Source organism: Escherichia sp. WS568, from assembly GCF_046486085.1.
In the GTDB taxonomy this organism is placed as follows: Bacteria; Pseudomonadota; Gammaproteobacteria; order Enterobacterales; family Enterobacteriaceae; genus Escherichia; species Escherichia coli.
The window spans coordinates 115,344-229,376 of the sequence record NZ_JBJQMC010000002.1 but is presented as its reverse complement, the minus strand read 5'-3'; the positions used below and the strand labels follow the sequence as shown (position 1 = coordinate 229,376).

Annotated in this window: 110 protein-coding genes, 1 tRNA gene, 1 other RNA gene and 1 riboswitch (2 of these 113 running past the window's edge); of the genes, 42 read left to right on the top strand and 70 right to left on the bottom strand. The window is 50.7% G+C overall.

Annotated elements, in window-relative coordinates:
- Window positions 1–188: the final stretch of a 16S rRNA (cytidine(1402)-2'-O)-methyltransferase gene (gene rsmI, locus ACJHWR_RS03500; RefSeq protein WP_000809263.1), read on the top strand. 676 nt of this gene lie to the left of the window's left edge; 188 of the gene's 864 nt are visible here — the last part of the coding sequence; its start codon lies off the left edge, out of view; its stop codon occupies window positions 186–188.
- Between the two features lie 49 nt (window positions 189–237).
- On the opposite strand, the gene ACJHWR_RS03495 is transcribed toward rsmI, so the two are convergent.
- The 12 genes from ACJHWR_RS03495 to kbaZ form a co-directional block, all read right to left on the bottom strand.
- On the bottom strand, window positions 238–1,005 hold the full coding sequence (locus ACJHWR_RS03495; RefSeq protein WP_012311721.1) for a galactosamine-6-phosphate isomerase: 768 nt from the start codon (window positions 1,003–1,005) through the stop codon (window positions 238–240).
- On the bottom strand, window positions 1,006–1,797 hold the full coding sequence (agaD, locus tag ACJHWR_RS03490; RefSeq protein WP_000534354.1) for a PTS galactosamine transporter subunit IID: 792 nt from the start codon (window positions 1,795–1,797) through the stop codon (window positions 1,006–1,008). It lies immediately after the preceding gene.
- Complete coding sequence (gene agaC / locus ACJHWR_RS03485) at window positions 1,787–2,590, bottom strand: PTS galactosamine transporter subunit IIC (protein WP_000544474.1); 804 nt, start codon at window positions 2,588–2,590, stop codon at window positions 1,787–1,789. The genes agaD and agaC overlap by 11 nt, the downstream gene beginning before the upstream one ends.
- Window positions 2,591–2,628: 38 nt before the next feature.
- On the bottom strand, window positions 2,629–3,105 hold the full coding sequence (gene agaB, locus ACJHWR_RS03480; protein ID WP_000098022.1) for a PTS galactosamine transporter subunit IIB: 477 nt from the start codon (window positions 3,103–3,105) through the stop codon (window positions 2,629–2,631).
- A 166-nt stretch (window positions 3,106–3,271) separates the two neighbouring features.
- Window positions 3,272–4,132: a tagatose-bisphosphate aldolase subunit KbaY gene (gene kbaY, locus ACJHWR_RS03475; RefSeq protein WP_000022773.1), complete on the bottom strand. Its 861-nt coding sequence runs from the start codon at window positions 4,130–4,132 to the stop codon at window positions 3,272–3,274.
- Window positions 4,133–4,144: 12 nt separating this feature from the next.
- Window positions 4,145–5,299 carry an AgaS family sugar isomerase gene (locus tag ACJHWR_RS03470; RefSeq protein ID WP_001114880.1) on the bottom strand — a complete coding sequence of 385 codons (1,155 nt, stop codon included), beginning with the start codon at window positions 5,297–5,299 and terminating at the stop codon, window positions 4,145–4,147.
- A gap of 350 nt (window positions 5,300–5,649) precedes the next feature.
- On the bottom strand, window positions 5,650–6,783 hold the full coding sequence (gene nagA, locus ACJHWR_RS03465; protein WP_023141632.1) for an N-acetylglucosamine-6-phosphate deacetylase: 1,134 nt from the start codon (window positions 6,781–6,783) through the stop codon (window positions 5,650–5,652).
- Window positions 6,780–7,214, bottom strand: coding sequence for a PTS galactosamine/N-acetylgalactosamine transporter subunit IIA (gene agaF / locus ACJHWR_RS03460; RefSeq protein WP_000948834.1), 435 nt, complete (start codon window positions 7,212–7,214; stop codon window positions 6,780–6,782). The genes nagA and agaF overlap by 4 nt, the downstream gene beginning before the upstream one ends.
- Window positions 7,215–7,231: 17 nt before the next feature.
- Window positions 7,232–8,110 carry a PTS N-acetylgalactosamine transporter subunit IID gene (gene agaE, locus ACJHWR_RS03455; RefSeq protein ID WP_001295548.1) on the bottom strand — a complete coding sequence of 293 codons (879 nt, stop codon included), beginning with the start codon at window positions 8,108–8,110 and terminating at the stop codon, window positions 7,232–7,234.
- On the bottom strand, window positions 8,100–8,879 hold the full coding sequence (gene agaW, locus ACJHWR_RS03450; protein ID WP_000406214.1) for a PTS N-acetylgalactosamine transporter subunit IIC: 780 nt from the start codon (window positions 8,877–8,879) through the stop codon (window positions 8,100–8,102). The genes agaE and agaW overlap by 11 nt, the downstream gene beginning before the upstream one ends.
- Window positions 8,880–8,889: 10 nt before the next feature.
- A complete protein-coding gene (agaV, locus tag ACJHWR_RS03445) occupies window positions 8,890–9,363 on the bottom strand; it encodes a PTS N-acetylgalactosamine transporter subunit IIB (RefSeq protein WP_001295547.1) in 474 nt (157 codons plus the stop codon).
- A 22-nt stretch (window positions 9,364–9,385) separates the two neighbouring features.
- The gene (kbaZ, locus tag ACJHWR_RS03440; RefSeq protein WP_000681958.1) at window positions 9,386–10,666 is read right to left on the bottom strand and encodes a tagatose-bisphosphate aldolase subunit KbaZ; all 1,281 of its coding nucleotides are present in this window, start codon (window positions 10,664–10,666) and stop codon (window positions 9,386–9,388) included.
- 248 nt (window positions 10,667–10,914) lie between these two features.
- Here kbaZ and agaR point away from each other — a divergent pair, with 248 nt between their 5' ends.
- Window positions 10,915–11,724, top strand: a complete 810-nt coding sequence (agaR, locus tag ACJHWR_RS03435; RefSeq protein WP_000072171.1) for an aga operon transcriptional regulator AgaR — start codon at window positions 10,915–10,917, stop codon at window positions 11,722–11,724.
- Window positions 11,725–11,778: 54 nt separating this feature from the next.
- On the opposite strand, the gene yhaV is transcribed toward agaR, so the two are convergent.
- The 3 genes from yhaV to garD all read right to left on the bottom strand — a co-directional run bounded on the left by yhaV (window position 11,779) and on the right by garD (window position 14,298).
- Window positions 11,779–12,243, bottom strand: coding sequence for a type II toxin-antitoxin system ribonuclease toxin YhaV (gene yhaV / locus ACJHWR_RS03430; protein ID WP_000347273.1), 465 nt, complete (start codon window positions 12,241–12,243; stop codon window positions 11,779–11,781).
- Window positions 12,243–12,578, bottom strand: a complete 336-nt coding sequence (prlF, locus tag ACJHWR_RS03425; protein ID WP_021547164.1) for a type II toxin-antitoxin system antitoxin PrlF — start codon at window positions 12,576–12,578, stop codon at window positions 12,243–12,245. Before prlF ends, yhaV begins: the two co-directional genes overlap by 1 nt.
- A 148-nt stretch (window positions 12,579–12,726) precedes the next feature.
- Window positions 12,727–14,298 carry a galactarate dehydratase gene (gene garD, locus ACJHWR_RS03420; RefSeq protein ID WP_001273756.1) on the bottom strand — a complete coding sequence of 524 codons (1,572 nt, stop codon included), beginning with the start codon at window positions 14,296–14,298 and terminating at the stop codon, window positions 12,727–12,729.
- A gap of 374 nt (window positions 14,299–14,672) precedes the next feature.
- Here garD and garP point away from each other — a divergent pair, with 374 nt between their 5' ends.
- The 5 genes from garP to rnpB all read left to right on the top strand — a co-directional run bounded on the left by garP (window position 14,673) and on the right by rnpB (window position 19,364).
- Entirely contained in the window at window positions 14,673–16,007 is a 1,335-nt protein-coding gene (gene garP / locus ACJHWR_RS03415; protein WP_000599651.1) for a galactarate/glucarate/glycerate transporter GarP, read from the top strand.
- Window positions 16,008–16,022: 15 nt separating this feature from the next.
- Window positions 16,023–16,793, top strand: a complete 771-nt coding sequence (gene garL / locus ACJHWR_RS03410) for a 2-dehydro-3-deoxyglucarate aldolase (protein WP_001058227.1) — start codon at window positions 16,023–16,025, stop codon at window positions 16,791–16,793.
- A gap of 29 nt (window positions 16,794–16,822) precedes the next feature.
- Complete coding sequence (gene garR, locus ACJHWR_RS03405) at window positions 16,823–17,713, top strand: 2-hydroxy-3-oxopropionate reductase (RefSeq protein WP_001303675.1); 891 nt, start codon at window positions 16,823–16,825, stop codon at window positions 17,711–17,713.
- A gap of 96 nt (window positions 17,714–17,809) precedes the next feature.
- Complete coding sequence (gene garK / locus ACJHWR_RS03400; RefSeq protein ID WP_001330125.1) at window positions 17,810–18,955, top strand: glycerate 2-kinase; 1,146 nt, start codon at window positions 17,810–17,812, stop codon at window positions 18,953–18,955.
- Between the two features lie 32 nt (window positions 18,956–18,987).
- Window positions 18,988–19,364, top strand: an RNA gene (gene rnpB, locus ACJHWR_RS03395) — RNase P RNA component class A.
- A gap of 221 nt (window positions 19,365–19,585) precedes the next feature.
- Here rnpB and ACJHWR_RS03390 read toward each other — a convergent pair.
- The 3 genes from ACJHWR_RS03390 to tdcR form a co-directional block, all read right to left on the bottom strand.
- Complete coding sequence (locus ACJHWR_RS03390; protein ID WP_000484566.1) at window positions 19,586–20,773, bottom strand: YhaC family protein; 1,188 nt, start codon at window positions 20,771–20,773, stop codon at window positions 19,586–19,588.
- A 21-nt stretch (window positions 20,774–20,794) separates the two neighbouring features.
- Complete coding sequence (gene yhaB, locus ACJHWR_RS03385) at window positions 20,795–21,334, bottom strand: protein YhaB (RefSeq protein ID WP_000675735.1); 540 nt, start codon at window positions 21,332–21,334, stop codon at window positions 20,795–20,797.
- Window positions 21,335–21,589: 255 nt separating this feature from the next.
- Entirely contained in the window at window positions 21,590–21,808 is a 219-nt protein-coding gene (tdcR, locus tag ACJHWR_RS03380) for a transcriptional activator TdcR (RefSeq protein WP_135143344.1), read from the bottom strand.
- Between the two features lie 314 nt (window positions 21,809–22,122).
- Here tdcR and tdcA point away from each other — a divergent pair, with 314 nt between their 5' ends.
- The 9 genes from tdcA to cyuA all read left to right on the top strand — a co-directional run bounded on the left by tdcA (window position 22,123) and on the right by cyuA (window position 33,847).
- Window positions 22,123–23,061, top strand: coding sequence for a transcriptional regulator TdcA (gene tdcA, locus ACJHWR_RS03375; RefSeq protein WP_000104211.1), 939 nt, complete (start codon window positions 22,123–22,125; stop codon window positions 23,059–23,061).
- A gap of 98 nt (window positions 23,062–23,159) precedes the next feature.
- Window positions 23,160–24,149, top strand: coding sequence for a bifunctional threonine ammonia-lyase/L-serine ammonia-lyase TdcB (gene tdcB, locus ACJHWR_RS03370; RefSeq protein ID WP_000548347.1), 990 nt, complete (start codon window positions 23,160–23,162; stop codon window positions 24,147–24,149).
- A gap of 21 nt (window positions 24,150–24,170) precedes the next feature.
- On the top strand, window positions 24,171–25,502 hold the full coding sequence (gene tdcC / locus ACJHWR_RS03365; RefSeq protein WP_000107721.1) for a threonine/serine transporter TdcC: 1,332 nt from the start codon (window positions 24,171–24,173) through the stop codon (window positions 25,500–25,502).
- A 25-nt stretch (window positions 25,503–25,527) separates the two neighbouring features.
- Window positions 25,528–26,736 (top strand): propionate kinase, encoded by a 1,209-nt coding sequence (gene tdcD, locus ACJHWR_RS03360; protein WP_001361211.1) that lies wholly within the window; start codon window positions 25,528–25,530, stop codon window positions 26,734–26,736.
- Between the two features lie 33 nt (window positions 26,737–26,769).
- The gene (gene tdcE / locus ACJHWR_RS03355; protein ID WP_000861747.1) at window positions 26,770–29,064 is read left to right on the top strand and encodes a 2-ketobutyrate formate-lyase/pyruvate formate-lyase; all 2,295 of its coding nucleotides are present in this window, start codon (window positions 26,770–26,772) and stop codon (window positions 29,062–29,064) included.
- Between the two features lie 13 nt (window positions 29,065–29,077).
- A complete protein-coding gene (locus tag ACJHWR_RS03350) occupies window positions 29,078–29,467 on the top strand; it encodes an enamine/imine deaminase (protein WP_000719990.1) in 390 nt (129 codons plus the stop codon).
- Between the two features lie 71 nt (window positions 29,468–29,538).
- Window positions 29,539–30,903, top strand: coding sequence for an L-serine ammonia-lyase (gene tdcG, locus ACJHWR_RS03345; protein ID WP_000622115.1), 1,365 nt, complete (start codon window positions 29,539–29,541; stop codon window positions 30,901–30,903).
- A 274-nt stretch (window positions 30,904–31,177) separates the two neighbouring features.
- On the top strand, window positions 31,178–32,509 hold the full coding sequence (locus ACJHWR_RS03340; protein WP_410226669.1) for a hypothetical protein: 1,332 nt from the start codon (window positions 31,178–31,180) through the stop codon (window positions 32,507–32,509).
- Window positions 32,510–32,536: 27 nt separating this feature from the next.
- On the top strand, window positions 32,537–33,847 hold the full coding sequence (gene cyuA, locus ACJHWR_RS03335; protein WP_000460504.1) for a cysteine desulfidase: 1,311 nt from the start codon (window positions 32,537–32,539) through the stop codon (window positions 33,845–33,847).
- 132 nt (window positions 33,848–33,979) lie between these two features.
- On the opposite strand, the gene yhaL is transcribed toward cyuA, so the two are convergent.
- Together yhaL and ACJHWR_RS03325 are read right to left on the bottom strand one after the other, a co-directional pair.
- Window positions 33,980–34,144: a protein YhaL gene (gene yhaL / locus ACJHWR_RS03330; RefSeq protein ID WP_022646154.1), complete on the bottom strand. Its 165-nt coding sequence runs from the start codon at window positions 34,142–34,144 to the stop codon at window positions 33,980–33,982.
- Window positions 34,145–34,166: 22 nt separating this feature from the next.
- Window positions 34,167–34,868, bottom strand: a complete 702-nt coding sequence (locus tag ACJHWR_RS03325) for a pirin family protein (RefSeq protein ID WP_000633593.1) — start codon at window positions 34,866–34,868, stop codon at window positions 34,167–34,169.
- 104 nt (window positions 34,869–34,972) lie between these two features.
- Here ACJHWR_RS03325 and yhaJ point away from each other — a divergent pair, with 104 nt between their 5' ends.
- Window positions 34,973–35,869 carry a DNA-binding transcriptional regulator YhaJ gene (gene yhaJ / locus ACJHWR_RS03320; RefSeq protein ID WP_001041010.1) on the top strand — a complete coding sequence of 299 codons (897 nt, stop codon included), beginning with the start codon at window positions 34,973–34,975 and terminating at the stop codon, window positions 35,867–35,869.
- 50 nt (window positions 35,870–35,919) lie between these two features.
- On the opposite strand, the gene ACJHWR_RS03315 is transcribed toward yhaJ, so the two are convergent.
- The 12 genes from ACJHWR_RS03315 to exuR all read right to left on the bottom strand — a co-directional run bounded on the left by ACJHWR_RS03315 (window position 35,920) and on the right by exuR (window position 42,702).
- Window positions 35,920–36,276 carry a DUF805 domain-containing protein gene (locus ACJHWR_RS03315; RefSeq protein ID WP_001198783.1) on the bottom strand — a complete coding sequence of 119 codons (357 nt, stop codon included), beginning with the start codon at window positions 36,274–36,276 and terminating at the stop codon, window positions 35,920–35,922.
- Window positions 36,277–36,517: 241 nt separating this feature from the next.
- Window positions 36,518–36,883 (bottom strand): DUF805 domain-containing protein, encoded by a 366-nt coding sequence (locus ACJHWR_RS03310; RefSeq protein WP_000384145.1) that lies wholly within the window; start codon window positions 36,881–36,883, stop codon window positions 36,518–36,520.
- A gap of 282 nt (window positions 36,884–37,165) precedes the next feature.
- Window positions 37,166–38,152: a glutathionyl-hydroquinone reductase YqjG gene (gene yqjG, locus ACJHWR_RS03305; protein ID WP_000531190.1), complete on the bottom strand. Its 987-nt coding sequence runs from the start codon at window positions 38,150–38,152 to the stop codon at window positions 37,166–37,168.
- A 247-nt stretch (window positions 38,153–38,399) separates the two neighbouring features.
- Window positions 38,400–38,792, bottom strand: a complete 393-nt coding sequence (locus ACJHWR_RS03300) for a DoxX family protein (RefSeq protein ID WP_000732240.1) — start codon at window positions 38,790–38,792, stop codon at window positions 38,400–38,402.
- A gap of 185 nt (window positions 38,793–38,977) precedes the next feature.
- Complete coding sequence (locus ACJHWR_RS03295) at window positions 38,978–39,277, bottom strand: YqjK-like family protein (RefSeq protein WP_000096086.1); 300 nt, start codon at window positions 39,275–39,277, stop codon at window positions 38,978–38,980.
- Window positions 39,267–39,671, bottom strand: coding sequence for a phage holin family protein (locus ACJHWR_RS03290; protein ID WP_000785722.1), 405 nt, complete (start codon window positions 39,669–39,671; stop codon window positions 39,267–39,269). The genes ACJHWR_RS03295 and ACJHWR_RS03290 overlap by 11 nt, the downstream gene beginning before the upstream one ends.
- 2 nt (window positions 39,672–39,673) lie before the next feature.
- Window positions 39,674–39,979 carry a YqjD family protein gene (locus ACJHWR_RS03285; protein WP_000031415.1) on the bottom strand — a complete coding sequence of 102 codons (306 nt, stop codon included), beginning with the start codon at window positions 39,977–39,979 and terminating at the stop codon, window positions 39,674–39,676.
- A gap of 37 nt (window positions 39,980–40,016) precedes the next feature.
- Window positions 40,017–40,385 carry a DUF1090 family protein YqjC gene (yqjC, locus tag ACJHWR_RS03280; RefSeq protein WP_001295543.1) on the bottom strand — a complete coding sequence of 123 codons (369 nt, stop codon included), beginning with the start codon at window positions 40,383–40,385 and terminating at the stop codon, window positions 40,017–40,019.
- A gap of 146 nt (window positions 40,386–40,531) precedes the next feature.
- Window positions 40,532–40,915 (bottom strand): EnvZ/OmpR regulon moderator MzrA, encoded by a 384-nt coding sequence (gene mzrA, locus ACJHWR_RS03275; RefSeq protein ID WP_001166760.1) that lies wholly within the window; start codon window positions 40,913–40,915, stop codon window positions 40,532–40,534.
- Between the two features lie 3 nt (window positions 40,916–40,918).
- Window positions 40,919–41,581 (bottom strand): DedA family general envelope maintenance protein YqjA, encoded by a 663-nt coding sequence (gene yqjA / locus ACJHWR_RS03270; protein WP_000422149.1) that lies wholly within the window; start codon window positions 41,579–41,581, stop codon window positions 40,919–40,921.
- A 21-nt stretch (window positions 41,582–41,602) separates the two neighbouring features.
- Window positions 41,603–41,686, bottom strand: a complete 84-nt coding sequence (locus ACJHWR_RS03265) for a hypothetical protein (protein WP_212734158.1) — start codon at window positions 41,684–41,686, stop codon at window positions 41,603–41,605.
- Window positions 41,687–41,925: 239 nt separating this feature from the next.
- Window positions 41,926–42,702, bottom strand: a complete 777-nt coding sequence (gene exuR / locus ACJHWR_RS03260) for a transcriptional regulator ExuR (protein WP_000406495.1) — start codon at window positions 42,700–42,702, stop codon at window positions 41,926–41,928.
- Window positions 42,703–42,991: 289 nt separating this feature from the next.
- On the opposite strand from exuR, the gene ACJHWR_RS03255 reads away from it, so the two are divergent.
- The 4 genes from ACJHWR_RS03255 to ACJHWR_RS03240 all read left to right on the top strand — a co-directional run bounded on the left by ACJHWR_RS03255 (window position 42,992) and on the right by ACJHWR_RS03240 (window position 48,104).
- Window positions 42,992–43,708 (top strand): fimbria/pilus periplasmic chaperone, encoded by a 717-nt coding sequence (locus ACJHWR_RS03255; RefSeq protein ID WP_001361213.1) that lies wholly within the window; start codon window positions 42,992–42,994, stop codon window positions 43,706–43,708.
- A 29-nt stretch (window positions 43,709–43,737) separates the two neighbouring features.
- Window positions 43,738–44,238: a CS1 type fimbrial major subunit gene (locus ACJHWR_RS03250; RefSeq protein WP_000755089.1), complete on the top strand. Its 501-nt coding sequence runs from the start codon at window positions 43,738–43,740 to the stop codon at window positions 44,236–44,238.
- A gap of 90 nt (window positions 44,239–44,328) precedes the next feature.
- A complete protein-coding gene (locus ACJHWR_RS03245) occupies window positions 44,329–47,013 on the top strand; it encodes a TcfC E-set like domain-containing protein (RefSeq protein ID WP_000358691.1) in 2,685 nt (894 codons plus the stop codon).
- Window positions 47,010–48,104: a CfaE/CblD family pilus tip adhesin gene (locus ACJHWR_RS03240; RefSeq protein ID WP_410226668.1), complete on the top strand. Its 1,095-nt coding sequence runs from the start codon at window positions 47,010–47,012 to the stop codon at window positions 48,102–48,104. Before ACJHWR_RS03245 ends, ACJHWR_RS03240 begins: the two co-directional genes overlap by 4 nt.
- A 75-nt stretch (window positions 48,105–48,179) precedes the next feature.
- On the opposite strand, the gene exuT is transcribed toward ACJHWR_RS03240, so the two are convergent.
- Window positions 48,180–49,478 carry a hexuronate transporter ExuT gene (exuT, locus tag ACJHWR_RS03235; protein ID WP_001298326.1) on the bottom strand — a complete coding sequence of 433 codons (1,299 nt, stop codon included), beginning with the start codon at window positions 49,476–49,478 and terminating at the stop codon, window positions 48,180–48,182.
- 482 nt (window positions 49,479–49,960) lie between these two features.
- Between exuT and uxaC the strand changes: the two genes are divergently transcribed.
- From uxaC to ACJHWR_RS03220, 3 genes are all read left to right on the top strand, one after another.
- The gene (gene uxaC, locus ACJHWR_RS03230) at window positions 49,961–51,373 is read left to right on the top strand and encodes a glucuronate isomerase (RefSeq protein ID WP_000187442.1); all 1,413 of its coding nucleotides are present in this window, start codon (window positions 49,961–49,963) and stop codon (window positions 51,371–51,373) included.
- A 14-nt stretch (window positions 51,374–51,387) separates the two neighbouring features.
- Window positions 51,388–52,875 carry an altronate dehydratase gene (uxaA, locus tag ACJHWR_RS03225; protein WP_001199369.1) on the top strand — a complete coding sequence of 496 codons (1,488 nt, stop codon included), beginning with the start codon at window positions 51,388–51,390 and terminating at the stop codon, window positions 52,873–52,875.
- An 82-nt stretch (window positions 52,876–52,957) separates the two neighbouring features.
- A complete protein-coding gene (locus ACJHWR_RS03220; protein WP_000128138.1) occupies window positions 52,958–53,509 on the top strand; it encodes a YgjV family protein in 552 nt (183 codons plus the stop codon).
- Window positions 53,510–53,512: 3 nt separating this feature from the next.
- Here the strand turns inward: ACJHWR_RS03220 and sstT are convergent, their stop codons facing one another.
- The 5 genes from sstT to ACJHWR_RS03195 all read right to left on the bottom strand — a co-directional run bounded on the left by sstT (window position 53,513) and on the right by ACJHWR_RS03195 (window position 58,658).
- On the bottom strand, window positions 53,513–54,757 hold the full coding sequence (gene sstT, locus ACJHWR_RS03215; protein WP_000211642.1) for a serine/threonine transporter SstT: 1,245 nt from the start codon (window positions 54,755–54,757) through the stop codon (window positions 53,513–53,515).
- Window positions 54,758–55,080: 323 nt separating this feature from the next.
- Window positions 55,081–56,046 (bottom strand): TerC family membrane protein Alx, encoded by a 966-nt coding sequence (alx, locus tag ACJHWR_RS03210; RefSeq protein ID WP_001098827.1) that lies wholly within the window; start codon window positions 56,044–56,046, stop codon window positions 55,081–55,083.
- A gap of 283 nt (window positions 56,047–56,329) precedes the next feature.
- Entirely contained in the window at window positions 56,330–57,316 is a 987-nt protein-coding gene (locus ACJHWR_RS03205; protein ID WP_012311834.1) for a Gfo/Idh/MocA family protein, read from the bottom strand.
- A 78-nt stretch (window positions 57,317–57,394) separates the two neighbouring features.
- Window positions 57,395–58,078 carry a vancomycin high temperature exclusion protein gene (locus tag ACJHWR_RS03200; RefSeq protein WP_001183052.1) on the bottom strand — a complete coding sequence of 228 codons (684 nt, stop codon included), beginning with the start codon at window positions 58,076–58,078 and terminating at the stop codon, window positions 57,395–57,397.
- Window positions 58,079–58,154: 76 nt separating this feature from the next.
- Window positions 58,155–58,658 (bottom strand): M48 family metallopeptidase, encoded by a 504-nt coding sequence (locus tag ACJHWR_RS03195; protein ID WP_001295542.1) that lies wholly within the window; start codon window positions 58,656–58,658, stop codon window positions 58,155–58,157.
- Window positions 58,659–58,742: 84 nt separating this feature from the next.
- Here ACJHWR_RS03195 and rlmG point away from each other — a divergent pair, with 84 nt between their 5' ends.
- The gene (gene rlmG, locus ACJHWR_RS03190; protein WP_000018673.1) at window positions 58,743–59,879 is read left to right on the top strand and encodes a 23S rRNA (guanine(1835)-N(2))-methyltransferase RlmG; all 1,137 of its coding nucleotides are present in this window, start codon (window positions 58,743–58,745) and stop codon (window positions 59,877–59,879) included.
- Between the two features lie 117 nt (window positions 59,880–59,996).
- Here rlmG and fadH read toward each other — a convergent pair whose 3' ends face one another.
- The 7 genes from fadH to ebgR all read right to left on the bottom strand — a co-directional run bounded on the left by fadH (window position 59,997) and on the right by ebgR (window position 71,959).
- Window positions 59,997–62,015 carry an NADPH-dependent 2,4-dienoyl-CoA reductase gene (gene fadH, locus ACJHWR_RS03185; protein WP_000121541.1) on the bottom strand — a complete coding sequence of 673 codons (2,019 nt, stop codon included), beginning with the start codon at window positions 62,013–62,015 and terminating at the stop codon, window positions 59,997–59,999.
- Between the two features lie 170 nt (window positions 62,016–62,185).
- On the bottom strand, window positions 62,186–64,537 hold the full coding sequence (gene ygjK / locus ACJHWR_RS03180; RefSeq protein ID WP_000695467.1) for an alpha-glucosidase: 2,352 nt from the start codon (window positions 64,535–64,537) through the stop codon (window positions 62,186–62,188).
- A 16-nt stretch (window positions 64,538–64,553) separates the two neighbouring features.
- Window positions 64,554–65,624, bottom strand: coding sequence for a protein YgjJ (ygjJ, locus tag ACJHWR_RS03175; RefSeq protein WP_000767637.1), 1,071 nt, complete (start codon window positions 65,622–65,624; stop codon window positions 64,554–64,556).
- 133 nt (window positions 65,625–65,757) lie between these two features.
- On the bottom strand, window positions 65,758–67,191 hold the full coding sequence (locus tag ACJHWR_RS03170; protein WP_001285449.1) for an amino acid permease: 1,434 nt from the start codon (window positions 67,189–67,191) through the stop codon (window positions 65,758–65,760).
- Window positions 67,192–67,253: 62 nt separating this feature from the next.
- Window positions 67,254–67,703, bottom strand: a complete 450-nt coding sequence (locus ACJHWR_RS03165) for a beta-galactosidase subunit beta (RefSeq protein ID WP_001219956.1) — start codon at window positions 67,701–67,703, stop codon at window positions 67,254–67,256.
- On the bottom strand, window positions 67,700–70,792 hold the full coding sequence (gene ebgA / locus ACJHWR_RS03160; RefSeq protein ID WP_001082929.1) for a beta-galactosidase subunit alpha: 3,093 nt from the start codon (window positions 70,790–70,792) through the stop codon (window positions 67,700–67,702). The genes ACJHWR_RS03165 and ebgA overlap by 4 nt, the downstream gene beginning before the upstream one ends.
- Window positions 70,793–70,975: 183 nt before the next feature.
- Window positions 70,976–71,959 carry a transcriptional regulator EbgR gene (gene ebgR, locus ACJHWR_RS03155; RefSeq protein WP_000212459.1) on the bottom strand — a complete coding sequence of 328 codons (984 nt, stop codon included), beginning with the start codon at window positions 71,957–71,959 and terminating at the stop codon, window positions 70,976–70,978.
- A gap of 217 nt (window positions 71,960–72,176) precedes the next feature.
- Between ebgR and ACJHWR_RS03150 the strand changes: the two genes are divergently transcribed.
- Window positions 72,177–72,509 (top strand): tRNA-binding protein, encoded by a 333-nt coding sequence (locus ACJHWR_RS03150; RefSeq protein ID WP_000450588.1) that lies wholly within the window; start codon window positions 72,177–72,179, stop codon window positions 72,507–72,509.
- A gap of 41 nt (window positions 72,510–72,550) precedes the next feature.
- Here ACJHWR_RS03150 and ygjG read toward each other — a convergent pair whose 3' ends face one another.
- Window positions 72,551–73,930, bottom strand: coding sequence for a putrescine aminotransferase (gene ygjG, locus ACJHWR_RS03145; protein WP_032189062.1), 1,380 nt, complete (start codon window positions 73,928–73,930; stop codon window positions 72,551–72,553).
- A 417-nt stretch (window positions 73,931–74,347) separates the two neighbouring features.
- Between ygjG and aer the strand changes: the two genes are divergently transcribed.
- Window positions 74,348–75,868 (top strand): aerotaxis sensor receptor Aer, encoded by a 1,521-nt coding sequence (gene aer / locus ACJHWR_RS03140; protein ID WP_000094690.1) that lies wholly within the window; start codon window positions 74,348–74,350, stop codon window positions 75,866–75,868.
- A 28-nt stretch (window positions 75,869–75,896) separates the two neighbouring features.
- Here aer and nfeR read toward each other — a convergent pair whose 3' ends face one another.
- Entirely contained in the window at window positions 75,897–76,520 is a 624-nt protein-coding gene (gene nfeR, locus ACJHWR_RS03135; RefSeq protein WP_000018011.1) for a DNA-binding transcriptional regulator NfeR, read from the bottom strand.
- Between the two features lie 286 nt (window positions 76,521–76,806).
- Between nfeR and nfeF the strand changes: the two genes are divergently transcribed.
- A complete protein-coding gene (gene nfeF / locus ACJHWR_RS03130; RefSeq protein WP_001065890.1) occupies window positions 76,807–77,571 on the top strand; it encodes an NADPH-dependent ferric chelate reductase NfeF in 765 nt (254 codons plus the stop codon).
- Between the two features lie 53 nt (window positions 77,572–77,624).
- On the opposite strand, the gene ACJHWR_RS03125 is transcribed toward nfeF, so the two are convergent.
- A tRNA-Ile gene (locus ACJHWR_RS03125) sits at window positions 77,625–77,700 on the bottom strand.
- A 124-nt stretch (window positions 77,701–77,824) separates the two neighbouring features.
- Here ACJHWR_RS03125 and mug point away from each other — a divergent pair.
- Entirely contained in the window at window positions 77,825–78,331 is a 507-nt protein-coding gene (gene mug, locus ACJHWR_RS03120; RefSeq protein ID WP_000228936.1) for a G/U mismatch-specific DNA glycosylase, read from the top strand.
- 56 nt (window positions 78,332–78,387) lie between these two features.
- Here mug and ACJHWR_RS03115 read toward each other — a convergent pair whose 3' ends face one another.
- From ACJHWR_RS03115 to rpsU, 4 genes are all read right to left on the bottom strand, one after another.
- A complete protein-coding gene (locus ACJHWR_RS03115; RefSeq protein ID WP_001183949.1) occupies window positions 78,388–78,951 on the bottom strand; it encodes an NADAR family protein in 564 nt (187 codons plus the stop codon).
- A 58-nt stretch (window positions 78,952–79,009) separates the two neighbouring features.
- Window positions 79,010–80,851 carry an RNA polymerase sigma factor RpoD gene (gene rpoD, locus ACJHWR_RS03110; protein ID WP_000437371.1) on the bottom strand — a complete coding sequence of 614 codons (1,842 nt, stop codon included), beginning with the start codon at window positions 80,849–80,851 and terminating at the stop codon, window positions 79,010–79,012.
- Window positions 80,852–81,045: 194 nt separating this feature from the next.
- Window positions 81,046–82,791, bottom strand: coding sequence for a DNA primase (gene dnaG, locus ACJHWR_RS03105; protein ID WP_000918827.1), 1,746 nt, complete (start codon window positions 82,789–82,791; stop codon window positions 81,046–81,048).
- A gap of 110 nt (window positions 82,792–82,901) precedes the next feature.
- The gene (gene rpsU / locus ACJHWR_RS03100) at window positions 82,902–83,117 is read right to left on the bottom strand and encodes a 30S ribosomal protein S21 (RefSeq protein ID WP_001144069.1); all 216 of its coding nucleotides are present in this window, start codon (window positions 83,115–83,117) and stop codon (window positions 82,902–82,904) included.
- A gap of 237 nt (window positions 83,118–83,354) precedes the next feature.
- On the opposite strand from rpsU, the gene tsaD reads away from it, so the two are divergent.
- Window positions 83,355–84,368, top strand: coding sequence for a tRNA (adenosine(37)-N6)-threonylcarbamoyltransferase complex transferase subunit TsaD (tsaD, locus tag ACJHWR_RS03095; protein ID WP_001264374.1), 1,014 nt, complete (start codon window positions 83,355–83,357; stop codon window positions 84,366–84,368).
- Window positions 84,369–84,410: 42 nt separating this feature from the next.
- Here the strand turns inward: tsaD and ttdT are convergent, their stop codons facing one another.
- The 3 genes from ttdT to ttdA are packed head-to-tail and all read right to left on the bottom strand — an operon-like array spanning window position 84,411 to window position 87,435.
- Window positions 84,411–85,874: an L-tartrate/succinate antiporter gene (gene ttdT / locus ACJHWR_RS03090; protein WP_000804927.1), complete on the bottom strand. Its 1,464-nt coding sequence runs from the start codon at window positions 85,872–85,874 to the stop codon at window positions 84,411–84,413.
- Window positions 85,875–85,921: 47 nt separating this feature from the next.
- Window positions 85,922–86,527, bottom strand: a complete 606-nt coding sequence (ttdB, locus tag ACJHWR_RS03085) for a L(+)-tartrate dehydratase subunit beta (RefSeq protein ID WP_000722952.1) — start codon at window positions 86,525–86,527, stop codon at window positions 85,922–85,924.
- Window positions 86,524–87,435 (bottom strand): L(+)-tartrate dehydratase subunit alpha, encoded by a 912-nt coding sequence (gene ttdA, locus ACJHWR_RS03080; protein WP_000986797.1) that lies wholly within the window; start codon window positions 87,433–87,435, stop codon window positions 86,524–86,526. The genes ttdB and ttdA overlap by 4 nt, the downstream gene beginning before the upstream one ends.
- A 206-nt stretch (window positions 87,436–87,641) precedes the next feature.
- Between ttdA and ttdR the strand changes: the two genes are divergently transcribed.
- Window positions 87,642–88,574 carry an L-tartrate utilization transcriptional activator TtdR gene (gene ttdR / locus ACJHWR_RS03075; RefSeq protein WP_000935209.1) on the top strand — a complete coding sequence of 311 codons (933 nt, stop codon included), beginning with the start codon at window positions 87,642–87,644 and terminating at the stop codon, window positions 88,572–88,574.
- 12 nt (window positions 88,575–88,586) lie between these two features.
- Here the strand turns inward: ttdR and plsY are convergent, their stop codons facing one another.
- A complete protein-coding gene (gene plsY / locus ACJHWR_RS03070; protein ID WP_001272796.1) occupies window positions 88,587–89,204 on the bottom strand; it encodes a glycerol-3-phosphate 1-O-acyltransferase PlsY in 618 nt (205 codons plus the stop codon).
- A 104-nt stretch (window positions 89,205–89,308) separates the two neighbouring features.
- Between plsY and folB the strand changes: the two genes are divergently transcribed.
- Entirely contained in the window at window positions 89,309–89,677 is a 369-nt protein-coding gene (folB, locus tag ACJHWR_RS03065) for a bifunctional dihydroneopterin aldolase/7,8-dihydroneopterin epimerase (RefSeq protein WP_001295541.1), read from the top strand.
- Between the two features lie 90 nt (window positions 89,678–89,767).
- Entirely contained in the window at window positions 89,768–90,589 is an 822-nt protein-coding gene (bacA, locus tag ACJHWR_RS03060) for an undecaprenyl-diphosphate phosphatase (protein WP_001305111.1), read from the top strand.
- Window positions 90,590–90,669: 80 nt separating this feature from the next.
- Here bacA and cca read toward each other — a convergent pair whose 3' ends face one another.
- Both cca and ACJHWR_RS03050 read right to left on the bottom strand, forming a co-directional pair.
- The gene (gene cca, locus ACJHWR_RS03055) at window positions 90,670–91,908 is read right to left on the bottom strand and encodes a fused tRNA nucleotidyltransferase/2',3'-cyclic phosphodiesterase/2' nucleotidase/phosphatase Cca (RefSeq protein WP_000708491.1); all 1,239 of its coding nucleotides are present in this window, start codon (window positions 91,906–91,908) and stop codon (window positions 90,670–90,672) included.
- A 63-nt stretch (window positions 91,909–91,971) separates the two neighbouring features.
- Entirely contained in the window at window positions 91,972–92,592 is a 621-nt protein-coding gene (locus ACJHWR_RS03050) for a TIGR04211 family SH3 domain-containing protein (protein WP_001125331.1), read from the bottom strand.
- Window positions 92,593–92,833: 241 nt separating this feature from the next.
- Here ACJHWR_RS03050 and ygiF point away from each other — a divergent pair, with 241 nt between their 5' ends.
- Genes ygiF through hldE form a run of 3 tightly spaced genes read left to right on the top strand, consistent with a single transcriptional unit; the run spans window position 92,834 to window position 98,479 of the window.
- The gene (ygiF, locus tag ACJHWR_RS03045; protein WP_000046253.1) at window positions 92,834–94,135 is read left to right on the top strand and encodes an inorganic triphosphatase; all 1,302 of its coding nucleotides are present in this window, start codon (window positions 92,834–92,836) and stop codon (window positions 94,133–94,135) included.
- 22 nt (window positions 94,136–94,157) lie between these two features.
- The gene (gene glnE / locus ACJHWR_RS03040; protein ID WP_012311684.1) at window positions 94,158–96,998 is read left to right on the top strand and encodes a bifunctional [glutamate--ammonia ligase]-adenylyl-L-tyrosine phosphorylase/[glutamate--ammonia-ligase] adenylyltransferase; all 2,841 of its coding nucleotides are present in this window, start codon (window positions 94,158–94,160) and stop codon (window positions 96,996–96,998) included.
- A 47-nt stretch (window positions 96,999–97,045) separates the two neighbouring features.
- Complete coding sequence (gene hldE / locus ACJHWR_RS03035) at window positions 97,046–98,479, top strand: bifunctional D-glycero-beta-D-manno-heptose-7-phosphate kinase/D-glycero-beta-D-manno-heptose 1-phosphate adenylyltransferase HldE (protein ID WP_000869178.1); 1,434 nt, start codon at window positions 97,046–97,048, stop codon at window positions 98,477–98,479.
- A 119-nt stretch (window positions 98,480–98,598) separates the two neighbouring features.
- On the opposite strand, the gene ibsE is transcribed toward hldE, so the two are convergent.
- The 4 genes from ibsE to ACJHWR_RS03015 form a co-directional block, all read right to left on the bottom strand.
- Window positions 98,599–98,658, bottom strand: coding sequence for a type I toxin-antitoxin system Ibs family toxin (ibsE, locus tag ACJHWR_RS03030; protein ID WP_001387082.1), 60 nt, complete (start codon window positions 98,656–98,658; stop codon window positions 98,599–98,601).
- A gap of 316 nt (window positions 98,659–98,974) precedes the next feature.
- Window positions 98,975–99,034 (bottom strand): type I toxin-antitoxin system Ibs family toxin, encoded by a 60-nt coding sequence (locus ACJHWR_RS03025; RefSeq protein ID WP_100249717.1) that lies wholly within the window; start codon window positions 99,032–99,034, stop codon window positions 98,975–98,977.
- Between the two features lie 238 nt (window positions 99,035–99,272).
- A complete protein-coding gene (locus ACJHWR_RS03020) occupies window positions 99,273–100,934 on the bottom strand; it encodes a flotillin family protein (RefSeq protein ID WP_000341038.1) in 1,662 nt (553 codons plus the stop codon).
- A 26-nt stretch (window positions 100,935–100,960) separates the two neighbouring features.
- On the bottom strand, window positions 100,961–101,590 hold the full coding sequence (locus ACJHWR_RS03015) for an OB-fold-containig protein (RefSeq protein WP_000599936.1): 630 nt from the start codon (window positions 101,588–101,590) through the stop codon (window positions 100,961–100,963).
- Window positions 101,591–101,858: 268 nt separating this feature from the next.
- Here ACJHWR_RS03015 and glgS point away from each other — a divergent pair, with 268 nt between their 5' ends.
- The gene (gene glgS / locus ACJHWR_RS03010; RefSeq protein WP_001296424.1) at window positions 101,859–102,059 is read left to right on the top strand and encodes a cell surface composition regulator GlgS; all 201 of its coding nucleotides are present in this window, start codon (window positions 101,859–101,861) and stop codon (window positions 102,057–102,059) included.
- A 34-nt stretch (window positions 102,060–102,093) separates the two neighbouring features.
- Here glgS and ubiK read toward each other — a convergent pair whose 3' ends face one another.
- Window positions 102,094–102,393 carry a ubiquinone biosynthesis accessory factor UbiK gene (gene ubiK, locus ACJHWR_RS03005; RefSeq protein ID WP_001298379.1) on the bottom strand — a complete coding sequence of 100 codons (300 nt, stop codon included), beginning with the start codon at window positions 102,391–102,393 and terminating at the stop codon, window positions 102,094–102,096.
- A gap of 121 nt (window positions 102,394–102,514) precedes the next feature.
- A riboswitch (FMN riboswitch) is annotated at window positions 102,515–102,663 on the top strand.
- A gap of 103 nt (window positions 102,664–102,766) precedes the next feature.
- Here ubiK and ribB point away from each other — a divergent pair.
- Together ribB and yqiD are read left to right on the top strand one after the other, a co-directional pair.
- Window positions 102,767–103,420, top strand: a complete 654-nt coding sequence (gene ribB, locus ACJHWR_RS03000) for a 3,4-dihydroxy-2-butanone-4-phosphate synthase (RefSeq protein ID WP_001076993.1) — start codon at window positions 102,767–102,769, stop codon at window positions 103,418–103,420.
- A gap of 261 nt (window positions 103,421–103,681) precedes the next feature.
- The gene (gene yqiD / locus ACJHWR_RS02995) at window positions 103,682–103,852 is read left to right on the top strand and encodes a protein YqiD (RefSeq protein WP_000469266.1); all 171 of its coding nucleotides are present in this window, start codon (window positions 103,682–103,684) and stop codon (window positions 103,850–103,852) included.
- 57 nt (window positions 103,853–103,909) lie between these two features.
- Here yqiD and zupT read toward each other — a convergent pair whose 3' ends face one another.
- Window positions 103,910–104,683, bottom strand: coding sequence for a zinc transporter ZupT (zupT, locus tag ACJHWR_RS02990; protein WP_001295627.1), 774 nt, complete (start codon window positions 104,681–104,683; stop codon window positions 103,910–103,912).
- 142 nt (window positions 104,684–104,825) lie between these two features.
- Here zupT and ygiD point away from each other — a divergent pair, with 142 nt between their 5' ends.
- Window positions 104,826–105,614: a 4,5-DOPA dioxygenase extradiol gene (ygiD, locus tag ACJHWR_RS02985; RefSeq protein WP_001374603.1), complete on the top strand. Its 789-nt coding sequence runs from the start codon at window positions 104,826–104,828 to the stop codon at window positions 105,612–105,614.
- A gap of 45 nt (window positions 105,615–105,659) precedes the next feature.
- Here the strand turns inward: ygiD and dsbI are convergent, their stop codons facing one another.
- The 6 genes from dsbI to tolC form a co-directional block, all read right to left on the bottom strand.
- Entirely contained in the window at window positions 105,660–106,331 is a 672-nt protein-coding gene (gene dsbI, locus ACJHWR_RS02980; protein WP_000511506.1) for a protein-disulfide oxidoreductase DsbI, read from the bottom strand.
- 14 nt (window positions 106,332–106,345) lie between these two features.
- Window positions 106,346–107,014: a thiol:disulfide interchange protein DsbA/DsbL gene (locus tag ACJHWR_RS02975; protein ID WP_000040017.1), complete on the bottom strand. Its 669-nt coding sequence runs from the start codon at window positions 107,012–107,014 to the stop codon at window positions 106,346–106,348.
- 17 nt (window positions 107,015–107,031) lie between these two features.
- Window positions 107,032–108,828 carry an aryl-sulfate sulfotransferase gene (locus ACJHWR_RS02970; RefSeq protein WP_000459870.1) on the bottom strand — a complete coding sequence of 599 codons (1,797 nt, stop codon included), beginning with the start codon at window positions 108,826–108,828 and terminating at the stop codon, window positions 107,032–107,034.
- Between the two features lie 484 nt (window positions 108,829–109,312).
- Window positions 109,313–110,473, bottom strand: coding sequence for a glutathionylspermidine synthase family protein (locus ACJHWR_RS02965; protein WP_000442860.1), 1,161 nt, complete (start codon window positions 110,471–110,473; stop codon window positions 109,313–109,315).
- Window positions 110,474–110,478: 5 nt separating this feature from the next.
- Window positions 110,479–111,150, bottom strand: coding sequence for a DUF1190 family protein (locus tag ACJHWR_RS02960; protein ID WP_000831543.1), 672 nt, complete (start codon window positions 111,148–111,150; stop codon window positions 110,479–110,481).
- A 147-nt stretch (window positions 111,151–111,297) separates the two neighbouring features.
- Window positions 111,298–112,779, bottom strand: a complete 1,482-nt coding sequence (gene tolC / locus ACJHWR_RS02955) for an outer membrane channel protein TolC (RefSeq protein ID WP_000735289.1) — start codon at window positions 112,777–112,779, stop codon at window positions 111,298–111,300.
- A gap of 204 nt (window positions 112,780–112,983) precedes the next feature.
- Here tolC and nudF point away from each other — a divergent pair, with 204 nt between their 5' ends.
- Together nudF and ACJHWR_RS02945 are read left to right on the top strand one after the other, a co-directional pair.
- A complete protein-coding gene (gene nudF, locus ACJHWR_RS02950) occupies window positions 112,984–113,613 on the top strand; it encodes an ADP-ribose diphosphatase (protein WP_000917117.1) in 630 nt (209 codons plus the stop codon).
- Window positions 113,614–114,033, top strand: partial view of a DUF1249 family protein gene (locus tag ACJHWR_RS02945; RefSeq protein WP_000833393.1) — the 5' portion only. Its footprint extends 3 nt past the window's final position; 420 of the gene's 423 nt are visible here — the first part of the coding sequence; it begins with the start codon at window positions 113,614–113,616; its stop codon lies beyond the right edge, outside the window.

Here is a 114,033-nt window from a genome sequence, read left to right as displayed (position 1 = left end):
GCGAAATGGTACTGATTGTCGAAGGCCATAAAGCACAGGAAGAAGACTTACCCGCCGATGCCCTGCGCACGCTGGCGCTGTTGCAGGCAGAACTGCCACTGAAAAAAGCGGCGGCGCTGGCAGCAGAAATTCACGGCGTGAAGAAAAATGCGCTGTATAAGTATGCACTGGAGCAGCAGGGAGAGTGATTACAGGCGTTGCAGCAGGAATAGCGCTACAACGCCTTTACCAGGCGAGTTAACGACGACACATTTCATCAATCACGCATGTGAAATGGTTATGCAGCCATAAAAACGAAGCCGGGATAGCGGTAGAGACTTTAGCCGTGAGAAAACGTTCTGTCGCATCCTGCTTTCCTTCGCCAGTCACCAGTAGCAAAACTTCGCGGGTATTGAGAATATCCTTCAGGCCTAAGGTGATCCCACGAGTCACGGGACGGCCCGCGGTTTTTAACATCTCATGTTGCTGTGTTCTGGCATCAAGTTGACTGATATGGCAGGCCGGTTGCAGGCTTTCTCCCGGTTCGTTCAGCCCAAGATGACCGTTTTTCCCCAATCCGAGAACGCATAAATCCAGACCGCCTTTGCGCGCAATCAGGTTCGTTACCCGTTCGCACTCTGTCTCATTTATCTCTTCAGAGCGAAAGCTGATGAGCTGGTCTTCACGCAGCCCCAGCGGCTGCACGATATGCTGTTGTAGGAAAGTTTCGCAGGTGCCAGGCATTGTTAATGGCAGATCCACCCATTCGTCGAGCTTCACGAAGGTGAGCTGGCTGACATCAACCTGCTGCTGGTGGATTTTTTCTACCAGATAATGATACGTCAGTAATGGCGTGGCTCCGGTCGCCAGGCAAATCACGGCATCCGGTTTACTACGGATCACGGCCAATAAATATTCGCTGGCACGTTCACTTAACGCCGTATAGTTTTCAACTTGTTGAAGGGTTTGCACAGGATGAAATTCCTTAAGTAAAGAGGCACCGCCAGACGCAGTGCCTCGTTCCATTTACAAAATGCCGAATGCGGAACAAACAATAGAGAGCACAAAAGTCACGCCGATTAACAGCACCGGATGCGCTTTTTTCACCCGCAGGAAGTAATACATCAGCAGGGTGTAGGCCATCGGTAAAATGTTCGGGAAGACTTTATCGAAGAAATCCTGCTGCAGTGCGACGCTGTGGGTACTGTCGATGGCAAACGATGTCACCACGTTAATATGCACATACGAAGCGATCAGCCCGCCGATTACCGTGATCCCGAGGATGGTTGCCGAACGAGCAATCATCTGCGAGTTCTTTCGCACTTTATCGATCGCCTTCACGCCGACTGAATAACCGACGTGGGTCCAGCCGACGCGCAGGAAGAAGATAAGCAGGTAAACGGCGAAAAACAAAATCGGCCCCAACAGGTTTCCCTGGCTGGCAAATGATGAGCAAATTCCCGCCATAATCGGCAATAAGGTAAACCAGAAAATCGCATCGCCAATCCCGGCGATTGGGCCAAACAGTGCCACTTTGAGGCCTTTAATGGTGTCGCGGTTTTCTCCTTTTTCTTCCATCGAAATTAATAACCCCATCAGGAATCCGACCAGATTCGGGTGGGTATTAATAAATTCGAGGTTATCTTTCATCGCCGCGCTTAGGCCCGGTTTGTCGTCCTTATAAATCTTTTTCAGGATCGGCAACATCGCCCAGGTAAAACCGCCCGCCTGCATCCTTTCGTAGTTAAAGCTCGCTTGCAGCAGTGACGAACGAAAGCCCAGACGGGTGATATCTTTTTTACTGATTTCAGATCCCATTGCTGTAGTCCTCTTCTTCATTTTTACTGGCAACGGGCTGCGGTTGCGCTTGCTGCCGGGATTTCGCATTGAAAAACTCATACACCGCAAAGCCTGCGCCCAGCACGGCAACCGGCAACAGGTTGCTGACCTGGATGTAGCAAACGAACAGGAAACCGGCGATCAGGTAAGGGATATATTGCGCTTTGAACATCACGCGCAGCAGCAAGCCAAAACCAACGGCAGGCAGAATACCGCCAGCCACTTCAAAGCCGTGGGTCAGCCAGGCGGGCATCGCTTTCACCAGCGCCTGCATCGCCCCTTGTGCCAGGTAAGTACAGAGGAAAGCAATCACCGCATACGCTGAAGCGACGATGAGCATCGTTGTCCAGTTAAGTCGGGAAAATGCTGCCGTATCCGCCTCTTTTGCGCATTTATCGGCTTTGGTCATAAATAATGAGAAAGCGGAATAGAAGAACAGAATGACGTACTGCATTAACAAACTAAACGGCAGGCCAAGACCAATTGCCGTTTTGGCATCAACGCCCGTAGACCATGCAATGACAGTGGTCATCAGACCCGCCATAATAGGGTTGGGCGGCTGAACACCACCTGCAGGGGTTAATCCGGCGAAAGCCAACTCTGTCAGGCCACCGGTAATTAAGCCAGTCTGAATATCACCGAGAATAGCACCTGTAAGGGTACAAACGATTATCGGGCGGAATAAAAATAAGGCTTCCAGCCAAAAATCAATCCCCAGAAAGAAAACTAACGCCGCCAGGGATAATCCCTGGAGTAGGGTTATTTCATGCATTTTTATTACCTCAAACCAATATTAAGGCGATTTTAGATTTAGTCAGGGATTTGTTCTTTTTGATCGCCAGGGACGTCCTGAATGAAAACATTCACGCCACGTTGTTTAATAAAACGTAAGTCCGCGAGATCCTGGTCATCGACATAAACTTTACTGCTGATTTGCTTTTTCCCTTCCGAGAAATGCATATTGCCGACGTTGACATCTTTCAGGTCAATACCACCTTCTACCAATTTACGTACCGTTTGTGGCGTACGGCAAATCAGGAAGATCTTCTGATGCGGTGCAGCTTTGCCGATGACGTTAATGGTTTTTTCGATAGTAAAGAAACGAATGCCAAAGCCGTAGGTTTCTGCGGTAATACCCATTAATTTCTGTTGAATATCATCGTTAGCGACAACATCATCCACGACTACCAACAGATTCGCACCGATGGTGGATGTCCAGGTCACGCCAACCTGACCGTGAACCAGACGGTTATCAATACGGGTTAAGAGAATATTTGGACTGCTCATTGTGTAATCCTCACCATAAAGTTGAATAATATAATTTTTTTAAATATATTATTGTTGCGATATTGTACTGATGTATTTATTAAGGTTTAGTCATCTCCTTTTCCATTAAGGCACTCCCCGATATTAATCGGGAAGTACATTGGGATAAATCATAAAAAACTAATGATTATGCTGAAATTCGATTCGCTGAACCACAGACATTAATTTTATTTCTGACAACTTCTTTCATCGCATCCATTCCGACGCGCATATAATAACGAGGATCATTACCCTGCGGATTTTCCGCAAACCAGGCTTTAACCGCGCCAGCGAAGGCTATTTTTAATTCTGTGGCAACGTTCACTTTTGTGACGCCAAGTTCAATAGTGCGACGGACAAATTCATCCGGGACATCGCTGGCACCATGCAGCACCAGAGGAACATCCACCACTTCACGAATTTCCGCCAGCCGCTGGAAATCAATCTTCGGCGTTTTGCTGTATAAGCCGTGCGCCGTACCAATCGCTACCGCCAGGCTGTCGACGCCAGTCAGTTCGACAAAGCGTTTAGCTTCTTGTGGATCGGTCAGGAATGCACTTTCGGCGTCAACGCTCATGTCATCTTCAACACCGCCGAGGCGGCCCAGTTCTGCTTCCACGCTGCAATCCTGTGAGTGGCAGAAGTCGACAACCGATTTCACCAGCTTTACGTTCTCGTCAAACGGGAAGTGGCTGCCGTCGATCATCGCACTGCGCACGCCTGCGTGGACTTTACGGCGAATATCATCCAGCGATTCGTGGTGGTCGAGATGCAGCGCCAGTGGCATGTTGTAGGTTGTGGAATAGGCACTACACAGGGCGTAGATCTCTTCCAGCGCGATATGTTTAAAGGTCCCCGGCGTCCCGGCGAGGATCACCGGCGATCGCATTTCACTGCACACTTCGAGGATCGCCTGGATCGTCTCGGCGTTATGAATGTTAAAGGCAGGCACCGCGTAGCCATTGGCCTGGGCGTCCTGTAACAGATATTTGGTGGAGATAATGCTCATAATGCGATCCTCTTATGCCTGCCACGGATGAATGATTACGCCTTGCACCACGCGGTTAACGGTGCCACTGGCTGATGGGGTATCCGGCGTATTGCCCATGTGCAGCGACTGCATCAGTGCAAACGTCTGGGCGTACATCAGGAAGCAAAATGCCTGCTCAACGTCGATAAAGTGACGGGACGGCGGCAGGATGATATGTGGACCGGCGGTAATAACGTCGTTGCTTTCCGCGGCGATGGCGATTACGCGCAATGCCTGGTTGTCACGGCGGAGTTCTGCCAGCAGATCAAGATCATACTGACGGGTGTAAGGGTGGCTGGAGACAAACACCACCACCAGCGTTTCGTTATCGACCAGCGATTTCGGGCCATGACGGAATCCGGTCGGGGAATCATAAAAGGCCGCCAGTTTACCCGCCGTCAGTTCCAGCACTTTCAGCGCCGACTCGCGTGCTGCGCCCTGTAAGCCACCGCTGCCGAGATAAACGATCCGTTTCCACGGTGCGTAACCAAACACACCTTCGCTGAAATCGCCCAGTGAGGTCAGGATCGCCTGGCAACGATCCGCCACATCGCGGAAGCTCTGGCTGTTGATCGTCTCAGGTGCGAAAACCGCGAGGCAGCTGGCCATCATGGTGGTAATGCTGCTGGTCATCGCGAAGCCGCGATCGTGCGTTTCTGCGGGCATCAGCAGGGCAAACGCGTTGTCGCTGTTGATCGCGTTTTGGTAAAGAGCGCCCGCTTCGTTGCAGGTGATCGGCAGGTGATAGCATTCTGGTACAAATTGATTTGCCAGTTCCACGGCGGCGACGCTTTCCGGGCTGTTGCCGGATCGACCGAAGGAGATCAACAGCAGCGGATGAGCTGGATTCAGGTAGTCCATCGGATTAGTGACCAGATCGGTGGTCGGTACGGCGCTGAAGTTTTTACCGGTATGGCTGGCGAGCCACGGCGCGATGATGTCACCGATAAATGCCGAGGTTCCGGCTCCGGTCAGGATTACCCGCAGATTCTCTTTGCGCAGTAACGGTTCAAGGAAGTTATTGAGCGCGGAACGTAGCGCGTCGATGTTGGTGAGTGAACGGATCCATGCGCGAGGCTGATGGCGGATCTCTTCTTCAGTCCATGTACCGGTTGCGGCAGCAGCAGGGGTGTAATTTTCTGGCATAACTCAATCCTTAGTCTGATGAACTTGACGTCGGGCGTTGTCGCTTTCGCTTACCTTTCGTTTCATTTCACTTGGTGATGTCTTTCGTTGATTAAAATCTATAGAAAAGAAACTGAAAGTTCAATGGAGAAAAAAGAAATAAAACGAAATTTGTGATCATTGAAAGAAAAGACAAGGGAAGATTAAAGGATTGCGTGATAACGTCGCTATGTTCACCGATTGCCGGATGCGGCGTACCGTAGGTCGAAGAAGACGCGTCAGCGTCGCATCCGACACCGCTGCACAGATCAAAAAGAAAGAAAAAGAAAGGCCTTACGGGGGAAGTGAAGGCCCAATAAAGGAGCAAACCATCAAAACGAAGCTAATTGACCCTGAATCCAGATTTGTTGCACATGCAGCCCGCTATCCAGCGCAACGACGCTGGCGCGTTTGCCCGGTTTAAGCGATCCCAGAACACCATCAACACCCAGCATACGCGCCGGATGCAGCGATGCCATATGGATGGCTTCCGCAGGCGTTACGCCCGTCAACTCGACCATGTTGCGCACTGCCGCATCGACAGACAGCGTACTGCCCGCCAGCCCACCGGACGCGGTACGGACAACGCCATCGTGCATCTGCACTTCTTCACCACATAACGTATAGCGACCATCCGGCATCCCGGCTGCCTGCATCGCGTCGGTGATCAGCACGATTCTCTCTTTCGCACAGCAACAACACAGCGACATCGCCGCCGGATGTACATGATGACCATCGGCTATCAGTTCCAGCCAGGCGCGCTTGTCCGTTAATCCCGCGCCAACCATCCCCGGTTCGCGGTGATGTAAACCTGTCATCCCGTTATAGCAATGCACCAGGCCGTCGGCACCAGCGTCAAACGCGGCACGGGTTTGTTGCCAGGTCGCCGCGCTATGCCCCAGCATCACCCGTACGTTTTGCTGTTTAAGATAGCGGATGGCCTGCAATGCCCCTTCTTTTTCTGGTGCCAGCGCTACTACGCGCAAGGTGTGCTGAGAAACGGCAATCAATTGATCCAGCTCGGCAATTTCCAGCTCGCGAAACAGCTCCGGCGGATGCGCGCCTTTATTCTGCGGCGTGAAGTACGGTCCTTCGAGATAACTCCCCAGCACTTGCGCACCAGGTCCGCCACGCTGGCAGCGTAGAGCAATACGTTTCAGCGCCGCATGAATGGTATTAAGCGGCGCGGTTACGGTGGTCGGTAACCAACTGCCGACACCTTCGCGTGCCTTGTGCATTGCCAGCTTGTCGAGCGCATCCGGCGCATCATCCATTACATCAACGCCCGCACCACCGTGTACATGGGTGTCGATGTAAGCGGGACAGAGCAGTTCCGCATCGCGTTCAGTCACGCCCACTGGAATCGGTTCGATTGCTGCGATTACACCGTCAGCAATACGCAACTGATGGTCATCGAGCCATCCCTCTTCAGTCAGCAGCCTTCTGGCGCGCAGAACGTGTGTCATATTCCTTCCTCGACCGGACATTCCTCATGGCAGCGACCAAGTTCGTCCACCAGACTGGTTAGCCCACGGTGTCCACACTCCAGCGCCTGCACACGGAACTCTTCACCGCTTAACCCTTCGCGTTCCAGCACCATTTCCAGTAATAGTTGCAAATTTGTGCCGGTGATCACTTCACAGCCCGGTTTTTGCATCGCCAGCGTTGAAGCTACGCGAAACGGCGTGCCGCCCAGCAAATCCGTCAGAAAAACAATGCCGTCTTCACAATCCAGTTGGACGATGGCCTCTTCAAGCTGCGATGTAAGCAGCGCGGTGCTTGAGGTTTCCGGAAAATCGATGGCGATAAACTGCGATTGCTCACCGAGAATTTGCTTCATTGCTTTTTCCATGCCGCTGGCAAATCCGCCATGCCCTGTCAAAATAATACTTAACATCTAATACCTCATTGTATTTAAAGGAAATGGCAGAATTTACCGACGATGCCGAGAACCACGGTAACCGCAATCAGGCGCAGCGGACTCCAGCCGCGGCGTACCAGCCAGAACATGGTCAGGGTGTAGACCAGCGGTAAGAAGGCTGGCATCAGTTTGTCGATAACATCAGCCTGTAACTTAACCACTGCGTCGCCCGCGGTGATTTCCAGCGTGGTGCTTAAACGAACATAGGTTGCCACCAGCGCGCCGATTACCGTCATCCCAACGATAGATGCCGCATGGCCGACTTTTTTGGTATTTGCTTTAATGAGTGGAATCGCCGCCACGCCCATGCGGTAAGCATAATGCGCCAGACCAAAACGCAGCCCCAGGTGCACCACGTTGAACAGCACAATAAAGACGACAGCGCCAAGAATAGAGCCTTGTAGCGCGAGGCTTGCACCTATCCCGCCACAAATCGGCAGTAGCGTTAGCCAGAACATCGCATCGCCAATCCCGCCGAGCGGCGCACCGACGGCAATTTTGGTGCTCTGAATACTGTTAACGTCCTGCTTAGAACGCTCCATCGCAAGGATAATGCCGATAACAAACGTCACCAGAAACGGATGGGTATTGAAGAAACCCATATGCCCCTTCATGGCGCGCGCCAGGTCGCGTTTATTAGTGTGGATCTTTTTCAGAGCAGGCAGCAGACCGTACAACCAGCCAGAAGCCTGCATACGTTCGTAGTTAAAAGACGCTTGTAACAGCATGGAACGCCAGGCGACGCGGTTGATATCTTTTTTCGTCAGCTCTGCGCCAATGCTCTGATCTTCATACACGTTTTCATTGACACCTGTCAGCAGTGTTTCTTCGTTTTCACTGACGTTCGGCAGGGTAGTTTGATTAGATGCCATCTTCAAATTCCTCTTTCTGTGCCGCAGGTTGAGTCGGTTCAGGAGATTTACGCAGCAAGTCGATCAGCGCCATCGCCAGCGCGGCGGCAGCAATAGCCAGCACCGGTAACTTGAGCCAGGCTGCGGCAACAAAGCCCAGGATGAAGTAGGGGATGTAGACGTTTTTCATCATGATTTTCAGCAGCACGGCAAAACCGATTGCTGGCATGATGCCACCCGCGACGCCGAGGCCGTCGATTAATCGTTGCGGCAGGACATCAATGATGGTTTTGGCATGTTCTGCGCCGAAGTAGATAGGCAGGAAAGCGCAGAGAAAATAGAACGTGCCGAGTGCCAGCAATGCCAGATAGTTCACGCGTTCAATGCCGCGAGTATCGGCGTTCTCCGCCATCCGGTCGCAGCGGGACATCACGCCGGACATCACCGAGAACAGGAAGGTAATCCCCATCTGTACTGCGACAGCGAAAGGTACGGCGACACCGACCGCGACATCCGGTTTCACGCCAGTAGTAATGGCAAACGCCGTGCCGACGATAGTACCGATAATCACGTTAGGCGGTTGTGCGCCTGCCAGCGGGGCCAGCCCCATCCACACCAGTTCCAGCGTACCGCCGGTTAAAATACCGGTATGCAGATCGCCAAGTACCAGTCCGACCAACGGGCCGAGGACCACCGGGCGGTGCATATGGGTTAGGCCGTTAAACATATCCAGGCCAGCGATAAAGGCGATAATGCCCAACGCGAATGCCTGCAACAGACTGATTTCCATGATGAATCCCTCAAAGTAATTTAAAGAGGTCCACTGCAGGCTCTGTTGGGACGCCCTGAACGAAGCATTCCACCCCAGCGGCTTTCAGGTCGTTAAATGCTGCGATATCACCCGCATCCACAGAAACCGTTTTGGCGATTTGTTGCTTGCCATTGGCGTAGTGCATATTGCCAACGTTAATGCGATTCACCGGAACGCCACCTTTCACCAGCGTCAGGAAATCGGCAGGTGTTTTACAAACCAGCAGGATTTTCTGTCGATCGGCGGCGCGATGAATGTTGTCGATGACTTTTTGCAGCGTCCAGAAACGTACGGCGATCCCTTCTGCCAGTACCATTTCCATCAGGTTTTGTTGTACCGGATCTTCGGCAACCTCATCGTTGGCTACCAGCACCAGATTTGCCCCCGCAAATCCGACCCACTGAACGCCGACCTGACCGTGAATCAAACGCTCATCAATCCGGCTTAAAACAATATTTGGCATAGCGTGTTCCTCTTTGTTTTGCTTATTGGCCTTCACAGGCTGTGTGGTACTGCGCCAGGATGTCCTGAATATGGTTGATAATGAGTTCCCGTGGTGTTGGCTGCAGCTCGCCGGAGCGAACTTTCACGTATTGCAGCGGCAAATACTGGCTGATCAGCGGTAGCGGAATTGGTGAATCCGCCAGATTACGAACCAGATGAGCGAAAGCGTCATCAATCTGGCTGTCCGGCCAGTAATAGCGCACGCGATCCGAGTAGCTATAACCACGCGCCAGACGACGCGCGTTGCCGTCACCGTGGTAGTGGCTTTGCCAGTATTCCGGGCGGTCGAGCATCACGTTTTCCAGCACCTGACGCAGACCAGAACAGGCTTTTGCTGGTACCAGTTCTTCTTCAATCGCCGCCAGAGAGAACAGAGCTTCACGCAGAGCAAAGGTCAGCGCCGGGCCAACTTTCAGAATGGCAAAGTGGTCAATCACCAGCTGGCGCAGCGATTGCGGCGTTTGGTAATCAGTAGAGTGCGCTTCGAAAATCAGCGTTTCGTAGTTTTCGACCATCTGGCTTAAGGCGGTCGCTTTGACGGGCTGATAATCAATAACGTTGGTGTGATCGAATTCGACGCCGGGTTGAACCACCAGGGCAATAATGCGTGGCCAGATGGCACTCAGACCTTGCTTTTCAAAGGCGTGACGATGGGCTTCCAGCGTGGCGCGGGCGGCATCCGGCGTGGTGACCGCCAGCTCGCTTAAGGTTTCATGCGCGCCGCCAGGTACCGGTACTTCGGTACCAATGACATACTCCAGATCGGCCGCGCCAAAATGTTCACGGCAGGTTTCTTCCGCCACTTTCGCCAGACGAGCGGCGCGTTCGGCCACGATGTCATCAGTTAAGGGAATCGGATCGTCCTGACAGGACATGCTGCAATCAAGGTGAATTTTTTTGAATCCTGCCGCCACGTAGCTTTTAATCAAATCATCGGCATTGGCCATTGCCTGAGCGGCAGGCAGGTTTTGCCAGCGGTTTGGCCCCAGATGGTCGCCACCCAGAATCAACGCATCCTGTGGGAAATTCAACGAGTCGGCGAGCTGACAAACAAAGCCGCGAAAATCGGCGGGCGTCATTCCGGTATAACCGCCGAACTGGTCCACCTGATTGGAGGTTGCTTCAATCAGTAACGGCGTTTGGTTTGCACTGGCGTAGCGGATTGCAGCTTCCAGCACCAGCGGATGTGCGGAACAAACGGCATAAATCCCATTTGTTTTGCCCTCTTTGTGCTGTCTCACCATTTCTGTCAGATGTTTCACTTTCCTCTCCAGTTCAGATTACTGCGATATTAATCTTTCGTTTTGTTTCAGTTGATACTGCGCCATGGTGAGATAAAAATAAAACGAAAGATAATGGTTTTCTGATCTGATTCACAAAAGAAACATAATGAAAGCCACTGAAACGAGAGTAGCTTGCGCCAATGGGTAAGGTGGGCTTGCATTTGCTTAATAGAAAGGCGTTAATAGGCAAAACGAAATGAAACGAAAGTTTTACGAAAGGACTTACTATGAGTAATACCGACGCTTCAGGTGAGAAGCGAATGACAGGCACCAGCGAGCGACGAGAACAGATCATTCAGCGTCTGCGACAGCAAGGGAGTGTGCAGGTTAACGATCTGTCGGCATTGTATGGCGTATCTACTGTGACGATCCGCAACGATCTGGCGTTTCTGGAAAAGCAGGGGATCGCTGTGCGTGCCTATGGTGGCGCGTTGATCTGCGATAGCACAACGCCGTCAGTCGAGCCATCAGTGGAAGATAAAAGCGCACTGAACACCGCGATGAAACGCAGCGTTGCGAAAGCTGCCGTTGAGTTGATTCAGCCTGGTCATCGGGTGATCCTCGACTCCGGGACCACCACTTTTGAGATTGCTCGTCTGATGCGCAAGCACACCGACGTAATTGCGATGACCAACGGTATGAACGTGGCTAATGCGTTGCTGGAAGCGGAAGGCGTTGAGCTGCTGATGACCGGGGGGCATTTGCGCCGTCAGTCGCAATCTTTTTACGGTGATCAGGCTGAGCAATCGCTGCAAAATTACCACTTCGATATGCTGTTTCTTGGTGTAGATGCGATCGATCTGGAGCGCGGCGTCAGCACGCATAATGAAGATGAAGCCCGTTTAAACCGTCGGATGTGCGAAGTTGCGGAACGGATCATCGTGGTCACCGATTCCAGTAAGTTCAACCGTTCCAGTTTACATAAGATCATTGATACTCAACGTATCGACATGATCATTGTTGATGAAGGCATTCCTGCGGATAGTCTGGAAGGACTGCGAAAGGCTGGGGTTGAAGTGATTCTGGTCGGGGAGTGAGAAAGGGTGCCCGCTGGTCAACACGAATGCGTTCGGCGGGCATTGTGAACACCATCAATGGGTTTCTTCTGTCTCTCGGGTGAGGGTTTCCCAGTCGGCAGGAGGATGTCCTCTTTTTAACATTTTGCTGAATACGGTATAGGCATCTGTTTTTTTACCGTAGGTGCGCAGCGTGTTTTCATCGTTCATCCATCCCAGAATGATGACTTTCTCTTTTTCACTATAACGAAAGAAGAGACGATAACGACCAGCACCAAATTTTACCCGTGACCAGTCTTTATTTTTCCCAGAGCCTAACGACTTGCCATGACGGAATGCCGGTGATGATGGATTGACCGTGATATGCTCCTCAATCACTTTATGGACTACCGCCAATAACTTTGTGGCGGCTTTTCTCTGATAATTTTCAGGATCTTTTCCCTTTAATGTCTCGACTTCGGCAACTAAAGCGTCGTAGGTTTCCTGAAAACAGGGATGAGCATATAGCGCCCAACCATTAACCCTTTGTGGAAAATCCATTATTCGTCGTCGCCAATCTCATCGTCAATGTTGACGTCCATGCCAGCGACAAGTTTCTTTCCTTGTTGAGTGTCGAATGGACGAGTTTTTTGCGGGTTGTTCTGGATATCTGCATCCAGAAAACGCAAAAATGCATTCATAGTATGATCCTCCTGTTCATCTCCCAGTCGGCACATAAATACTTGCCCACCAGGCAGAATTTCGTAATGAATGCTGTCCAGGCCTGGCTTCAGTTTTAAGGCCTCACGCACTGGCGCGGGGATAGTTGTTTGTCCGCGTATCGTGACCTTTGATTCAGTGGTCAGTACAGCGTTAGAGCGAGCATTAGCGGGCATTATTTACTGTCCTTTTACAGCCTGTTTTCTGCTCAAATTATAAGCTTGAACTAAGGTAATGCAAATGCATTATTAATGGATGTGTGGACTTTAAACAATAAAAACATGGCACTAAGGCCATGTTTTGCGAGGGACGTTCCAAAAGAAATCAGGTCACCGGTGCTGGGTTAAACACCGCCAGCTGGTTATGCAGTCCCCATTGATCCGAGAAAGTTTTCTTCTTCCCGCTGGCGACGTCGAGAATAAAGTGGAACAACTTCCAGCCCACTTCTTCAATGGTTTCTTCGCCGGTAGCGATAGTGCCCGCGTTAATATCCATTAAATCAAACCAGCGGTTCGCCAGCTCGGTGCGGGTCGCCATTTTAATGACCGGTACCGCCATCAGGCCGTACGGCGTACCACGACCGGTCGTAAACACTTGCACAGTGATACCCGAAGCCACCTGTTGCGTGCCACAGACAAAATCGCTGGCTGGCGTCGCGGCGTAAATTAATCCGCGTTTAGTCGGGCGTTGGCCGGGCGACAGCACTTCAACAATTGCACTTTTACCCGATTTAGCAATGGAGCCGAGCGCTTTCTCCACCACATTTGCCAGACCGCCTTTCTTGTTGCCCGGCGAAGGGTTGGCGCTGCGGTCGGTTTTTCCCATATTGAGATAGTTATCGTACCACTCCATCTCCTCCAGCAGCCGTTTGCCGACCTCTTCGTTCACTGCGCGTGGTGTCAGCAGATGGATCGCGTCACGCACTTCCGTGACTTCTGAAAACATCACCGTTGCGCCGCAGCGCACCAGTAGATCAGACGCATACCCAACCGCCGGGTTTGCCGTTACGCCAGAAAACGCATCGCTGCCACCGCACTGCATGCCGACAACCAGTTCTGAAGCCGGACAGGTTTCTCGCTGTCGTTGATTCAGTTTGTGCAAATGGCGTTCGGCGACCTGCAAAATATCCTCGACCATGGACTGAAAGCCGACATGCTTTTCATCCTGCAAACTGACAATGCTGGCGCTTTCTACTGGAATAGCTTGCACATCATCCGTTCCAGTCAGCAGGCGCTCAGGCTGCAACTTTTCACAACCCAGACCAATCACCATTACTTCGCCGCCAAAGTTAGGGTTCAGCGAAATATTGTGGATGGTACGAATAGGCACAACTGCCGCCGGTGCGTTAATCGCCACGCCACAGCCGTACAAATGATTCAGCCCCACCACGCCATCGACGTTCGGGTATTTCGGTAGCAGATCGCGTTCAATGATTTTTACTACATAGTCCACCACGCCTGCTACACAGTGGACGCTGGTGGTGATGCCGAGCAGGTTTTTAGTGCCCACGCTGCCATCGGCATTGCGATAGCCCTCAAAGGTGTATCCTTCCAGCGGCGGTAAGGGTTCCGGGACTTTGGTTGCCAGTGGCAGCGTGTGTAACGGCGGCGCTTCCGGTAGTACAACCATTGATTCGTCGATCCAGCTTCCGCGTGGGATTGCGCGCACGGCGTAACCAATCACTTCGCCATAACGAATAATTTCACCATTAGCTGGAATGTCCAGCAATGCGACTTTATGCCCCTGGGGAATATGTTCAATTAATTCCAGCCCATCCGGAAAACGCGTTCCTGCTTTCAGGCCATTATCATTAACAATAATTGCCACATTATCTGTGTCGTGAACTTTTATATAAAACGCAGTTGGCGTTTCTTGTCTGATTTCGATGTTGGCCATTGTGCAATATTCTCCAGCCAGGGGTTATTAAAATGAGGACCTGGTCTCATTTAAAAATAAATGACTTCATTGGGTGAAATAAGAATGTCAGGAGTTTAAACGCAGAAATGTGATCAATGTCAATCATTTCAGGGATTGCAGTGCCGCCCGGCAAGGTAAAGCGCAAATCTGTGCTTTAGCGCGCAACCTTATGTGCATATGCTCAAAATAATATTTAAATAGTATTAATTAAATTAGCATTTGCACAATGATTATTATTCTCGCGCTGATTATACTAATTCCCGAGTTCATTGCCGTAACGGCATAAATAAAACTCATAAATAACACCTTCCCCATAATAATAAAAATCAGCATAAGTACCCGAGGTAAATAAAATGATTCTGGACACCGTTGACGTAAAAAAGAAAGGCGTGCATACCCGCTATTTAATATTACTGATTATTTTTATTGTTACCGCCGTTAACTACGCCGATCGTGCAACGCTGTCTATTGCTGGTACCGAAGTGGCAAAAGAGTTGCAGTTAAGTGCGGTTTCGATGGGTTACATCTTCTCCGCTTTTGGCTGGGCCTACCTGCTGATGCAAATTCCCGGCGGCTGGCTGCTTGATAAGTTTGGCTCGAAAAAAGTTTACACCTACAGCCTCTTTTTCTGGTCGCTGTTCACCTTCCTGCAAGGCTTTGTTGATATGTTCCCGCTGGCCTGGGCAGGGATCTCCATGTTCTTTATGCGCTTTATGCTGGGGTTCTCGGAAGCGCCATCATTCCCGGCGAACGCCCGTATTGTCGCCGCCTGGTTCCCAACGAAAGAACGTGGTACTGCCTCCGCCATCTTTAACTCGGCGCAATATTTCTCGCTGGCGCTCTTTTCGCCGCTGCTTGGCTGGCTGACTTTCGCCTGGGGCTGGGAGCACGTCTTCACCGTTATGGGGGTGATTGGTTTTGTGCTGACGGCGCTGTGGATCAAGTTGATTCATAACCCGACAGATCACCCACGTATGTCTGCGGAAGAGCTGAAGTTTATCTCAGAAAATGGCGCGGTGGTCGATATGGACCACAAAAAGCCGGGCAGTGCGGCAGCAAGCGGTCCCAAACTGCATTACATCAAGCAATTGCTCTCTAACCGCATGATGCTGGGCGTATTTTTCGGACAATATTTTATCAACACCATCACCTGGTTCTTCCTCACCTGGTTCCCAATTTATCTGGTGCAGGAAAAAGGCATGTCGATTCTGAAAGTGGGTCTGGTCGCCTCGATTCCGGCACTGTGTGGCTTTGCGGGCGGCGTACTGGGAGGTGTCTTCTCGGATTATCTGATCAAACGCGGTTTGTCCCTGACCCTGGCACGTAAGCTACCGATTGTGCTGGGAATGTTGCTGGCTTCCACCATTATCTTATGTAACTACACCAACAACACCACGCTAGTGGTCATGCTGATGGCGCTGGCTTTCTTTGGCAAAGGATTTGGTGCGCTGGGCTGGCCGGTAATTTCTGACACCGCGCCGAAAGAGATTGTTGGTCTCTGCGGCGGCGTCTTTAACGTCTTTGGCAATGTTGCCTCCATTGTCACTCCACTGGTGATTGGCTACCTGGTAAGTGAATTGCACTCCTTCAATGCAGCACTGGTTTTCGTGGGATGTTCAGCGCTGATGGCGATGGTCTGCTACCTCTTCGTAGTTGGCGACATTAAACGTATGGAATTGCAGAAATAAGCAAAGGTATAAGCGATGAATAACGATGTTTTCCCGAATAAATTCAAAGCCGCACTGGCTGCGAAACAGGTACAAATTGGTTGCTGGTCAGCACTCTCTAACCCGATTAGCACTGAAGTCCTTGGTTTGGCTGGGTTTGACTGGCTGGTGCTGGATGGCGAACATGCGCCAAACGATATCTCCACGTTTATTCCGCAGTTAATGGCCCTGAAAGGCAGCGCCAGCGCGCCAGTAGTGCGAGTGCCGACCAACGAGCCGGTAATTATTAAGCGTCTTCTGGATATCGGTTTCTATAACTTCCTGATTCCTTTTGTAGAAACAAAAGAGGAAGCAGAGCAGGCGGTGGCATCAACCCGTTACCCACCGGAAGGCATTCGCGGCGTCTCCGTTTCTCACCGCGCCAATATGTTTGGCACCGTGGCGGATTATTTCGCTCAGTCGAACAAGAACATCACCATTCTGGTCCAGATAGAAAGTCAGCAGGGCGTAGATAACGTCGATGCCATTGCCGCTACCGAAGGCGTAGACGGTATCTTCGTCGGCCCCAGCGATCTGGCTGCGGCATTAGGCCATCTCGGCAATGCCTCGCACCCGGATGTACAAAAAGCAATCCAGCATATTTTTAACCGTGCCAGTGCGCACGGCAAACCCAGCGGTATCCTCGCACCGGTCGAAGCCGATGCGCGTCGTTATCTGGAATGGGGGGCGACGTTTGTGGCTGTCGGCAGCGATCTCGGCGTCTTCCGCTCTGCCACTCAGAAACTGGCTGATACCTTTAAAAAATAACCACCACCGCAACAAGAGAGATGATTGATATGACTATGAAAGTTGGTTTTATTGGCCTGGGGATTATGGGTAAACCAATGAGTAAAAACCTTCTGAAAGCAGGTTACTCGCTGGTGGTTGCTGACCGTAACCCAGAAGCTATTGCTGACGTGATTGCTGCAGGTGCAGAAACAGCGTCTACGGCTAAAGCGATCGCTGAACAGTGCGACGTCATCATAACCATGCTGCCAAACTCCCCTCATGTGAAAGAGGTGGCGCTGGGTGAGAATGGCATTATTGAAGGCGCGAAGCCTGGTACGGTATTGATCGATATGAGTTCTATCGCACCGCTGGCAAGCCGTGAAATCAGCGAAGCGCTGAAAGCGAAAGGCATTGATATGCTGGATGCTCCGGTGAGCGGCGGTGAACCGAAAGCTATCGACGGTACGCTGTCAGTGATGGTGGGCGGCGACAAGGCTATTTTCGACAAATACTATGATTTGATGAAAGCAATGGCGGGTTCCGTGGTGCATACCGGGGAAATTGGTGCAGGTAACGTTACCAAACTGGCGAATCAGGTCATTGTGGCGCTGAATATTGCCGCGATGTCAGAAGCGTTAACGCTGGCAACCAAAGCGGGCGTTAACCCGGATTTGGTGTATCAGGCAATTCGCGGTGGACTGGCGGGCAGTACCGTGCTGGATGCCAAAGCGCCGATGGTGATGGACCGCAACTTCAAGCCGGGCTTCCGTATTGATCTGCATATTAAGGATCTGGCAAATGCGCTGGATACTTCCCACGGCGTCGGCGCGCAACTGCCGCTCACAGCTGCGGTTATGGAGATGATGCAGGCACTGCGAGCAGATGGTTTAGGAACGGCAGATCATAGCGCCCTGGCGTGCTACTACGAAAAACTGGCGAAAGTCGAAGTTACTCGTTAATGACGTCGTGCCCGGATGGCGTATTGCAATCCGGGCCTGGAATCCAGGCCGAATAAGAGAAACGCCCTCCGGCGTCATGTGGTAACAGGCATAGGTATGAAAATCGTAATCGCCCCAGACTCTTATAAAGAAAGTTTATCTGCCAGCGAGGTTGCGCAGGCGATAGAAAAAGGATTTCGGGAAATTTTTCCTGATGCACAGTACGTTTCTGTTCCTGTTGCCGATGGTGGCGAAGGAACGGTGGAAGCGATGATTGCAGCCACCCAGGGTTCCGAACGTCACGCCTGGGTTACAGGGCCGCTGGGCGAGAAGGTGAATGCCAGTTGGGGGATCTCCGGCGATGGCAAAACCGCGTTTATTGAAATGGCGGCGGCCAGTGGGCTGGAGCTGGTACCTGCGGAAAAACGTGATCCACTCGTGACCACTTCACGCGGCACAGGCGAGTTAATTCTGCAGGCGCTGGAGAGCGGCGCGACAAACATTATTATCGGCATTGGCGGTAGCGCTACAAATGATGGCGGTGCAGGCATGGTACAGGCGCTGGGGGCGAAATTATGCGACGCCAACGGCAATGAAATTGGTTTTGGCGGCGGTAGTCTTAATACTCTGAATGATATTGATATTTCCGGCCTCGATCCGCGCTTAAAAGATTGCGTCATTCGCGTCGCTTGTGATGTCACCAATCCGCTGGTGGGCGATAACGGCGCATCGCGCATCTTTGGCCCACAAAAGGGAGCCAGTGAAGCGATGATTGTTGAGCTGGACAATAACCTTTCTCACTATGCCGATGTCATTAAAAAAGCGCTGCATGTTGATGTGAAAGATGTCCCCGGCGCAGGAGCTGCGGGTGGTATGGGCGCGGCGCTAATGGCGTTTCTTGGTGCGGAACTGAAAAGCGGTATTGAAATCGTCACGACGGCGCTGAATCTGGAGGAACATATTCACGATTGTACGCTGGTGATCACCGGTGAAGGGCGTATTGACAGCCAGAGTATACACGGCAAGGTTCCGATTGGCGTCGCAAACGTGGCGAAAAAGTACCATAAACCGGTGATTGGCATTGCGGGTAGCCTGACCAATGATGTTGGCGTTGTACATCAGCATGGCATTGATGCGGTCTTCAGCGTATTGACCAGTATTGGTACGTTGGACGAAGCATTCCGCGGGGCTTATGACAATATTTACCGTGCTTCACGTAATATCGCCGCGACACTGGCGATTGGAATGCGCAACGCGGGGTGACAAGGGCGCGCAAACCCTCTATACTGCGCGCCGAAGCTGACCAGACAGTCGCCGCTTCGTCGTCGTCCTCTTCGGGGGAGACGGGCGGAGGGGAGGAAAGTCCGGGCTCCATAGGGCAGGGTGCCAGGTAACGCCTGGGGGGGAAACCCACGACCAGTGCAACAGAGAGCAAACCGCCGATGGCCCGCGCAAGCGGGATCAGGTAAGGGTGAAAGGGTGCGGTAAGAGCGCACCGCGCGGCTGGTAACAGTCCGTGGCACGGTAAACTCCACCCGGAGCAAGGCCAAATAGGGGTTCATAAGGTACGGCCCGTACTGAACCCGGGTAGGCTGCTTGAGCCAGTGAGCGATTGCTGGCCTAGATGAATGACTGTCCACGACAGAACCCGGCTTATCGGTCAGTTTCACCTGTTTTACGTAAAAACCCGCTTCGGCGGGTTTTTGCTTTTTGGAGGAGCGGAAAGATGAATGACTGTCCACGACGCTATACCCAAAAGAAAGCGGCTTATCGGTCAGTTTCACCTGTTTTACGTAAAAAACCGCTTCGGCGGGTTTTTGCTTTTTGGAGCATAGTGTAAGATGAATAAATATCTACGGTATTAATAATAGACTTTGTAAGAAATTATTAAGTCTATATTGCATTTAAAAGGTCGTAATCATACGTATAGTCCTCTCTGGTAAAATATTGCTTCTCTGAGTTATAAGCTTCATATGTGTTATATTTTACGACCTCAAAGCAATTGTCATGAGAATTTTCGTCTTTCTCTAGTGTATTATCTGAAAGGAATTCCTCTGAGCTAGAATCCTCTATGTTTAAATCTGTATTGTAATTAATTTTTGGAACGATTAGATAAGCATTTTCTTTGACGCTTTCATAATCTTTAATGATTATATCGATGTAATAATCTATTTTTTCTAATGAGAATGCTTTCATCTCTGGTAATTTAATTCTGTTCAAGTAATTGTTAATTTTCGATGAGCTTTTATATATTTCTTTTGTTAATTCATTTTCTAATTCATCTGTTAGAGTTGCTCTTGGTATAGATTCTATAATTGCAAGTCTCATAATTTTTAATTGTTCTTCGGTAATATCTCCAAGCGCATTTAAACAACTTTCGACAAGCTTAATTTTTTCTTCAGAATACATATCGTTAATGCTTGTTATAACAGGCGTTATTTTTAGTAAATAATCCCATGAGATTGTGGCGTTTTGTTTTGAACTAACGAAATTTACCTGAAACATGTTGGCATTAGTAAAATCTGTGTCATCCAATTTAAAAGGATTTAAAATTGTATTGGCCATATGTTTATCTGTAAAATCATAAAGTTCTAAATCGACATTCCGTAAGTCCAGAGAGGATAGATCAACTATACCTCCAGTCCCACAACTAAAGATTACGTTCAACCTCCTGATTTCATTGTAAATGTCTTTCAATGGGCAATTAACATTGATATTGCCTGTGGATATTTCCTGGTTTTTTAACGGTTCATTAATTGTAAGTTCACAGGTATTGTCTGATCGTTGAATAATTCGGGCGTTATAACCAAAAAAATCCATACGAAGAGACGAATCATTATAAAGAATTACATTTTGTAAGTACGCTAATTCTTTTTGAAAATCACCAGTGATAATGCATTTCCCACCTGGTTGTAACGCGTTAAGTAAAGTGACCATTTCAATAGAGGTCTGTTTTAGTTTTTCTATACCTGGTGCTAGTGCTTCGAGGTTATTAACTATGGGGCTTTCAGGAAGATCATTCATTTTTCGACGGACTAAATCACTACTAATATCATTACCAATTGATGAAACAGGGAACATTATTTTATCCTTTATAAATAATCAATAAAAATAATTATTAAAATGATCGGGTGAAAAAAAGAGAATTTGCCAACAATCTGAAGTAATGCTGGTTTTATTAAAGTGCGCAGGAGGTGTTAAGATGGCTTCTTTTCGGGTGAATTTTGCACAATACTTAGAAATCGTCTCCTTAATACATTCCAGCTCTTTTTTATTGACGGCTGAGCAAATACATTGTTCACCAAAAGGTGCAAAAGTGCCTACATCTAATGTTTGTATGATATAATCGTCATGTTCTCCTGTAGAAATATCTATGATGAATGGACTCATATTTTCCGGTTGGATTCGGATCATGACAGAAGGAATATCGCCTTGATAGAAATTCAATGCAGTAATTGCAGATAATACTCTCCGCAGTTCATTACTTATACTGTATATTTTATTAACGTCATTGGTGGAGACAATTTCTGCAAACTTTCTTTTTACCGTCCAATAATCAATATTTCTGTTGTGATTGTTAACCACTGCGTGCATTGGCGGGATTGAAGGGTGAAAAATATGTGCAATTGGGAAGCCTTTCATTGATGCCTGCCTTGTCATCATGACAAACAATAATAGATGCTTATTTTCCTCGCACGGCACTTTCGCACTATCAAAAAACGCTCATTTACCCGGCATTACAGTAAACGAAGCAACATTCTGTGGCCTACGCCGATCAAAAGCTCTGTGAAAATTCCCCTTGTTGTCTTTGGCTGACCTTATCGCGGCGACCAGCAATTATTCGTTTTGTGATCCTCAACACAAAATGCTATTCGTCACCTATGAGGGGAGAAGAATTTATGGAAAACGATTGCATTCACAAAATGACGTCCTGTCATGAGGGAGAAAGTTGACGTTAATCAATTGTTCGAGATGATCAATACCTGTATTCGAAATTTTAAAATATTGATAAAATAAATGTTTGTTCTCCAACAAATAGCGTGAAAAAATGTGACGTGCCGCATTATTTATCGCTGAAAATGGTTTATTTATAATAAAATTTGAGAACTTGCTCATTAAATTTAACTCAAATTTTGCCTGGTAATTATCCGGTAATTGCTTGAAATATGGTCTCAGCCCCTTTTTTGTATTAACCACATAACGAATGATGTTATCGCCATAAAATATGGTTATCCCCGTCATTTTTTTTGACAAAAATCAGGGTTTATGCTGATTTTTATACTTTAACTTATTGATATATAAAGATATTTAATTGAAATAACGATGCCCTGGAATGTATTGAAAGTTAATTTGTGAGTGGTCGCACATATCCTGTTCATTTCATTTTGATACACTTCATGCCGTCAATGAGGTAATTAACGTAGGTCGTTATGAGCACTATTCTTCTTCCGAAAACGCAGCACCTGGTAGTCTTTCAGGAAGTCATTAGAAGTGGCTCTATCGGCTCGGCTGCAAAAGAATTAGGGTTAACTCAACCGGCCGTCAGTAAAATCATTAACGATATTGAAGATTATTTTGGCGTGGAATTAGTGGTGCGGAAAAATACCGGTGTAACATTAACACCTGCCGGTCAATTGTTACTCTCCCGTTCCGAATCCATTACCCGTGAAATGAAAAATATGGTTAATGAGATAAGCGGTATGTCTTCTGAGGCGGTGGTGGAAGTCTCATTTGGTTTTCCTTCATTGATTGGTTTTACTTTTATGTCAGGGATGATCAACAAGTTCAAAGAGGTGTTCCCGAAAGCGCAGGTTTCTATGTATGAAGCGCAACTGTCTTCGTTCTTACCGGCAATCCGCGACGGTCGACTTGATTTTGCGATTGGTACGTTAAGCGCAGAAATGAAGCTTCAGGATTTACATGTTGAGCCGCTGTTCGAGTCCGAGTTTGTGCTGGTAGCCAGTAAGTCCCGAACATGCACCGGCACCACCACGCTGGAGTCGTTGAAGAACGAACAGTGGGTGTTGCCACAAACCAATATGGGATACTACAGCGAGCTGCTCACCACGTTACAAAGAAATGGCATCAGTATTGAAAACATCGTTAAAACCGACTCAGTCGTGACAATTTATAATCTTGTTCTCAATGCTGATTTCTTAACTGTAATTCCATGTGATATGACATCACCTTTTGGTTCTAATCAATTTATTACTATTCCGGTTGAAGAAACATTACCTGTGGCACAATATGCCGCGGTATGGTCGAAAAATTATCGTATTAAAAAAGCAGCATCGGTTTTGGTGGAATTAGCCAAAGAGTATTCATCTTATAATGGGTGTAGACGAAGGCAATTAATTGAAGTTGGTTAGTTATTTGTTTTTATTTAAACATAAATAATCCACCTGTCTGTTTTGCAGGTGTCGGTTACGGTTACCTACATATTTAATTCAGGCTAAGAGGTTTTATAATGCATATTACATACGATCTCCCGGTTGCTATTGATGACATCATTGAAGCAAAACAACGACTGGCTGGGCGAATTTATAAAACAGGCATGCCTCGCTCCAACTATTTTAGTGAACGTTGCAAAGGTGAAATATTCCTCAAATTCGAAAACATGCAGCGTACGGGTTCATTTAAAATTCGTGGCGCATTTAATAAATTAAGTTCACTGACCGATGCGGAAAAACGCAAAGGCGTGGTGGCCTGTTCTGCGGGCAACCATGCGCAAGGGGTTTCCCTCTCCTGCGCGATGCTGGGCATCGACGGTAAAGTGGTGATGCCAAAAGGTGCGCCAAAATCCAAAGTAGCGGCAACGTGCGACTACTCCGCAGAAGTCGTTCTGCATGGTGATAACTTCAACGACACTATCGCTAAAGTGAGCGAAATTGTCGAAATGGAAGGCCGTATTTTTATCCCACCTTACGATGATCCGAAAGTGATTGCTGGCCAGGGAACGATTGGTCTGGAAATTATGGAAGATCTCTATGATGTCGATAACGTGATTGTGCCAATTGGTGGTGGCGGTTTAATTGCTGGTATTGCGGTGGCAATTAAATCTATTAACCCGACCATTCGTGTTATTGGCGTACAGTCTGAAAACGTTCACGGCATGGCGGCTTCTTTCCACTCCGGAGAAATAACCACGCACCGAACTACCGGCACCCTGGCGGATGGTTGTGATGTCTCCCGCCCGGGTAATTTAACTTACGAAATCGTTCGTGAATTAGTCGATGACATCGTGCTGGTCAGCGAAGACGAAATCAGAAACAGTATGATTGCCTTAATTCAGCGCAATAAAGTCGTCACCGAAGGCGCAGGCGCTCTGGCATGTGCTGCATTATTAAGCGGTAAATTAGACCAATATATTCAAAACAGAAAAACCGTCAGTATTATTTCCGGCGGCAATATCGATCTTTCTCGCGTCTCTCAAATCACCGGTTTCGTTGACGCTTAATTAATTCGTTGAGGATAGGATATGAGTACTTCAGATAGCATTGTATCCAGCCAGACAAAACAATCGTCCTGGCGTAAATCAGATACCACATGGACGTTAGGCTTGTTTGGTACGGCAATCGGCGCCGGGGTGCTGTTCTTCCCTATCCGCGCAGGTTTTGGCGGACTGATCCCGATTCTTCTGATGTTGGTATTGGCATACCCCATCGCGTTTTATTGCCACCGGGCGCTGGCGCGTCTGTGTCTTTCTGGCTCTAACCCTTCCGGCAACATTACGGAAACGGTGGAAGAGCATTTTGGTAAAACTGGCGGCGTGGTTATCACGTTCCTGTACTTCTTCGCGATTTGCCCACTGCTGTGGATTTATGGCGTTACTATTACCAATACCTTTATGACGTTCTGGGAAAACCAGCTCGGCTTTGCACCGCTGAATCGCGGCTTTGTGGCGCTGTTCCTGTTGCTGCTGATGGCTTTCGTCATCTGGTTTGGTAAGGATCTGATGGTTAAAGTGATGAGCTACCTGGTATGGCCGTTTATCGCCAGCCTGGTGCTGATTTCTCTGTCGCTGATCCCTTACTGGAACTCTGCAGTTATCGACCAGGTTGACCTCGGTTCGCTGTCGTTAACTGGTCATGACGGTATCCTGATCACTGTCTGGCTGGGGATTTCCATCATGGTTTTCTCCTTTAACTTCTCGCCAATCGTCTCTTCCTTCGTGGTTTCTAAACGTGAAGAGTATGAGAAAGACTTCGGTCGCGACTTCACCGAACGTAAATGTTCCCAAATCATTTCTCGTGCCAGCATGCTGATGGTTGCAGTGGTGATGTTCTTTGCCTTTAGCTGCCTGTTTACGCTGTCTCCGGCCAACATGGCGGAAGCCAAAGCGCAGAATATTCCAGTGCTTTCTTATCTGGCTAACCACTTTGCGTCCATGACCGGTACCAAAACAACGTTCGCGATTACACTGGAATATGCGGCTTCCATCATCGCACTCGTGGCTATCTTCAAATCTTTCTTCGGTCACTATCTGGGGACGCTGGAAGGCTTGAATGGCCTGATTCTGAAGTTCGGTTATAAAGGTGACAAAACCAAAGTGTCGCTGGGTAAACTGAATACTCTCAGCATGATCTTCATCATGGGCTCCACCTGGGTTGTTGCCTACGCCAACCCGAACATCCTCGACCTGATTGAAGCCATGGGCGCACCGATTATCGCATCCCTGCTGTGCCTGTTGCCGATGTATGCCATCCGTAAAGCGCCGTCTCTGGCGAAATACCGTGGTCGTCTGGATAACGTGTTTGTTACCGTGATTGGTCTGCTGACCATCCTGAACATCGTATACAAACTGTTTTAATCCGTAACTCAGGATGAGAAAAGAGATGAATGAATTTCCGGTTGTTTTGGTTATTAACTGTGGTTCGTCTTCGATTAAGTTTTCCGTACTCGATGCCAGCGACTGTGAAGTATTAATGTCAGGTATTGCCGACGGTATTAACTCGGAAAATGCATTCTTATCCGTAAATGGGGGAGAGCCAGCACCGCTGGCTCACCACAGCTACGAAGGTGCATTGAAGGCAATTGCATTTGAACTGGAAAAACGGAATTTAAATGACAGTGTGGCCTTAATTGGCCACCGCATCGCTCACGGCGGCAGTATTTTTACCGAGTCCGCCATTATTACCGATGAAGTCATTGATAATATCCGTCGCGTTTCTCCACTGGCACCCCTGCATAATTACGCCAATTTAAGCGGTATTGAATCGGCGCAGCAATTATTTCCGGGCGTAACTCAGGTGGCGGTATTTGATACCAGTTTCCACCAGACGATGGCTCCGGAAGCTTATTTATACGGCCTGCCGTGGAAATATTATGAAGAGTTAGGTGTACGCCGTTATGGTTTCCACGGCACGTCGCACCGCTATGTTTCCCAGCGCGCACATTCTTTGCTGAATCTGGCGGAAGATGACTCCGGCCTGGTTGTGGCGCATCTTGGCAATGGCGCGTCAATCTGTGCAGTTCGCAACGGTCAGAGTGTTGATACCTCAATGGGAATGACGCCGCTGGAAGGCTTGATGATGGGTACCCGCAGTGGCGATGTCGACTTTGGTGCGATGTCCTGGGTCGCCAGCCAAACCAACCAGAGCCTGGGTGACCTGGAACGCGTAGTGAATAAAGAGTCGGGATTATTAGGTATTTCCGGTCTTTCTTCGGATTTACGTGTTCTGGAAAAAGCCTGGCATGAAGGTCACGAACGCGCGCAACTGGCAATTAAAACCTTTGTTCACCGAATTGCCCGTCATATTGCCGGACACGCAGCCTCATTACATCGCCTGGATGGAATTATATTCACCGGCGGAATAGGAGAGAATTCAAGTTTAATTCGTCGTCTGGTCATGGAACATTTGGCTGTATTAGGCGTAGAGATTGATACAGAAATGAATAATCGCTCTAACTCCTGTGGAGAGCGAATTGTTTCCAGTGAAAATGCGCGTGTCATTTGCGCCGTTATCCCAACCAACGAAGAAAAAATGATTGCTTTGGATGCCATTCATTTAGGCAAAGTGAACGCGCCCGCAGAATTTGCATAATTTAGTTGAAGTATTGTAGAGAGATTATTTTTCATGAAGGTAGATATTGATACCAGCGATAAGCTGTACGCCGACGCATGGCTTGGCTTTAAAGGTACGGACTGGAAAAACGAAATTAATGTCCGCGATTTTATTCAACATAACTATACACCGTATGAAGGTGATGAATCTTTTCTCGCCGAAGCAACGCCAGCCACCACGGAATTGTGGGAAAAAGTGATGGAAGGCATCCGTATCGAAAACGCAACCCACGCGCCGGTTGATTTCGATACTAATATTGCTACCACCATTACCGCTCATGATGCGGGATATATTAACCAGCCGCTGGAAAAAATAGTGGGCCTGCAAACGGATGCGCCATTAAAGCGTGCGCTGCATCCGTTCGGTGGCATTAATATGATTAAAAGTTCATTCCACGCCTATGGTCGTGAAATGGACAGTGAATTTGAATATCTGTTTACCGATCTGCGTAAAACCCATAACCAGGGCGTATTTGATGTTTACTCACCGGATATGCTGCGCTGCCGTAAATCTGGCGTGCTGACCGGTTTACCAGATGGCTATGGTCGTGGGCGCATTATCGGTGACTATCGCCGCGTGGCGCTATATGGCATCAGTTATCTGGTGCGTGAACGCGAACTGCAATTTGCCGATCTCCAGTCCCGTCTGGAAAAAGGCGAGGATCTGGAAGCCACCATCCGTCTGCGTGAGGAGCTGGCGGAACATCGTCGTGCGCTGTTGCAGATTCAGGAAATGGCGGCGAAATACGGTTTTGATATCTCCCGTCCGGCGCAGAATGCGCAGGAAGCGGTGCAGTGGCTCTACTTCGCTTACCTGGCGGCAGTGAAATCACAGAACGGCGGCGCAATGTCTCTTGGCCGTACGGCATCGTTCCTCGATATCTACATTGAGCGCGACTTTAAAGCTGGCGTACTCAATGAACAGCAGGCACAGGAACTGATCGACCACTTCATTATGAAGATCCGTATGGTGCGCTTCCTGCGTACGCCGGAATTTGATTCGCTGTTCTCCGGCGACCCAATCTGGGCGACGGAAGTGATCGGCGGGATGGGGCTGGACGGTCGTACGCTGGTGACCAAAAACTCTTTCCGTTATCTGCACACCCTGCACACTATGGGGCCAGCACCGGAACCAAACCTGACCATTCTGTGGTCGGAAGAATTACCGATCGCCTTCAAAAAATATGCCGCACAGGTGTCTATCGTCACCTCTTCCTTGCAGTATGAAAACGACGATCTGATGCGTACTGACTTCAACAGCGACGATTACGCGATTGCCTGCTGCGTTAGCCCGATGGTGATTGGTAAGCAAATGCAGTTCTTTGGTGCACGCGCTAACCTGGCGAAAACGCTGCTCTACGCAATTAACGGCGGGGTGGATGAGAAGCTGAAGATTCAGGTCGGGCCGAAAACAGCACCATTGATGGACGATGTGCTGGACTACGACAAAGTGATGGACAGCCTCGATCATTTCATGGATTGGCTGGCAGTGCAGTACATCAGCGCGCTGAATATCATCCACTACATGCACGACAAGTACAGCTATGAAGCCTCGCTGATGGCGCTGCACGATCGTGATGTTTATCGCACGATGGCATGCGGCATCGCGGGCCTGTCGGTGGCGACGGACTCCCTGTCTGCCATCAAATATGCCCGCGTGAAACCAATCCGTGACGAAAACGGCCTGGCGGTGGACTTTGAAATCGACGGCGAATATCCGCAGTACGGTAACAACGACGAGCGCGTAGACAGCATTGCCTGCGACCTGGTTGAACGCTTTATGAAGAAAATTAAAGCGCTGCCAACCTATCGCAACGCCGTCCCTACCCAGTCGATTCTGACTATCACTTCTAACGTGGTGTACGGCCAGAAAACCGGTAACACGCCGGACGGTCGTCGCGCCGGAACACCGTTCGCACCGGGCGCTAACCCGATGCACGGTCGTGACCGCAAAGGTGCGGTAGCCTCGCTGACGTCGGTGGCGAAACTGCCGTTCACCTACGCCAAAGACGGTATTTCGTACACCTTCTCAATTGTCCCGGCGGCGCTGGGCAAAGAAGATCCAGTACGTAAAACCAACCTTGTCGGCCTGCTGGATGGGTATTTCCACCACGAAGCGGATGTCGAAGGCGGTCAACACCTCAACGTCAACGTAATGAATCGGGAAATGCTGCTGGATGCCATCGAGCACCCGGAAAAATATCCTAACCTGACAATCCGTGTCTCTGGCTACGCCGTGCGCTTCAACGCACTGACCCGTGAACAGCAGCAGGATGTTATTTCACGTACCTTTACCCAGGCGCTCTGACGCCGGAGGATGTATGAAAAAGATTATCGAAACGCAACGTGCCCCAGGCGCAATCGGCCCTTATGTTCAAGGCGTTGATTTAGGCAGCATGGTCTTCACCTCCGGGCAAATTCCGGTTTGCCCACAGACCGGTGAGATCCCGGCTGATGTGCAAGATCAGGCGCGTTTAAGCCTCGAAAACGTCAAAGCGATCGTGGTTGCTGCCGGGCTGAGCGTGGGCGATATCATCAAGATGACCGTGTTCATCACCGATCTGAATGATTTTGCCACCATCAATGAAGTCTATAAGCAGTTCTTCGATGAGCATCAGGCGACCTACCCGACCCGGAGCTGTGTGCAGGTCGCGCGTTTGCCGAAAGATGTGAAGCTGGAAATTGAAGCCATCGCAGTACGTAGTGCGTAAAGCCTCGTGAGCGGGACGGTCGCAAGGTCGTTCCGCTCCACTTCACTGAACGGCAATCCGAGGGTGTGGATATGATTAGTGCATTCGATATTTTCAAAATTGGGATTGGTCCCTCCAGTTCGCATACCGTGGGGCCAATGAATGCCGGAAAAAGTTTTATTGATCGGCTGGAAAGTAGCGGCTTATTAACCGCGACGAGCCATATTGTGGTCGATCTGTACGGGTCGTTGTCACTGACGGGCAAAGGCCATGCCACGGATGTCGCCATCATCATGGGACTGGCAGGAAACAGTCCGCAGGATGTTGTCATTGATGAGATCCCTGCATTTATAGAGTTAGTGACGCGCAGCGGGCGGCTGCCAGTGGCATCTGGTGCGCATATTGTTGATTTTCCTGTAGCAAAGAACATTATCTTCCATCCCGAAATGTTGCCTCGCCATGAGAACGGAATGCGGATCACTGCCTGGAAGGGACAGGAAGCGCTATTAAGCAAAACCTATTACTCTGTCGGCGGCGGGTTTATTGTCGAAGAAGAACACTTCGGCCTGTCGCACGATGTCGAAACGTCCGTACCTTACGATTTCCACTCAGCAGGAGAACTGCTGAAAATGTGTGATTACAACGGCCTGTCTATTTCTGGCCTGATGATGCACAACGAGCTGGCGCTGCGCAGTAAAGCGGAAATTGATGCCGGTTTTGCCCGTATCTGGCAAGTGATGCATGACGGTATTGAACGCGGGATGAACACTGAAGGCGTGCTGCCTGGTCCGCTCAATGTGCCGCGCCGTGCCGTAGCGCTGCGTCGTCAGTTGGTTTCCAGCGATAACATCTCTAACGATCCGATGAATGTCATCGACTGGATCAACATGTACGCGCTGGCGGTTAGTGAAGAAAACGCAGCTGGCGGGCGCGTGGTAACGGCACCGACTAACGGTGCGTGCGGCATTATTCCGGCAGTGCTGGCTTATTACGATAAGTTCCGTCGTCCGGTAAATGAGCGGTCAATTGCCCGCTATTTTCTTGCAGCCGGGGCTATTGGCGCGCTGTATAAAATGAACGCCTCCATCTCTGGCGCGGAAGTCGGCTGTCAGGGGGAGATTGGCGTGGCCTGTTCAATGGCGGCGGCAGGGTTAACTGAACTACTGGGCGGCAGTCCGGCGCAGGTATGCAATGCGGCGGAAATCGCGATGGAGCATAACCTTGGGCTGACCTGCGATCCGGTTGCCGGACAGGTACAAATCCCGTGCATTGAACGTAATGCCATTAATGCCGTGAAAGCAGTAAACGCCGCGCGGATGGCGATGCGCCGCACCTCGGCACCGCGTGTTTCACTCGATAAAGTGATCGAGACGATGTATGAAACCGGCAAAGATATGAACGATAAATACCGCGAAACATCACGCGGAGGACTGGCTATTAAAGTGGTCTGCGGCTGACATTGCTGTCAGCTTTCATCCTTGGGTGCACAAATGTGCACCTTTTTTTTGTGATCTGCCGCAAATAGAGAATGAATATTCTCTTGCGATTAATTTAGTAGAAAATTCTTATCCATCTCCGTTATTTCAAAGTCTTGATTGTGAAGATTTTCTCTGACCTCGCGCGTATCATTTCTTTATTCTAATAACTCGCCTGCAAAAACGTAGACCGCATATCGCCTTGATGCGGCTCGGAAAAAAATAATAAGCCCTACAAAATATTGAGCGAGAAATTATGGAAATTGCATCGAATAAAGGCGTCATTGCAGACGCTTCGACCCCGGCGGGTCGTGCTGGAATGAGTGAGAGCGAGTGGCGAGAAGCGATCAAATTCGACAGTACTGACACCGGCTGGGTGATTATGAGTATCGGGATGGCGATTGGCGCGGGGATTGTTTTTCTCCCGGTGCAGGTCGGTTTGATGGGGTTGTGGGTATTTTTGCTCTCATCGGTGATTGGTTACCCGGCAATGTATCTGTTTCAGCGGTTGTTTATTAATACGTTGGCAGAATCACCAGAATGTAAAGATTACCCGAGCGTCATTAGCGGTTATTTAGGTAAAAACTGGGGCATCCTGTTAGGTGCACTCTATTTCGTAATGCTGGTGATTTGGATGTTCGTCTATTCCACCGCCATCACCAACGATAGTGCTTCCTACCTGCATACCTTCGGCGTGACGGAAGGGTTGCTGTCAGACAGTCCCTTTTATGGTCTGGTACTGATTTGCATTCTGGTGGCGATCTCTTCACGCGGCGAGAAATTGTTATTCAAAATTTCGACCGGCATGGTGCTGACCAAGCTGCTGGTGGTCGCGGCGCTGGGCGTATCGATGGTGGGAATGTGGCATCTGTATAACGTCGGTTCGCTACCGCCGCTGGGGCTGCTGGTGAAAAACGCCATTATTACGCTGCCGTTTACCCTGACGTCGATTCTGTTTATCCAGACGTTAAGCCCGATGGTGATCTCTTATCGCTCGCGGGAAAAATCGATTGAAGTGGCGCGGCATAAAGCATTGCGGGCAATGAATATCGCGTTTGGCATTTTGTTTGTCACCGTCTTTTTCTACGCAGTGTCGTTCACGCTGGCGATGGGACATGACGAAGCGGTAAAAGCCTACGAGCAGAATATTTCCGCGCTGGCGATTGCGGCGCAGTTTATTAGCGGTGACGGCGCAGCGTGGGTGAAAGTGGTCAGCGTCATTCTCAATATCTTTGCAGTAATGACCGCGTTTTTTGGCGTCTATTTAGGCTTTCGCGAAGCAACGCAAGGGATCGTAATGAACATCCTGCGTCGCAAGATGCCTGCCGAGAAGATTAACGAAAATCTCGTTCAGCGCGGCATCATGATTTTCGCCATTTTGCTGGCCTGGAGCGCCATCGCACTGAACGCACCGGTGTTGAGCTTCACCTCTATCTGTAGCCCGATTTTCGGCATGGTAGGGTGCCTGATCCCGGCGTGGCTGGTTTACAAAGTACCGGCATTGCACAAATACAAAGGGATGTCTCTGTACCTGATTATCGTCACTGGTTTGTTGCTTTGTGTTTCTCCGTTCCTGGCATTTTCTTGATTTCCCTGAAATTTTAAGGTTTTTAATATGTTTGATTCGACTTTAAATCCGTTATGGCAGCGTTACATCCTCGCCGTTCAGGAGGAAGTAAAACCGGCGCTGGGATGTACTGAACCGATTTCACTGGCGCTGGCGGCGGCGGTTGCTGCGGCAGAACTGGAAGGTCCGGTTGAACGTGTAGAAGCCTGGGTTTCGCCAAATCTGATGAAGAACGGTCTGGGCGTCACCGTTCCCGGCACGGGAATGGTGGGGCTGCCGATTGCGGCGGCGCTGGGAGCGTTAGGTGGAAATGCTAACGCCGGGCTGGAAGTGCTGAAAGATGCAACTGCGCAGGCAATTGCCGATGCCAAAGCACTGCTGGCGGCGGGGAAAGTCTCAGTTAAGATCCAGGAACCTTGCGATGAAATCCTCTTCTCACGCGCCAAAGTCTGGAACGGTGAGAAGTGGGCGTGTGTCACCATTGTCGGCGGGCATACCAACATTGTGCATATTGAGACGCACAATGGTGTGGTGTTTACCCAGCAGGCGTGTGTGACAGAGGGCGAGCAAGAGTCGCCGCTGACGGTGCTTTCCAGGACGACGCTGGCTGAGATCCTGAAGTTCGTCAATGAAGTCCCGTTTGCGGCGATCCGCTTTATTCTCGATTCCGCGAAGTTAAATTGCGCGTTATCGCAGGAAGGCTTGAGCGGTAACTGGGGGCTGCATATTGGCGCGACGCTGGAAAAACAGTGCGCGCGCGGCTTGCTGGCGAAAGATCTCTCTTCATCCATTGTGATTCGTACCAGCGCGGCATCCGATGCGCGTATGGGCGGCGCTACGCTTCCGGCAATGAGTAACTCCGGCTCGGGTAACCAGGGGATCACTGCAACAATGCCTGTGGTGGTGGTAGCAGAACACTTCGGGGCCGATGATGAACGGCTGGCGCGTGCGCTGATGCTTTCGCATTTGAGCGCGATTTACATCCATAACCAGTTACCGCGTTTGTCTGCGCTTTGTGCCGCAACGACCGCAGCAATGGGGGCCGCCGCCGGGATGGCATGGCTGGTGGATGGGCGTTATGAAACCATTTCGATGGCGATCAGCAGTATGATCGGCGATGTCAGCGGCATGATTTGCGATGGTGCGTCGAACAGCTGCGCGATGAAGGTTTCGACCAGTGCTTCGGCTGCGTGGAAAGCGGTGTTAATGGCGCTGGATGATACCGCAGTGACCGGCAATGAAGGGATTGTGGCGCATGATGTTGAGCAGTCGATTGCCAACCTGTGTGCGTTAGCAAGCCATTCGATGCAGCAAACGGATCGGCAGATTATCGAGATTATGGCGAGCAAGGCCAGATAATCGCCAGGTTTTGGGGAGCGTGCCGGATGCGATGCTGGCGCATCTTGTCCGGCCTACGGGGTGCGCAATTTGTTGATGTTGTTGTGTTTTGTAGGCCGGATAAGGCGTTTACGCCACATCCGGCACTTGTCTTTACGCGGTAGCTTCATCCTCGGCTAAACGCGTTTCAGCATCCGCGACGATGGCTTCCAGCTCGCTCAACATCTCTTCATAGCCAAAATTTTTGGCGGTGCGAGAAGGTTCTTTCGCCACCACGGGCTTCACTGGCTGACGCTTTTTGGCCGATTTTTTACTCATCATCATCTCCCTGTAAAAACAACTAGACAGGCAAATCTATCAGCAAAGCGCGCAGTGGGGAATCGGCAACCAGCGTAATGTTAGCCTCGTCACGAATAAACGCCCCATCACCGCAGGTCAGCGCCGCTTTCTCTTCATGATGCGTAAGCGCATGAAATTTCCCGTGAATCGATTGCAAATACGCGCGTGGCCCATGCAACTGGAAATTCGCACTTTCGCCTTTGTCGAGCACGATATGGTGCAGCCACACTTGCTGGCGCAATTGCAGGCTTCCCATCCCACCTTCTGGCGAGGCGATTAATTGCTGCTTGCTCATATTAAGCGCCAGTTTTTGAATCAGCGGATTCTCTCGTTGTGGGCAGGCATCCAGCCAAAGTTGCATTCGCGTTAACGATTTGTCTTTGCTGAGATTGTGTTCGCTATAGCTGACACCCGGCTGGGTAGAGAGCAGCAACACCTCACCGGCGCTGGCCTGAACATGATTGCCTTCGCTGTCGCGATACTCAGCTTCTCCATCCAGAATCACATTTAAAATATCGACTTTGGGATAGGTTCGCGGCTGAAAGGCGGCACCTGGGGCCAGCACTTCCTGGTTAAGCACGCGCAGGGAGGCATAGCCTAACAATTTCGGGTCGAAGTAGTGTCCAAAGGAAAAAGTATACCGGGCCTGCAACCATCCGTAGTCTGCTTGTCCACACTGCCTGGCAGTTCGGGTAGTAATCATAATTCTTGACCTCTCTTTACTTCCTTTTATGGTAAGGGGCTGGACGCTACATTGTTAGCCAGATATTCTGCCCGGTATGTTCAAATTTCCTGAATGAGAACGAAATGGCCAAAGAAAGGGCATTAACGCTGGAAGCACTACGGGTTATGGATGCGATCGATCGCCGGGGCAGTTTTGCGGCGGCGGCGGATGAGCTGGGACGCGTGCCTTCCGCACTTAGCTACACCATGCAAAAATTGGAAGAAGAGCTGGATGTGGTGCTGTTTGACCGCTCGGGCCATCGCACCAAATTCACCAATGTCGGGAGGATGTTGCTGGAGCGAGGGCGCGTTTTGCTGGAAGCCGCAGATAAACTGACTACCGATGCGGAAGCTCTCGCGCGCGGTTGGGAAACGCATCTCACCATTGTGACCGAAGCGCTGGTACCGACACCTGCCTTTTTCCCGTTAATCGACAAACTGGCGGCAAAAGCCAATACCCAACTGGCAATTATCACCGAAGTGCTGGCGGGGGCGTGGGAACGGCTGGAGCAGGGGCGGGCGGATATTGTTATCGCGCCGGATATGCATTTTCGCTCCTCGTCGGAGATCAACTCGCGCAAGCTCTATACGTTAATGAACGTCTACGTTGCCGCGCCTGATCACCCGATTCATCAGGAGCCGGAACCGTTATCTGAAGTGACGCGCGTGAAATATCGTGGAATTGCGGTGGCGGATACCGCTCGTGAGCGCCCGGTATTGACCGTACAGCTACTGGACAAACAGCCGCGTTTAACGGTGAGCACGATTGAAGATAAACGTCAGGCATTACTGGCGGGGCTTGGCGTGGCGACGATGCCGTATCCGATGGTCGAAAAAGATATTGCGGAAGGGCGGTTGCGTGTCGTCAGCCCGGAATCGACCAGCGAGATCGATATTATTATGGCCTGGCGTCGTGACAGTATGGGGGAGGCGAAATCCTGGTGTCTGCGGGAAATTCCCAAACTTTTTAGCGGAAAATAATATTTGTTATTTTTAATAAAAAGGGGCGAAATATCGCCCCAATTCTAAGATTAATTTGAACCAAACTTCGGATCGTTTCCGTAACGATTGCTGCCAGAATTGCCTTCTAAACAGGCAAATACAAACAGAACTAACCAGCCAATGACCGGTACCAGATAGAGAAGCGCCCACGCACCTGAACGGTCAGTATCGTGCAGACGACGAACGCACAGAGCAATGACCGGAATGATTGTTGCTGCCAGGTAAATGAGAGAAAGGAATGGAAACTCTAAACCTAAAATCAATTGAATGACATTGATAATAGCGCCGACGATGGCGTTAATCAGAGTAAACATCCAGTACTCTTTACGACGTGCGCGACCAGAGAAACCAACATAATTTTTTAATACGGCTAAATACCACTGCATAAAAACATCCCTTTAATTAAAAGTGACGAAAGTCTATTCCGGGTATTGTGTAAATGCTATTCGTATCTTTCTTTTTCGGATGTTATAAAGGTTTTGATATTTAAGATAAATACATGGTTATTTTTTATAGGTAATTTATATAACGATATTGAAATATTTTAAATAAACATTAGTAAATTATTCATTCATCAACATGATGATAAAAGCCGGATGAGTCAGACATCCGGCGAGGAGATTTGTTTTAAGGTTCCAGTTTTGGATCAGGTCCAAAGCGGTTTTCGCCTGGCGTACCCGCCTGGCAGTTAAAGACGATGATAATAAGCCAGCCGATAAACGGGATTAAGAACAGCAGTGCCCACCACGCCGAGCGGTCGGTGTCGTGCAGGCGGCGGAACTGAACTGCCCACCATGGTAAAAACACCAGAATACCGTAGATTGTCGTCAGGATGCCTTCGCCACCGGCACGTTGCCAGCCTAACATTTTATCCAGTAGCCCCAGCACGAACGTAAAGATGATGTTGACCAGAATAAACATCCAGTACTCTTTGCGCCGCGCACGACCCCGGAAACCGACATAATTTTTTAGTACTTTCAGATACCAGTCCATTTTTGCCTCAATTTTGCTCAATCACTTGTTTTTAAAGCAGCAAATTAAGAATAGACGTGAATGAAATGGCAGTAAATATTATCTCTATGAATTAATAAGGCGCTGTGAAGGATAGGGGCAAGCGCAAAATTGCCAGATGCGCTACGCTTATCTGGCCTGCGCGGTCATTGCAACATATTGAATATAAATGTTTTGTAGGTTTGATAAGGCGTTTACGCCGCATCCGACATGAACAACATGCACTTAGCTAATTATCAGAGGCACATCGTAAGGTGCCTTTTTTTAACCGAAGCGAACATCTCGTCCATGCGGTTCATCGAGATCCTGCCACGGACCAATTGAAATAATCCCCGTAGGGTTGATGGTCTTATGGCTGCGGAAGTAATGATTACGGATGTGATCGAAATTGACTGTTTCGGCAATTCCCGGCATCTGGTAGATATCGCGCAGGAAGCCATACAGATTCAGGTAATCGCTGATGCGGTGCTTATCACACTTGAAGTGGGTCACATACACTGGATCAAAACGCACCAGCGTGGTCCACAGGCGAATATCGGCTTCGGTTAGCTGGTTGCCGGTCAGGTAACGGTGCTGACCTAAAATCTGTTCCAGTCGCGCCAGCGATTCAAACACTTTCGCCACCGCCTCGTCGTAAGCTTGCTGGCTGGTGGCAAAACCGGCTTTATACACGCCGTTGTTAACAGTGTCATAAATCCAGCCGTTAAGTTCGTCAATTTTCGTTTGCAGGGCTGGTGGGTAGTAATCACCCGCTTTCGCGCCCAGCGCATCAAACGCGGTATTGAACATGCGTATGATTTCTGCTGATTCGTTGCTGACGATGGTGTGGTTCTTTTTGTCCCACAGCACGGGAACAGTCACTCGTCCGCTGTAGTGTGGATCGGCGTGGAGATAAAGCTGATACAGAAATTCATGTTGATAGAGCGTGTCGCCGGTTGCTCCCGGAAAACTGTCATCAAAGGTCCAGCCGTTTTCCAGCATCAGCGGGTTCACTACGGAAACGGAAATAAACGGTTCCAGTCCTTTGAGTTTACGCATGATCAGCGTGCGGTGCGCCCACGGGCAGGCGAGTGAAACATAGAGATGATAACGATCTTTCTCTGCGATAAAACCGCCTTTGCCAGTGGGGCCTGGCGCGCCATCGGCAGTGAGCCAGTTACGAAATGCGGAAGCTGAACGTTGAAATTTACCGCCGGTAGATTTGGTATCGTACCAGGTGTCATGCCAGACGCCGTCAATCAGTTGACCCATTTTTCTCTCCTCCAATAGCAAAAACGAGGAGCGTTTCTCCTCGTTTGAGACTGATGGCAAACGCAAAACTGCCTGATGCGCTATGCTTATCAGGCCTACGAGGTTTCTGCAATGTATTGAATTTGCATGTTTTTGTAGGCCGGATAAGGCGTTCACGCCGCATCCGGCATGAACAACGCGCACTTTGTCAACAATCTGAAACGAGGAGTGTTCCTCCTCGTTTTTTATTGTTAAGTATAGCGCGTGCTTACCACTTTTTATTCAGCAGGCGGTCGATGCTATACGCGCCTGGACCGGTAATTGCCAGCAGCAGGAATCCGCCAGAAATCGTCAGGTTTTTCATGAACATCAGCGAGTTGACGCCTTCAGCAAAGTTGCTGTGAAATAAAAATGCCGTCAGCAGCGTAAAGCCCGCAGTAAACAGGGCTGTGGTACGTGTCAGGAAACCGAACAGGATTGCCAGACCACCACCAAACTCAAGCAGAATCACCAGCGGCAGCATAAAGCCGGGGACGCCCATTGCTTCCATATATTGTTGGGTACCCGCGTAGCCAGTAATTTTTCCCCAGCCTGCGGTAATAAACAGAATCGGCATTAAAATACGCGCTACCAGTACACCAACATCTTCTAATTTTTTCATCATACTCTCCACTGCGCCGCTCAGGCTGCTGATTGTTTTTTTGTGCAAGGGCGCGCTATTAGCGTCGTTGCTGTCGATGGAGAGAATCATAAACGTGGCGAAGCGTGATTGTTAGCAAGGAAAATTGTCAAAAATCTTCAAAAAATTTGAGGGATAAGGCCGGAATGGCTCCGGCCAGAGGGAAGTTAACCGCGAAGCTGTTGCTGCTTGAGGGTCGTTTTAACCAGACGCCAGGCGCTCCATACGCCAAAACCGCGTCTGGCCCAGCGGACCAGCATATTAGGATGGCGAATCGTCCAGATCGCCATCACGCTACTGCCAACCAGCGCCCAGGAGCGCAGACTTAGCAGCATATTCCAGCGACGATCGTAAGCGCCTGTTGCCTCCAGCCATTCACGACGACTGGCAGAAAGATCCAGCCGTTGTTGCTGGATCTGGCTAAGCAGTTGCGCCTTACGTCGTTCACGTTCGACTTTACTGCTCACGGGACTCCTCCTCGAGCAGCTGCCGATCGTTTGCCAGCTCATGGCGTGTATGGCGCAGCAAGGTGGATTTACGCGATTTACGTAACGTCCAGATACCGCCAATCAGTGCCAGTAGCAGCAACACCACGGTGGTGGCAATCATCGCATTCAGGCGATATTGCGGATCAACCGCCCAAATAATTAGCACCATCAGGCTCATAAGACCAAATGCAGCGAAAAGCATCGTCAGGCCCAGCATCAGTAAAAGTTGAAAGAGATTCGCTTTTTCCTCTTCCAGCTCCACCACCGCCAGCCGCAGACGTGTTTCCACCATTTCAACCATGATGGAAACAATTCGCTGCCCGATGCCCAGAACGCTTTTACCGGGCCCTTGCGCGTGATGAGTGTCCGCCATAATTAACGACGCGACAGCAGAACGCCGAGCACTACACCGATTGCAGCGCCAATGCCCACGCCGGTCCACGGATTTTCACGCACATACTCATCGGCACGCGCCGCCGCGACACGGGTTTGTTTGGCGATGGCATCACCGGTTTCACCCAGGCGATAACGGCTCTGTTTCAGTGCCTGCTCCGCTTTGCTACGAATCTTACTCAACTCTTCTTTCGACTTCTCGCCAGATGAGCTAAGCACCTCTTCCAGCGTATCGGAAAGGGATTTCAACTCAGCACGCAGATGTTCCGTAGTGTGTTCTTTCGACATAGTTTTCTCCAGGTGAGTAAGTAGTGACTATTGTGAGTTAGTAGTCGCGCGCTTCCAGCTTTTTCAGCTCTTCCTGCGCTTCTGCCAGTTTCCGTTCGCGTTTGGCAATCTTATCTGCATCGCCTTTTTGCTTCGCCTCGGCTAAATCTTGCTGGCGTTCCGCCACCTCATCTTTCTGCTTTGCGATTTTCTTCTGATGATCGGCACGCAGTTGGCTATCTGAACAGTTGGCCCGGACTTCACTCAGGGCTTTATTCAGACCGTCAATACGATTCTGGTTTTGGTGTTTTTCGGCATAGCTGATCTCCTTAAGGATATTTTGCTCCTTTTCCTGACACAGGGTAGTGGCATAACTACCGGCACTAAGAGCAAAGAGAGAAACAGCTAAAGCGATGCGGTATTTCATTCTTGAACCTTCCATTGTGATTCGGACCTATTACAAAGGAACGATTGTCCAGACAACGAAGCGGTCGTGTTAACCACCGCCCCATTAATCATAGACAGTTACGGTGAAATCACCAAAGTGAGTGATCTGTTTCGGATAACAGGAAGTTATCCGAAGCGATGAGAGTTATCCCGCAACCGGGTCAGCCACTGCATTGCCTGACTATTATTGTCCTGCTGCGCAATGATGTAGCCATGGGGCAATGTTCTGTCGAGGACCGCTTTTGCGGCGGCGCTCTGGTCGCTGGAGTCAAAGGTAATTAACAGAGTGTCGTTTTTGGGGGTGATACTTTTGAAAGGAATGCCGTGAGCGTCAAGGTGATGCCAGATTGAAAAACCGTCTGGCATCGTTGTGCCTTGATGAACGGCACGAATCGCCAGCGTAGACTCTTGCTGGCGAACCGCGGACCAGGCCAGCAACAGCGTGCCGACCAGAAGTAAAACAGCGCCGGACCAGGCTAGCTGGCGAAGTGACATGCGAGGTATTTGCATCCCTTACCCCCGATTTCCATATTTCTTTTTCCATAACACAACCAGAGAACCTGCCAGGCCAAACACCAGCAGCACCACCGGGAGCAGCATCAGGCATGACATCAGCTGGTCCTCGTACTTTAAAAATACCGGCGTTTTGCCGAGCATGTAACCCAGAGTTGTCAGGATCAATACCCACAGCAGACCACTCATCCAGTTGAAGAACTGAAAGCGCGCGTTATTCAGCCCTGATAACCCGGCAATCGTCGGCAGCAGTGTTCTGACAAACGCAATAAAGCGACCAATTAACAGCGCCGATAAACCGTGTTTATGAAAAAGATGGTGTGCGCGTTGATGATAATGCGCGGGTAAATGAGATAGCCAGTTTTGTACGGTGCGGGTATTGCCCAGCCATCGCCCCTGAATATAGCTGACCCAGCAGCCGAGGCTGGCGGCAACGGTCAGCAGCAGAATCGTTTGCGGATAGCCCATCGCGCCTTTCGCAATCAATACGCCGACCAGTACCAGTAAACTGTCGCCCGGTAAAAAGGCCGCCGGAAGCAAGCCGTTTTCAAGGAACAAAATGACAAACAAGACAAAATACAACATGCCAATCATCGACGGATTGGCCAGGGTTTCAAAATCCTGCGCCCACAGGGCTTGCAGCAATTGGGTCAAAAGTTCCATTCATTATTCCTGGTGAATCGGTTAACGCCACGCTGGTTTTAAATGATGCACTACCGCAATGTTATTGCTGTTTTGGTATGTTTTGCGGGTTTGATACATCAACACAGCCTGAACTATTCCCTGTTAAATCGTGAGATAAGAAAGCATTCAAAAGCATAAATTCAAATTGAATCTAATTGTAACAAAGGTCAACGTTGTTCGTTATCAAAATTACATGTCCGTGGAGTCTGATTTTGCTGAATGCAGGGGAGGGAGGCGAGAGGATTTACACAGGCTGACACTTTATACTTTTCGCTTACCGACGAGACAAACAGGCGCACTGTAGCGCCTGTCGGACAGGAATTTCATTTACTGCCGCTGGTGGCTGTATCGAGATGCACCACCGGGTTTTCGGCGAACAGATAGCGGTCGGCATTGAACTCGAAATCGTCGCTGGTTTCGTTAAATAACATGATCTTGGTGTTTTCCAGGTGCTGCCACATTGCCAGCTTAGCAGCATGAGGATCTTTGCGAATCAGCGCCTTGAGGATTTGATCGTGGTCATCACACCAGTTATCGACGGTACGGGCATCAATGTGTTCGTGCAGTTTTTTCCAGTACGGGTTATGACTACGCTGGGTCCACATTTTTTCAACGATAGCCGCCAGGGCGGAGTTCTGCGTCGCCAGGGCTACCTGAATATGGAACTGCAAATCCCACTCGGAATCACGGAAGCATTGTTCGCCGCGCGCCTGCTCCTGGATGGCCATCAATTTCATGATGTCCTGTTTTGTGACCTGAGTTGCCGCGAACTCGGCAATATTACTTTCGATGAGCTGGCGGGCTTGCAGTAGCTCAAACGGACCGTAATTGGCAAACTCCATATTATTGTCAGCCGATTGCTGATGGCGCGGCTGGTTGGAAACCACATGAATACCTGAACCTTTACGCACTTCGACATAGCCTTCAACTTCCAGCATGATGATGGCTTCACGAACCACGGTGCGGCTGACGTTTTTTTCATCGGCAATAAAGCGTTCGGCAGGCAGTTTATCACCTACCAGATAGACGCCCTGTTCGATGCGCTCTTTCAGATCAGCGGCAAGTTGTTGATACAAACGGCGTGGTTCAGTGATTTCCATATGCGTCTCCAGGAGTGGAATGCGGACAAAGTTATCATACCACTTTATGCATGCGTATGCCATTGTTAAAATATAAATCGAATGATTGAAATAATATTATTTATTGATGTTATGAATATTAATATATTCCTAAAATTGATTATGTTGAATTGTGAAAAAACATATTTTTCAGTAGGTTGTATTTTTTTGAGAATAAATAATTTTATCTAAAGATGCTTTTTTGTGTTGACTTGAAAAATAGTATGATTTCTAATGCGCCAACTTTTTATGAAATAATTTAACTGATTAAATGGTGGCGAAAATTAATCGATTATTACGGCTCGGGCCTGTCTTACTTCTGTGCACATCATTTTTCGCACAATCTAATATGACTGTATATCCTATGTCTGTATCTATAAACAGTCAGGGAGAAGGAAGTGTTCGTGTAATATCGAAAACGAATGAAGTCCAATATATAAAGGCAACCGTATTTCGTATCGATAATCCATCAACACCACAAGAAAAAGAAATCGAAGTAACTTCAGGCGATGCAAACCAACTTGTGATAATGCCGCCCAAATTTGCTTTGCCTGGCGGTAGTAGCAAAACCGTGCGTTTTGTGGCAATGGAACCTGAGCAAAAAGAAAAAAACTATCGGGTTAAATTTGAAGCTGTACCCAGCATTGATGATGCAACAGATAATAAAAAAGATCTCTCCATGCAATTAACGGTTAACTTAATTTGGGGGATTGTTGTCAGCGTGCCACCTCAGCAGCCTGTGGCAAAGTTAGATATTAACGCCGATAAAAAGCTAATCAATAATGGCAATCAACGTCTGAAGATATTAACCATTGCCTATTGTAAAAATAGTGGTTCTGCGGAGTGCAGAACACAGACCGTAAATAAAAACATTTTCCCTGGTCAGGAAAGAGTTTTAGAAAGCATATCTGGCTACGATAAAATCGTTGTCAAATATAATAACTGGATCACCAAGGACAATGGCGAGTTTGAGCTGGCGGTCCATTAATTATCATTGTAATAAACCAAGGAATAGTAATGAAAAAGGTATTCGCAAAATCTCTTCTGGTAGCGGCAATGTTTTCCGTTGCAGGTTCTGCATTAGCAGTACAAAAAGATATCACTGTTACTGCTAACGTTGATGCTGCTCTGGATATGACGCAGACCGATAATACTGCACTGCCGAAGGCAGTAGAAATGCAATATCTGCCAGGTCAGGGTCTGCAATCTTACCAGTTAATGACTAAAATCTGGTCAAATGACACGACCAAAGACGTGAAAATGCAGTTAGTTTCGCCTGCGCAACTGGTTCAGAGCCTGGACGCCAGCAAAATTGTTCCGCTGACCGTAACCTGGGGTGGTGAAGAGATTAAAGCTGATGCGGCAACCACTTTTACCGCAACGAAAATCTTTGCTTCCGATGCGTTAACTAACGGTTCGCTGGCTAAACCACTGATGTTTTCCCAGGCTACCAAAGGTGTTCTGGAAACGGGTATCTACCGTGGCGTAGTTAGCATTTATCTGTCCCAGGCTCTCTAATCTGGATAACAGAATTAACATGCAATAAAGGGAGGCAAGTCCTCCCTTCTTTTAACTATTTTAGTATTTATTATGGATTACAGGACAGCCATGGACAAAAAATTACTGGCTCTTTTGATCCTGGCGAGTCTCAGCCCGGCAAAGGCAACATTAACAAAAATTCCCGCTGGTTTTGAGGTTATTGCTCAGGGACAGCAGGAGTATATCGAGGTTTATTTTGCAGGGAAAAGTCTCGGTAAATATTATGCGATGGTTAATCTTGATACCGTAACCTTTCTTGATTCATCAAGTTTATACAGCAAACTTGAATTGAGCACTGACGATCAAAAAATCGCTCATACAGTGAAAGAAAAACTATCGCAACCCTTAGCTCGCCACGGTGAACTGGCTTGTGGTTTTGTACGTACTGATTCAGGATGCGGTTTTCTTAATACTGAGACAGTAGAAATAATCTACAATGATGAAGAAAGTTCAGCAACGCTATTTCTTAATCCGCAATGGAGTTCTGCGTTTAACTCGAAGTCATTGTATTTAAATCCAGACAAAAATACGGTTAACGCTTTTATACATCAGCAAGATATTAATGTGCTGGTACAGGATGATTACCAATCGTTGTCAATTCAGGGTAATGGCGCACTGGGAATAACAGAAAATAGCTATATTGGTGCGCACTGGAATTTCGACGGTTATGATGCAGATGATGTCAGCGACAACAATGTCGATGTCAGCGATCTCTATTACCGCTATGATTTTTTACGCCGTTATTATGTGCAGGCGGGGCGGATGGACAACCGCACATTATTTAATGCGCAAGGTGGAAACTTTACTTTTAACTTTCTGCCACTCGGTGCCATCGACGGAATGCGTATCGGGTCGACTCTCAGTTATTTAAACCAGACGCAAAGCCAGCAGGGAACGCCGGTAATGATCCTGCTTTCGCGCAATTCTCGTGTTGATGCTTATCGTAATGAACAACTGTTGGGATCGTTTTACCTCAATAGTGGTTCGCAATTTATTGATACCAGTTCCTTTCCGCCAGGCAGCTACAGCGTGGCGTTAAAAGTTTATGAAAATAACCAACTCACCCGCACCGAGCTTGTACCGTTTACCAAAACCGGCGGTCTGACAGACGGAAATGCCCAGTGGTTCTTGCAGGCAGGTAAAACCACATCACAGGTTTCTGATGATGAAAGTTCTGCTTATCAGCTAGGCGTACGCCTGCCATTACATCCGCAATATGAGCTCTACGCAGGGCTGGCGAATGCCGATGATGTAAGTGCTTTCGAGTTAGGCAATAACTGGACGGCAGATTTAGGCGGGGCGGGGAATCTGGCTATCAGTGCCAGCGTGTTCCGTAACGATGACGGCGGCAAAGGCGATATGCAACAGGCCAACTGGAGTCATCCGGGATGGCCGACGTTGGGCTTTTATCGGACCAACTCTGACGGTGATGCTTGTACAACCGACAACAGAGAGAGCTACAACGCCTTAAGCTGTTATGAAAGTATTTCCGCGACGGTTTCACAGAATTTTGTCGGCTGGAATATGATGCTGGGTTATACCCGCACACAAAATAACACTGATGATAGTTTGCGCTGGGACAAACAGCAGAGCTTTGAAAATAACTATCTTCGCCAGACTTCGGCTCAAAGCATTTCCGAGACCGTACAACTTAGCGCTTCTCGCGCTTTTGTGATGCGTGACTGGATTTTGAGTACTTCCCTTGGGGTTTTCCATCGTAATGACAACGGCGGTGGTAGCGATGACAACGGTTTGTATCTGTCGTTTTCGTTATCTGATACGCCGACGATGGACAGCAATAACAACAGCCATTCAACCAATGTTTCTACTGATTATCGTTATAGCGATCAGGATGGCGATCAAACGTCATGGCAGTTATCGCATACCTTTTATAACGACTCATTCAGCCATAAAGAGCTTGGCGTGACCGTCGGCGGTTTGAACACCGATACCATAAACAGCGCGGTTAACGGGCGTTGGGATGGCCAATATGGAAATGTCTACGCTACTGTCTCAGACAGTTATGATCGCCAGAACCATGATCATCTCTCGGCCTTCACCGGGACATACAGCTCCACGCTGGCGGTGAGTCGCTATGGCATCAATTTGGGGGCCAGCGGCTCAGATGATTTGCTGGGAGCGGTGTTGGTGGATGTGAAAGGTTTCTCTGAACAGGATGAACAGAGTCAGGGTCTGCAACTCGAAGCGCGGGTGGCTGGCAGCAGAACATTGCAGCTTGGTCAAAGCGACAGCGTGTTATTCCCCTATCCTGGATTTCAGTCTGGCTTTGTTGAAGTTAACGACAGTAATCAGGGTAACCAGCAAGGAACAACCAACATCATTAACGGTGCGGGAAATCGTGAGTTAATGCTGTTGCCGGGCAAATTACGTTATCGCGAAGTGTCTGCCAGTTTTAATTACAACTATATTGGTCGTTTGTTATTGCCCGCATCGGTAGAGAAATTCCCGCTGGTGGGTCTGAATAGCGCCATGTTACTGGTGGCTGAAGATGGCGGATTCACACTTGAGATCAGCAGTGGTGAAAAAGAGTTGTATCTGCTTTCCGGGCAGCAGTTCCTGAAATGTCCGCTGAATGTTTTGAAGAAACGCGCCAGCATTCGCTATAGCGGGGATGTGAATTGTAGCGTGGTGAGTTATTCACAATTGCCGGAATCTATTCAGGTTCAGGCACAGTTGAAACAGCCTAAATTACGTGGAAACGTCCAGACGGCGCAAAGGGAGGTTGCACCATGAGAAATCGATTAATTGCCGTGATTTTATGTTTATTTGGCATGGTCACGGGGGGGCACGCTACGCCAAATGTGACGGCTGAAATTACTTATGATTTGGCCGCTGGTAGGGCGGATTATTACTTCTGGAATAGGGAAGATCCCCCCGCAGTAAGCTACAACACGACATGGTCAAGTTATAAATGCGATTTTCCTGATGTGCAGCAGACCTGTACCGCATCAGGAAATTTATCAACAGTGAAAATATATTTGACAGAAAAACGCAGTGGAATGCGTTGGCCCGTCAAACTCAAAGGCTATGTTGATGCGGAGGTCTGGAACCCGGGTGGAGTCTGTAACGGATGGTCGACGCAAATCGCGTTAGCTAACGGTACGGGTTATCAATGTAAAAGTGCTTCAGACGGTTATATACAACATCTTGCGAGCGCAAAGCCGATGACGCTCTATCTTGAACAGTCCGAAATGAAAAATTTACCAATCGGTGGTGTTTGGGAAGGTTCGGTCAAATTGCAGTTTACTAATCCGTCTACGGATTATCGCGCCGATATTACGCTTAATGTCCTCGATCCCAACCATATCGACGTGTTCTTCCCGGAGTTCGCCCACGCTACGCCACGCGTACAACTGGATTTGCATCCAACAGGCAGCGTTAACGGCAACAACTACGCGCAAGATCTGACTATGTTGGATATGTGCCTGTACGATGGCTTTAACGGTAACGGTCTTAGCTATGAAATTTTGCTAAAAGATGAGGGAAGAACGGCGGCAGGACGCAGTAATGGTGAGTTTTCGATTTATCGTCAGGGCGCGAGCTCAACGGATGAAGGGGAGCGTATTGATTACCGTGTCAAAATGTACGACCCGGAATCAGGTGGGCAAATCGATGTGCGCAACAATGAGAGCATGGTCTGGACCAACATCAACCTTAAACGTGTCCGCCCGGTGGTGCTTCCAGGCATTCGTTACGCTGTGATGTGTGTTCCCACACCGCTGACGCTGGTGGTCGACAAATTTAACGTGACGGCAAAACAGGCGGGATATTATATGGGTAAATTGTCGGTCATCTTTACCCCGTCATTGCCGACAATCAATTGACCTCGCAGACCAGAAAAAACTAAACAACGAAGCCGCCTGAAGAGGCGGCTTCGTCATTACAACTTACGTTAATTCTTAATGTTGCGGTGCGGGATCGTTATGTGATTCCTGCGCCACCTCAATCGCCGGTTTGTTCTGCAATACCGTCCAGATAACCAGTGCCCCCAGTAGGTCGAATACCGCAAGTACTGCGAACAGCGGGCTAAAGCCGATGGTGTCAGCCAGTGCACCAACCACCAGAGCAAAGAGCGTACTTGCCAGCCATGCGGACATCCCGGTTAAACCGTTCGCCGTCGCCACTTCGTTACGACCGAACACGTCAGAAGAGAGCGTAATCAGTGCGCCAGACAGTGCCTGGTGAGCAAAACCACCGATACACAGCAGCATAATCGCGACATACGGGTTGGTGAACAGACCGATCATACCCGGGCCAATCATCAGCACAGCACCCAGCGTTACGACCATCTTACGGGAAACGATCAGGTTCACACCAAACCAACGCTGGAACAGCGGCGGCAGGTAACCACCGAGGATACAACCGAGGTCAGCAAACAGCATCGGCATCCAGGCAAACATCGCGATCTCTTTCAGGTTAAAGCCGTAAACTTTAAACATGAACAGCGGGATCCACGCGTTAAAAGTACCCCATGCCGGTTCTGCCAGGAAGCGCGGCAGCGCGATACCCCAGAACTGACGGTTGCGCAGGATCTGACCAACGGACATTTTCTTCGCTGTGTCAACCTGGTGCTGGGCTTCCTGACCATTAATAATGTAGTCGCGTTCTTCATCGGTCAGATGTTTCTGGTCGCGCGGATGCTTGTAGAAAATCAGCCATGCCATCGCCCAGATAAAGCTCAACGCACCGGAGATGATAAATGCCATCTGCCAGCTGTGCATCACGATTGCCCATACCACCAGCGGCGGCGCAATCATCGCACCAATCGAAGAACCTACGTTAAAGTAACCTACCGCGATGGAACGCTCTTTCGCCGGGAACCATTCGGAGCTGGCTTTCAGACCCGCCGGAATCATCGCGGCTTCCGCGGCACCGACCGCACCACGAGCAACCGCCAGGCCACCCCAACTACCTGCCAGCGCGGTTGCACCACAGAACACGGCCCACAGTACAGCAAACATTGCATAACCGATTTTCGTACCCAGCACATCCAGTACATAACCCGCTACCGGTTGCATGACCGTATAAGCAGCAGAATACGCTGCGATGATATAGGAATACTGTTGGGTGGAGATGTTTAACTCTTCCATCAGAGTTGGCGCAGCTGCCGCCACAGTGTTACGCGTCAGGTAACCAAGCACGGTGCCGAGCGTCACCAGTGCGATCATATACCAACGTAACCCTTTAATTTTACGCATGTAAAACCTCATCGTTTTGTTATATCCGCAGGAAGCGCGGCCATCATCCCGCCAGAGGCTGAAGATGTTAGTTACGACCGGGTAACCGAAAAAAAACCGGCACGCCCCGAACGTTGCCATGAAAGTTTCGTGCTAATTCGGCTTCCGTACCGGTTAACCCGATTCATCTAACAAATGAATGAATCGGCAATTTGCATTCCGTCGACTTATGATTTGCGACGGCAGAAAGATAACTTGTCATACAACTTTAAAAGGTGAGAGCCATCACAAATGTGCGAATATTTGTAGGGACATTACCTGACGACCACGAGGCCAGTACTGGCGCGGCCTGCAGCGAGATTTACCACTTTGAGAGTAATTTTTTTAACTACGTTTATTGATCTAACTCACGAAAATATCTTCGGACTCTGGAAATTGGTGTGATAACTTTGTCAGCATCGCACCATAAGCAAGCTAGCTCACTCGTTGAGAGGAAGACGAAAATGACTCCGTTTATGACTGAAGATTTCCTGTTAGATACCGAATTTGCCCGCCGTCTGTATCACGACTACGCAAAAGACCAGCCGATTTTCGATTACCATTGCCATTTGCCGCCGCAGCAGATTGCGGAAGACTATCGTTTTAAAAACCTGTATGACATCTGGTTGAAGGGCGATCACTACAAATGGCGCGCTATGCGTACCAACGGTGTGGCCGAGCGTCTGTGCACCGGTGATGCGTCTGACCGTGAAAAATTTGACGCCTGGGCGGCGACTGTTCCGCATACTATCGGCAACCCGTTATACCACTGGACGCACCTCGAACTGCGTCGTCCGTTTGGTATCACTGGCAAATTGCTTTCTCCGTCAACTGCCGATGAAATCTGGAACGAATGTAACGAATTGCTGGCGCAGGATAATTTCTCTGCACGCGGCATCATGCAGCAGATGAACGTGAAAATGGTCGGCACCACCGATGACCCGATCGATTCTCTGGAGCATCACGCAGAGATCGCCAAAGATGGCTCTTTCACCATTAAAGTGCTGCCGAGCTGGCGTCCGGACAAAGCCTTTAACATTGAACAGGCGACCTTTAACGACTACATGGCGAAGCTGGGCGAAGTTTCCGATACCGACATTCGCCGCTTTGCTGACCTGCAAACAGCCCTGACTAAACGTCTGGATCACTTCGCCGCTCACGGCTGTAAAGTGTCTGACCACGCGCTGGATGTAGTGATGTTTGCTGAAGCGAACGAAGCGGAACTGGACAGCATCCTCGCGCGCCGTCTGGCAGGCGAAACCCTGAGCGAGCACGAAGTGGCACAGTTCAAAACTGCGGTGCTGGTGTTCCTCGGCGCTGAATACGCACGTCGCGGCTGGGTACAGCAGTACCATATTGGCGCACTGCGTAATAACAACCTGCGTCAGTTTAAACTGCTGGGGCCGGATGTCGGCTTTGACTCCATCAACGACCGTCCGATGGCGGAAGAGCTGTCTAAGCTGCTGAGCAAGCAGAACGAAGAAAACCTGCTGCCGAAAACCATTCTCTACTGCCTGAACCCGCGCGATAACGAAGTGCTGGGCACCATGATCGGTAACTTCCAGGGCGAAGGTATGCCGGGCAAAATGCAGTTCGGTTCCGGCTGGTGGTTTAACGACCAGAAAGACGGTATGGAACGTCAGATGACCCAACTGGCGCAGCTCGGTCTGCTGAGCCGCTTTGTCGGTATGCTGACTGACAGCCGTAGCTTCCTGTCATACACCCGTCACGAATACTTCCGCCGCATTCTGTGCCAGATGATCGGTCGCTGGGTGGAAGCAGGCGAAGCACCGGCGGACATCAACCTGCTGGGCGAGATGGTGAAAAATATTTGCTTTAACAATGCGCGTGACTACTTCGCCATTGAACTGAACTAAGGTCTGGGGTTGATATGCAATACATCAAGATCCATGCGCTGGATAACGTCGCGGTTGCTTTAGCGGATTTGGCTGAAGGCACAGAAGTCAGTGTCGATAACCAGACTGTTACGCTGCGCCAGGATGTTGCTCGTGGACATAAATTTGCGTTAACGGATATCGCAAAAGGGGCCAACGTCATTAAATATGGCCTGCCGATTGGTTATGCATTGGCGGATATTGCTGCGGGGGAACACGTTCACGCCCACAATACGCGCACGAATCTGAGCGATCTGGATCAGTATCGCTATCAACCTGATTTTCAGGATCTGCCTGCGCAAGCGGCAGATCGTGAAGTGCAGATCTATCGTCGCGCGAACGGCGATGTCGGGGTGCGTAATGAGCTGTGGATCCTGCCAACCGTGGGTTGTGTTAACGGCATCGCGCGGCAGATCCAGAACCGTTTCCTGAAAGAGACCAACAACGCTGAAGGTACCGACGGCGTGTTCCTCTTCAGCCACACCTACGGCTGCTCACAACTGGGCGACGATCACATCAATACTCGCACCATGCTGCAAAACATGGTGCGCCACCCGAACGCGGGCGCAGTGCTGGTGATTGGTCTGGGCTGTGAAAACAACCAGGTTGCCGCATTCCGTGAAACGTTGGGCGATATCGATCCTGAACGCGTTCATTTCATGATCTGCCAACAGCAGGATGATGAAATCGAGGCCGGGATCGCGCATTTGCATCAGCTGTATAACGTGATGCGCAACGATAAACGCGAGCCAGGCAAACTCAGCGAACTGAAGTTTGGTCTGGAGTGCGGTGGTTCTGACGGTCTTTCTGGTATTACTGCTAACCCGATGCTGGGGCGTTTCTCTGACTACGTGATTGCTAACGGTGGTACTACCGTACTGACCGAAGTGCCGGAGATGTTTGGCGCAGAGCAGTTGCTGATGGACCATTGCCGCGACGAAGCAACGTTTGAAAAACTGGTCACCATGGTCAACGACTTCAAACAGTACTTTATTGCCCATGACCAGCCGATCTACGAAAACCCATCACCGGGGAACAAAGCGGGCGGTATCACCACGCTGGAAGACAAATCACTTGGCTGTACCCAGAAAGCGGGTTCCAGTGTCGTGGTTGACGTGCTGCGTTACGGCGAGCGTCTGAAAACGCCGGGGCTGAACTTGTTAAGTGCGCCGGGTAACGATGCCGTAGCGACCAGCGCCCTGGCGGGTGCGGGCTGCCATATGGTGCTGTTCAGTACTGGTCGTGGTACGCCGTATGGTGGATTTGTGCCGACGGTGAAAATCGCCACCAACAGTGAACTGGCGGCGAAGAAAAAACACTGGATCGACTTTGACGCGGGTCAGCTGATCCACGGTAAAGCGATGCCGCAGTTGCTGGAAGAATTTATCGATACCATCGTTGAGTTTGCCAACGGTAAGCAAACCTGCAACGAGCGTAACGACTTCCGTGAACTGGCGATCTTTAAAAGCGGCGTAACGCTATAAAGTCGAAATGAGTTGTTAATAAAAAACGGCGTTTCATAATGTGAAGCGCCGTTTGCTTTTCCATACCTGCTAAGGATTTATCATGACCGCGTATTGGCTGGCCCAGGGCGTGGGTGTCATCGCCTTTCTGATTGGTATCACAACATTTTTCAATCGTGACGAACGTCGCTTCAAAAAGCAGCTTTCGGTCTATAGCGCCGTTATTGGCGTACATTTTTTTCTTCTGGGCACCTATCCTGCCGGTGCCAGTGCCATCCTTAATGCCATTCGTACATTGATTACCTTACGCACGCGCAGCTTATGGGTAATGGCGATTTTTATTGTGCTGACTGGCGGAATTGGCCTCGCGAAGTTCCATCATCCTGTCGAACTACTGCCGGTAATCGGCACGATTGTCAGTACCTGGGCGCTGTTCCGCTGTAAAGGGCTGACCATGCGCTGCGTAATGTGGTTTTCAACGTGTTGCTGGGTGATTCACAACTTCTGGGCGGGGTCGATAGGCGGCACGATGATTGAGGGGAGTTTTCTGCTCATGAATGGCCTGAATATCATTCGTTTCTGGCGGATGCAGAAAAGGGGAATTGATCCGTTTAAAGTGGAGAAAACCCCTTCCGCCGTAGACGAAAGGGGCTAAGTATTAGTTACGCAGGGCGCTATTTGCCAGACGATCGTCTTCCGCCTGGCAAGCTGCCGCAGTGAACAGCACGTCAGTTGAAGAGTTCAGCGCGGTTTCGCAAGAGTCCTGCAATACGCCGATGATAAAGCCGACGGCAACCACCTGCATGGCGATATCGTTCGAAATACCGAACATATTACAGGCCAGTGGGATCAGCAGCAGAGACCCCCCCGCCACGCCGGATGCGCCACAGGCACACAGAGAAGCCACTACGCTTAACAGCAGCGCTGTGGGCAGATCCACCGGAATACCCAGCGTATTAACCGCAGCCAGCGTCAACACGGTAATGGTGATTGCTGCGCCCGCCATATTGATGGTGGCTCCCAGCGGAATAGAAACGGAATAGGTATCGCGATCCAGATTCAGCTTTTCACACAGCGCCATATTCACCGGAATGTTCGCTGCAGAGCTGCGGGTGAAGAAGGCATACACGCCGCTTTCGCGCAGGCACAGCAGCACCAGCGGGAACGGGTTACGACGAATCTTCCACCACACCAGCAAGGGGTTAACCACCAGCGCCACCAGCAGCATACAGCCAACCAGCACGACCAGCAGTTGCGCGTAGCCCCACAGTGTGGAGAAACCGGTGGTTGCCAGGGTAGAAGAAACCAGACCAAAAATACCGATCGGTGCGAAGCGAATGACCAGTTTCACCATAAAGGTGACGGCATTCGACATATCGTTGACCAGGTTTTTGGTGGTCTCGTTACCGTGACGCAGTGCGAAACCGAGGCCAATTGCCCACACCAGGATCCCGATATAGTTACCTTTCAGCAGCGCGTCAATGGGGTTGGAAACCATGCTCATTACCAGCCCGCGCATTACTTCTACAATGCCTGACGGCGGCGAAATATCACCCGCGCTACTGGACAAGTGCAGGGTAGAAGGGAAGGCAAAACTGAAGATTACTGCGGCCAGAGCAGCAGAGAAGGTGCCCAGCAGATAGAGGAACAAAATAGGGCGGATATTGGTTTTCTGCCCGTGCTGGTGGTTAGCAATAGATGCCATTACCAGCATCAACACCAGGATGGGGGCAACGGCTTTCAGTGCGCCGACGAACAAAGTACCTAACAGACCAACAGCTTCCGCCGCGGGTTTTGAGATCCATGCCAGAAGAATCCCCAGAACAAGGCCGACCAGGATTTGTTTTACCAGGCTGCCATGAGCCAGACGCCGGAATAGCCCCGGTGAACGTTGCGTAGTCATTTTTCGATCCTTTCATTGTGTTGTCGCACATCCCTGGTGCGTTCTGTCGACGCATCTTTCAGGATGTAACAAAGTGTTTGCAAGGTCGAGTATAAGGAAAGTTACAGCTTCGGGAAGCGAAAAATGCTGGATTTTAAAGAGAGGTCATATTTTGCAACTTAATGGTTACATTTGTTTGACATAAAAATAAAGCCCAACGTGCAGCTTCCAGACTGATGACAACGTCAAAAAAGTACTCGGTCAGTCCCCTCGCCCCTTTTGGGGAGAGGGAGAAAACGGTGCTCATGTTGATGACAGGGTACACGGCGTGGGCAGATTAAAAATCATCCAACCCGCTGCTTATCATGCCGATAATTCACCCAGGCGTTGATAATAAACGTCATCACCAGAATGCCAAACACCACGCCCAGCGAGACGGCGATCGGAATATGGTAGAAGTCGACAATCAGCATCTTGATACCGATAAACACCAGAATCACCGCCAGACCATATTTGAGCATCGAGAAACGCTCTGCCACACCTGCCAGCAGGAAATACATCGCACGCAGGCCGAGGATCGCAAACAGGTTTGAGGTCAGCACAATAAACGGATCGGTGGTCACGGCGAAGATAGCCGGAATACTATCCACGGCGAAAATCACGTCGCTCAACTCCACCAGAATCAGCACCAGCATCAGCGGCGTGGCATACAACAAACCATTCTTACGCACAAAGAAATGCTCGTTGTCGATGGTGTCGGTCATGCGTAAATGACCGCGTAGCCAGCGCACCAGCGGCTTGTCGCCAATGCCTGATTCATCTTCATGGGCGAGCGCCATCTTCACGCCGGTAAACAGCAGGAAGGCACCGAAGATATACAAGATCCAGTCGAACTGTGAAATCAGCCAGCTACCAGTGAAGATCATGATGGTACGCAGAACAATCGCCCCGAGCACGCCATACACCAGCACGCGACGTTGTAATGCCGCCGGAACAGAGAAATAGCTGAACAACATCAGCCAGACAAAGACGTTATCGACCGCCAGCGATTTCTCAATCAGATAACCGGTGAGGAAGGCCAGTGCCTGTGGATCGGCAACGGCGCGACCTTCGGTTTGCACCAGATACCACCAGAAAGCGGCGTTAAACAGTAACGACAGCGTCACCCAGACCAGCGACCAGGCCGCAGCCTGTTTCATGGTCATGGCATGTGCCCCACGACGCCCCTGCAACAACAGGTCGATAGCCAGCATAATGGTGACAACAACAGCGAATCCGCCCCATAGCAACGGCGTGCCGACAGTATTCATAGAAGTTCCTTACACATAAAAAAACGGCCAACGTCGGAAGACGTCAGCCGCTGCTTTTTATGCATAGACCTCGCCTTCCGGCAAGGTCTCACTTACAACAAAAAAGGAATACGTCTGCGTATTCCTTTCGGGTTGCCCGGTGACCGGATGTGGTTTTTCACACATCGTAATGACGATCGACCGGCAATGAAGTTACTCCCCTTTGCAGGTAACAAAGTATGACAGACCATTCAGTCAGTCAATGGTCTGTTACATACCTTTTACACTGTTTTACTTTGGCAATTTATAGTTTTACGCTATCTGCCGGAAAAATCACCCTAGTCTGGCGGCGGATCTCGGTCAGCAGTTTGGCGGTGATGCGACTGACCGCCAGCCCTGGATGATCCACCAGATGCTCATCCACCAGGGTAGCGAACAGCTCTGCTTCGTAGAGCATGGTATTAATATGCTGCGGTTGGGTGAGATCCTGCATCTGGCTGCCACGCGGAACAAAGCAAACTTTCTGGCATTCAGACAGTTTTTCAATCACCAGCGATCCCGCTTCGCCCTGAATCTCGCTTGCCAGGACAGAATCGCTCACTTTTGAGTGCTGCAACGTAACGCTGAAATCACCGTAATCCATCACCACCACGCCGTGGGCATCCACACCGCTTGCCAGCAAACTGGCGGTTGCCTGCACGCTTTTCGGTTCACCGAATAATGCCACCGCCGACGCCAGGCAGTAAAAGCCGATATCCATAATTGAACCGTTAGAGAATGCCGGATTAAAGGTGTTGGGATTCTCACCATCCAGGTAACGTTGATACCGCGAGGAATACTGGCAATAGTTGAAAAAGACTTTACGCAGTTTGCCGACTTTCGGCAGCGCCTGGCGCAACAGATGAAAGTTCGGCAGGCTGGCGGTTTTAAATGCCTCAAACAGCACCACCTGATTTTCCCGCGCACAGGCAATGGCGGCATCCACTTCCGCCAGATTCGACGCCAGTGGCTTCTCGCAAATCACATGAATTTTGTGACTAAGGAAAAGTTGTGTCTGGGAAAAGTGCAGGGAATTCGGGCTGGCAATATACACCGCGTCAATGGCATCGCTTTCTGCCATCGCTTCCAGCGACGTAAACAGATGCTCGACAGAAAAATCATTGGCGAAGTGCTGGGCCTGTTCAAGACTGCGGGAATAAACGGCGGTTAACTTGTATTTACCGCTCTCATGGGCGGCCTCGACGAACTGGCGAGTGATCCAGTTCGTACCAATCACAGCGAAACGTATCATAACGCGTGGATACTCCATAAAGGGATTCTCTCGTCACTGTAGCACGCCTTTTTTATCTTCGACGTGCGCAGATACGCATTATTCTTTTGCCGGACAGCCATGCTCACTAAACGGCCCAATCATAACCAACGGCCCGAGATATTTCGGCTGGCGATGGAGGATTTTCGCATCAATCACCGCGCTGACTCTGGCAAGTTTTTCCCGCAGTTGAGTATATAAACCGTGTTTCATATTCAGGTCTGGCGCGTTAAAACCGATAGCATCGATACCATACTGTTTTGCCAGCCAGATGGCGCGTTGGTTATGAAATTCTTGCGAGATAATGGTGATATGGTTTTCACTAAACACCTTGTTGGCACGCACCACCGAATCAAGCGTTGAGAATCCGGCATAGTCGCAGAAGATCACTTTTGCCGGTACGCCTTTAGCGATCAAGGCTTGCTGCATTCCTGACGCTTCATCGTAATTTTTACGTCCATTATCGCCGCTCACCAATAGCCATTTCACTTTTCCGGCGTGGTACAACTCTGCGGCGCTATCAATACGTCGGGTAAAGTAGCGATTACCCGGCCTGGCTCCCAGCAATAAACCCACGTTCCGCGCCGGAACGGCGTTGACATCGCTCCAGGTCAGTTGTTGGCTGGCGTTTACCATAACGCGATCGGCAATAAAAATGGTCGCTCCTGCTATAAGCAACAATAAACAGCCAATCTTAAGAGTCCGGCGAGAAAAACAAATACGGAGAAGAAGGCGGGGCTGCATGGTCGTTATCCTTAACGAAAGGGGGGAGGTCGATTTTAGGCGCTATAGGAAGAAAAAATAACGCCTGACATCATTTTCAGATTTTGTCCTGCCCAAGCGACAACTGCGTTAGCCACAGCCGGGTGTCGAACTCAAGCTGGTGGTACTGCGGCTCCATATGGCAGCACAATTGATAGAACGCTTTGTTATGCTCTTTCTCCTTCAGGTGCGCCAACTCGTGCACCACGATCATGCGCAAAAACGGTTCCGGCGCGTTGCGAAACACGGTAGCGACGCGGATCTCCGCCTTTGCTTTCAGCTTGCCGCCCTGCACACGCGAAACAGCGGTATGTAACCCGAGCGCATTTTTCAGCACATGGATCTTGTTGTCATACATCACTTTATTGATCGGCGGGGCATTGCGCAGAAACTGATTTTTAAGATCCTGAGTATATTGCCAGAGGGCTTTATCGGTGGCGTAGTCGTGTGTTCCCGGATAGCGTTTTGCCAGCACATCGCCCAGACGCTGTTCGTTAATCAGCGTTCGCACCTGGGAAAGTAGCTGCTCGGGATAACCCTGAAGATAAGTAAGATTGCTCATAACCGCCCACGAAAAAGAGAAAAAGGGTATACTCACGCACCCTTTTCAGGGGCAACGTCGAAATTTTATCATTCAGGAGGGCCGATGAGCCACTTAGACAACGGTTTCCGTTCACTGACACTACAACGTTTTCCGGCGACGGATGACGTTAACCCGCTACAGGCGTGGGAAGCGGCGGATGAATATTTGCTGCAACAGTTGGACGACACAGAAATCCGCGGCCCGGTGTTGATCCTGAATGATGCCTTTGGTGCGTTAAGTTGTGCGCTGGCGGAACATAAGCCGTACAGCATTGGCGACTCATACATCAGTGAACTGGCCACGCGCGAGAATTTACGCCTCAACGGGATTGATGAATCGAGCGTGAAGTTTCTCGACAGCACCGCCGACTACCCGCAACAGCCGGGCGTGGTACTGATCAAAGTACCGAAAACACTGGCGTTGCTGGAACAACAACTGCGTGCGCTGCGCAAAGTGGTCACGCCGGATACACGTATTATTGCCGGTGCTAAAGCCCGTGACATTCACACCTCCACGCTGGAACTGTTCGAAAAAGTGCTCGGTCCGACCACCACCACACTGGCATGGAAGAAAGCGCGCCTGATTAACTGCACTTTCAACGAGCCGCCGCTGGTTGATGCACCGCAGACCGTTAGCTGGAAGCTGGAAGGTACTGACTGGACTATCCACAACCATGCGAATGTCTTCTCCCGCACCGGGCTGGATATTGGCGCGCGCTTCTTTATGCAGCATCTGCCAGAGAATCTCGAAGGTGAGATTGTCGATCTCGGTTGTGGTAATGGCGTTATTGGTCTGACGCTGCTTGATAAAAACCCGCAGGCGAAAGTGGTGTTTGTCGATGAATCGCCGATGGCGGTTGCTTCCAGCCGTTTGAACGTTGAAACCAACATGCCAGAGGCGTTGGATCGCTGCGAGTTTATGATTAACAACGCGCTCTCCGGCGTGGAGCCTTTCCGCTTTAATGCTGTGCTCTGCAACCCGCCGTTTCATCAGCAACATGCGCTGACCGATAACGTCGCCTGGGAGATGTTCCACCACGCCCGCCGCTGTCTGAAAATCAACGGCGAGCTGTATATCGTTGCCAACCGTCACCTGGATTACTTCCACAAACTGAAGAAAATTTTCGGCAACTGCACCACCATCGCCACGAATAATAAATTTGTGGTGCTGAAAGCAGTGAAGCTGGGGCGTCGTCGGTAAGATTGGCAGCTACCTGCCAGATAAGGCGTAAACGCCTTATCTGGCATACGTTCAGCACATTACCCCCAGGTCGGATAAGACGCGGCAAGCGTCGCATCCGGCACTTCAATGCACAATTTAAATCTCCAGCGCCAGCCGTGTTCCCTGGGCAATTGCCCGTCGTGCGTCCAGCTCCATAGCTACATCGCAGCCGCCAATTAAATGCACAGTTTTCCCGCTATCAATCAGCGGTTGCGCCAATGCGCGGTTTGGCTCTTGCCCTGCGCAGATCACCACATTGTCCACTGCTAATACCTGCGTTTCGCCGTTGATCACCACATGCAGCCCGTCATCGTCAATCTTCTGATAACTTACGCCTGGGATCATTTTCACACCGCGCGAGAGCAGGGTGGTGCTATGGATCCAGCCGGTGGTTTTGCCTAACCCCTGTCCCGGTTTGCTGGCTTTGCGCTGGAGCATCACAATCTGCCGTGGGCTACGCGGGATCTGCATTCCCTGCGGGCTTAAGCCACCAGCCTGTTGCAGGCTGCTGTCGATCCCCCATTCATTACAGAACCCGGCGATATTCTGGCTGGTGGATTCGCCCGGCTGACTTAAATACATCGCCGTATCAAAACCAATCCCGCCACAACCGATGATGGCAACTTTGTTGCCTACCGGCGCTTTGTCGCGCAGTACGTCGAGATAACTCAACACCTTCGGATGATCGATCCCGTCGATGGGCGGAATGCGCGGTACGATCCCACTGGCGAGGATCGTTTCATCGAACGCCTTTAACTGATCTGCGGTCACGGTGTGATTAAGTTTCAGTGTCACGCCAGTCACTTCGATCATCCGGCGGTAGTAGCGCAATGTTTCGTAAAATTCCTCTTTGCCGGGGATCTGTTTGGCGATATTAAACTGCCCGCCGATCTCGCTATGTGCATCAAACAACGTTACCTGATGACCACGCGCCGCCGCATTGATGGCAAACGCCAGCCCCGCCGGACCTGCGCCGACCACCGCCAGATTTTTTTTCTGCACGGCGGGAAGGATCGGCATTTTGGTTTCGTGGCAGGCGCGAGGATTCACCAGGCACGAGGTGACTTTGCCAACGAAGATCTGATCGAGGCAGGCTTGATTGCAGCCAATGCAGGTGTTGATCTCATCGGCTCGCCCTGATTGCGCTTTTGACAGCAGCTCCGCATCAGCAAGAAACGGTCGCGCCATCGATACCATATCGGCATCACCGCGCGCGAGAATATCGTCGGCAACCTGCGGATCGTTAATCCGGTTGGTGGTCACCAGCGGCAGCGAAACGTGGCCTTTCAGTTTGCGTGTGACCCAGCTAAATGCGCCGCGCGGCACGGGCGTGGCGATGGTCGGAATCCGCGCTTCATGCCAGCCAATGCCGGTGTTGATAATGGTCGCGCCCGCCGCTTCAATGGCCTGCGCCAGCTCTACCGTTTCGGCAAAAGTCCCGCCGTCTTCGACCAGATCGAGCATCGACAAACGGTAGATAATAATGAAGTCGTTGCCAACGCGTTCGCGTACCGCACTCACCACTTCAACCGCAAACCGCATCCGGTTGTGGTAATCGCCGCCCCACTGGTCACTACGCTGATTGGTGCGCAGCGTCAGAAATTCGTTGATCAAATACCCTTCGGAACCCATCACCTCTACACCGTCGTATCCTGCCTCCCGTGCCAGTTGCGCGCAGCGGGCGAAATTGTCGATCAGTTGCAGGATCTCTTCATGGCTTAACTCATGGGGCACGAAACGGTTGATGGGGGCCTGCAATGCGGAGGGGGCGACCAGATGCGGTTGGTAGCTGTAGCGCCCGGTATGCAAAATTTGCAGGGCGATTTTGCCGCCTTCCTGATGTACGGCTTCGGTAATGGTGCGATGGTGTGGGATCTGGCTGGCGTCATTGAGCATTGCGCCGCCTTCCATGCCAACGCCTGTTAAATCTGGTGCAATGCCGCCGCTGACAATCAACGCCACGCCATGACGGGCGCGTTCGGCATAAAACGCTGCCAGCCGTTCAGCACCGTCCGGGTATTCCTCCAGCCCGGTGTGCATTGAACCCATCAACACGCGGTTTTTTAACGTGGTAAAACCTAAATCCAGCGAGGCGAACAGCGACGGGTAGCTCATAAAATTGTCCAGTATGTAAAATAATTGTTATGTGGTCGGATGAGTTCTAATTTAGCCGTCGCCGGAGAAAAGGGAAAAGGGGAGTGCGGGGTTTGTGATGGGATTCAAAAAGAATACGCCCGTTCGTCATGCCGGACGGCGGTAATACAGTCGTCCGGCATCGGGAAAAATTACTGCTTACGGAAAAAATCGTTATACAACATATACAAATGCGCGGCACTCCAGGAGAAATTTGGTGCGCCTTGCTGTGCGCCAGTCAGCGGGTTGTAATTCTCCTGAATCGGGCCATCGGCGGTTAATCCTTTGGCATGCTGGAAGAACGTATCCGCCAGTTTCAGGGCATCATCACGATAACCGTAACGCTCCATTCCTTTCAGACCAAACCAGAACTGATCTACCCATACGCGCCCGCGCCAGTAGATATCAGCGCCAAAAGCCGGGTTGGTTAACGCTGCCGTTCCCAGCGGTACAAAGGTGTTGAACTCTTTAGGATCGAGCATCACCTTCACCACCGCGTCGGCGTTGGCCTGCGTTGCCGCACCGTTAAACAGCGGCGACCAGCCTTCTGGCCCTTTACCGCGCTCAACAATCGGTTTGCCCGCGCAGCCGTTCGCCAGTGGTTTATCTTCAATGCGCACGTCATAGTAGAACTGTGTAGTCGGGTCGAACATACAGGTGTTGATGTAGTCCGCGAGCTGCTGTGCCAACTGGCGATAGCGTTTGGCCTCTTCCGGCTTACCGAGTATGGTTGCCATCTCCGCCAGATAATGGTTATCGCTGTACATATAGCTGGCCTGATCCACCGACTCCTGCAATAGCGAGTAGCCCAGCAACGTTCCGTCCTGACTGCGGTTTTCGGCGAATTTCACCGTCCAGTCGCTACGTTTGCCGCCGTTAGCGACATATTTATCCAGCTGTTCTTTGTCGATAAACCCAAAGACGGCGGCGTCATCACGACCTGATTCCCACGACGCAGCAACTTGTGCCGGGATTTCCAGACTGTCGTACTGGCCTTTCTCCACCACGCGGGCGTAGTTGTTCAGCCCAGACAGCGTCTCTTCTTTATCGCCTTTTTTCACCGTAAACAGCATCTCGCCGCTCTTGGTGTTATGGGCTTTATCGCGGGTCGCGCCATATTCCGGCACGCCGTTGCCGTTATGATCGCGGTTACGTAACCACCAGTCGTGATAGGCCACCAGTTTCGGGTACATCTCTGCCAGCCAGGTTTTATCCTGGGTGACGTTGTACACTTCCATCACCGACCAGGCGGCAAGGCTGGGCTTGGTATTGCGTTCGTTCCAGTTGCCGCCATCGCCGCCACGCTCGGGGCTAAGGTTCCACGCAATCAGGTCGGAGACAAATCCCACATCCTGTGGACGCACGGTGTCGCCAGGTTGGATCTGCCAGGAGAAGACCGCGCGGATATTCTCTTTGGCGATGTCCGGATTGAAATGCGCCATCGCAAACGCCTGTTTCCAGGTATCCCACGGCCAGGTCTGATTGCCGGAGAACCAGCGTCCGGTCACCGACGGTGTGACGGTATTAAATTTCACCGCCCCGCCCGGTGAGCGCCAGTTACCGTTGAGTGTTTCGATGGCTTTCACCGCGACGCGCGTCTGTTCCGGCGTCGCATCCGGATTGGTTAACCCTTTCTTCAGATACTCTTCCCAGCGTTGCTGCGAGGCGGTGAGATAAAACGCCGGACGCGCCAGAATATCGCGGATCTGCATTTGCTCTTTGCTAACTTCCTGAGCGGTCAGCAGATGGGAATAGGTGGTATAGAGCGTGGTCGAACCGTTGATATGCGCCTTACTGGTAAAGCGATTGCCGTTGATTTCAGTCTGCACTGGCAGGGATTTATGCACCTGATATTCTGATTCACCGGAGGTCAGCAGATCCCAGGTGGCGCGCACTTTGCCAAAGGTGACTTTCAGGCCATCACGGGTGGCGCTGATTTTGCGCTGATAGTCAGGGTATTCGCCAGCAATGGTTTTATCGGAAAGCGGTTTCCCTTCTTTCGCTTCCAGTTTTTCCAGCAGTTCACCATCCCACACCAGATCCAGCGGTTTATCGCTGGTGATTTTGGTTTCCAGTAGTGATGTGCGCGGCGTGGCGAAGCGCAGAGTCATTTCGACCTGCACATCTTTTGCTGTCAGTTTTTGCACCAGCGCGCCGGGAATACTGTATGCCTCCAGCGTGAAGTCGACTTTCTTGCCGTCTTGCCAGACGGTCAGGCGATCGAAATTGCTGGCCATAAAGTTGATGTATTCTTCCGTCAGCAGCGCAACGCCAGGAAAACCTCCCATGGTGTTCGGGCCGTCTGGCAACAGATGACCATGCCAGGCTCCGAGATCGAAAAACGGATTAAAACGCTGGTGATCGTCGTAATCGTAATCCTTCATGTACTGCGGCGCGCCAGTACGGTTAATCACGTTTTTATAATTGTCGGCGTTAGCGGCATGGGCGGAAAAACTTATCAGCAGAGCGCAGGTTACTGGCGTTAAAATAGTTTTGATTTTCATGAAATTACAGTCCTTATTACCAGTAGAAATATTGCATCAGGAAGAGTTGGTCGCTGGGATCGTGAGAGGCATTTTTCATGTAGAAGCGGCTATCAAAAGCCGTTGCGAAACGTCCGCCGCCGTATTCGTACCAGATACCAAACTGCATGAAAGAGGTGGTTTCATCGTCAGCGTGGTCAGGGCGATGTTTGGCGTAGGTGTAAGCGGTGGAGAGATAAACGCCTTTTAACGCTTCATACATGGCGCTCACCATCATCCCGCTTTCACTTCCCGGTACGTCCAGCCCGTCGGCGCGTCCGGTATGGTGCCAGGCGCGAGCGGCAAAGTTAGGGGTAAGCAGGCCCGTCAGATAGAGTTGTCCTGTGCCGTCGGTGATTTCCAGACCGTTCATCCAGGTGATACCTTCTGCAAGGTCATACTGGATGTAACCGTTCATCATTGCCGGATAAGTGTATTTGTCGTCGTAGCGATCGTATTTGCCAAAATGTAGCCAGGCTTTGCTTTCGTCATGATGTCCGGCTGGTGTGGCGGTGACGCTATAACGAAAGTTGCCGGTTAAGTTCTGCACCTTCAGCGCGGTCATAATGTCGCGGGTATTGGGAATGACGTAGCCCAGATCGGGGGTGAAGTCGCCCCACCATTGCAGATCATCCAGCGAGGAATCCTGACGCAGACTGAGCATGATTTCGGTGCCATCATTGGTACGATAACCGCCATAGAAACGGTTAATCCCACCTTCGAAACCGCCCCAGCTATGGTCAGGCACCCAGGCATTACCGTCGTGGTCGGCCTGCACGGTCCAGCCTTCGCCGTAAATCAGGCCGAACCAGGAGCCGTACTTCATCTCCAGGCCACCTTCAATATAGGTGCCGTCGCTGTATTTATGTTTATTCTCACCCTCTAAATCCATATACCCACCAACCCCTAATTCGCCGTAAAAACGAAATGAAGGAGAAGATGTCGAGGTAATTGCGGGTGTTTTTGTGTCGTCATGTTCTGCCGGACGTGCTTCTTCAGCGGCCGCAGAAAAGGCGTAGCAAAACGGCAGAGCAAGTAATGCTCTGCATGGTGCAGTGATTAATTTCATTGTGTTAATCCATGAGCTAAAGAAAAAGTACAGCCTTTTATCGTTGTAATTATAAAAATATAAAGGCAGAAACTATTTTCCCTCTCCCCATCCAGGAAGAGGGAAAATGCCTGCTCATTTTTTATTATTCTGCTTAATCAACATTGCTGGCTGGCGTCGCTTCAATATGGCGCTCTTCAGCCGTTAATCCCTTTATATATTTACTGTATTTCCACCACGCAAAGCGGAGGAAGATAACAATACCGCCGACGTTATAAAAAATGATGGTCAGAATATTCGCGCCAGTCGGGAATGTCGAAGCGACAAACCCTACAGCAAATATCGCAATCAGCATTGAAACAACGATAATACCGGTGCGTCGGGAACCCATACGGAAATCGCGTGGCAGGTGATCTAATTTGGCGCGTAAATTCAGGTAAGCCAGCATGATGAATAACGGCGGAAGCATGGACGCTGCGGCGGTCATATTAATAATGGTATTCATCAGATCCTGCACGGTATTGGAACCGAGCATCGGGATAATCATCAGCGGGATGACGATCAGGAACTGGATCCACGCTGCGCGCGCCGGAACGCCGTTTTCGTTCAGTTCGACGGTTTTCTTACCAAAGATGCCTTCCGGAATTTCGGAGAAGAAAATTTTCACCGGCGTTGCCGTCCACATCAGCAGGGAACCGAACATCGCGGTAAAGGACACCAGACCGACAAAGCGATTCATCAGTGCTTCCGGTAGACCAAAATACGCCGCCATGCCGTGGAATACCTGTACCGATCCGCCAGTAAATTTCAACTCTTTGCTGCTGACGAAGACGTTAATCAGCACCGAGGAGACGGAATACAGTACGCCGATAAAAATCCCGGCGAGGATGATCACTTTAACGAACGATTTCGAACCGCCTTTGACGTCGTTAACGTACACCGCGACGGACTCCGCGCCACCTGCGGCCATAAAGATCCAGGTGGTCACGCCGAGGAACGCCCAGTTGAAGTTCGGGATCATCGCGTCAACGGTGATCGGATCGGCAGGCTGTACGCCGCCAACCAGTGCCGTACCTGCCAGTAAAATGTAGGAGAGCGTTAACAGCAGCATCAGCGTTGAAGTGACGGAGGTGATTGGCCCCAGCATTTTCGCCCCGTTGGTGGAAACCCATGTGGAGAAGGCGAACAGCACCATACTGATAATGGTGGTGGCAACCGGCGTCATAATATATTCGTAGCCGAGGAAGGCATACGAAGCATAAGCAATAACGCGCGGTAACAGCGAGGTGAAAAAGAACAGGTTTACGAACCAGTAGGTATAGGCAGTAATAAATGCCCAACGTCCGCCCAGCGAACTTTTTACCCACGCGTAGACACCGGCTTCTGAGTTTTTATTTAACGAAACAAATTCTGCAATGATCAGACAGAAGGGAATAAAATAAAAAATCGTCGCGAGGAAAAACATCGGTGCCGAGGCCAGTCCAAGCTCAATATTATTATTGATAACGTTGTTAAAGCTGTAAACGGCGGCAAAAGTCAGCGAGAGCAAGCCGAATTTGCCGATTGTATTACGTTTGGTATCAGACATAACACATCTCCGAAAATGAGTAGGGTAGCGGTGGCGGCAAACTCCTTTTGCCGCCGTAGTTGTTATTTGTTATGGAAATAACCATCTTCGATGGTGACTTTGAGAACCACTTTTTTGACCGCGTTATTGCAGATAAACCGATATGCTTCATGGTTATCGCAAATAACGATTTGCCCTTCGTGGACCTCTACGGTTTCTCCGCAGCCTTTTAAATATTCACGGTCAGTTTCATCACGATAATATTCCACAACCTGTAATGTCTCTTTCGGCGCATATTCAATTTTTTGCTGCCCTTGCAGGTAGTAATGCACTTCAAAATAGCGTCGATGCCCGGTAAATAGCGCATCGGTCGCGGAGTCCGTCTCCACGCGGTAAGTCAATGAGTCACCGATGGAGTGGGCGACGCCAGGCTGAATGTTGTCGATATTTTCAATCGCTTCAACGCATCGTTGCCACTTCTTGCCAGAGGCGTAAATCTGGCGGAACTGTTCTAAGTTATCGATGATCCTCATTGCTTATTCTCGCTGTGCAAATTCGTGGAAAAGAACCCTGCGCCGAACTCATACGACGCCAGGCTTTGCGCGGTAGCTTCTCCGCCAGAAACCGGCAGCAACGTAAAGCCGTAGCTGAAGTCACGGAACCAGACGCGCCAGGAGTCCAGCACCTCGCTGCCCCAGGAGTTGGAGCCGAGGCCAAGCAGCTGGTGGTCGAGATTCAGAGTGATGTCATCACTGCGCTGAAGCTCGTTACAGTGCTGGGCAGCGTGGATGTTTTCCTGGGTATAGCGCCAGGCGCTGAAGTTAATGGGGCGCTGCGGAACCACCAGCAGACCGTTGCCGTGGCGGTTAGTCAGTGCCGTCCAGCGGACATGCTGACGGTTGCCGTTGTTCTGCGGGAAGGGATAGTTCTCGAACATGGCATCGACGGTGCTGCGCCAGATATCGATGATGTTAGCCTGCTGGCTGTCGGCGTAGTTTTCGCCCGGTCCACGTCCGTAATATGCTACCTGGTCGTATTCGCCGTTAATCCCCATGGTGAAACCGATGCACGGAATGATGTGCGGATAGTCGCCGTAACGTTCGCCGGAAAGCGCCACATTAACCTGACCATCGGCAGCGATGCGCCAGATGTAGGTACAGCGCATCCCGAAGTCAAACACCGGTGGGGCAATAACCGTGCGGCTGATGATCAACACTTCATCATCACTTTGCTCAACGGCAAAGTCGCGCAGATGTTCCTGCATGATCTGCAAATGATTCGGTTGCCACAGTCCTTCGTACTCCTGCTTGTGGTTGTCGATCATTGGCTTGAAGAAGTTGATCTTTGGCTCGCGGGTCAGCAGCGACTCGCCATTCACCTGCCAGGATGTCGGTTTGCCACTCATTTTTGAGAAGGTGATCGCGAAGTTGTAGCCGCGAACGGTGCAGCTCAAACGATCGTCTTCCAGCGTCAGCGGACGCGCATTATTTGGTGCGAAAGGCACTGGCTGCGCGGTGTTTTCCTTCAGCGGGAACTGATAAGTGGCGATAGAATGCCCGGCTTCGCTGTAGCGGGTGCGGGAATCTTTGGTCACCGTAATGTTGAGGAACGCTTCGCGGGCGTCCAGCTGCGGCAGCGTGATCTGCAAGGGGGCTTCGCTGTTCGGCGCAACGTCGCGCAGTTTAATCTGCTGCGTCGCGAGTGTTTCACCTTCGGCGCGCACCTCTGCGTGCAGGGTGTAGTCATCAAGCGTGGTAAACCATAGTTTATTTTCGACTTTCAACTCGCCGCGAGTCAGATCCAGCGCGTGGATTTTTACCGGCGCAATAACCTGTTTGTACTCTTTCAGGCCTGGTCCCGGCGTCTGATCGGAATAGATCAAACCATCAAGACAGAAGTTATAGTTGTTGGGATAGTCGCCGTAGTCGCCGCCGAATTTATACCAGACGTTGCCATTGTCATCCTGCGCCTGGATCCCGTGGTCGCACCATTCCCAGACATAATGTCCCTGAATGCAATCGTGCTTGTAGAAGACGTTCTGGTACTCCGTCAGCCCACCTGGTCCGTTCCCCATCGCATGAGCATATTCACAGATGATGCGCGGCTTCGGATGCGGGTATTCACCAAACTCATTCATCAGCGGCACGCGGGTGTACATGGTGGAAATAATATCGACCACTTCAGCATCGCGATCTTCTTCGTAATGCACCAGTCGCGTGTCATCCAGCGCCTTCGCCGCATGGTACATCGCGCGGATGTTACAGCCATAGCCGGATTCATTGCCCAGCGACCAGATGATGATCGACGGATGGTTTTTCTGCGCGTGAATATGGCGAACAATGCGCTCGACGTAGACGTTTTCCCACTGCGGATCGTCGGTAATGCGGCTGATATCGCCGACGTTAGCAAAGCCGTGCGATTCGACGTCGGTTTCCGCCATCACAAACAGGCCGTAGATATCACACAGTTCGTAAAAACGAGGATCGTTCGGGTAGTGAGCGGTACGCACGGAATTGATGTTGTGCTGCTTCATCAACTGGAGATCTTTCTCGACGCGATCCATCCCAACGGCGCGGCCTTTGCGATGATCATTGTCGTGGCGGTTGACGCCATGCAGCATCACATAACGGTTATTGATCCAGAACAGACCGTCGCGCACTTTGATATCACGGAAGCCAACGCGTTGTGGCACCACTTCCAGAACGTTGCCGTCGGCGTCTTTCAGCGTCATGACCAGATGGTAAAGATAAGGGGATTCTGCTGACCATTGCTGGGGCTGTTCGACAGTAAAAGCAAAGCTGGCGCTGGTCAGTTTTTCAATTGCCAAATGATCAATGGCGCTGCTGTGCACCAGGCGTTCCCCATCAAACAGGGTATATTCCAGCGTCGTGACGACAGGGGAGGCGGCGAGATTTTCCAGCACCACTTCGCAGGAAAGCGTGGCATCGCAATAGGCTTCGTCAAAGTCGGTACGAACGGTGAAATCGTTAATATGCGTGAGTTGTTTTCCGATCAGATAAACATCGCGGAAAATCCCCGCCGACCACCACATATCCTGGTCTTCCACGTAGGTAGAGTCCGCCCATTGCATCACGCGCACACACAACAGGTTGTCGCCGGTTTTAACCATCGCGCTGATGTCAAACTCTGCGGTCAGGCGACTGCCCTTGCTGAACCCCACATACTGACCGTTAACGTAGACTTCAAAATAGGTTTCGACACCGTCAAATTTGATCAGCGTCTGTTTACCCTGCCAGCCTTCGCTGAGGGTGAAAATACGTTGATAGGCACCGGTTGGGTTATCGCTGGGAACAAACGGCACATCGATGGGGAATGGAAAACCTTCGTCGGTATATTGCAGTTTGCCGTGACCTTCCATTTGCCACATGGCGGGGACGGTAATATGCCCCCAGTCAGCCATTAACTCAGAGGTGAAGGCTTCTGGTACTTGCAGCGGATGGTCAAAAAAGTGGAAATTCCACTGACCGCTTAAGGACAGAAACAGGCTGCTGGTTTCACGGGCAAAAGTACGCGCCTGCGCAACAGAATCATATGAAAAAAAGTACGCACGCGGCGCAAGTCGGTTTTCGTGGGTGAGCTGAATGTTTTCCCAGCGATTCATAGGGCCTCCCGGTAGAGAGAAATCGGAACCATTCATGGTGATGGTAGTTTGTGTAATTGCTGGGGAGTTTAGTAAAATTTTTACTAAAAAGTAGCAGGTAAATGCATTTACTTTAACTGGATCACGAAAATAAACGGCAGCACTGTCCGGCAAAAACGATTGCCGGACAGTGTGTAAGGGGATTTAGCGGGTCGTGCCGCGGAGTTTTAATTTGCTGGGAACGAAGACTAACAGCGGCAGCGCGCGACCATCGCGAGCCTTTTCATACAACAGGTTAACGCCCTGACTTCCCATCATCTCGGAATGGATGCGCACGGTTGAGAGCGGCGGAAAGGTAAATCGCGCGGTGGGGATGTCGTTCACGCTGATAAGCGAAATATCCTGTGGGATGTTCAGGCCTCGTTCATGAATTGCCCGCAGTACGCCGATAGCAATGGAATCAGAAGCGACAAACAACGCCTTCGGGTAGTCTTCCTGCGCCAGCATCTGTTTTGCCAGTTCATAGCCCGACGAACTGGAAAAACCGCCGCGCCAGATATCCTCTTCGCGTACCACGTGTTTCAGACGACCATATTCCACAAAGGCGACCTCACGAATATCCGCCTTGCCAGGCAAGTCTTCACCGCCAATAAAACCAATACGATTAACGCCCTGATTGATATAGAAATCGATGATTTCTTTACTGATACGTGCCAGATCGATATCCACCGCATCGTAACCGCTGCCGGGTTCGTGAAAGTCGATAAAGCAGATATTGTCGGTCAACGCACAAGCGGCGGCGCGCAGGGCGGGCGTGGGTTTGCCGACAATTAAAATACCGGTGACGTTTTTAATGTCTGGTAAGCCGCTGTGTTCATAACAGTTGGTCAGTTCGATCGCCAGTTTTTCGCACTGGGTTTCAATGCCGTGGCGGATCGCCAGATAGTAAGGATCGTTGATCTCCAGCTCCTGTTGGTAGCTGTAGATAGCCAGAATATGGTGTTGGTTGACTGCACCTGTCTGGAGTTTACGGGCACTACTGGTCTTGTACTCCAGCTTTTCGGCGATCTCGAGAATGCGATGTTTCGTCTCTTCTTTCACATTCAATGTCGGATCGTCATTTAAGACCCTGGATACTGTCGCCAGGGATACGCCAGCTTCGATTGCGATGTCTTTTAGTGTTGCCATGTTTACCTTTTTTACTTTCCCTGATGTGCGCCCCATTGTAGAGGAAGTGCTTATCGGGTCACCTGTTTTCAGTAAATAAAGCGCGTTTCTTTGACGCTGTAACGGTAACACAGCGGCTTGCGAATGTGATCACGCCTGCATTCTCCATTTTTAGCCTACAGGATTGAGAAAAATTTTTGCTATAGTTTAGTAAAATTTTACCCGAAGGGAGGAAACAATGGAAACCGTGGCTTACGCTGATTTTGCACGTCTGGAAATGCGCGTCGGAAAGATTGTGGAAGTGAAACGCCATGAAAACGCCGACAAGCTGTACATCGTACAGGTTGATGTGGGTGAAAAAACGCTGCAAACCGTGACCAGCCTGGTGCCGTACTACAGCGAAGAAGAGCTGATGGGAAAAACAGTGGTGGTCTTATGCAATCTGCAAAAAGCGAAAATGCGCGGTGAAACGTCGGAATGCATGCTGTTGTGTGCGGAAACCGATGACGGCAGTGAAAGCGTGCTGTTAACGCCGGAGCGGATGATGCCTGCGGGCGTACGTATCGTATAAAAAGATCGGATGGCGACGTCGAATCGCCATCCGATTTGATATTACGCTTCTTCGACACTGACTCGTATGGCCGCCAGCGCCTTACGCGCCGCTTTGATCACCTGTTCACACTGTTCAATGGTCAGTGTCAGTGGCGGTTCAATGCGGATCGTTTTAGCGTTGTTGAGTGTTCCGGCCACCAGGACGCGCTGGCGGAACATCTCGCTGGCAAAGTTATAGCCGATTTCGTTATCAACAAACTCAATCGCCATCAACATCCCTTTACCACGCGCTTCCTGTACCAGATCGGGATATTCCCGCGCCAGTTGACGAAAACCGTCCAGCAACATATCGCCTTTTTGTTCAGCCTGAGCCGGTAAGTTCTGCTCCAGCAACACATTGATGGTCGCCAGCGCCGCCGCACAGGCCAGCGGGTTGCCGCCAAAGGTGGTGGTATGCAGGAACGGGTTGTCGAACAGAACGGAAAACACCTCTTCAGTGGCGATGGTTGCGCCAATCGGCATCACGCCGCCGCCGAGGGCTTTTGCCAGACACAGGATGTCCGGCTGTACGTTCTCATGCTCGCAGGCGAACATCTTGCCCGTGCGCCCCATGCCCGTTTGTACTTCATCGAGGATCATCAGTGCGCCGAACTCATCGCACAGCTTACGCACGGCGGTGAGATAGCCTGGCGGCGGCAGAATGACGCCACCTTCGCCCTGAATCGGTTCGAGGATCACTGCAGCCACATCATCACCGGTTTTTTTGCACTCGCTAAGGGCCGTGCGCATGGCTTCGATATTGCCAAACGGTACATGACGGAACCCTGGCAGCAGCGGCATAAATGGTTTGCGGAAGGTCGATTTCGCCGTGGCCGACAGCGCGCCAAGTGATTTACCGTGGAACGCGCCGCTGGTGGCAATAAAAGTAAACTTGCCGCGCGGTGACTGATAAGCCTTCGCCAGCTTCAGCGCTGCTTCAACGGACTCGGTGCCGCTATTACAGAAGAAGCTGTATTTCAGTTTACCGGGCGTTAGCGCCGCAAGGGTTTTCGCCAGCATCGCCCGTAACGGATCGAGCAGCTCCTGGCTGTGAAGCGGTTGTTTCGCAAGTTGATTCTGTACGGCGGAAACCACAACTGGATTACGGTGCCCCACGTTGAAAATTCCAAAACCTCCAAGGCAGTCGATAAACTCCTGTCCCTGGGTGTCGACAAGCGTATTTAAACCTCCCGCTTGCCACTCTACGGCTCCGTAATCCCCGCCGGCGGTAACAGATTTTCGATACTCTAAAAACCCCGGATTGACATGCTCTTTGAAGTATTCAATCACCTCCCGGTTAAGTGCTTTCATCTCCTCATGATCCAACGTTCGCTTTTCAATGAGATTCAGGGCGTGGGCGCTGCACGCTAAAGCCGATGCGCTCGAAGGTAACCTGTTCAAAATATGCTCCGGAGGCTCGCGTATCACATGATACCGATTTAAGTATTGCAGGGATTGCGCCACTCCGGCTGCGATCGCGAAAATCGGGATAAACACAAATGTGGTTATCATTTGTGCAATATTTAATGCTATTTGTTAACATCTGTTGTTGTTTTGCACGGTTTTTGTCGGGTATGGATTTGGCGATTGCTGCGCAAATGCACACTTTCAGGGCAACAACTGCCTGATTTTTGGGCAAGATAATTAACGTTTTCGTATAGTAACAGAGTGAAAGTATTTTAAATCAAGGGATTAGATTTATGCTTTAATCGCAAATTGCGATCTAAATCAAATTAATCAGTTAAAGATAACCGCAGTGGGGCCGACATAAACTCTGACAAGAAGTTAACAACCATATAACCTGCACAGGACGCGAACATGTCTTCTCATCCGTATGTCACCCAGCAAAATACCCCGCTGGCGGACGATACCACTCTGATGTCCACTACCGATCTGCAAAGCTATATCACTCATGCTAATGACACTTTTGTGCAGGTGAGCGGCTTTACCTTGCAAGAGTTACAAGGGCAGCCGCACAACATGGTGCGTCACCCGGATATGCCAAAAGCGGCGTTTGCAGATATGTGGTTCACCCTGAAAAAAGGGGAGCCCTGGAGCGGCATCGTGAAAAATCGCCGCAAAAATGGCGACCATTATTGGGTGCGGGCCAATGCGGTACCGATGGTGCGCGAGGGAAAAATCAGTGGCTATATGTCGATTCGTACCCGGGCGACGGATGAAGAGATCGCGGCGGTGGAGCCGCTGTACAAAGCGTTGAACGCCGGACGTACCAGTAAGCGTATTCATAAAGGCCTGGTGGTGCGTAAAGGCTGGCTGGGAAAACTGCCTTCATTACCGCTTCGCTGGCGGGCGCGTGGCGTGATGACCCTGATGTTTATCTTGCTGGCGGTCATGCTTTGGTTTGTTGCTGCCCCGGTGGTGACGTATATCCTCTGTGCGTTAGTGGTATTGTTGGCAAGCGCCTGTTTTGAATGGCAGATTGTCCGCCCGATAGAAAATGTCGCCCGTCAGGCACTGAAGGTGGCGACCGGAGAGCGTAATAGTGTTGAGCATCTGAATCGCAGCGATGAGCTGGGGCTGACATTACGCGCGGTAGGGCAGCTTGGCCTGATGTGCCGTTGGCTAATTAACGATGTCTCAAGCCAGGTGTCCAGTGTCAGAAATGGCAGTGAGACGCTGGCGAAAGGCACCGATGAACTGAACGAACATACCCAGCAGACAGTTGATAACGTTCAGCAAACGGTGGCGACCATGAACCAGATGGCGGCGTCGGTGAAACAGAACTCTGCCACGGCGTCGGCTGCTGATAAACTTTCTATCACCGCCAGTAATGCGGCAGTGCAGGGCGGGGAGGCGATGACTACGGTGATCAAGACAATGGACGATATTGCCGACAGTACCCAGCGCATTGGCACCATTACTTCGCTGATTAACGATATTGCGTTTCAGACCAATATTCTGGCCCTGAATGCGGCGGTGGAAGCGGCGCGTGCCGGCGAACAGGGCAAAGGTTTTGCAGTGGTGGCGGGGGAAGTGCGTCATTTAGCCAGCCGCAGCGCCAATGCTGCCAACGATATTCGCAAGCTGATTGATGCCAGTGCTGATAAGGTGCAATCTGGTTCGCAGCAGGTACACGCCGCCGGACGGACGATGGAAGATATTGTGGCGCAGGTAAAAAACGTCACCCAGTTGATAGCTCAGATTAGCCATTCAACGCTGGAACAGGCCGATGGGCTTTCCAGCCTGACCCGTGCAGTGGATGAGCTTAACCTGATCACCCAGAAAAACGCCGAGTTAGTGGAAGAGAGTGCGCAGGTGTCGGCGATGGTGAAACACCGCGCCAGCCGACTGGAAGACGCGGTGACGGTGCTGCATTAATCGGTATGCCGGATCCGGCAATCGGTGATTAATCCAGTTGCGTAATATCAAAAGCGGCGCGGTCGATCACCGCAATGATCTTTTTTATTTGTGCATCAGTGATATCGCTCTGGTTGACGCGTAAATCCAGCACCGCTTTAAAATTATCCAGCGCCCGCTTCATTTGCGGGTTCTGGCGCAGCGCAGCGCCAACGCAACGCGATTTGATGCGTTCTTCAATCATCTCTACCTGTTCGCGGTTTTCTTCCAGCCACTGCGCGCCTTGTTCGGTCAGCGCAATCTGCTTCTTACCACCTTCCTCTTCGCGAATGGTAATCAGCGACTGCTCCTGCAGAAAATCCAGCGTTGGGTAGATGACGCCCGGGCTTGGGGTGTAATTCCCCTGGGTTAGATTCTCAATCGCTTTAATCAATTCGTAACCGTGGCTGTCATCGCGCGAGAGAATATCCAGAATCACCAGACGTAATTCACCGTGACCAAAGAAACGTTGCCGACGACCGCCGCCGCGACCGTGGCGACCACCGCAGCATTGACCGTGTTCATGCTGGTGACCGTGTCCGCAGTGCTCGTGTTCTGACTTCTCACCTTTGCAGCAGCCCTCATGGCGTGGCTGGCCTTCATGTTTACAACACCCTTCGTGATGATGGCTCATATCAGCCTCCTTTTGCTTAATTAGATATATCTAATTTATATCTGATATGAGCACTCTTGCAAGAATAAAAATGATTTTTAAATGTGGCTCATCTCACACGTAGGCCGGATAAGGCGTTCACGCCGCATCCGACATTGAGCAATGATGCTTGATAAGAGGTTGCGCGTCTTATCAGACTACAGATATATCAGTTCTACAAATCGCTTGCATTTATCATGATTAACAATCATTATCATTTACGAAAATTATTTAGATATATCTGATTACTATCACGAAGGCGATAACAATGAATAACTCCCCCCGCTACCCGCAGCGCGTTCGCAATGATCTGCGCTTCCGTGAACTGACTGTGTTACGCGTTGAGCGCATCAGCGCCGGTTTTCAGCGCATTGTCCTCGGCGGCGAGGCGCTGGACGGTTTTACGTCGCGCGGCTTTGACGATCACAGCAAACTCTTCTTTCCTCAACCTGACGCTCACTTTGTGCCGCCAACGGTAACGGAAGAGGGCATCGTCTGGCCGGAAGGACCACGCCCACCGTCGCGTGACTATACGCCGCTGTATGACGAACTACGCCATGAACTGGCGATCGATTTCTTTATTCACGACGGTGGGGTCGCCAGCGGCTGGGCGATGCAGGCGAAACCGGGCGATAAACTTACGGTGGCAGGTCCGCGCGGTTCGCTGGTGGTGCCGGAAGATTACGCGTATCAGCTGTATGTCTGCGATGAATCCGGAATGCCCGCACTGCGCCGCCGCCTGGAAACGTTGAGCAAACTTGCCGTTAAACCGCAAGTTAGTGCGCTGGTTAGCGTGCGGGATAACGCCTGTCAGGATTATCTCGCGCACCTTGATGGTTTTAATATCGAATGGCTGGCACATGATGAGCAGGCGGTAGATGCGCGTCTGGCGCAGATGCAAATCCCTGCCGATGATTACTTCATCTGGATAACCGGCGAAGGCAAAGTCGTTAAGAATTTAAGCCGCCGCTTTGAAGCGGAACAGTATGACCCACAGCGGGTACGTGCAGCGGCTTACTGGCACGCAAAGTAACTGATATATATAAAGAAAAAGGCTGACGATTTCTCGTCAGCCTTTGCTATGTCTGGTGGCCCCTGCTGGACTTGAACCAGCGACCAAGCGATTATGAGTCGCCTGCTCTAACCACTGAGCTAAGGGGCCATGGTAGCGGATTATAAAGTAACTCCGTGTCGCAATCCAGCCATTACCGCGCGCCTGCTGTTTTTATAAACAATGTATTTTCAATCCGTTATACTTTTCCTGGTGATGTTAGAAAGGAGTAAATATGGTTGAGGATATTTTGGCTCCAGGGTTACGGGTCGTGTTTTGCGGTATCAACCCTGGGCTTTCATCCGCCGGGACTGGTTTTCCCTTTGCTCATCCGGCAAATCGCTTCTGGAAGGTGATATATCAGGCCGGGTTTACCGACCGTCAGTTGAAGCCGCAGGAGGCACAGCATCTGCTGGATTATCGTTGTGGCGTCACCAAACTGGTAGACCGTCCAACGGTGCAAGCCAATGAAGTTTCAAAGCAGGAGCTGCACGCAGGCGGGCGTAAGCTAATTGAAAAAATAGAAGATTATCAGCCGCAGGCGTTGGCGATTCTGGGCAAACAAGCATATGAACAGGGATTCAGCCAGCGCGGTGCACAGTGGGGGAAACAAACGCTCACCATTGGTTCGACGCAGATTTGGGTGCTGCCAAATCCCAGCGGTTTAAGTCGCGTTTCACTGGAGAAACTGGTTGAAGCGTATCGCGAGCTGGACCAGGCGCTGGTAGTGCGTGGCTTGTGAAGTACAGTGTAACGAAGTTATGAGCGGGCCAGGCACCGCTCCTCACCGCTACTGGCTTATTCTTCCGCCAAACGGTCTCTGACTACCATAAGCGCAAATCCCAGCAGATTTTTCCCCTTCCAGTGAGATGGCACACCGGCATGGGGATGATCTTTTGCAAGGCCAATCCCCCAGATTTTATCCACCGGGCTGGCTTCAACCAGAATGCGAGGCTGCGTATTCAGCAGGAATGTTTTTAATGCCGAATGTTGGCTAAATTTATGGTAGTTCCCTTCGCAGACCAGATCAAAGCAGCAAGCTTGCCAGCATTGCTCGTCAAAGTTTGTCACCTGTCGCCCCAGCTTTTTGGCTTCTGCCGGGGTCGCCGCCGCCAGAATTCTGGCAAGTGTTTTACTGTCATTAAACAGCCGCGCTTTTCCCGCCATCATCCAGTGTTCTGCGGTGGCATAGGTTATACCATCATAGGTAAAAGGCGAACCCTGCCACCACTGGCTAAAGCAAGAGGCGGTAATTTCGTGATTCGCGGCAGGTTGATGGCCCCAGAACCACAGGTATTTCACCTTTTTCCCGGCATCGAGAGCGGAAATAAGGGCGGGGAGAGAGTAGTATCCTTGCTGCATTGCCAGATTTCCTTAAAAAAAAGCCCTCACGATGGAGGGCTTATGCACATCTTTACAATTAATCGTCCAGGAAGCTACGCAGCACTTCAGAACGGCTCGGGTGACGCAGTTTGCGCAGCGCCTTCGCTTCGATCTGACGGATACGTTCGCGGGTAACGTCGAACTGTTTACCCACTTCTTCCAGCGTGTGGTCGGTGTTCATATCGATACCGAAACGCATACGCAGAACTTTCGCTTCACGCGCGGTCAGGCCAGCCAGCACGTCGTGCGTTGCCGCACGCAGGCTTTCGGTGGTCGCAGAATCCAGCGGCAGCTCGAGGGTGGTATCCTCGATGAAATCCCCCAGATGCGAATCTTCATCATCACCGATCGGCGTTTCCATGGAGATTGGCTCTTTGGCGATCTTCAGCACTTTGCGGATCTTGTCTTCCGGCATCAGCATACGTTCAGCCAGTTCTTCCGGCGTCGGTTCACGGCCCATCTCTTGCAGCATCTGGCGAGAAATACGGTTGAGTTTGTTGATAGTCTCAATCATATGCACCGGAATACGGATGGTGCGCGCCTGATCCGCGATAGAACGGGTGATCGCCTGACGGATCCACCAGGTTGCGTAGGTGGAGAACTTGTAACCACGGCGGTATTCGAATTTATCAACCGCTTTCATCAGGCCGATGTTACCTTCCTGAATCAGGTCAAGGAACTGCAAGCCACGGTTGGTGTATTTCTTGGCGATAGAAATAACCAGACGTAAGTTCGCTTCAACCATCTCTTTCTTCGCACGGCGGGCTTTTGCTTCACCGATGGACATACGACGGTTGATATCTTTAACCTGCTCGATGGTCAGGCCGGTTTCTTCTTCAATCTGCTGCAGTTTCTGCAGGGCGCGATGCACTTCTTCAGAGACATCGTGCAGTTTTTCCGACCACGGCTTGTTCATCGCAATTGCCGCGTTGAACCAGGTATCGCTGGTTTCGTTGCCGGTAAACAGGGTAATGAAGTTTTTCTTCGGCATTTTGCACTGCTCAACGCAGAGCTTCATGATCAGACGTTCTTGCGTACGAACGCGGTCCATCATGACGCGCATGCTGTTGACCAGGTAGTCAAACTGCTTCGGCACCAGGCGGAACTGTTTAAATACTTCAGACAGTTTCAGGATCTCTTCCTGAGCAGCAGCGTGACTGCGACCTTTCGCTTTGATGGTGTCACGCGTTACAACGTACTGAGCGCGCAGTTCCGCAAATTTTTCGCGAGCCAGTTCCGGGTCGATGCTGTTGTCATCATCGGCGCTGTCGTCATCGCCATCTTCTTCGTCTTCATCTTCGTCATCGTCCAGATCTTCCTGGGAAAGCTCAGAACCGACGTGAGTGGCGGTAGGTGCCAGATCTTCTTCTGCGTTCGGGTCAACAAAGCCGGTGATCAGATCGGACAGACGCGCTTCTTCTGCTTCAACACGATCGTACTGTTCCAGCAGATAGGTGATCGCTTCCGGATATTCAGCAACGGAGCATTGAACCTGGTTGATCCCGTCTTCAATACGCTTAGCGATGTCAATTTCGCCTTCGCGGGTCAACAGTTCAACGGTGCCCATTTCACGCATGTACATGCGTACCGGGTCAGTCGTGCGCCCGATTTCAGATTCCACGCTGGAAAGCACCTGCGCGGCGGCTTCGGCAGCATCTTCGTCCGCGGTGTTTTCAGCCAGCATCAGATCATCGGCATCCGGTGCTTCTTCCATCACCTGAATGCCCATGTCGTTGATCATTTGGATGATGTCTTCGATCTGATCTGAATCGACGATATCTTCCGGCAGATGGTCATTGACCTCGGCATAGGTCAGATAGCCTTGCTCCTTACCACGGGTGACAAGAAGTTTCAGCTGTGACTGCGGGTTTTGCTCCATAAGACGGTATCCACACTTATTTCATGAGGTTGGTGTTGGGCGATTGACCCGATGTCCTTCAGCTGTTAACGCTGAAATCCAACGGTTGTTTACCGCCAACGATAATTACGAGGGCGTACTTATATATTTGCCGCTGCCTCTCAGTGCGGCTGTCGGGGGCTTCCCGATCGCTCTTCGGCACTTAAGCCGTTAAATCACTTTTTCGCCAGCTCCTGGTTTAATGTCCAGAGCTCCAGGCGTTCTTCGTTGCTTAAACCATGCGTGCGCTCACGAGCGATTAACTCTTCCTGGCGCAGTTCAAGCAGCGAATCAAACATATGGTTGAGTGAGTCGGTGAAGGTTTGCTCAGCAATATTCTTATCTGCTATATCGTCCCACATCGACAGTTTTTCAAGGGTGGCAGCATTATTTGTACCACGATAGTGCTCTAAAAGTTGCCCGGTGGTCAGACCTGGCTGGGAGAGACAAGTGTTGACCAGTTCTCTGAATAAGCCAAGTCCAGGGAGCTTATTTTCATCCAGATTCTCAAGCGGCGGGACCAACGTCGCTAATTCTGGATTTTGCACCAGCAACCCTATAAGTATACGCATGGTCGTGCGTTTTAGCTGCGGAACAGGGCGAGAAACGCCGCTCTCTGCCGCTTTTGGCATTAATCGTTCAAGCTGGCTGTCATCAAGTATGCCTAATTTGTTGCCTAATTCCTGACGAAGATATATTCGCAGCGTTTCGCCCGGCACTTGCGATATCAATGGCAGTGCCAGCGTACTCAAACGTGCGCGCCCGTCAGGGGTACTCAGATCAACTTGCGGCATCAGACTGTTAAACAGAAATGCGGAGAGTGGCATCGCCTGCTCCATCCGCGCTTCAAACGCTTCTTTACCTTCTTTTCGTACCAGCGTGTCAGGGTCTTCGCCATCAGGCAAAAACATAAAGCGTAGCTGACGACCGTCTGTCATGTAAGGCAGCGCCGTTTCCAGCGCTCGCCAGGCGGCATCGCGGCCTGCACGGTCGCCGTCATAACAGCAAATGACATTGTTGGTCGCGCGGAACAACAGTTGTATGTGATCGGCAGTGGTTGACGTACCTAACGACGCAACGGCGTAATTAATGCCGTATTGCGCCAGCGCCACCACGTCCATATAGCCTTCGACCACAAGCAGACGATTGGGTTCAGCGTTATCCTGCTGCGCTTCATAAAGACCGTAAAGCTGGCGGCCTTTATGGAAAATGTCCGTTTCCGGCGAGTTCAGGTATTTGGGGGTATCGTTGCCCAGCACGCGTCCGCCAAAACCAATCACCCGACCGCGTTTATCACGAATGGGGAACATCACCCGCTCGCGGAAACGGTCGTAACTGCGCCCCTGATCGTTAGTGACCAACATGCCCGCATCAATCAATGACTGGCGATTTTCTGGATTGCCGCCAAACCGCTTCAGGACGTTGTCCCAGCCAGGGGGGGCAAAACCAATCGCAAAGCGGGCGATAACCTCGTGGCTTAATCCGCGTTTTTCCAGATACTGGCGCGCAGACGTGGCAACAGGTTGCTGTAAAGATTGTTGGTAAAACGTATTCAGACCGTCCATCAACTGATAAAGCGTTTGTCGTTGATGGCGCTCGATCTGGCTGGGGCCGCTACCTGCTTCAAATGGCACTTCAAGATTGTGCATTGCTGCCAGCTCTTCGACCGTTTCGACGAACTCAAGCTTGTCGTAGTTCATCAGGAAGTCGATCGCGTTGCCGTGCGCGCCACATCCAAAGCAGTGGTAAAACTGTTTCTCACCGTTAACGGTGAATGATGGGGTTTTCTCGTTGTGGAATGGACAACACGCGTGGAAATTCTTGCCCTGCTTTTTCAGCTTCACACGGGCATCGATCAGATCGACGATGTCAGTGCGTGCCAGCAGATCATTAATGAATACGCGTGGGATTCGTCCAGCCATAGGCCCCGATTTTTAGCAATTCATAAACGAAAATAAGCCGCGCATTCCTTTCGGAAGCACGGCCTTACAACTACAACTCGGTCTGATCGGAGAGCAACGCTCTCGGGGAATTAGTACAGACGAGTGCGGCGTGCGTTTTCGCGAGCCAGTTTCTTCGCGTGACGTTTCACTGCAGAAGCTTTAGCGCGCTTACGTTCGGTAGTCGGTTTTTCATAGAACTCACGACGACGAACTTCCGCCAGAACACCTGCTTTTTCGCAGGAACGCTTGAAGCGACGCAGAGCTACGTCGAACGGCTCGTTTTCACGTACTTTAATTACCGGCATGTGCCTCTCACCTTTGATTAATTCGGTTTGCCGCTGGCATCAACGCCAGCTTATTTCAAAATGGTGCGGAATTTTACTGCAATTGCTGCTGCTTTGTAAAGCACCGCGGCCTTTTTTGAAAGGGACTTTTATAAGGGTGAGGAGTATACACGAGGCTTTCTCCAGGGGCGAACAAAGTTTTACATCAACCCGCATTGGTCCTACACTGCGCGGTAATAAAGCGAGGTAAAACAAGTCATGCGTGTACTGGGTATTGAAACTTCCTGCGATGAAACCGGCATCGCCATTTACGACGATGAAAAAGGTTTGTTAGCCAACCAATTGTATAGTCAGGTGAAATTGCACGCTGACTACGGCGGCGTCGTGCCTGAACTGGCCTCCCGCGATCACGTGCGTAAAACCGTACCGTTGATCCAGGAGGCGCTGAAAGAGTCTGGTTTAACGGCAAAAGACATTGATGCTGTGGCCTATACCGCAGGCCCAGGATTAGTCGGCGCACTGCTGGTTGGCGCGACCGTGGGGCGTTCTCTGGCGTTTGCCTGGGACGTTCCGGCAATCCCGGTACACCATATGGAAGGGCATCTGTTAGCGCCGATGCTGGAAGATAACCCACCGGCATTTCCGTTTGTGGCGCTGCTGGTTTCCGGCGGTCATACGCAGTTAATCAGCGTGACTGGCATTGGTCAGTACGAGCTGCTTGGCGAGTCTATCGATGATGCTGCTGGTGAAGCGTTTGATAAAACCGCGAAGCTGCTGGGGCTGGATTATCCTGGCGGGCCATTACTGTCGAAAATGGCGGCTCAGGGTACTGCCGGGCGCTTTGTCTTCCCGCGCCCGATGACCGACCGTCCGGGGCTGGATTTCAGCTTTTCTGGTCTGAAAACCTTCGCGGCGAACACGATTCGTGACAACGGCACCGACGACCAGACGCGTGCTGATATCGCCCGCGCCTTTGAAGATGCGGTGGTCGATACGTTGATGATTAAGTGTAAGCGAGCACTGGATCAGACGGGCTTTAAGCGACTGGTAATGGCAGGCGGCGTGAGTGCTAACCGCACGTTACGGGCGAAGCTGGCTGAAATGATGAAAAAACGCCGTGGCGAAGTGTTCTACGCGCGTCCGGAATTTTGTACTGATAACGGCGCGATGATCGCCTATGCCGGAATGGTGCGGTTTAAAGCAGGCGCGACGGCGGATCTCGGCGTTAGCGTGCGTCCGCGCTGGCCGCTGGCAGAGTTACCGGCCGCGTAAAACTATTAGGTGCCGGAGAGTCACTTCCGGCACCGTCCTCACTTAAAGCAACACCACGGGCATCCACAGTAAGCCGGTAATCACCAGCAATACGAGGAATATCAGCCCAAAAATTGCCCCCAGTCGCCAGTAATCCACCGTTGGCAGATAACCACTACCGTAGTAAATCGGGCTGGGTCCGGTGGCGTATGGCGTAAGAATGCTCCCCAGACCAATTGCCGCGCCAACCATCAGGCAGAATACCGGCAGCGGGATTTCCGGCATCGCCAGCGCGGCGGCAATCATCATCGGCGCGAGAGCGGAGGTATACGCCGTGGCGCTGGCGAAAAAGTAGCGCAGTAGATAAAACACCACAATCAACGCCACCATCACTATCGTTGGCGAATAACCGCTTAAGCTGCCTGCTAACAGTTTGCCAAACCAGCTAATAAAACCGGTGTTGTTGAGTCCGGTAGCGAGGGTGATAAGCGAGGCCAGCCAGAAGAAAACGTTCCACGCGGCTTTATTACTGACAATGTCGTCCCAACTGATAATGCGCAGAAGCAGCATCAGCGCCACCACGCTGTAACCGACCATCGCGGCATCGATATAATCACCGCCGAAAATCCACAGCACCAGCGCGCCTACCATCAGCCCCAGCATCCGTTTTTCACGCGAACAGAGCGGGCCCATTGCCTGCAGTTCCGTCTCTGCCCAGCGCGGCACCTGATCACCAGACTTCAGTACCGGCGGGTACAGCACGTAAGCCAGCCAGGGAACCAGCAGAACCAGTAAAATACTGAGCGGCAACATCCCGAGGAACCAGTCGCCCCAACTCAGTGTGGCGTGAGATGCGCTTTTCATCAGGCCAATTAACAGCAAGTTAGGTGCCATCGCCGTCAGGAAAATGGCGCTGGTCACGCAGTCGGCAACAATCCCCATCCACATGATGTACGAGCCAATGCTGCGCGAACTGCTGTCGTTTGGTTGTGATTGATAGAGCGGTGGCAGGTTACGGATGATGGGATAGATAATCCCCGCACCACGCGCCGAGTTGGACGGTGTTACAGGTGCCAGGATAAGCTCGGAGAACATCACCGCATAGCCGAGAAACAGCGTGCGATGCCCCATCTTTTTCACCAGAATCAGCGCGATACGTCGCCCCAGCCCGGTTTTTTCATAGCCTGTGCCAAACATAAAGGCGGCGAAAATCAGCCAGATAACCGAATTAGAAAAACCAGAAACCGCCCAGGAGAGGGATTTGGCGGTGAACTTAAAACCTGGCTGGGCGAGCTGCTCCGGGCTGAACAGCAGCCAGGGAGAGAGAATGGCGATAATGGAGATACCCACCATCGCCACCACGGCACCCGGCACGGGTTCGAGGATCAGTCCAACGATCACGCCAGTAAAAACAGCAAAGTAGAGCCAGGTATGACTCTCCAGCCCTGCGGGAACCGGAATTAGAGCAATAATGGCGATGACCGCCAGCGGCGCAAGGTATCGCCACCATTCAGTGGAAGGTTTCATCGTGTTATGCCTGCGAAAAAGGAGAGGGGCGAGCCTCTCCGGGAGGGTTATTTGATGTAATGGACGTGCTCGCAGATCTCTTCCACGATGGGATCGCGGCGTTCGGCGAACAGCTTTTTGTTTTCGGCTATCAGGTTGTTGCCGTGGGTATCAATAGAGACAATCAGCGGGCCGAACTCTTTGACCCGGCAGACCCACAGTGACTCCGGCATCCCGAGTTCTGTCCAGTGCACTTCTTCAATCTCTTCCACCTGGGTTGCCGCCAGTACTGCGCAGCCTGCCGGGAAAATCACATGTAGCGCCTTGAATTTCTGGCAGCCTTCTTCGGTCAGCGGCCCCATTCCGCCTTTGCCGACCACCAGTTTCACGCCGGTCTGTTCGATAAATTCACATTCAAAACTTTCCATACGCATACTGGTTGTCGGGCCGACGGATACCATCTCCCATTTGTCGCCGTTTTTGCGCACGATGGGGCCAGCGTGGAAAATCGCTTTGCCGTTGAGATCGTAAGGGATCGGACGTTTGAGTTCGATCAAGCGACGGTGACAAACGTCACGGCAGGTCACCAGCGTACCGGTCAGGTAGATCACATCGCCGACGCGAATATCTTGCAGATCTTCAGCTTTGATCGGGGTTGTCAGGATCTTTTTCATAACGCGCTCCGGGTGTGAGACAGATTTTCAAAGGTGAGATCGGCATGAACCAGCAGTGTGCCGCGACGATGCGCCCAGCAGCCTGTAGAAACAGCAACGCCGATGGTTGACGGATGGCGGGCGGCAGATTCGATATGTACGCCCATCACTGAACTGTTGCCAGTCAGCCCTTGTGGACCAATCCCCAGACGGTTGAGTCCTTCTTCCAGGCGTAGCTCCAGCTCTGCCGCTTTCGGATTGGGGTGGCGGCTGCCAATCGGGCGCAAAATGGCTTTACGCGAGAGCACGGCGGCGGTTTCCACCGAGGTAGCGATGCCAACGCCCACAAGTACCGGCGGACAGGCGTTTACGGCGAGGGTGGAGATATTTTCGAAGACGAATTTCACTACGCCTTCGTAGCCTTCTGACGGCATTAACACTTTCGAGCGGCCTGGTAGCGTGCAGCCGCCGCCTGCCATGTAAACTTCGATTTCCGCATCGTCATTGTCGGGGATGATGTCCCAGGTGACCCACGGTACACCGCTGCCGGTATTTTTGCCGGTGTTTACTTCGTCAAAAATTTCTACCGCATTGTGACGCAGTGGCGCTTTGACGGTTGCCTCTTCCACGGCTTGTTTGAGTATGCTTTGCAGCTCGCCAAGCAGTGGGAAACGGGAACCGACCTTAACAAAAAACATGATTTCGCCGGTGTCCTGACAGGCAGGACGATTCAGGTCGATCGCTTTTTGCATGTTATCGAACATCGTGTGGTAGATGATTTTCCCCATCGACGATGTTTCGGCATCCTTTAGCTGTTTTAGTTTGTCCACCACGTCATCGGGCATTCGGGTAGAAATCATGGCGGTAAAGTTAGCGACAATCTCCGTCAACTTATTCACTGCCTGTTGCTTATTACTTTCGCTCATCATGGCAACTCCAGTTTATGTATTTGTCTGGAAAAATTCACCGCCACAAACTACCACTAAAAATGTGGTTTTATATTTTTTGCTGCCGTGAATATGTAATTCACAGTTCGTGAATCAACGCGAAAATAAGAATGAATATTGCGCCAGAGCAGGGAATGGCAATGTTTTACGAAATACACTGCGCTTATCACAACTGCGGATAATTAACGATGCTGAATAGCTGGCCTTTAGCCAAAGATTTGCAGGTACTGGTAGAAATCGTCCACAGCGGGAGTTTTAGCGCCGCAGCGGCGACGCTTGGGCAGACGCCTGCATTTGTCACCAAGCGGATCCAAATCCTTGAAAATACGCTGGCAACAACGCTGCTGAACCGCTCCGCTCGCGGCGTGGCGCTGACTGAAAGTGGCCAACGTTGTTACGAGCATGCGCTGGAAATCCTCACCCAATATCAGCGACTGGTCGATGACGTCACGCAAATCAAAACGCGCCCGGAGGGGATGATTCGTATTGGTTGCAGTTTTGGTTTTGGGCGCAGCCATATTGCGCCAGCCATTACCGAACTGATGCGCAATTATCCTGAGTTACAGGTGCATTTTGAATTGTTCGATCGGCAAATTGATTTAGTGCAGGATAATATTGATCTGGATATTCGTATTAATGACGAAATTCCTGATTATTATATTGCGCATCTGTTAACGAAAAATAAAAGAATATTATGCGCAGCACCTGAGTATCTGCAAAAATATCCGCAGCCACAATCCTTACAGGAATTAAGTCGTCATGATTGTCTGGTGACCAAAGAGCGCGATATGACCCACGGAATATGGGAGTTGGGGAACGGTCAGGAGAAAAAATCGGTGAAGGTAAGCGGGCATCTTTCCTCCAATAGCGGCGAGATAGTGTTGCAATGGGCGCTGGAGGGCAAAGGGATTATGTTGCGTTCCGAGTGGGATGTGTTGCCGTTTCTGGAGAGTGGCAAACTGGTGCGAGTATTGCCGGAGTATGCACAAAGCGCCAATATCTGGGCTGTTTACCGGGAGCCGCTCTATCGCAGCATGAAATTACGTGTCTGCGTGGAATTTCTGGCGGCATGGTGCCAGCAACGGCTGGGCAAGCCCGACGAAGGCTATCAGGTCATGTAAATCCACCAGAAATCACTCGGGATCCTTTTCGCGCTTTCTTTTGAATTTCGTCCAGATTTTTGTCTCCTGACGACGCCACAGACGCTGGATGTTGTCATGATGACGCAGCAGGATCAGGCAAGAGAGCATCGAAACCGGGAAGGTGAATTGTGGCTTAAACCACCAGACATAAAACGGAGCAATCAGTGCACTGACAATCGCTCCCAGCGACGAATATCCGCTCAATAGCACGGTCAGTAACCAGGTTCCCGCCATTACTCCGGTGAGATCCCAGCCAATTGGTGCGATGGCACCAAAAGCGGTAGCAACGCCTTTTCCTCCTTTAAAACCGAAGAAAACGGGCCAGATGTGTCCAAGACAGGCGGCGATGGCAATTAAGCCTAGCCAGAAGGGGCTGACACCTAATTCATACGCGCCCCAGACAGGCAACATTCCTTTCAGAACGTCGAAAATCAGTACTGCTACGGCTGCTCCCTTGCCACCGATACGTAACACATTGGTTGCGCCTGGATTGCCGGAGCCGCTGGTTCGCGGATCGGGCAACCCACACAAGCGGCAAACCAGAATGGCACTGGAAATGGAGCCGCAGAGGTACGCGATGAGGATCATTCCAGGCGCGATTGCACTCATAAGCTGTTCCGTTTTGAAAATTCGTGTTCAACGATGAATCTGTGGATAATACGCACATTTCGCCGGAAGTGGTATCCGGTTAGCCAAAAAGCAGGCAGGACGTGATGGATATTGTATTTATAGAGCAACTTTCGGTAATCACCACTATTGGTGTTTACGACTGGGAACAGACCATCGAACAGAAGTTAGTGTTCGATATCGAAATGGCGTGGGATAACCGTAAAGCGGCGAAAAGTGATGATGTGGCGGATTGCCTCAGTTACGCTGACATTGCAGAAACGGTGGTCAGCCACGTCGAGGGGGCGCGTTTTGCGCTGGTGGAACGCGTGGCTGAAGAGGTGGCGGAGCTGCTGTTAGCACGCTTCAACTCGCCGTGGGTGCGCATCAAACTTAGCAAGCCAGGTGCGGTGGCGCGAGCGGCGAATGTCGGCGTCATCATTGAGCGTGGCAATAATCTGAAAGAAAATAATTAATTTTACAGCTGTTAAACCAAACGGTTATAACCTGGTCATACTGCAGTAGTTCGGACAAGCGGTACATTTTAATAATTTAGGGGTTTATTGATGAGCGATATGCACTCGCTGCTGATAGCGGCAATATTGGGTGTGGTCGAAGGATTGACAGAATTTCTGCCGGTATCCAGCACGGGCCATATGATTATTGTCGGTCACTTGTTGGGGTTTGAGGGCGACACGGCGAAAACCTTTGAAGTCGTGATCCAGTTAGGATCAATTCTGGCAGTGGTTGTCATGTTCTGGCGACGTCTGTTTGGCCTTATTGGTATTCACTTTGGTCGCCCGTTGCAGCACGAAGGAGAAAGCAAAGGCCGTTTAACGCTGATCCACATTTTGCTGGGGATGATTCCGGCGGTGGTACTGGGGCTGTTGTTCCACGACACGATTAAATCATTGTTTAACCCGATAAATGTGATGTATGCACTGGTCGTTGGCGGTCTGTTGCTGATTGCCGCTGAATGCCTGAAGCCGAAAGAGCCGCGTGCGCCGGGTCTTGATGATATGACCTATCGTCAGGCGTTTATGATTGGCTGTTTCCAGTGTCTGGCGCTGTGGCCGGGTTTCTCTCGCTCCGGGGCGACCATTTCAGGTGGGATGCTGATGGGCGTGAGCCGTTACGCTGCTTCCGAGTTCTCGTTCCTGCTGGCGGTGCCGATGATGATGGGCGCAACGGCGCTCGATCTCTACAAAAGCTGGGGCTTCCTGACTACCGGCGATATCCCGATGTTTGCCGTTGGGTTTATCACCGCTTTTGTGGTGGCGCTGATAGCGATTAAAACCTTCCTGCAATTGATTAAGCGCATTTCGTTTATCCCTTTCGCCATTTATCGCTTTATTGTGGCGGCTGCGGTGTATGTCGTGTTCTTTTGATTGAGGAATAGTGTCGGATATGACGCTTGTGCGTCTTATCCGACCTGGCCGGTGTTTGCAATAAATTGAAATTCAAGTGCTTAATCAGGCTTTGGACAACGTTGTTCCTTCCAGCTGGCTACCGCCGCAATCCGCCGTCGGGTCAGCTCCTCGCGAATCTCCACACCTTTAAATCCCGCTTCAACGACGGCTTTTGTCGGCACTGACTGTGCCACTTCCCAGGCTTCGCGCAACCAGCGGCCTTGCGGGTAGTCGGCTGATTCAAAACCGGTTCTGCCGCGCACATCAGCCTCGCTGGTCAGCGCCAGTTGCTCGACACGCTGCGGTTTACGCCAGGCGTCGATGGAATCAAATAGTTTGACGATGGTTTTTGGGTTCAGCATTGGGAAGGTGTGGATGAGATCGTGAAACTCAGCCACCAGTCTGGCTAAATCGCGAATTTCATTTGGCACGCGCAGACGCTGGCATAGTTGTTCCACTAACTTCACACCCGCCGGGCCATGACCATGATGACGCGGCCAAAGTTCTGGTGGCGTCAGTCCTTTACCGAGATCGTGGCATAACGTTGCGAAACGGACATCGACCTGCGGACTCAGCATCGCCGCCATTGAGAGCGTCATTAAGGTATGAATACCCGTGTCGATTTCCGGATGCCACCTGGCAGGGGCCGGAACGCCAAACAGGGCGTCAATTTCCGGGAATAAAACGCGCAGTGCGCCGCAATCGCGCAGTACCTGGAAGAACACCTGGGGATTGCGGGTAGTGAGGGCGCTTTCCGTCTCTTTCCATACCCGTTCAGGCGTCAGGTGTTCCAGTTCACCCGCGTGGGTCATCTCGCGCATCAGCGCCAGAGTTTCATCGGCAATACGAAAACCGAGGTGGGCATAACGCGCAGCAAAACGCGCTACGCGCAACACGCGTAACGGATCTTCGCCAAAAGCGGGGGAAACATGGCGCAACAGACGATTTTGCAGATCGCCCAGACCGTTGTACGGGTCGATAATCTCGCCGTTATCGTCCTGGGCCAGCGCATTAATGGTCAGATCGCGACGCTTAAGATCATCTTCCAGCGTGACATCCGGTGCGGCATAGCAGGTAAAACCGGTGTAACCGGAACCGGATTTCCGTTCGGTACGTGCCAGTGCATACTCTTCATGCGTTTGCGGATGCAGAAACACAGGAAAATCGCGGCCTACCTGCTGGTAGCCCGCGTCGAGCATCTCCTGTGGCGTACTGCCGACCACCACCCAATCTCTGTCTTTGACCGGTAGCCCTAACAATGCATCCCGAACAGCACCACCGACCAGATAAATCTTCACGCCATCATCCCTTCGTCAAATACACAATTCCTAATAATAAGACAGTGCAACGAAGAAGGCGATTTAGTTCATCCAGCGATCTTTGCGTTTGCGGCTTGGGATCAGGTGCGGCAGTACCAGACCGAGCAGCAAGCCAAGCCCCAGCACGCCGCCGCCATACATAAACCATTGCATGATGATGGTGCGCTGTTTGTCATCCAGCTGTACGCTGGCGGCATCGACCTTTTTCTGCGCGACAATCAGCTCGTTTTTCAGTTTCTGATTTTCTTCTTTTAACCCGTTGATCACGCTGTCGCTCTGCGCCACTTTTTGCTGCATTTCTGCGGTGCGCTGATTCCAGGTGTTATCGATATTGGTGAGTTTATCGGTCAGGGTTTTGACCTGATTTTCCAGATCTGGCACACGGGAGCGCAGGCTTGGCTCAGTGCTAAGTTGTTTCAACGGGATCCAGGCGGTACGGCCAGAGCTGTCTTTCACCTGGGCATAATTGGTGTTGGCGTCAGTTTGTAATAAGGTCACTTCCTCGCCGGCGTTAACCGTGCCTACGAGGCGATAATGATCTCCCGGACCGCTACGGACCCAGGTATTCAGTTCGTCAGAAACATAGCGCGTTTCTTCAGCGTGTGAGACGGCAGTCGCGCTAAGTGCGAGTAAAGTTAATCCGATCAGGCGTAATTTTGGCATCAGGCTGTCGTTATTGTCATGGAAAGTGGAACGATAGTAGTGGCATCAGTGTCGCTACGCAAAGCATTCGACATCAATCGGAATCCTCTGTGTCAGGTCTTGCCACTGCTTCAAACTTTTACGCCCGTCAAATTGCCCGTTGCATGGCAATTTGGCGCAAAATACTATCTACTGACAAAAAAGATCGCATTAAGTTCGCCGTTCATCGTCACTTATGTGACATAACCGATAAGTAAAGGCTATGGCTCAGGAAATCGAATTAAAGTTTATTGTTAATCACAGTGCCGTTGAGGCGTTGCGTGACCATCTCAATACGCTGGGCGGCGAGCACCATGACCCCGTGCAGTTGCTGAATATTTACTACGAAACGCCGGATAACTGGCTGCGTGGGCACGACATGGGCTTGCGTATTCGTGGCGAAAACGGTCGCTATGAGATGACCATGAAAGTTGCAGGAAGAGTGACAGGCGGCTTACACCAGCGCCCGGAATATAACGTGGCGTTGAGCGAACCGATGCTCGACCTGGCGCAGTTACCGACGGAAGTCTGGCCGAACGGCGAATTGCCTACCGATCTCGCTTCCCGCGTGCAGCCGCTGTTTAGCACCGATTTTTATCGCGAAAAGTGGCTGGTAGAGGTTGATGGTAGCCAAATTGAAATCGCCCTCGACCAAGGGGAAGTGAAAGCGGGTGAATTTGCTGAACCTATCTGCGAGCTGGAACTGGAACTGCTTAGCGGCGACACGCGCGCGGTGCTGAAACTGGCGAACCAACTGGTATCGCAAACCGGATTACGCCAGGGCAGCCTGAGCAAAGCGGCGCGTGGCTATCATCTGGCGCAGGGCAATCCGGCGCGTGAAATCAAACCGACCACCATTTTACATGTTGCGGCAAAAGCGGATGTCGAGCAGGGGCTGGAAGCGGCGCTCGAGCTGGCGTTAGCGCAATGGCAGTATCATGAAGAGCTGTGGGTACGCGGCAACGATGCGGCGAAAGAGCAGGTGCTGGCAGCCATTGGCCTGGTCCGTCATACGCTGATGCTGTTCGGTGGCATTGTGCCGCGTAAAGCGAGCACTCACTTACGTGATTTGCTGACCCAATGCGAAGCGACCATCGCTTCAGTGGTTTCTGCCGTGACGGCGGTCTATTCTACCGAAACGGCAATGGCGAAGCTGGCGTTGACCGAATGGCTGGTAAGCAAAGCCTGGCAGCCGTTTTTAGATGCCAAAGCGCAGAGTAAAATGAGCGATTCCTTCAAACGCTTTGCCGATATCCATCTTTCCCGCCATGCCGCTGAACTGAAAAGCGTTTTCTGCCAGCCGTTAGGCGATCGCTACCGTGACCAGTTGCCACGTCTGACGCGTGATATTGACTCAATACTGTTGCTGGCGGGTTACTATGATCCTGTCGTGGCTCAAGCCTGGCTGGAGAACTGGCAGGGGCTGCGTCACGCTATTGTGACCGGGCAACGCATTGAAATTGAACATTTCCGTAATGAGGCAAACAATCAGGAACCGTTCTGGTTGCACAGCGGAAAACGTTAATCAGGCAAGGATAAAATCGCTTATGAAGCCGCTCTCTTCACCGTTACAGCAGTACTGGCAGACCGTTGTTGAGCGGCTGCCAGAGCCTTTAGCCGACGAATCACTTAGCGCACAGGCGAAGTCGGTACTTACTTTCAGTGATTTTGTGCAGGACAGCGTGATTGCGCATCCAGAGTGGCTGACGGAACTGGAAAGCCAACCGCCGCAGGCCGACGAATGGCAGCATTACTCTGCATGGTGGCAGGAGGCGCTCAGTAATGTGAGTGACGAAGCCGGGTTAATGCGCGAGCTGCGGCTATTCCGGCGGCGCATTATGGTGCGCATCGCCTGGGCGCAAACGTTGGCACTGGTTACTGAAGAGAGCATATTGCTGCAGCTCAGCCATCTGGCGGAGACGCTGATTGTTGCGGCGCGTGACTGGCTGTATGACGCCTGCTGCCGCGAGTGGGGAACGCCGTGCAATGCGCAGGGCGAAGCGCAACCGCTGCTGATTTTAGGCATGGGTAAGCTGGGCGGAGGGGAACTGAATTTCTCCTCAGATATCGATCTGATTTTTGCCTGGCCGGAACATGGTTGTACGCAGGGCGGACGCCGGGAACTGGATAACGCCCAGTTTTTTACCCGCATGGGGCAGCGGCTGATTAAAGTGCTGGATCAACCAACGCAGGATGGCTTCGTCTATCGCGTGGATATGCGACTGCGTCCGTTTGGCGAAAGTGGCCCGCTGGTGCTGAGCTTTGCGGCACTGGAAGATTATTACCAGGAGCAGGGGCGCGACTGGGAGCGTTACGCGATGGTCAAGGCGCGGATTATGGGCGATAGCGAAGGCGTCTATGCTAACGAGTTGCGTGCGATGCTGCGCCCGTTTGTTTTCCGTCGTTACATCGATTTCAGCGTGATTCAGTCGCTGCGCAACATGAAAGGGATGATTGCCCGTGAAGTGCGTCGGCGCGGTTTGACCGACAACATCAAACTTGGCGCGGGTGGCATTCGTGAAATTGAATTTATCGTCCAGGTATTCCAGCTCATTCGCGGCGGGCGCGAACCGTCGCTGCAATCGCGCTCTTTACTGCCAACGCTCAGCGCCATTGCCGAGCTGCATCTGCTTTCTGAAAACGATGCTGAACAATTGCGAGTGGCGTATCTGTTCCTGCGGCGTCTGGAAAACCTGCTGCAAAGCATTAACGACGAACAAACCCAGACGCTTCCTTCTGATGAGCTTAACCGTGCGCGGCTGGCGTGGGCGATGGACTTTGCTGACTGGCAGCAACTGACTGGGGCGCTGATCGGACATATGACCAATGTGCGCCGGGTGTTTAATGAATTGATTGGCGACGACGAAAGTGAAACTCAGGAAGAGTCGCTGTCGGAACAGTGGCGTGAGCTGTGGCAGGACGCGTTGCAGGAAGATGACACTACACCAGTGCTGGCGCATCTTAGCGAGGACGATCGCAAACAGGTGCTGACGCTGATTGCCGATTTCCGCAAAGAGCTGGATAAGCGCACAATCGGGCCACGCGGACGTCAGGTGCTCGACCATCTGATGCCACATCTGCTAAGAGATGTCTGTACACGTGAAGACGCTGCTGTAACGCTGTCGCGCATTACGGCCTTGCTGGTGGGGATTGTTACCCGCACCACCTATTTAGAATTGCTCAGTGAATTTCCTGCGGCGCTTAAGCATTTGATTTCTCTGTGTGCCGCATCGCCGATGATTGCCAGCCAGCTGGCGCGCTATCCGTTATTGCTGGATGAACTGCTCGATCCAAACACTCTCTACCAGCCGACGGCGACCGATGCCTACCGTGATGAACTGCGCCAGTATTTGCTGCGCGTGCCGGAAGATGACGAAGAACAACAGCTTGAGGCGCTGCGTCAGTTCAAACAGGCGCAACTGTTACGCATTGCGGCAGCGGATATCGCCGGTACGCTACCGGTAATGAAAGTGAGCGATCACTTAACCTGGCTGGCGGAAGCTATGATAGATGCCGTCGTTCAGCAGGCGTGGGTTCAAATGGTTGCCCGCTACGGTAAACCGAATCACCTGAACGAGCGCGAAGGGCGTGGTTTTGCGGTGGTCGGCTACGGCAAGCTGGGCGGCTGGGAGTTAGGCTACAGTTCCGATCTTGACCTGATCTTCCTCCATGATTGCCCAATGGATGCGATGACTGACGGCGAGCGGGAAATCGACGGGCGACAGTTTTATCTGCGTCTGGCGCAACGCATTATGCATCTGTTCAGTACGCGAACCTCTTCCGGCATTTTGTATGAAGTGGATGCTCGACTGCGTCCATCCGGGGCGGCGGGAATGCTGGTGACATCCGCAGAAGCATTTGCTGATTATCAGAAAAACGAGGCCTGGACGTGGGAACATCAGGCGCTGGTGCGTGCGCGTGTAGTGTACGGCGATCCGCAGCTCACCGCGCACTTTGACGCGGTGCGTCGCGAGATTATGACGCTGCCGCGAGAAGGTAAAACTCTGCAAACGGAAGTGCGGGAAATGCGCGAGAAAATGCGCGCTCATCTCGGTAATAAACATCGCGATCGCTTTGATATCAAAGCCGATGAAGGCGGAATTACCGATATCGAATTTATTACCCAATATCTGGTGTTGCGCTACGCTCATGAAAAACCGAAGTTAACGCGCTGGTCAGACAACGTACGTATTCTGGAACTGCTGGCGCAAAACGACATTATGGAAGAGCAGGAAGCGATGGCGCTGACCCGTGCTTACACTACGCTGCGCGATGAACTTCATCATCTGGCATTACAGGAATTGCCGGGCCATGTGCCGGAGGATTGCTTCACCGCAGAGCGTGAACAGGTGCGGGTAAGCTGGCAGAAGTGGCTGGTGGAAGAATGAAGTATGGTATTATCGCGCGCAAATTTTGAATCTCTCAGGAGACAGGAATGAAAGTAACGCTGCCAGAGTTTGAACGTGCAGGAGTGATGGTGGTTGGTGATGTGATGCTGGATCGTTACTGGTACGGTCCCACCAGCCGTATCTCGCCGGAAGCGCCGGTGCCCGTGGTTAAAGTGAATACCATCGAAGAACGTCCGGGCGGCGCGGCTAACGTGGCGATGAATATCGCTTCTCTCGGTGCTAATGCACGCCTGGTCGGGTTGACGGGCATTGACGATGCAGCGCGCGCGCTGAGTAAATCTCTGGCCGACGTCAACGTCAAATGCGACTTCGTTTCTGTACCGACGCATCCGACTATCACCAAATTACGGGTGCTTTCCCGCAACCAACAGCTGATTCGTCTGGATTTTGAAGAAGGTTTCGAAGGTGTTGATCCGCAACCGCTGCACGAACGGATTAATCAGGCGCTGAGTTCGATTGGCGCGCTGGTGCTTTCTGACTACGCCAAAGGTGCGCTGGCAAGCGTACAGCAGATGATCCAACTGGCGCGTAAAGCGGGTGTTCCGGTGCTGATTGATCCAAAAGGTACCGATTTTGAGCGCTACCGCGGCGCTACGCTGTTAACGCCGAATCTCTCGGAATTTGAAGCTGTTGTCGGTAAATGTAAGACCGAAGAAGAGATTGTTGAGCGCGGCATGAAACTAATTGCCGATTACGAACTCTCGGCTCTGTTAGTGACCCGTTCCGAACAGGGTATGTCGCTGCTGCAACCGGGTAAAGCGCCGCTGCATATGCCAACCCAGGCGCAGGAAGTGTATGACGTTACCGGTGCGGGCGACACGGTGATTGGCGTCCTGGCGGCAACGCTGGCAGCGGGTAATTCGCTGGAAGAAGCCTGCTTCTTTGCCAATGCGGCGGCTGGTGTGGTGGTCGGCAAACTGGGGACATCCACGGTTTCGCCGATCGAGCTGGAAAACGCAGTACGTGGACGTGCAGATACCGGCTTTGGCGTGATGACCGAAGAGGAACTGAAGCTTGCTGTAGCGGCAGCGCGTAAACGCGGTGAAAAAGTGGTGATGACCAATGGCGTCTTTGACATCCTGCACGCCGGACACGTCTCTTATCTGGCAAATGCCCGCAAACTGGGTGACCGTTTGATTGTCGCCGTCAACAGCGATGCCTCCACCAAACGGCTGAAAGGGGATTCCCGCCCCGTTAACCCGCTTGAACAGCGTATGATTGTGCTGGGCGCACTGGAAGCGGTCGACTGGGTGGTGTCGTTTGAAGAAGACACGCCGCAGCGCTTGATCGCCGGGATCCTGCCAGACCTGCTGGTGAAAGGCGGCGATTATAAACCAGAAGAGATTGCCGGGAGTAAAGAAGTCTGGGCCAATGGTGGCGAAGTGCTGGTGCTCAACTTTGAAGACGGTTGCTCGACCACTAACATTATCAAGAAGATCCAACAGGATAAAAAAGGCTAACCGGAAAGCGCTTCACAGTTCTCGCGTTGTGCCGGATAGACCTATTGACGCTGTTGTTTTTTCAACCTAAAGTAAAGGAACAAGGGTAAGGGAGGATTTCTCCCCCCTCTGATGAGTTGTTAGTAAGTCGGGAAACTTAACAGTAACAACACAACCAGTATGATGACGAACTTCATCATAACCCTTTCCTTCTATAAGGCCCCTTCCTCGGGAGGGGCTTTCCCGTTTCAGCCCCTTGCTGACTCCCCGATTGTTGATGAGCGCCAGACCCCGCGCAATGCTTTCTCTTATGCAGTTTTCTCTTCCCCGAGTCGGCTCGCAAAACGCTGTAACAACCTGATCATTTGTACTTTTTAGCAGAACGCAGATATAAAAAATCCCCGGCTTTTTGGGCCAGGGATATGTGTTAATGAAACCTTCTTGACGCTGTTGTTTTTTCAACCTAAAGTAAAGGAACAAGGGTGAGGGAGGATTTCTCCCCCCTCTGATTGGCTGTTAATAAGTGGCGAAACTTACAAGTAACAACACAATCAGTATGATGACGAGCTTCATCATAACCCTTTCCTTCTGTAAGGCCCCTTCCTCGGGAGGGGCTTTCCCGTTTCAGCCCTTTGCTGACTCCCCGATTGTTGATGAGCGCCGGACCCCGCGCAACGCTTTCCCTGAGGCAGTTTTGCCTTCCCCGAGCGGTCACGCAAAACGTTGCAACGACCTGATCATTTGCAGTTTTTAGCGGAACGCAGATATAAAAAATCCCCGGCTTTTTGTGCCAGGGATGTTCATAGCTGAAAATTTATTCTACGTTTTCGGCGACGGGAGTTGTTGAGGTTAAGGGTGAAGTCAATGCAGCCAGTGAGCCGCCTGAAACGCCAATTTCATTGAGCAAGGAGTCAATCAGCGGTGCCTGTGTGCGGTAAGAAAGGGCGGCAGACAATGCCTGTTCTGCCAGGTTTCCGCCACTAACGCTGCCTGATGCCGCATCCCCCGCAGCACCACCTCGGTTTAATCCATCGACCTGAATAATCTTAATGCCGTCAATGGACTTCATCGGCTCAACGGATTTCTCTATTACTGCAGGTAACGACTGTAATAGCGCCAGTTTGAATTTAAGGCTGGTTTGCTCGTCAGAAAGTACGTTGATAGCGTCGTTCAGCGCACGTTGCGCTTCTGCTTCCGCCAGGCCTTTTTTGCGTGTTGCTTCGGCTAACTCAACGATCGCCGCCGCCTGCATCTCTGCGGCTTCTTTCTCTGCTTTCGCCCGCACGGTCAGTTCAACCGCTTTGGTTTCTGCATCCTGCGCGGCAGCGATTAGGGCAACTTGTTTAGCACGATCGGCTTCTGCGGTCTGGCGAGTGGTTTCTACGTTTTGCTGGGCGCTTACCGCTTCTGCAAGTGCAAGGTTGGCACGCGCTTCCGCTTGTGACTGCTGTTCCGATTTGGCGGCAATAGCGATCGATTTCGTCTGGTTGGCGATTTCGGTGACCTGCTGTTGTTCGATCTCTTTAATGCGAACTTCACGTTCAGCTTCAACTTTTCTTGAGCGGACGGCCTGTTCGCGGTCGATTTCTGTTTCCTGAATCTGTCGTTCAGCCAGAATTCGCGTCTGCTCTGCTTCACGACGACGTTCAGCTTCAAAAGCCGCAATTTTCGCATTCTGCTCAGCGGTACGGGTTTTAACCTGCTGCTCCTGCTCAAGCGTCATAAACGCTTCTTGTTGTTCAATCTCCAACTTGCGCGAAAGTGCATCACGGTTTTTCTCACGCACCGCAACTTCTACATCCTGTTCAACTTCGTTACGTTCGCGACGACGGCGCTCCGTCTCCTGCGTCAGCTTGGTTAAACCTTCGGCGTCAAAGGCGTTGTTAGGATTGAAATGTTCTTTCGACGTCTGGTTAAAGTTGGTAAGTGAAACGCTTTCCAGTTCCAGGCCGTTTTTCGACAGATCTTCAGCAACGGTATTTTGTACGCCCTGCACGAAGTTCTCGCGGGTATCCTGTAACTCATGCATGGTCATTTGCGCAGCTGTTGCACGGAGGGCATCGACAAATTTATCTTCAACCAACATACGTAAGTCTTCAGGCGACAGGGTGCGTTGCCCCAGCGTCTGGGCAGCGGTGGCGATCCCTTCTACTGAAGGTTTTACCCGCACAAAGAAAGCGACAACGACATCGACGCGCATACGATCTTTCGTAATCAGGCTATCAATGGTTGAGCGGCTGACTTCCAGCTTCAGAGTATTCATATTGATGGGGATTATTTCATGGAAGATCGGCATCACGATTGCGCCACCGCTCATTACCACTTTTTGCCCACCTAAACCAGTACGAACAAAAGCTTGCTCTGCCGAAGCGCGACGATAGAGCCTGGCGAAAATAATTCCAATAATAAACAGAATGCATACGGCAATAATCGCGGTAAACATCCAGGAGGGCACAGAATTAACAATATCATCCATTATTAAATTTCCTTTTGATTAATAAATTACAATATTTGGGGCCAGGGATTGTTTTCCGCCAAATATCGAGTTGCAGAAAGTCGGCAAATAATTAACACTTTGTCTCCTTTAGTGAAAATTTTTCCTTCTTCAGGCTCCAGTAGTAAATAATGTATTTGGCCAAATTGATCGGTGAGTTTTCCTTCGCAGGGATTACCTGAAGTGGCTTGATGACCGGTAATTAACGCCATGCTACCAATATATTCTTCTTCTGTAATAGCTGAGCTATGATCGCGTGGAATCCAGGGCGCAACTATTTTACCGGTATAATGCACCGCAATAATCGTAAACAGTAAACTGACAGGAACCACAAACAGGTTCGAGAGTGGTGATTGCCAGACCATGATGCAGGTATGCTGCAACAGGATGCCAATAAGACCAAAAAAACCAGCCAGTAAGCAAAGAACGACGAGAGCTGGCAATCTTCCGATATTGAGATAATGAAGTGCCTGGCTAATATGACCTGTGGTTATGGAATCATAATGGTCAAGATGTGCATCAAGTGCACCGGAGAGCATGTGACCGCAGATAAGCGCAAAAATTTCTAAAAGGCCGATCAACAGTACAAAGGAAATAGCGAAAAGATAAGGGGTGTTATAGTCGGCGAATAAAATCATATGTCACTCCAATGTCCATTTAGTGACGCAATATTTACTTTGGGATAGTTTCCTTGCTTACATTTGTCTTTGCTAATAATAACACATGTTGGAGAAGTTCTGGAAGAGAAAGTCTTTTAATATGGTTTTTTATTTTTCACTAAAAAGTGTGATCGGGGACAATATATTTACGCACGTTATGTTTAAAGGCACTACACTGATTGGGGAATACTGAAATCAGAAAAAGCATATGGCCTTAAAAGGTATGCGATAACCGGAGGATGTGCTTATGGATCATAGTCTTAATTCTTTAAATAATTTCGATTTCCTGGCGCGTAGTTTTGCCAGAATGCACGCAGAAGGTCGCCCGGTCGATATTCTGGCCGTTACTGGTAACATGGATGAAGAACATAGAACCTGGTTTTGCGCACGTTATGCCTGGTATTGCCAACAAATGATGCAAACCAGAGAACTTGAATTAGAACACTGATATTACGGGCCGTCTGGCCCGTTTTTGTGTTGCTTTATTCTGCTTTATCAATAGGCGGGATAGCCGGAGGAGATTGAAGATCTGCTACCGAATTATTGCGCGCTTCCAGTTCACTGATGCGCTGCTCCAGTAACGCCAGTTTTTCACGAGTCCGTAACAGGACTTGCGTCTGAACGTCGAATTCTTCGCGGCTTACCAGATCGAGACGTGTCAGCTGCGCTTGTAGGGTTTGGCGGATTTTTTTCTCCACATCTTCCCCGAACTCCCTGATTCCTTTAGGCATTGATTCGTGAACCTGGCGAGCGATTTGCTCAATTTTTTTCGGGTCAATCATTGTAGTTTCCCTGTACTGATAGGTGTTGAGTGCCATTGTAGTGCGATAAGAGTAAGTCATAAACCAGAATTATGTGAAGCTATGCGTTGCTGCCGCTAATCATTAGCGTTATAGTGAATCCGCTTATTCTCAGGGCGGGGCGAAATTCCCCACCGGCGGTAAATCAACTCAGTTGAAAGCCCGCGAGCGCTTTGGGTGCGAACTCAAAGGACAGCAGATCCGGTGTAATTCCGGGGCCGACGGTTAGAGTCCGGATGGGAGAGAGTAACGATTCTGTCGGGCATGGACCCGCTCACGTTATTTTGGCTATATGCCGCCACTCCTAAGACTGCCCTGATTCTGGTAACCATAATTTTAGTGAGGTTTTTTTACCATGAATCAGACGCTACTTTCCTCTTTTGGTACGCCTTTCGAACGTGTTGAAAATGCACTGGCTGCGCTGCGTGAAGGACGCGGTGTAATGGTGCTTGATGATGAAGACCGTGAAAACGAAGGCGATATGATCTTCCCGGCAGAAACCATGACCGTTGAGCAGATGGCGCTGACCATTCGCCACGGTAGCGGTATTGTTTGCCTGTGCATTACTGAAGATCGCCGTAAACAACTCGATCTGCCAATGATGGTAGAAAATAACACCAGCGCCTATGGCACCGGTTTTACCGTGACCATTGAAGCGGCTGAAGGTGTGACTACCGGTGTTTCTGCCGCTGACCGTATTACGACCGTTCGCGCAGCGATTGCCGATGACGCAAAACCTTCTGATCTGAATCGCCCGGGCCACGTTTTCCCACTTCGCGCGCAGGCAGGTGGAGTACTGACGCGTGGCGGCCATACTGAAGCAACTATTGATCTAATGACGCTGGCAGGCTTTAAACCGGCTGGTGTGCTGTGTGAGCTGACTAATGACGATGGCACGATGGCGCGTGCACCAGAGTGCATTGAGTTTGCCAATAAACACAATATGGCGCTCGTGACTATTGAAGACCTGGTGGCATACCGTCAGGCACATGAGCGTAAAGCCAGCTGAAAACCGCTGCTTAATTTACTGCCTTAATCAAGAAACCGAAGTTGTAGCAGGCTTCGGTTTTTATTTTTCCCTGCTATGCAAGATGTTAATTCCGCTTCTCTTTCTATGAGAAAATTTCATTAATATCAGGCATTCTTTTTCATTATGATCAAAATCATATAATTGTTCCGTTATTATGCGACCATATGAATATATCCGAAAAAGGATATGTGAAATTTATGCGCTAAATGTTTAGTATTGTTAAATATTAAGGGTAAAAGGATGTTTATCGCCTGGTACTGGATTGTATTGATTGCTCTTGTTGTTGTGGGTTATTTCCTGCATTTGAAACGTTATTGTCGGGCGTTTCGCCAGGACAGAGACGCACTGCTTGAAGCGCGGAACAAATACTTAAACAGTACGAGAGAAGAGACAGCCGAAAAGGTAGAATAAGGCTTTAGTGAAGCTGGCAGAAGTTGTCCATGCGCTGGACAACTTCTGATGTTGCTTTTAACCAATTCCCGCCGTTTGTAGCAGCACTAAACTGAATCCCATCACTGACATTCCACATAGTACGCCATAGCTGGGGTTATTATTAGGGTCAATCTCTTTGGCGAGCGGCATTAATTCATCAACCGAGAGCGCTACCATAATTCCTGCAACCGCCGCCATGATTGCCGCCATGACCACCGGGGAAATCATGCTACCGAGGATTAACCACGCCAGCACACCACCAAGAATTTCTGCCAGTCCAGAAATCCCCGCCCAAAGAATCGCGGTGCGTTTAGACCCCGTTGCCGCGTAAACCGGGCCTGCAACCGCCAGACCTTCAGGAATATTGTGTAACGCAACGGCCAGTGCGATGCCAAAGCCCAGCTCCAGGTTGCTGCTCGCCGTGACAAAGGTGGCAATCCCTTCCGGGAAGTTATGCAGACTGATGCCGAGAGTGAGCAGAATGGCTGTGCGCTTGATCGATTTTGGCAACGGCTGCACCGATTTTTGCATTAAATCCTGCGGATGCGCATGTGGCAACATGCGGTCCAGGCCAAAATAGCCAAGCAGACCGAAGATAAACATTCCATAACCCAACACAGGTGACATTCCTTCGGCGGCTAATGCGGCAGGAAGCATTTCCATTAATGAGATGAGCAACATGATCCCCGCCGCAAATCCTAGCGAAAACGCCAGTAAGCGGTTCGAGGGTTTTTGCCCGAGAACGCCGAGAAACGCGCCAATAAACGTGGCTGCCCCCGCCAGTATGGTCAGAATGAGAGGTACTGACATCGACAACTCCTTATAAATCTTCACCTTCAGGCAGATCGTCAAAATAACTGATGATCATCATCATTGTTATCCGGGTTCTTACTCCGCCGAACAAGCGTATTGTGAGGATATCAAAATGACACCTTTAGTTAAGGATATCATCATGTCTTCAACACGTATGCCAGCATTGTTTTTAGGTCACGGTAGTCCGATGAACGTGCTGGAAGATAATTTGTATACCCGCAGCTGGCAGACGTTGGGGATGACATTGCCACGCCCGCAAGCAATAGTGGTGGTTTCGGCTCACTGGTTTACCCGTGGAACAGGAGTGACCGCGATGGAGACGCCGCCCACGATTCATGACTTTGGTGGCTTCCCGCAGGCGCTGTACGATACGCATTATCCTGCTCCGGGTTCACCTGCGCTGGCACAGCATCTGGTTGAGCTGTTAGCGCCGGTCCCTGTGACGCTGGATAAAGAAGCCTGGGGCTTCGACCACGGCTCGTGGGGCGTACTGATTAAGATGTATCCTGACGCCGATATCCCGATGGTGCAGTTGAGTATCGACAGTAGCAAACCTGCCGCCTGGCATTTCGAAATGGGGCGCAAACTCGCGGCGCTGCGTGATGAAGGGATAATGTTGGTCGCCAGTGGCAACGTGGTGCATAACCTGCGTACAGTGAAGTGGCACGGTGATAGTTCACCGTATCCGTGGGCGACGTCGTTTAATGAGTATGTGAAAGCGAATCTGACGTGGCAAGGGCCGGTGGAACAACATCCTCTGGTGAATTATCTCGACCATGAAGGTGGCGCGTTATCGAACCCAACGCCAGAGCACTATCTGCCGTTGTTGTATGTCTTAGGTGCGTGGGATGGGCAGGAGCCAATTACCATTCCGGTCGATGGTATAGAAATGGGCAGTTTAAGTATGCTGTCGGTGCAGATAGGTTAATAAAAGAACCCGAAGCCAGAATGACTGGCTTCGGGTGTTGCTGAGTTAGCCTCTGATGATTTTAAGTGCCCATGCGCCACTCATAATGACCAGCAGCACCAGACACATACCAAAAGCCAGCATACAAGCCTGAGCCATATTCATAAAATGCCATGGTGGTAGCAGATACCAGCCTTCAGATTGCTGATACATTTCCACAAACCACTGTTGCGTGCTGCTCAGTGTGACGCCATCAGGAACGATTGGTGCGTCATAGCCACAATCCCCGGTAGGCTTGAACCAATTTGGTGCCCACTGTGCCAGCGGCAGGTTAAAGGGAAAAGTTGGATCGGTAGAGCAACCCTGTACGCCAAACAGTGAATCGGGATCCGGATTATGTACTGCATGGTGGATATCGTTCAGTTTGAGCGAAAACTTCAGTCCCAAAATGCTGCCGTAAAATGCCATCACGCAGCCAATTAGCTTTAGGATGATGTTCTTTGGGTTGATCGCTGCAACCAATCCTCCAATAACCATCACAAACATGGCGTAGCGAATGTATACACATTGCTCACAGGGTGCCATGTAGAGATAGATCTGGAAGAAAGAGTGCGCCAGGATAATTAACGCGCCCATCGCAACGGCCATTAACAACCACAACAAGCGTTGCTCCTGCCATCTGACCAGTGTGTCAACTGGTGATGTGCGAAGATCTTTCCACATTCCCTTAATACCCATAGCCTGTTTCCCTGTTATTTGCTTGCTAACTCACGGATAAGGTCTGCCATCGCGTCGATGGATTTGATGCTCTTGGTGTAGATCAAGTACTTACCATTAACGACATAGGCTGGAACCCCCTGGATTTTGGCGACATCATAAGAGGCTTTCCATTTTTCCAGTGTTTCTTGAACCGCTGGTTCTTTCAGTGCCGCTTCAAAATCCGCCTGACTCATACCTGCGGCATCCAGACCGGTTTTGATAAAAGCAGCCGGATCTTTACCGTCAGACCAGCGTTCTTTTTTGTCGTGATAAGCCACGTAGTAGGCAAACTTGGCTTTCTTAAACTGAGAGTTAGCATCAAATAAGGAAATGCCTGCTGCTTTATCTTTATTGATCAAGACCGCAAAGACTTCGCTTGCTTGTTTGCCGTATTCACCTTTGGTTTCCAGATGGAACGGCGTGAAAGCAACGATATCTTTCACTTTTTCCGATACCGGACCGGTAACCGCTTTGTCGTACTTGTAACAGAACGGGCAGGCGTAGCTGAATACCTTAATCAGCGTTTTGTCTGCATTCGGAATAGGTTTTTCCAGAACCATGTAATCCGTGCCTTCGGTAAATGCAGAAGCGGTAAATGAAACAGCCAAAGCTGCGGTAAGCAGTATGCTTTTAAATAGTGATGAGATCCCTAATTTCGACATTTTTATTCCCTTCTTAATTATTTGAACATCTGTTGTGGACGGACTAACAATGCACGATAGTGAGTCTGATTGGGTTTATCTGACAGCACGTCGATTTCCACTTTCACTTCTTTGGTTTTGTAATCGATTTCGTTCAACTTACCGACGGTTGGCTGCCCGACATCGAACAAATGAATAGAACCACCGAAGCCAAACATGGTGTTACGGTCGGCTTGATATTCAATGATGGAGGTGATTGGGCTATAGAAATCGTAGCCACGTTCTTTACCGTATTCCCACACTTGCTGAACGGTGCCTTTCTTCTCATCAATCTTATATTCCACAAAGCGGGAATATTTCATGGTTGGTAAGGCAGGTTGTTCCAGATGACGACCATCGCCATTATCAAAAATGGTGAGCGTTCCTTTGCTGGAAATCCAGGCGGTATGCTGGGTGTAGGTAAAGTCGAAGTCTGAGTTTTCGCACAGGCCATTTTCGTTACAGGTAATTGGCTTACCGTTAGCATCAACCGGTTTCAGCAGCTTGCTGGCCAGCGGTTTTTCCCAACCTTTAGAGGGTGCAAGGATCCATTTCACTTGCTTATCACGACCAATCTTCACAACACCCTGGTGACGAGAAGAGAGAATAATTGAGTCATCTTTTGCGTCATAAGCGATGGAATTAACGTGCGCCCAGTTACGGCCTGGCCCTACACCCAGAGCGTCGCCGAACGGTGTATCTGGTTCCAGTTTTGCCTGTTGTCCTGCATGGGCAAGGTCAACGTTAACGCAAACTGCACCTGCATCCAGCGCGCCGAGCAGTGCATCGCGTTTCGGATCGAGGATCTTCGTCAGATCCCATACATCTACAACGCGACCAGATTTATCGACTTCGAGGATATGGTCACGAATGGTGGTGACGTGTACGCCGTCATCGCGACGATAGTTACTCTTACCTACGCGCAACAGTACCGTGCCATTTGGCGTCTCAATGGATTCATGAGTAGCGTCAGCAAATCCGCGCGGTAGTTTGTGATCTTCGAGCACCTGCCCCATCATGTCGAACTCGTACCAGTGCTGACCTTGTACAGCGGTAAAGGTGCCGCGTGGCGTTTCGCGGATACCCATCAGATAACCACGTTTGTTAATGTTGCGGTCACGACCATCGTAGAAGGTGTTTTGATCCAACCACCAGCGGTATTCGCCTTCCGTATCGACGATAAAGGTGAATGGCGCGATATCAAAAGGGAGTGCGCCAGTTGCCGGACCCGCATCAAGGATACCGGCATTTTTATCTTTCTCACCATGCCAGTGGAGATCGGAACCTTGGGCGGTAAAGGTGTGGGTATTAACCAGATAGAGGCGATCTTCAAAACCCGGTGCGACTTTAATAACTTTGGTCTGTTGTAAATCGGAGATAGAGCGGTTATCCATGTAATTATTGACGATGGCCGAAGTGTGCACCACATAATCATCTTTCATGACCTTGCCGTTTTCTTTCCACTCAACGGTCACTTTGTTAGCAAATTTCTGATAAAGACCAAAAATCGGTACACCATCGTAAGTTTTTAGTGATTCCTGACCCACGGGATAGCTGATTTCTACGCCTTTTTCGCCCTTCCCATGGACGGTAACTCTGACGTCAGAAATAACATGGCTATCTAAGTCAACCAAAGCGGTCAGTGGTGCATTGCCGTAGGGATCGACAATGACCGCACCCAGTTGCCCGGCAGGCGGCGCTGGTTTAAAACCCGCAGCCATCACCCCCGATGCTGACAAACCCAGGGTTATCGCCACAGTTCCGGCTACGAGTGTTTTTCTATATTTATCAAACATGGATATATCTCCTTATATAACGCAAATATATAATAATGATGAATATCGACTGTTGAGAGGGTGCTAATAAATTCGTTACGTGAATATGAATATTAATTCAATAAAGAGTGAGAATGCTTTTGTGTTTCTTTTAAATATGTTGTTATTCGGTGAAACAAATATTTATGTTTAATGGATAGTAGGGGGGCAATATATCAATCACAATGTTCAATACTGTGTAGTGTGATCCCTGCAACATTGTTTTTTAATTATTAAATTTAAATCTGGTGAGATAAAAGTAAAGTATTTAAATAATATCAAATAGTTATGTTGTGATGTATTCACTTACTTTAATTACAATATCGCTTGCATATGACGATTTAACATTAAATTGAGTATTAATGTTAAATAAAGGTTGGATATGTATGTGTTTATATATTGATGGGAATTATGAATGGTGGATTATAAGAGATTGCCCCGCTTATCGGGGCAATATTAAGCTGTATTACTCAACAAAAATATGCGGATAAAACCGAGACATATCCTGGGTGATCAATGCACGGTCTTCACGAATGCCAATTCCGGCAGGTTGATCGTTCACCAGCCAGCTACCAATCAGCATATAGCTGTCGCCGAATTTCGGTAACGGGTGGAATTGCTGAACAATCATCCCTTCTTCGCCATACGGACCTTCCGCTGCTTCAATGGTTTTGCCGTTCTCAATGATCGACACGTTTGCGCCTTCACGGGAGAAGATCGGTTTAACCACATATTTTTCCATTTGCGGATGATCATCTTCCGCAAAATAAGCGGGCAGCAGGTTCGGGTGATTCGGGAACATCTCCCACAGTAGCGGTAGAAGCGCTTTGTTGGAGATAATGCTCTTCCACGCCGGTTCCAGCCAGCGTACGCCTGCATCCTCCAGCTTGGTGGAGAACATCTCACGCAACATAAATTCCCACGGATACAGCTTGAACAGGTTGGAAATCACCTGATCCTGTAAATCCGTGAACTGACCTTTTTCACCTAACCCGATATCGTCGATGTAGAGGAACTCGGTAGCGATTTCAGCTTCCGTCGCGCAGTCCTGCAAATACTGAATGGTTCCGCGATCTTCCACCGTGTCGCGACAGCAGGTGAGATGCAGCAACTGGAAGCCATACTGTTCACGCAGCTCAACGAAGCGATCGATCAGCTTTTCTTGCAAACTGTTAAACTGGTCGCTGCCCTCCGGCAAGTTACCGGCGTTAAGCTGATCTTCCAGCCAGATCCACTGAAAGAACGCCGCCTCGTATAGTGACGTTGGCGTATCGGCGTTATTTTCCAGAAGCTTAGGTTCGCCAGTGCCATCCCACGCCAGATCAAGACGCGAATAAAGCGATGGCTGGTGCGTCAGCCATGACTGGCGCACAAAACTCCAGGTGTGTTTTGGTATGCGGAATTTGGTCATCAGCTCATCGCTGGCGATCACTTTTTCCACCACTTTCAGGCACATCTGGTGCAGTTCGGCGGTGACTTCTTCCAGCTTTTCAACCTGAGCGAGGGTCAACTTGTAGTAAGCATCTTCACACCAGTACGGCTCGCCGTACATGGTGTGAAAATTGAAACCGTATTCGTGGGCTTTTTCGCGCCAGTCCGGGCGCTCGGTAATACTGACTCTTTCCATCGGTATCAGCCACCCATTGAACGAGAAGAGGTGCCGGTTGCGCTACGCTGCATAGTGCTTTGTTTGGCAACAGATTCACCAAAACCGCCACGGGTAACGGTAGTGGTGGTCGCCGGTTTTGGTGCCATTGCCGTCTTCGGTACGGTCATGGTGCGGCCTGGCTGGGCTGCGCCATAGTTTTTACCCGTCGCGTCGGTATATTTACCGTAAGCCGGGCTGGCCGGGTTTTTCGAGGAGAACAGCGGCTGCTGTGCAAATCCCGCGCCGCCGCCCATCAGACGCCCCATCATGTAACCGGCCATCAGCGGCATCCAGAAACTTCCGCTGGATTGCTGGGCCTGCGCCTGGTTTTCTGGTGCCATACCAGCCTGGGCTGGTGCCTGCTGGCACTGACCTTCACCAAATTCAGCAACACAGTCTTCACGGGTGGCGTATTTCGGCGCAGTACGTTCGGCTTCTTTCAGCGCATTGTTGTACGCGGTGGTACATTCGGCGCTTTTGCCTGGGTTTGCAGCTGAACAGTCGTCAGCATTTTGATAGAGAGACACTGTTTCATCACTCTTTTCACAGCCAGCCAGCATAAAAACAGTGGCAACCGCGAGAGCGACTGGTGTCAGATGGCGTGCGCTCCAGTTTTTGCGGAACGATGCGTGGCGTATGGATTTTGTCCGTTTCATTTTTGTCTTCCGGGACCAGTGGTAAATACCCATCAGAATAGAGGATGGCTGGTCGAAATTGAAGCGAGAAGGGGGAAGAATGCGGCAGATAACCCGTATCTTTACGTTGCCTTACGTTCAGACGGGGCCGAAGCCCCGTCGTCGTCATCAGTTACGGAAAGGGTTATGACCGTTACTGGTGGTAGTGCGTGCGGATGTTTGCTGAACGACGGGTGCCGGGCTATCAGGCGCATAACCATCAGCAATAGCATTCTGTTCCGGCGTTTGCGGGGCAACGTTTTCCGGATTAGTGGAAACCGGTTTGCTCAGCGCATTGTTCAGTGCCAGAAGATCCTGCTCGTTCAACGTACCCAGAGCTGATTTAATATTCAACTGGTTAATCAGGTAGTTATAACGCGCATTTGCCAGCTCTTGCTTGGCGTTGTACAGCGTGGTGGTCGCATCCAACACATCAACAATGGTACGCGTACCGACCGAGTAACCCGCTTCCATCGCGTCTAATGAGCTTTGAGCGGAAACTACGGCTTGTTTGTAGGCGTTAATGCTACTGATAGAAGCATTAATGTTGTTGAAGGAGGAACGTACGGTTTGTACGACGCTACGATGCGCGCTTTCCAGTTGCTCGCTGGCACCAACAAAGTTGTACTGGGCCTGTTTCACCTGCGAGTTAACCATTCCGCCCTGATAAATCGGCAGCGAGAAGCTCAGGCCAACTTTGTTCTGGCCCATATTGCTATCGTCATACTGGGTACCAGCGGCACCACGGGTTTTCGAACCGCTATAAGAGGTGTCAGAAATCCCGGTAGAAGCCGTTAAATCCAGAGTCGGTAAGTGACCATCCTGCGCCTGGCGAATTTGCTCGCGCGCCAGGTCCTGGCTCAAGCGCGCCTGTAACAACGACAGGTTGCGTTTTTCGGCTTCTTTCAGCAGCGTGTTAACCGGCTGTGGTTTGTCGGTTTTAAAGTTTTCGACATTCAGCGCCGCCAGTTCCGGATAGTAGTTACCGGTGATCTGGCGCAGCTGCTCTACCGCGTTATCAAGGTTATTACGTGCGGTCACTTCGTTCGCCAGCACGGTATCGTACTGTGCGCGGGCGTTCTGCACGTCAGTGATCGCTACCAGGCCCACGTTAAAACGTTGGGTGGTTTGATCTAATTGACGGTAGATCGCTTCTTTTTGCGCCTGTGTATAGGAAAGAACGTCAATAGCATTCAACACGTTGAAATAAGCGGTCGCGGTGTTGAGGATCAAAGTTTGTTGATCGGTCTGATACGTGACGTCCTGAATCCCAGCTGCTTTTTCCTGCAGCGTTAACGCACGCCATTTCGACATATCAAAAATGGATTGAGTTAACTGCAGGGACGCACTGGTCGCGTTAGAGTTGATGCCGTTCGCGTCGCGGTAGCCGTTGCTATAGGTGTAATCTGCACCTAAACCTAGCTGTGGCAGTAATGGACTGCGCGCTTCATTAATTTTTTCAAAGGCAGCATCACGATCGGCGGCAGACTTACGCAATTCCGGGTTACTAAGGCGTGCTTGCTGATAAACTTGCATCAGGTTCTCGGCCTGGCTCAACGAACTGAAACCAGAAAGGCTCAGGCCGATAAGAATGGGGAGCAATTTCTTCATTTGCATTCCTTGTGGTGAAGCAGTATTTAGCGCGATCAAACTGTAAAATTATTGCGGATTCTAGCAGAAGCCGCTACCGCAAAAGGTTGGCGTTACGTGCCATAGGGCGTTAATGTGCCTCAATTTAACACATGACTGCTCAAACGGCAGTCAAACGTCGCTGAAATTCACATTTAATTCACTATTAGTGCCAGGACATTAACAATGCTTAAGCCAGACAACCTGCCCGTTACATTTGGCAAAAACGATGTAGAAATTATTGCACGAGAAACACTTTATCGCGGCTTTTTTTCATTAGATCTTTATAGATTTCGTCATCGTCTATTCAACGGGCAAATGAGTCATGAGGTACGGCGGGAAATTTTTGAGCGCGGTCACGCCGCAGTCTTGCTACCCTTTGACCCAGTACGTGATGAAGTTGTGCTGATTGAGCAGATTCGAATTGCCGCGTACGACACTAGCGAAACCCCCTGGCTACTGGAGATGGTTGCCGGGATGATTGAAGAGGGTGAAAGTGTGGAAGATGTTGCCCGTCGCGAAGCGATTGAAGAGGCGGGGCTGATAGTCAAACGGACCAAACCGGTGTTAAGTTTCCTGGCAAGCCCGGGGGGCACCAGTGAGCGTTCGTCAATTATGGTGGGCGAAGTGGACGCCACGACCGCAAGCGGTATTCACGGTCTGGCTGATGAAAACGAAGATATTCGCGTTCATGTGGTAAGCCGGGAACAGGCATACCAGTGGGTAGAAGAGGGGAAAATCGACAACGCAGCGTCGGTCATCGCTTTGCAATGGCTGCAGCTGCATCATCAAGCGTTAAAAAATGAGTGGGCATAAATGAAGCGTTACACACCTGACTTTCCTGAAATGATGCGCCTGTGCGAGATGAACTTTTCACAATTGCGCCGTTTGTTACCGCGCAATGACGCACCCGGCGAAACTGTAAGCTATCAGGTGGCAAACGCACAATATCGGCTGACGATTGTGGAATCGACCCGATACACTACCCTGGTGACAATAGAACAGACTGCGCCCGCGATCAGTTACTGGAGCCTTCCGTCAATGACGGTGCGTCTGTATCATGACGCGATGGTGGCTGAAGTGTGTTCAAGCCAGCAGATTTTTCGCTTCAAAGCGCGGTATGATTATCCTAATAAAAAGTTGCATCAACGCGACGAAAAGCATCAAATTAATCAGTTTTTAGCGGACTGGTTGCGATACTGTTTAGCACATGGAGCGATGGCGATTCCGGTTTAT

Excerpts from the sequence above, each read along its gene's own strand:
- ACJHWR_RS03495 (WP_012311721.1), bottom strand. The coding sequence starts at position 1,005 with ATGGAACGAGGCACTGCGTCTGGCGGTGCCTCTTTACTTAAGGAATTT.
- nagA (WP_023141632.1), bottom strand. The coding sequence starts at position 6,783 with ATGACACACGTTCTGCGCGCCAGAAGGCTGCTGACTGAAGAGGGATGG.
- nfeR (WP_000018011.1), bottom strand. The coding sequence starts at position 76,520 with ATGAGCCATCATCACGAAGGGTGTTGTAAACATGAAGGCCAGCCACGC.
- tsaD (WP_001264374.1), top strand. The coding sequence starts at position 83,355 with ATGCGTGTACTGGGTATTGAAACTTCCTGCGATGAAACCGGCATCGCC.
- agaF (WP_000948834.1), bottom strand. The coding sequence starts at position 7,214 with ATGTTAAGTATTATTTTGACAGGGCATGGCGGATTTGCCAGCGGCATG.
- yqjG (WP_000531190.1), bottom strand. The coding sequence starts at position 38,152 with ATGGGTCAACTGATTGACGGCGTCTGGCATGACACCTGGTACGATACC.
- ACJHWR_RS03340 (WP_410226669.1), top strand. The coding sequence starts at position 31,178 with ATGGAAATTGCATCGAATAAAGGCGTCATTGCAGACGCTTCGACCCCG.
- alx (WP_001098827.1), bottom strand. The coding sequence starts at position 56,046 with ATGAATACTGTCGGCACGCCGTTGCTATGGGGCGGATTCGCTGTTGTT.
- glgS (WP_001296424.1), top strand. The coding sequence starts at position 101,859 with ATGGATCATAGTCTTAATTCTTTAAATAATTTCGATTTCCTGGCGCGT.
- ACJHWR_RS03050 (WP_001125331.1), bottom strand. The coding sequence starts at position 92,592 with ATGCCAAAATTACGCCTGATCGGATTAACTTTACTCGCACTTAGCGCG.
- tdcA (WP_000104211.1), top strand. The coding sequence starts at position 22,123 with ATGAGCACTATTCTTCTTCCGAAAACGCAGCACCTGGTAGTCTTTCAG.
- rlmG (WP_000018673.1), top strand. The coding sequence starts at position 58,743 with ATGAGCCACTTAGACAACGGTTTCCGTTCACTGACACTACAACGTTTT.
- aer (WP_000094690.1), top strand. The coding sequence starts at position 74,348 with ATGTCTTCTCATCCGTATGTCACCCAGCAAAATACCCCGCTGGCGGAC.
- agaC (WP_000544474.1), bottom strand. The coding sequence starts at position 2,590 with ATGCATGAAATAACCCTACTCCAGGGATTATCCCTGGCGGCGTTAGTT.
- glnE (WP_012311684.1), top strand. The coding sequence starts at position 94,158 with ATGAAGCCGCTCTCTTCACCGTTACAGCAGTACTGGCAGACCGTTGTT.
- rpsU (WP_001144069.1), bottom strand. The coding sequence starts at position 83,117 with ATGCCGGTAATTAAAGTACGTGAAAACGAGCCGTTCGACGTAGCTCTG.
- nfeF (WP_001065890.1), top strand. The coding sequence starts at position 76,807 with ATGAATAACTCCCCCCGCTACCCGCAGCGCGTTCGCAATGATCTGCGC.
- sstT (WP_000211642.1), bottom strand. The coding sequence starts at position 54,757 with ATGACTACGCAACGTTCACCGGGGCTATTCCGGCGTCTGGCTCATGGC.
- ACJHWR_RS03390 (WP_000484566.1), bottom strand. The coding sequence starts at position 20,773 with ATGTTCCCTGTTTCATCAATTGGTAATGATATTAGTAGTGATTTAGTC.
- ACJHWR_RS03240 (WP_410226668.1), top strand. The coding sequence starts at position 47,010 with ATGAGAAATCGATTAATTGCCGTGATTTTATGTTTATTTGGCATGGTC.
- ACJHWR_RS03220 (WP_000128138.1), top strand. The coding sequence starts at position 52,958 with ATGACCGCGTATTGGCTGGCCCAGGGCGTGGGTGTCATCGCCTTTCTG.
- ACJHWR_RS02965 (WP_000442860.1), bottom strand. The coding sequence starts at position 110,473 with ATGGAAAGAGTCAGTATTACCGAGCGCCCGGACTGGCGCGAAAAAGCC.
- agaE (WP_001295548.1), bottom strand. The coding sequence starts at position 8,110 with ATGGCATCTAATCAAACTACCCTGCCGAACGTCAGTGAAAACGAAGAA.
- ACJHWR_RS03285 (WP_000031415.1), bottom strand. The coding sequence starts at position 39,979 with ATGTCGAAAGAACACACTACGGAACATCTGCGTGCTGAGTTGAAATCC.
- yhaL (WP_022646154.1), bottom strand. The coding sequence starts at position 34,144 with ATGAGTAAAAAATCGGCCAAAAAGCGTCAGCCAGTGAAGCCCGTGGTG.
- ACJHWR_RS03200 (WP_001183052.1), bottom strand. The coding sequence starts at position 58,078 with ATGCAGCCCCGCCTTCTTCTCCGTATTTGTTTTTCTCGCCGGACTCTT.
- garP (WP_000599651.1), top strand. The coding sequence starts at position 14,673 with ATGATTCTGGACACCGTTGACGTAAAAAAGAAAGGCGTGCATACCCGC.
- ebgR (WP_000212459.1), bottom strand. The coding sequence starts at position 71,959 with ATGGCAACACTAAAAGACATCGCAATCGAAGCTGGCGTATCCCTGGCG.
- zupT (WP_001295627.1), bottom strand. The coding sequence starts at position 104,683 with ATGTCAGTACCTCTCATTCTGACCATACTGGCGGGGGCAGCCACGTTT.
- tdcG (WP_000622115.1), top strand. The coding sequence starts at position 29,539 with ATGATTAGTGCATTCGATATTTTCAAAATTGGGATTGGTCCCTCCAGT.
- tdcE (WP_000861747.1), top strand. The coding sequence starts at position 26,770 with ATGAAGGTAGATATTGATACCAGCGATAAGCTGTACGCCGACGCATGG.
- yqjA (WP_000422149.1), bottom strand. The coding sequence starts at position 41,581 with ATGGAACTTTTGACCCAATTGCTGCAAGCCCTGTGGGCGCAGGATTTT.
- ACJHWR_RS03015 (WP_000599936.1), bottom strand. The coding sequence starts at position 101,590 with ATGATTTTATTCGCCGACTATAACACCCCTTATCTTTTCGCTATTTCC.
- agaV (WP_001295547.1), bottom strand. The coding sequence starts at position 9,363 with ATGCCAAATATTGTTTTAAGCCGGATTGATGAGCGTTTGATTCACGGT.
- exuR (WP_000406495.1), bottom strand. The coding sequence starts at position 42,702 with ATGGAAATCACTGAACCACGCCGTTTGTATCAACAACTTGCCGCTGAT.
- tdcB (WP_000548347.1), top strand. The coding sequence starts at position 23,160 with ATGCATATTACATACGATCTCCCGGTTGCTATTGATGACATCATTGAA.
- ACJHWR_RS03310 (WP_000384145.1), bottom strand. The coding sequence starts at position 36,883 with ATGGACTGGTATCTGAAAGTACTAAAAAATTATGTCGGTTTCCGGGGT.
- ygiD (WP_001374603.1), top strand. The coding sequence starts at position 104,826 with ATGTCTTCAACACGTATGCCAGCATTGTTTTTAGGTCACGGTAGTCCG.
- garL (WP_001058227.1), top strand. The coding sequence starts at position 16,023 with ATGAATAACGATGTTTTCCCGAATAAATTCAAAGCCGCACTGGCTGCG.
- ttdT (WP_000804927.1), bottom strand. The coding sequence starts at position 85,874 with ATGAAACCTTCCACTGAATGGTGGCGATACCTTGCGCCGCTGGCGGTC.
- ACJHWR_RS03250 (WP_000755089.1), top strand. The coding sequence starts at position 43,738 with ATGAAAAAGGTATTCGCAAAATCTCTTCTGGTAGCGGCAATGTTTTCC.
- ACJHWR_RS03290 (WP_000785722.1), bottom strand. The coding sequence starts at position 39,671 with ATGGCGGACACTCATCACGCGCAAGGGCCCGGTAAAAGCGTTCTGGGC.
- yhaJ (WP_001041010.1), top strand. The coding sequence starts at position 34,973 with ATGGCCAAAGAAAGGGCATTAACGCTGGAAGCACTACGGGTTATGGAT.
- ygjK (WP_000695467.1), bottom strand. The coding sequence starts at position 64,537 with ATGAAAATCAAAACTATTTTAACGCCAGTAACCTGCGCTCTGCTGATA.
- garK (WP_001330125.1), top strand. The coding sequence starts at position 17,810 with ATGAAAATCGTAATCGCCCCAGACTCTTATAAAGAAAGTTTATCTGCC.
- ACJHWR_RS03350 (WP_000719990.1), top strand. The coding sequence starts at position 29,078 with ATGAAAAAGATTATCGAAACGCAACGTGCCCCAGGCGCAATCGGCCCT.
- yhaV (WP_000347273.1), bottom strand. The coding sequence starts at position 12,243 with ATGGATTTTCCACAAAGGGTTAATGGTTGGGCGCTATATGCTCATCCC.
- ACJHWR_RS03195 (WP_001295542.1), bottom strand. The coding sequence starts at position 58,658 with ATGAGCAATCTTACTTATCTTCAGGGTTATCCCGAGCAGCTACTTTCC.
- ubiK (WP_001298379.1), bottom strand. The coding sequence starts at position 102,393 with ATGATTGACCCGAAAAAAATTGAGCAAATCGCTCGCCAGGTTCACGAA.
- ACJHWR_RS02960 (WP_000831543.1), bottom strand. The coding sequence starts at position 111,150 with ATGAAACGGACAAAATCCATACGCCACGCATCGTTCCGCAAAAACTGG.
- tolC (WP_000735289.1), bottom strand. The coding sequence starts at position 112,779 with ATGAAGAAATTGCTCCCCATTCTTATCGGCCTGAGCCTTTCTGGTTTC.
- tdcC (WP_000107721.1), top strand. The coding sequence starts at position 24,171 with ATGAGTACTTCAGATAGCATTGTATCCAGCCAGACAAAACAATCGTCC.
- ribB (WP_001076993.1), top strand. The coding sequence starts at position 102,767 with ATGAATCAGACGCTACTTTCCTCTTTTGGTACGCCTTTCGAACGTGTT.
- agaD (WP_000534354.1), bottom strand. The coding sequence starts at position 1,797 with ATGGGATCTGAAATCAGTAAAAAAGATATCACCCGTCTGGGCTTTCGT.
- cyuA (WP_000460504.1), top strand. The coding sequence starts at position 32,537 with ATGTTTGATTCGACTTTAAATCCGTTATGGCAGCGTTACATCCTCGCC.
- yqjC (WP_001295543.1), bottom strand. The coding sequence starts at position 40,385 with ATGAAATACCGCATCGCTTTAGCTGTTTCTCTCTTTGCTCTTAGTGCC.
- ACJHWR_RS02970 (WP_000459870.1), bottom strand. The coding sequence starts at position 108,828 with ATGTTTGATAAATATAGAAAAACACTCGTAGCCGGAACTGTGGCGATA.
- ACJHWR_RS03205 (WP_012311834.1), bottom strand. The coding sequence starts at position 57,316 with ATGATACGTTTCGCTGTGATTGGTACGAACTGGATCACTCGCCAGTTC.
- ACJHWR_RS03150 (WP_000450588.1), top strand. The coding sequence starts at position 72,177 with ATGGAAACCGTGGCTTACGCTGATTTTGCACGTCTGGAAATGCGCGTC.
- ACJHWR_RS03115 (WP_001183949.1), bottom strand. The coding sequence starts at position 78,951 with ATGCAGCAAGGATACTACTCTCTCCCCGCCCTTATTTCCGCTCTCGAT.
- ttdR (WP_000935209.1), top strand. The coding sequence starts at position 87,642 with ATGCTGAATAGCTGGCCTTTAGCCAAAGATTTGCAGGTACTGGTAGAA.
- agaW (WP_000406214.1), bottom strand. The coding sequence starts at position 8,879 with ATGGAAATCAGTCTGTTGCAGGCATTCGCGTTGGGCATTATCGCCTTT.
- mzrA (WP_001166760.1), bottom strand. The coding sequence starts at position 40,915 with ATGCAAATACCTCGCATGTCACTTCGCCAGCTAGCCTGGTCCGGCGCT.
- agaR (WP_000072171.1), top strand. The coding sequence starts at position 10,915 with ATGAGTAATACCGACGCTTCAGGTGAGAAGCGAATGACAGGCACCAGC.
- dnaG (WP_000918827.1), bottom strand. The coding sequence starts at position 82,791 with ATGGCTGGACGAATCCCACGCGTATTCATTAATGATCTGCTGGCACGC.
- plsY (WP_001272796.1), bottom strand. The coding sequence starts at position 89,204 with ATGAGTGCAATCGCGCCTGGAATGATCCTCATCGCGTACCTCTGCGGC.
- ACJHWR_RS03325 (WP_000633593.1), bottom strand. The coding sequence starts at position 34,868 with ATGATTACTACCCGAACTGCCAGGCAGTGTGGACAAGCAGACTACGGA.
- tdcR (WP_135143344.1), bottom strand. The coding sequence starts at position 21,808 with ATGAGCAAGTTCTCAAATTTTATTATAAATAAACCATTTTCAGCGATA.
- ACJHWR_RS03470 (WP_001114880.1), bottom strand. The coding sequence starts at position 5,299 with ATGCCAGAAAATTACACCCCTGCTGCTGCCGCAACCGGTACATGGACT.
- fadH (WP_000121541.1), bottom strand. The coding sequence starts at position 62,015 with ATGAGCTACCCGTCGCTGTTCGCCTCGCTGGATTTAGGTTTTACCACG.
- garD (WP_001273756.1), bottom strand. The coding sequence starts at position 14,298 with ATGGCCAACATCGAAATCAGACAAGAAACGCCAACTGCGTTTTATATA.
- uxaA (WP_001199369.1), top strand. The coding sequence starts at position 51,388 with ATGCAATACATCAAGATCCATGCGCTGGATAACGTCGCGGTTGCTTTA.
- ACJHWR_RS03170 (WP_001285449.1), bottom strand. The coding sequence starts at position 67,191 with ATGTCTGATACCAAACGTAATACAATCGGCAAATTCGGCTTGCTCTCG.
- exuT (WP_001298326.1), bottom strand. The coding sequence starts at position 49,478 with ATGCGTAAAATTAAAGGGTTACGTTGGTATATGATCGCACTGGTGACG.
- garR (WP_001303675.1), top strand. The coding sequence starts at position 16,823 with ATGACTATGAAAGTTGGTTTTATTGGCCTGGGGATTATGGGTAAACCA.
- uxaC (WP_000187442.1), top strand. The coding sequence starts at position 49,961 with ATGACTCCGTTTATGACTGAAGATTTCCTGTTAGATACCGAATTTGCC.
- agaB (WP_000098022.1), bottom strand. The coding sequence starts at position 3,105 with ATGAGCAGTCCAAATATTCTCTTAACCCGTATTGATAACCGTCTGGTT.
- dsbI (WP_000511506.1), bottom strand. The coding sequence starts at position 106,331 with ATGGGTATTAAGGGAATGTGGAAAGATCTTCGCACATCACCAGTTGAC.
- hldE (WP_000869178.1), top strand. The coding sequence starts at position 97,046 with ATGAAAGTAACGCTGCCAGAGTTTGAACGTGCAGGAGTGATGGTGGTT.
- ACJHWR_RS03255 (WP_001361213.1), top strand. The coding sequence starts at position 42,992 with ATGGTGGCGAAAATTAATCGATTATTACGGCTCGGGCCTGTCTTACTT.
- ttdA (WP_000986797.1), bottom strand. The coding sequence starts at position 87,435 with ATGATGAGCGAAAGTAATAAGCAACAGGCAGTGAATAAGTTGACGGAG.
- tdcD (WP_001361211.1), top strand. The coding sequence starts at position 25,528 with ATGAATGAATTTCCGGTTGTTTTGGTTATTAACTGTGGTTCGTCTTCG.
- yqiD (WP_000469266.1), top strand. The coding sequence starts at position 103,682 with ATGTTTATCGCCTGGTACTGGATTGTATTGATTGCTCTTGTTGTTGTG.
- ACJHWR_RS03300 (WP_000732240.1), bottom strand. The coding sequence starts at position 38,792 with ATGAAAAAATTAGAAGATGTTGGTGTACTGGTAGCGCGTATTTTAATG.
- ttdB (WP_000722952.1), bottom strand. The coding sequence starts at position 86,527 with ATGAAAAAGATCCTGACAACCCCGATCAAAGCTGAAGATCTGCAAGAT.
- kbaY (WP_000022773.1), bottom strand. The coding sequence starts at position 4,132 with ATGAGCATTATCTCCACCAAATATCTGTTACAGGACGCCCAGGCCAAT.
- folB (WP_001295541.1), top strand. The coding sequence starts at position 89,309 with ATGGATATTGTATTTATAGAGCAACTTTCGGTAATCACCACTATTGGT.
- rpoD (WP_000437371.1), bottom strand. The coding sequence starts at position 80,851 with ATGGAGCAAAACCCGCAGTCACAGCTGAAACTTCTTGTCACCCGTGGT.
- ACJHWR_RS03245 (WP_000358691.1), top strand. The coding sequence starts at position 44,329 with ATGGACAAAAAATTACTGGCTCTTTTGATCCTGGCGAGTCTCAGCCCG.
- yhaB (WP_000675735.1), bottom strand. The coding sequence starts at position 21,334 with ATGAAAGGCTTCCCAATTGCACATATTTTTCACCCTTCAATCCCGCCA.
- ygjJ (WP_000767637.1), bottom strand. The coding sequence starts at position 65,624 with ATGAAATTAATCACTGCACCATGCAGAGCATTACTTGCTCTGCCGTTT.
- prlF (WP_021547164.1), bottom strand. The coding sequence starts at position 12,578 with ATGCCCGCTAATGCTCGCTCTAACGCTGTACTGACCACTGAATCAAAG.
- ACJHWR_RS03165 (WP_001219956.1), bottom strand. The coding sequence starts at position 67,703 with ATGAGGATCATCGATAACTTAGAACAGTTCCGCCAGATTTACGCCTCT.
- ACJHWR_RS02975 (WP_000040017.1), bottom strand. The coding sequence starts at position 107,014 with ATGTCGAAATTAGGGATCTCATCACTATTTAAAAGCATACTGCTTACC.
- ebgA (WP_001082929.1), bottom strand. The coding sequence starts at position 70,792 with ATGAATCGCTGGGAAAACATTCAGCTCACCCACGAAAACCGACTTGCG.
- nudF (WP_000917117.1), top strand. The coding sequence starts at position 112,984 with ATGCTTAAGCCAGACAACCTGCCCGTTACATTTGGCAAAAACGATGTA.
- bacA (WP_001305111.1), top strand. The coding sequence starts at position 89,768 with ATGAGCGATATGCACTCGCTGCTGATAGCGGCAATATTGGGTGTGGTC.
- mug (WP_000228936.1), top strand. The coding sequence starts at position 77,825 with ATGGTTGAGGATATTTTGGCTCCAGGGTTACGGGTCGTGTTTTGCGGT.
- ACJHWR_RS03315 (WP_001198783.1), bottom strand. The coding sequence starts at position 36,276 with ATGCAGTGGTATTTAGCCGTATTAAAAAATTATGTTGGTTTCTCTGGT.
- ygiF (WP_000046253.1), top strand. The coding sequence starts at position 92,834 with ATGGCTCAGGAAATCGAATTAAAGTTTATTGTTAATCACAGTGCCGTT.
- ACJHWR_RS03020 (WP_000341038.1), bottom strand. The coding sequence starts at position 100,934 with ATGGATGATATTGTTAATTCTGTGCCCTCCTGGATGTTTACCGCGATT.